The 97,845-nt window shown below is 71.6% G+C and carries 93 protein-coding genes, 4 tRNA genes and 3 pseudogenes (1 of these 100 running past the window's edge); 54 read left to right on the top strand and 46 right to left on the bottom strand.

Annotated features, from left to right (window positions below; all coding sequences use genetic code 11):
• On the bottom strand, positions 1 to 700 hold the 5' portion of the coding sequence (locus tag ACFQGL_RS21455; protein ID WP_377514015.1) for a benzoate/H(+) symporter BenE family transporter. The gene continues 572 nt to the left of window position 1, outside the view; only the first 700 of its 1,272 coding nucleotides appear in the window; its start codon is at positions 698 to 700; the stop codon falls past the left edge of the window.
• A 53-nt stretch (positions 701 to 753) separates the two neighbouring features.
• Between ACFQGL_RS21455 and ACFQGL_RS21460 the strand changes: the two genes are divergently transcribed.
• From ACFQGL_RS21460 to ACFQGL_RS21490, 7 genes are all read left to right on the top strand, one after another.
• Positions 754 to 1,314, top strand: a complete 561-nt coding sequence (locus tag ACFQGL_RS21460; protein WP_377514016.1) for a helix-turn-helix domain-containing protein — start codon at positions 754 to 756, stop codon at positions 1,312 to 1,314.
• 76 nt (positions 1,315 to 1,390) lie between these two features.
• Positions 1,391 to 2,110, top strand: a complete 720-nt coding sequence (locus ACFQGL_RS21465) for a PP2C family protein-serine/threonine phosphatase (RefSeq protein ID WP_377514017.1) — start codon at positions 1,391 to 1,393, stop codon at positions 2,108 to 2,110.
• 102 nt (positions 2,111 to 2,212) lie between these two features.
• Positions 2,213 to 2,551 (top strand): PadR family transcriptional regulator, encoded by a 339-nt coding sequence (locus ACFQGL_RS21470; RefSeq protein WP_377514018.1) that lies wholly within the window; start codon positions 2,213 to 2,215, stop codon positions 2,549 to 2,551.
• Entirely contained in the window at positions 2,548 to 3,393 is an 846-nt protein-coding gene (locus ACFQGL_RS21475) for an ATP-binding cassette domain-containing protein (protein ID WP_377514019.1), read from the top strand. Before ACFQGL_RS21470 ends, ACFQGL_RS21475 begins: the two co-directional genes overlap by 4 nt.
• Positions 3,390 to 4,082 (top strand): ABC transporter permease, encoded by a 693-nt coding sequence (locus tag ACFQGL_RS21480; RefSeq protein ID WP_377514021.1) that lies wholly within the window; start codon positions 3,390 to 3,392, stop codon positions 4,080 to 4,082. The genes ACFQGL_RS21475 and ACFQGL_RS21480 overlap by 4 nt, the downstream gene beginning before the upstream one ends.
• A 68-nt stretch (positions 4,083 to 4,150) precedes the next feature.
• Positions 4,151 to 5,341, top strand: coding sequence for a GNAT family N-acetyltransferase (locus ACFQGL_RS21485; protein WP_377514023.1), 1,191 nt, complete (start codon positions 4,151 to 4,153; stop codon positions 5,339 to 5,341).
• Between the two features lie 84 nt (positions 5,342 to 5,425).
• A complete protein-coding gene (locus ACFQGL_RS21490) occupies positions 5,426 to 6,628 on the top strand; it encodes a hypothetical protein (protein WP_377514025.1) in 1,203 nt (400 codons plus the stop codon).
• Between the two features lie 125 nt (positions 6,629 to 6,753).
• Here the strand turns inward: ACFQGL_RS21490 and ACFQGL_RS21495 are convergent, their stop codons facing one another.
• The gene (locus ACFQGL_RS21495) at positions 6,754 to 7,836 is read right to left on the bottom strand and encodes an NAD-dependent epimerase/dehydratase family protein (protein ID WP_377514027.1); all 1,083 of its coding nucleotides are present in this window, start codon (positions 7,834 to 7,836) and stop codon (positions 6,754 to 6,756) included.
• A 226-nt stretch (positions 7,837 to 8,062) separates the two neighbouring features.
• Between ACFQGL_RS21495 and ACFQGL_RS21500 the strand changes: the two genes are divergently transcribed.
• Positions 8,063 to 8,134: transfer RNA gene (locus ACFQGL_RS21500), tRNA-Lys, on the top strand.
• A gap of 116 nt (positions 8,135 to 8,250) precedes the next feature.
• Here the strand turns inward: ACFQGL_RS21500 and ACFQGL_RS21505 are convergent.
• The 4 genes and pseudogenes from ACFQGL_RS21505 to ACFQGL_RS21520 form a co-directional block, all read right to left on the bottom strand.
• Positions 8,251 to 8,388 (bottom strand): annotated as a pseudogene (locus tag ACFQGL_RS21505) (site-specific integrase); the annotation flags it as partial.
• A 23-nt stretch (positions 8,389 to 8,411) separates the two neighbouring features.
• Positions 8,412 to 8,669 carry a MafI family immunity protein gene (locus tag ACFQGL_RS21510; protein ID WP_377514029.1) on the bottom strand — a complete coding sequence of 86 codons (258 nt, stop codon included), beginning with the start codon at positions 8,667 to 8,669 and terminating at the stop codon, positions 8,412 to 8,414.
• Between the two features lie 22 nt (positions 8,670 to 8,691).
• Positions 8,692 to 9,168 (bottom strand): EndoU domain-containing protein, encoded by a 477-nt coding sequence (locus tag ACFQGL_RS21515; RefSeq protein WP_377514031.1) that lies wholly within the window; start codon positions 9,166 to 9,168, stop codon positions 8,692 to 8,694.
• Between the two features lie 118 nt (positions 9,169 to 9,286).
• Entirely contained in the window at positions 9,287 to 10,444 is a 1,158-nt protein-coding gene (locus tag ACFQGL_RS21520; RefSeq protein WP_377514033.1) for a lysylphosphatidylglycerol synthase transmembrane domain-containing protein, read from the bottom strand.
• Between the two features lie 464 nt (positions 10,445 to 10,908).
• On the opposite strand from ACFQGL_RS21520, the gene argS reads away from it, so the two are divergent.
• Positions 10,909 to 12,627, top strand: a complete 1,719-nt coding sequence (gene argS / locus ACFQGL_RS21525) for an arginine--tRNA ligase (RefSeq protein WP_377514141.1) — start codon at positions 10,909 to 10,911, stop codon at positions 12,625 to 12,627.
• Between the two features lie 28 nt (positions 12,628 to 12,655).
• Here argS and ACFQGL_RS21530 read toward each other — a convergent pair whose 3' ends face one another.
• The 3 genes from ACFQGL_RS21530 to ACFQGL_RS21540 form a co-directional block, all read right to left on the bottom strand.
• The gene (locus ACFQGL_RS21530) at positions 12,656 to 13,390 is read right to left on the bottom strand and encodes an alpha/beta fold hydrolase (RefSeq protein WP_377514035.1); all 735 of its coding nucleotides are present in this window, start codon (positions 13,388 to 13,390) and stop codon (positions 12,656 to 12,658) included.
• Between the two features lie 187 nt (positions 13,391 to 13,577).
• Complete coding sequence (locus ACFQGL_RS21535) at positions 13,578 to 14,738, bottom strand: low temperature requirement protein A (protein ID WP_377514038.1); 1,161 nt, start codon at positions 14,736 to 14,738, stop codon at positions 13,578 to 13,580.
• A 75-nt stretch (positions 14,739 to 14,813) separates the two neighbouring features.
• On the bottom strand, positions 14,814 to 15,611 hold the full coding sequence (locus ACFQGL_RS21540) for an SAM-dependent methyltransferase (protein ID WP_377514039.1): 798 nt from the start codon (positions 15,609 to 15,611) through the stop codon (positions 14,814 to 14,816).
• Positions 15,612 to 15,756: 145 nt separating this feature from the next.
• Between ACFQGL_RS21540 and ACFQGL_RS21545 the strand changes: the two genes are divergently transcribed.
• Both ACFQGL_RS21545 and ACFQGL_RS21550 read left to right on the top strand, forming a co-directional pair.
• Positions 15,757 to 16,227 carry a hypothetical protein gene (locus tag ACFQGL_RS21545; protein ID WP_377514041.1) on the top strand — a complete coding sequence of 157 codons (471 nt, stop codon included), beginning with the start codon at positions 15,757 to 15,759 and terminating at the stop codon, positions 16,225 to 16,227.
• 66 nt (positions 16,228 to 16,293) lie between these two features.
• Complete coding sequence (locus tag ACFQGL_RS21550; RefSeq protein WP_377514043.1) at positions 16,294 to 16,923, top strand: phosphatase PAP2 family protein; 630 nt, start codon at positions 16,294 to 16,296, stop codon at positions 16,921 to 16,923.
• A 208-nt stretch (positions 16,924 to 17,131) separates the two neighbouring features.
• On the opposite strand, the gene ACFQGL_RS21555 is transcribed toward ACFQGL_RS21550, so the two are convergent.
• On the bottom strand, positions 17,132 to 17,842 hold the full coding sequence (locus ACFQGL_RS21555; RefSeq protein ID WP_377514044.1) for a prepilin peptidase: 711 nt from the start codon (positions 17,840 to 17,842) through the stop codon (positions 17,132 to 17,134).
• A gap of 784 nt (positions 17,843 to 18,626) precedes the next feature.
• Between ACFQGL_RS21555 and ACFQGL_RS21560 the strand changes: the two genes are divergently transcribed.
• From ACFQGL_RS21560 to ACFQGL_RS21615, 12 genes and pseudogenes are all read left to right on the top strand, one after another.
• The gene (locus ACFQGL_RS21560; RefSeq protein WP_377514046.1) at positions 18,627 to 19,193 is read left to right on the top strand and encodes a hypothetical protein; all 567 of its coding nucleotides are present in this window, start codon (positions 18,627 to 18,629) and stop codon (positions 19,191 to 19,193) included.
• 86 nt (positions 19,194 to 19,279) lie between these two features.
• Complete coding sequence (locus tag ACFQGL_RS21565) at positions 19,280 to 20,149, top strand: hypothetical protein (protein WP_377514142.1); 870 nt, start codon at positions 19,280 to 19,282, stop codon at positions 20,147 to 20,149.
• The gene (locus tag ACFQGL_RS21570) at positions 20,146 to 20,802 is read left to right on the top strand and encodes an SAF domain-containing protein (RefSeq protein WP_377514048.1); all 657 of its coding nucleotides are present in this window, start codon (positions 20,146 to 20,148) and stop codon (positions 20,800 to 20,802) included. The genes ACFQGL_RS21565 and ACFQGL_RS21570 overlap by 4 nt, the downstream gene beginning before the upstream one ends.
• A 2-nt stretch (positions 20,803 to 20,804) precedes the next feature.
• A complete protein-coding gene (locus tag ACFQGL_RS21575) occupies positions 20,805 to 21,605 on the top strand; it encodes a ParA family protein (RefSeq protein WP_377514050.1) in 801 nt (266 codons plus the stop codon).
• Positions 21,595 to 23,127 carry a CpaF family protein gene (locus ACFQGL_RS21580; RefSeq protein WP_377514053.1) on the top strand — a complete coding sequence of 511 codons (1,533 nt, stop codon included), beginning with the start codon at positions 21,595 to 21,597 and terminating at the stop codon, positions 23,125 to 23,127. The genes ACFQGL_RS21575 and ACFQGL_RS21580 overlap by 11 nt, the downstream gene beginning before the upstream one ends.
• Positions 23,088 to 24,034 (top strand): annotated as a pseudogene (locus ACFQGL_RS21585) (type II secretion system F family protein). The gene ACFQGL_RS21580 and the pseudogene ACFQGL_RS21585 overlap by 40 nt, the downstream one beginning before the upstream one ends.
• 50 nt (positions 24,035 to 24,084) lie before the next feature.
• Positions 24,085 to 24,903: a type II secretion system F family protein gene (locus tag ACFQGL_RS21590; protein ID WP_377514143.1), complete on the top strand. Its 819-nt coding sequence runs from the start codon at positions 24,085 to 24,087 to the stop codon at positions 24,901 to 24,903.
• A 24-nt stretch (positions 24,904 to 24,927) separates the two neighbouring features.
• On the top strand, positions 24,928 to 25,131 hold the full coding sequence (locus ACFQGL_RS21595; protein ID WP_377514054.1) for a hypothetical protein: 204 nt from the start codon (positions 24,928 to 24,930) through the stop codon (positions 25,129 to 25,131).
• Positions 25,132 to 25,136: 5 nt separating this feature from the next.
• A complete protein-coding gene (locus tag ACFQGL_RS21600) occupies positions 25,137 to 25,586 on the top strand; it encodes a TadE/TadG family type IV pilus assembly protein (RefSeq protein WP_377514055.1) in 450 nt (149 codons plus the stop codon).
• Positions 25,583 to 26,047: a TadE/TadG family type IV pilus assembly protein gene (locus ACFQGL_RS21605; RefSeq protein WP_377514056.1), complete on the top strand. Its 465-nt coding sequence runs from the start codon at positions 25,583 to 25,585 to the stop codon at positions 26,045 to 26,047. Before ACFQGL_RS21600 ends, ACFQGL_RS21605 begins: the two co-directional genes overlap by 4 nt.
• Positions 26,044 to 26,478 (top strand): pilus assembly protein TadG-related protein, encoded by a 435-nt coding sequence (locus ACFQGL_RS21610; protein WP_377514057.1) that lies wholly within the window; start codon positions 26,044 to 26,046, stop codon positions 26,476 to 26,478. The genes ACFQGL_RS21605 and ACFQGL_RS21610 overlap by 4 nt, the downstream gene beginning before the upstream one ends.
• A 14-nt stretch (positions 26,479 to 26,492) precedes the next feature.
• Positions 26,493 to 27,587, top strand: a pseudogene (locus tag ACFQGL_RS21615) (LysM peptidoglycan-binding domain-containing protein); the annotation flags it as partial.
• Positions 27,588 to 27,941: 354 nt separating this feature from the next.
• On the opposite strand, the gene ACFQGL_RS21620 reads toward ACFQGL_RS21615, so the two are convergent.
• Complete coding sequence (locus tag ACFQGL_RS21620) at positions 27,942 to 28,793, bottom strand: Rieske (2Fe-2S) protein (protein ID WP_377514058.1); 852 nt, start codon at positions 28,791 to 28,793, stop codon at positions 27,942 to 27,944.
• 111 nt (positions 28,794 to 28,904) lie between these two features.
• On the opposite strand from ACFQGL_RS21620, the gene ACFQGL_RS21625 reads away from it, so the two are divergent.
• Positions 28,905 to 29,705, top strand: a complete 801-nt coding sequence (locus ACFQGL_RS21625; RefSeq protein WP_377514059.1) for a crotonase/enoyl-CoA hydratase family protein — start codon at positions 28,905 to 28,907, stop codon at positions 29,703 to 29,705.
• A 1-nt stretch (position 29,706) separates the two neighbouring features.
• Here ACFQGL_RS21625 and ACFQGL_RS21630 read toward each other — a convergent pair whose 3' ends face one another.
• From ACFQGL_RS21630 to ACFQGL_RS21660, 7 genes are all read right to left on the bottom strand, one after another.
• Entirely contained in the window at positions 29,707 to 33,402 is a 3,696-nt protein-coding gene (locus ACFQGL_RS21630; protein ID WP_377514060.1) for a discoidin domain-containing protein, read from the bottom strand.
• 187 nt (positions 33,403 to 33,589) lie between these two features.
• Positions 33,590 to 36,439 carry a galactose-binding domain-containing protein gene (locus tag ACFQGL_RS21635; protein ID WP_377514061.1) on the bottom strand — a complete coding sequence of 950 codons (2,850 nt, stop codon included), beginning with the start codon at positions 36,437 to 36,439 and terminating at the stop codon, positions 33,590 to 33,592.
• Positions 36,440 to 36,600: 161 nt separating this feature from the next.
• The gene (locus tag ACFQGL_RS21640; RefSeq protein WP_377514062.1) at positions 36,601 to 38,229 is read right to left on the bottom strand and encodes a glycoside hydrolase family 13 protein; all 1,629 of its coding nucleotides are present in this window, start codon (positions 38,227 to 38,229) and stop codon (positions 36,601 to 36,603) included.
• A gap of 168 nt (positions 38,230 to 38,397) precedes the next feature.
• Complete coding sequence (locus ACFQGL_RS21645) at positions 38,398 to 39,285, bottom strand: carbohydrate ABC transporter permease (RefSeq protein ID WP_377514063.1); 888 nt, start codon at positions 39,283 to 39,285, stop codon at positions 38,398 to 38,400.
• 13 nt (positions 39,286 to 39,298) lie between these two features.
• Positions 39,299 to 40,252: a carbohydrate ABC transporter permease gene (locus tag ACFQGL_RS21650; RefSeq protein ID WP_377514065.1), complete on the bottom strand. Its 954-nt coding sequence runs from the start codon at positions 40,250 to 40,252 to the stop codon at positions 39,299 to 39,301.
• Between the two features lie 88 nt (positions 40,253 to 40,340).
• On the bottom strand, positions 40,341 to 41,720 hold the full coding sequence (locus ACFQGL_RS21655; protein ID WP_377514067.1) for an ABC transporter substrate-binding protein: 1,380 nt from the start codon (positions 41,718 to 41,720) through the stop codon (positions 40,341 to 40,343).
• Between the two features lie 412 nt (positions 41,721 to 42,132).
• Positions 42,133 to 43,134 (bottom strand): LacI family DNA-binding transcriptional regulator, encoded by a 1,002-nt coding sequence (locus ACFQGL_RS21660; RefSeq protein WP_377514069.1) that lies wholly within the window; start codon positions 43,132 to 43,134, stop codon positions 42,133 to 42,135.
• A 502-nt stretch (positions 43,135 to 43,636) separates the two neighbouring features.
• Between ACFQGL_RS21660 and ACFQGL_RS21665 the strand changes: the two genes are divergently transcribed.
• Positions 43,637 to 43,867, top strand: a complete 231-nt coding sequence (locus tag ACFQGL_RS21665; protein WP_377514071.1) for a winged helix-turn-helix domain-containing protein — start codon at positions 43,637 to 43,639, stop codon at positions 43,865 to 43,867.
• 142 nt (positions 43,868 to 44,009) lie between these two features.
• Here the strand turns inward: ACFQGL_RS21665 and ACFQGL_RS21670 are convergent, their stop codons facing one another.
• Positions 44,010 to 45,485: a dihydrolipoyl dehydrogenase family protein gene (locus ACFQGL_RS21670; RefSeq protein ID WP_377514073.1), complete on the bottom strand. Its 1,476-nt coding sequence runs from the start codon at positions 45,483 to 45,485 to the stop codon at positions 44,010 to 44,012.
• A 91-nt stretch (positions 45,486 to 45,576) separates the two neighbouring features.
• On the opposite strand from ACFQGL_RS21670, the gene ACFQGL_RS21675 reads away from it, so the two are divergent.
• On the top strand, positions 45,577 to 46,662 hold the full coding sequence (locus ACFQGL_RS21675; protein ID WP_377514075.1) for a serine hydrolase domain-containing protein: 1,086 nt from the start codon (positions 45,577 to 45,579) through the stop codon (positions 46,660 to 46,662).
• Positions 46,663 to 46,672: 10 nt separating this feature from the next.
• Here ACFQGL_RS21675 and ACFQGL_RS21680 read toward each other — a convergent pair whose 3' ends face one another.
• Both ACFQGL_RS21680 and ACFQGL_RS21685 read right to left on the bottom strand, forming a co-directional pair.
• The gene (locus ACFQGL_RS21680; RefSeq protein ID WP_377514076.1) at positions 46,673 to 47,998 is read right to left on the bottom strand and encodes a cryptochrome/photolyase family protein; all 1,326 of its coding nucleotides are present in this window, start codon (positions 47,996 to 47,998) and stop codon (positions 46,673 to 46,675) included.
• Positions 47,995 to 48,918 (bottom strand): phytoene/squalene synthase family protein, encoded by a 924-nt coding sequence (locus ACFQGL_RS21685; RefSeq protein ID WP_377514077.1) that lies wholly within the window; start codon positions 48,916 to 48,918, stop codon positions 47,995 to 47,997. The genes ACFQGL_RS21680 and ACFQGL_RS21685 overlap by 4 nt, the downstream gene beginning before the upstream one ends.
• Positions 48,919 to 48,983: 65 nt before the next feature.
• Here ACFQGL_RS21685 and ACFQGL_RS21690 point away from each other — a divergent pair, with 65 nt between their 5' ends.
• The 9 genes from ACFQGL_RS21690 (at position 48,984) to ACFQGL_RS21730 (ending at position 55,347) form a co-directional block, all read left to right on the top strand.
• A complete protein-coding gene (locus ACFQGL_RS21690) occupies positions 48,984 to 50,126 on the top strand; it encodes a polyprenyl synthetase family protein (protein WP_377514078.1) in 1,143 nt (380 codons plus the stop codon).
• 28 nt (positions 50,127 to 50,154) lie between these two features.
• Positions 50,155 to 51,636, top strand: a complete 1,482-nt coding sequence (gene crtI / locus ACFQGL_RS21695) for a phytoene desaturase family protein (protein WP_377514079.1) — start codon at positions 50,155 to 50,157, stop codon at positions 51,634 to 51,636.
• On the top strand, positions 51,633 to 52,253 hold the full coding sequence (gene idi / locus ACFQGL_RS21700) for an isopentenyl-diphosphate Delta-isomerase (protein WP_377514080.1): 621 nt from the start codon (positions 51,633 to 51,635) through the stop codon (positions 52,251 to 52,253). The genes crtI and idi overlap by 4 nt, the downstream gene beginning before the upstream one ends.
• Positions 52,243 to 53,193: a MerR family transcriptional regulator gene (locus tag ACFQGL_RS21705; protein WP_377514146.1), complete on the top strand. Its 951-nt coding sequence runs from the start codon at positions 52,243 to 52,245 to the stop codon at positions 53,191 to 53,193. Before idi ends, ACFQGL_RS21705 begins: the two co-directional genes overlap by 11 nt.
• Positions 53,194 to 53,266: 73 nt before the next feature.
• Entirely contained in the window at positions 53,267 to 54,061 is a 795-nt protein-coding gene (locus ACFQGL_RS21710; protein ID WP_377514081.1) for a polysaccharide deacetylase family protein, read from the top strand.
• A gap of 154 nt (positions 54,062 to 54,215) precedes the next feature.
• Positions 54,216 to 54,288, top strand: a tRNA-Glu gene (locus ACFQGL_RS21715).
• 31 nt (positions 54,289 to 54,319) lie between these two features.
• Positions 54,320 to 54,393 (top strand) — tRNA-Asp (locus tag ACFQGL_RS21720).
• Positions 54,394 to 54,492: 99 nt separating this feature from the next.
• Positions 54,493 to 54,566, top strand: a tRNA-Phe gene (locus ACFQGL_RS21725).
• Between the two features lie 253 nt (positions 54,567 to 54,819).
• Positions 54,820 to 55,347, top strand: coding sequence for an SRPBCC family protein (locus ACFQGL_RS21730; protein WP_377514082.1), 528 nt, complete (start codon positions 54,820 to 54,822; stop codon positions 55,345 to 55,347).
• A gap of 77 nt (positions 55,348 to 55,424) precedes the next feature.
• Here ACFQGL_RS21730 and ACFQGL_RS21735 read toward each other — a convergent pair whose 3' ends face one another.
• Positions 55,425 to 56,135: a DUF2786 domain-containing protein gene (locus ACFQGL_RS21735; RefSeq protein ID WP_377514083.1), complete on the bottom strand. Its 711-nt coding sequence runs from the start codon at positions 56,133 to 56,135 to the stop codon at positions 55,425 to 55,427.
• A 126-nt stretch (positions 56,136 to 56,261) separates the two neighbouring features.
• Between ACFQGL_RS21735 and ACFQGL_RS21740 the strand changes: the two genes are divergently transcribed.
• Positions 56,262 to 56,711 (top strand): hypothetical protein, encoded by a 450-nt coding sequence (locus ACFQGL_RS21740; protein WP_377514084.1) that lies wholly within the window; start codon positions 56,262 to 56,264, stop codon positions 56,709 to 56,711.
• A 47-nt stretch (positions 56,712 to 56,758) separates the two neighbouring features.
• Here ACFQGL_RS21740 and ACFQGL_RS21745 read toward each other — a convergent pair whose 3' ends face one another.
• The gene (locus ACFQGL_RS21745) at positions 56,759 to 57,148 is read right to left on the bottom strand and encodes a hypothetical protein (protein ID WP_377514086.1); all 390 of its coding nucleotides are present in this window, start codon (positions 57,146 to 57,148) and stop codon (positions 56,759 to 56,761) included.
• Positions 57,149 to 57,303: 155 nt separating this feature from the next.
• Here ACFQGL_RS21745 and ACFQGL_RS21750 point away from each other — a divergent pair, with 155 nt between their 5' ends.
• Positions 57,304 to 58,647 carry an ABC transporter substrate-binding protein gene (locus tag ACFQGL_RS21750; RefSeq protein ID WP_377514087.1) on the top strand — a complete coding sequence of 448 codons (1,344 nt, stop codon included), beginning with the start codon at positions 57,304 to 57,306 and terminating at the stop codon, positions 58,645 to 58,647.
• A 66-nt stretch (positions 58,648 to 58,713) separates the two neighbouring features.
• Here ACFQGL_RS21750 and ACFQGL_RS21755 read toward each other — a convergent pair whose 3' ends face one another.
• Together ACFQGL_RS21755 and ACFQGL_RS21760 are read right to left on the bottom strand one after the other, a co-directional pair.
• On the bottom strand, positions 58,714 to 59,457 hold the full coding sequence (locus ACFQGL_RS21755; protein ID WP_377514088.1) for an enoyl-CoA hydratase/isomerase family protein: 744 nt from the start codon (positions 59,455 to 59,457) through the stop codon (positions 58,714 to 58,716).
• Positions 59,454 to 60,311: a 3-hydroxyacyl-CoA dehydrogenase family protein gene (locus tag ACFQGL_RS21760; protein ID WP_377514090.1), complete on the bottom strand. Its 858-nt coding sequence runs from the start codon at positions 60,309 to 60,311 to the stop codon at positions 59,454 to 59,456. The genes ACFQGL_RS21755 and ACFQGL_RS21760 overlap by 4 nt, the downstream gene beginning before the upstream one ends.
• A gap of 175 nt (positions 60,312 to 60,486) precedes the next feature.
• Between ACFQGL_RS21760 and ACFQGL_RS21765 the strand changes: the two genes are divergently transcribed.
• Positions 60,487 to 60,789, top strand: coding sequence for a hypothetical protein (locus ACFQGL_RS21765; RefSeq protein ID WP_377514091.1), 303 nt, complete (start codon positions 60,487 to 60,489; stop codon positions 60,787 to 60,789).
• A 104-nt stretch (positions 60,790 to 60,893) separates the two neighbouring features.
• On the opposite strand, the gene ACFQGL_RS21770 is transcribed toward ACFQGL_RS21765, so the two are convergent.
• On the bottom strand, positions 60,894 to 61,673 hold the full coding sequence (locus ACFQGL_RS21770) for a class I SAM-dependent methyltransferase (protein WP_377514094.1): 780 nt from the start codon (positions 61,671 to 61,673) through the stop codon (positions 60,894 to 60,896).
• A 54-nt stretch (positions 61,674 to 61,727) separates the two neighbouring features.
• Between ACFQGL_RS21770 and ACFQGL_RS21775 the strand changes: the two genes are divergently transcribed.
• Positions 61,728 to 62,117 carry a PPOX class F420-dependent oxidoreductase gene (locus ACFQGL_RS21775; RefSeq protein WP_377514095.1) on the top strand — a complete coding sequence of 130 codons (390 nt, stop codon included), beginning with the start codon at positions 61,728 to 61,730 and terminating at the stop codon, positions 62,115 to 62,117.
• Between the two features lie 86 nt (positions 62,118 to 62,203).
• On the opposite strand, the gene ACFQGL_RS21780 is transcribed toward ACFQGL_RS21775, so the two are convergent.
• Complete coding sequence (locus tag ACFQGL_RS21780; RefSeq protein ID WP_007073996.1) at positions 62,204 to 62,413, bottom strand: BldC family transcriptional regulator; 210 nt, start codon at positions 62,411 to 62,413, stop codon at positions 62,204 to 62,206.
• Positions 62,414 to 62,664: 251 nt separating this feature from the next.
• Positions 62,665 to 63,504, bottom strand: coding sequence for a DUF8083 family protein (locus tag ACFQGL_RS21785; protein ID WP_377514148.1), 840 nt, complete (start codon positions 63,502 to 63,504; stop codon positions 62,665 to 62,667).
• A 193-nt stretch (positions 63,505 to 63,697) separates the two neighbouring features.
• On the opposite strand from ACFQGL_RS21785, the gene ACFQGL_RS21790 reads away from it, so the two are divergent.
• On the top strand, positions 63,698 to 64,780 hold the full coding sequence (locus ACFQGL_RS21790) for a Glu/Leu/Phe/Val family dehydrogenase (RefSeq protein ID WP_377514097.1): 1,083 nt from the start codon (positions 63,698 to 63,700) through the stop codon (positions 64,778 to 64,780).
• A gap of 301 nt (positions 64,781 to 65,081) precedes the next feature.
• On the top strand, positions 65,082 to 65,297 hold the full coding sequence (locus ACFQGL_RS21795) for a DUF3073 domain-containing protein (RefSeq protein ID WP_377514098.1): 216 nt from the start codon (positions 65,082 to 65,084) through the stop codon (positions 65,295 to 65,297).
• Positions 65,298 to 65,441: 144 nt separating this feature from the next.
• Here ACFQGL_RS21795 and amcA read toward each other — a convergent pair whose 3' ends face one another.
• From amcA to ACFQGL_RS21820, 5 genes are all read right to left on the bottom strand, one after another.
• Positions 65,442 to 65,678, bottom strand: coding sequence for a multiple cyclophane-containing RiPP AmcA (amcA, locus tag ACFQGL_RS21800; RefSeq protein WP_377514099.1), 237 nt, complete (start codon positions 65,676 to 65,678; stop codon positions 65,442 to 65,444).
• Positions 65,647 to 66,750: a cyclophane-forming radical SAM peptide maturase AmcB gene (amcB, locus tag ACFQGL_RS21805; protein WP_377514149.1), complete on the bottom strand. Its 1,104-nt coding sequence runs from the start codon at positions 66,748 to 66,750 to the stop codon at positions 65,647 to 65,649. The genes amcA and amcB overlap by 32 nt, the downstream gene beginning before the upstream one ends.
• A 130-nt stretch (positions 66,751 to 66,880) precedes the next feature.
• Entirely contained in the window at positions 66,881 to 68,035 is a 1,155-nt protein-coding gene (gene purM, locus ACFQGL_RS21810) for a phosphoribosylformylglycinamidine cyclo-ligase (RefSeq protein WP_377514100.1), read from the bottom strand.
• Between the two features lie 61 nt (positions 68,036 to 68,096).
• Entirely contained in the window at positions 68,097 to 69,635 is a 1,539-nt protein-coding gene (purF, locus tag ACFQGL_RS21815; RefSeq protein WP_377514101.1) for an amidophosphoribosyltransferase, read from the bottom strand.
• Between the two features lie 168 nt (positions 69,636 to 69,803).
• Positions 69,804 to 70,157, bottom strand: a complete 354-nt coding sequence (locus ACFQGL_RS21820; protein WP_377514102.1) for a sterol carrier family protein — start codon at positions 70,155 to 70,157, stop codon at positions 69,804 to 69,806.
• 102 nt (positions 70,158 to 70,259) lie between these two features.
• Between ACFQGL_RS21820 and ACFQGL_RS21825 the strand changes: the two genes are divergently transcribed.
• Complete coding sequence (locus ACFQGL_RS21825) at positions 70,260 to 72,320, top strand: carboxypeptidase-like regulatory domain-containing protein (RefSeq protein ID WP_377514104.1); 2,061 nt, start codon at positions 70,260 to 70,262, stop codon at positions 72,318 to 72,320.
• Between the two features lie 64 nt (positions 72,321 to 72,384).
• Here ACFQGL_RS21825 and ACFQGL_RS21830 read toward each other — a convergent pair whose 3' ends face one another.
• The 4 genes from ACFQGL_RS21830 to purS form a co-directional block, all read right to left on the bottom strand.
• Complete coding sequence (locus ACFQGL_RS21830) at positions 72,385 to 73,140, bottom strand: 2-phosphosulfolactate phosphatase (RefSeq protein WP_377514106.1); 756 nt, start codon at positions 73,138 to 73,140, stop codon at positions 72,385 to 72,387.
• A gap of 4 nt (positions 73,141 to 73,144) precedes the next feature.
• The gene (gene purL / locus ACFQGL_RS21835; RefSeq protein ID WP_377514107.1) at positions 73,145 to 75,820 is read right to left on the bottom strand and encodes a phosphoribosylformylglycinamidine synthase subunit PurL; all 2,676 of its coding nucleotides are present in this window, start codon (positions 75,818 to 75,820) and stop codon (positions 73,145 to 73,147) included.
• Between the two features lie 67 nt (positions 75,821 to 75,887).
• Positions 75,888 to 76,571 (bottom strand): phosphoribosylformylglycinamidine synthase subunit PurQ, encoded by a 684-nt coding sequence (purQ, locus tag ACFQGL_RS21840; RefSeq protein ID WP_377514109.1) that lies wholly within the window; start codon positions 76,569 to 76,571, stop codon positions 75,888 to 75,890.
• Complete coding sequence (purS, locus tag ACFQGL_RS21845) at positions 76,568 to 76,831, bottom strand: phosphoribosylformylglycinamidine synthase subunit PurS (RefSeq protein ID WP_252417098.1); 264 nt, start codon at positions 76,829 to 76,831, stop codon at positions 76,568 to 76,570. The genes purQ and purS overlap by 4 nt, the downstream gene beginning before the upstream one ends.
• A gap of 354 nt (positions 76,832 to 77,185) precedes the next feature.
• Between purS and ACFQGL_RS21850 the strand changes: the two genes are divergently transcribed.
• Both ACFQGL_RS21850 and ACFQGL_RS21855 read left to right on the top strand, forming a co-directional pair.
• Positions 77,186 to 77,869: a S1 family peptidase gene (locus tag ACFQGL_RS21850; protein WP_377514111.1), complete on the top strand. Its 684-nt coding sequence runs from the start codon at positions 77,186 to 77,188 to the stop codon at positions 77,867 to 77,869.
• Between the two features lie 24 nt (positions 77,870 to 77,893).
• Positions 77,894 to 78,457 carry a YbjQ family protein gene (locus ACFQGL_RS21855; protein ID WP_377514150.1) on the top strand — a complete coding sequence of 188 codons (564 nt, stop codon included), beginning with the start codon at positions 77,894 to 77,896 and terminating at the stop codon, positions 78,455 to 78,457.
• A gap of 95 nt (positions 78,458 to 78,552) precedes the next feature.
• Here ACFQGL_RS21855 and purB read toward each other — a convergent pair whose 3' ends face one another.
• The 4 genes from purB to ACFQGL_RS21875 form a co-directional block, all read right to left on the bottom strand.
• Positions 78,553 to 79,977 (bottom strand): adenylosuccinate lyase, encoded by a 1,425-nt coding sequence (gene purB / locus ACFQGL_RS21860; protein WP_377514112.1) that lies wholly within the window; start codon positions 79,975 to 79,977, stop codon positions 78,553 to 78,555.
• A gap of 95 nt (positions 79,978 to 80,072) precedes the next feature.
• Positions 80,073 to 80,324 (bottom strand): hypothetical protein, encoded by a 252-nt coding sequence (locus ACFQGL_RS21865; RefSeq protein ID WP_377514113.1) that lies wholly within the window; start codon positions 80,322 to 80,324, stop codon positions 80,073 to 80,075.
• A 20-nt stretch (positions 80,325 to 80,344) separates the two neighbouring features.
• A complete protein-coding gene (locus tag ACFQGL_RS21870; protein WP_377514115.1) occupies positions 80,345 to 81,214 on the bottom strand; it encodes a TNT domain-containing protein in 870 nt (289 codons plus the stop codon).
• A gap of 105 nt (positions 81,215 to 81,319) precedes the next feature.
• Positions 81,320 to 82,612, bottom strand: coding sequence for an acetyl-CoA C-acetyltransferase (locus ACFQGL_RS21875; RefSeq protein WP_377514116.1), 1,293 nt, complete (start codon positions 82,610 to 82,612; stop codon positions 81,320 to 81,322).
• Between the two features lie 55 nt (positions 82,613 to 82,667).
• Here ACFQGL_RS21875 and ACFQGL_RS21880 point away from each other — a divergent pair, with 55 nt between their 5' ends.
• The 7 genes from ACFQGL_RS21880 (at position 82,668) to ACFQGL_RS21910 (ending at position 89,659) form a co-directional block, all read left to right on the top strand.
• A complete protein-coding gene (locus ACFQGL_RS21880) occupies positions 82,668 to 84,038 on the top strand; it encodes a 3-oxoacyl-ACP reductase (RefSeq protein WP_377514117.1) in 1,371 nt (456 codons plus the stop codon).
• Entirely contained in the window at positions 84,038 to 84,919 is an 882-nt protein-coding gene (locus tag ACFQGL_RS21885; RefSeq protein ID WP_377514118.1) for a MaoC/PaaZ C-terminal domain-containing protein, read from the top strand. The genes ACFQGL_RS21880 and ACFQGL_RS21885 overlap by 1 nt, the downstream gene beginning before the upstream one ends.
• Before the next feature lie 94 nt (positions 84,920 to 85,013).
• Entirely contained in the window at positions 85,014 to 85,766 is a 753-nt protein-coding gene (locus ACFQGL_RS21890) for an NUDIX hydrolase (protein ID WP_377514151.1), read from the top strand.
• Positions 85,763 to 86,737 (top strand): serine/threonine protein kinase, encoded by a 975-nt coding sequence (locus tag ACFQGL_RS21895; protein ID WP_377514120.1) that lies wholly within the window; start codon positions 85,763 to 85,765, stop codon positions 86,735 to 86,737. Before ACFQGL_RS21890 ends, ACFQGL_RS21895 begins: the two co-directional genes overlap by 4 nt.
• A 9-nt stretch (positions 86,738 to 86,746) precedes the next feature.
• Positions 86,747 to 87,706 (top strand): hypothetical protein, encoded by a 960-nt coding sequence (locus tag ACFQGL_RS21900; RefSeq protein WP_377514121.1) that lies wholly within the window; start codon positions 86,747 to 86,749, stop codon positions 87,704 to 87,706.
• On the top strand, positions 87,703 to 88,968 hold the full coding sequence (locus tag ACFQGL_RS21905; protein WP_377514122.1) for an adenylosuccinate synthetase: 1,266 nt from the start codon (positions 87,703 to 87,705) through the stop codon (positions 88,966 to 88,968). Before ACFQGL_RS21900 ends, ACFQGL_RS21905 begins: the two co-directional genes overlap by 4 nt.
• Positions 88,969 to 89,038: 70 nt before the next feature.
• Positions 89,039 to 89,659, top strand: a complete 621-nt coding sequence (locus ACFQGL_RS21910; protein ID WP_377514123.1) for a DedA family protein — start codon at positions 89,039 to 89,041, stop codon at positions 89,657 to 89,659.
• 98 nt (positions 89,660 to 89,757) lie between these two features.
• Here the strand turns inward: ACFQGL_RS21910 and ACFQGL_RS21915 are convergent, their stop codons facing one another.
• Positions 89,758 to 90,393 (bottom strand): TetR/AcrR family transcriptional regulator, encoded by a 636-nt coding sequence (locus ACFQGL_RS21915; protein WP_377514124.1) that lies wholly within the window; start codon positions 90,391 to 90,393, stop codon positions 89,758 to 89,760.
• A 68-nt stretch (positions 90,394 to 90,461) separates the two neighbouring features.
• Here ACFQGL_RS21915 and ACFQGL_RS21920 point away from each other — a divergent pair, with 68 nt between their 5' ends.
• The 3 genes from ACFQGL_RS21920 to ACFQGL_RS21930 all read left to right on the top strand — a co-directional run bounded on the left by ACFQGL_RS21920 (position 90,462) and on the right by ACFQGL_RS21930 (position 93,901).
• Positions 90,462 to 90,914 carry an SCP2 sterol-binding domain-containing protein gene (locus tag ACFQGL_RS21920; RefSeq protein ID WP_203173972.1) on the top strand — a complete coding sequence of 151 codons (453 nt, stop codon included), beginning with the start codon at positions 90,462 to 90,464 and terminating at the stop codon, positions 90,912 to 90,914.
• A gap of 1 nt (position 90,915) precedes the next feature.
• A complete protein-coding gene (locus ACFQGL_RS21925; RefSeq protein ID WP_377514125.1) occupies positions 90,916 to 92,130 on the top strand; it encodes an acyl-CoA dehydrogenase family protein in 1,215 nt (404 codons plus the stop codon).
• Positions 92,131 to 92,338: 208 nt separating this feature from the next.
• Positions 92,339 to 93,901, top strand: a complete 1,563-nt coding sequence (locus ACFQGL_RS21930) for an AMP-binding protein (RefSeq protein ID WP_377514126.1) — start codon at positions 92,339 to 92,341, stop codon at positions 93,899 to 93,901.
• 8 nt (positions 93,902 to 93,909) lie between these two features.
• On the opposite strand, the gene ACFQGL_RS21935 is transcribed toward ACFQGL_RS21930, so the two are convergent.
• The 4 genes from ACFQGL_RS21935 to ACFQGL_RS21950 form a co-directional block, all read right to left on the bottom strand.
• Complete coding sequence (locus tag ACFQGL_RS21935) at positions 93,910 to 94,770, bottom strand: hypothetical protein (protein ID WP_377514128.1); 861 nt, start codon at positions 94,768 to 94,770, stop codon at positions 93,910 to 93,912.
• The gene (locus ACFQGL_RS21940) at positions 94,763 to 95,284 is read right to left on the bottom strand and encodes a SigE family RNA polymerase sigma factor (RefSeq protein ID WP_377514130.1); all 522 of its coding nucleotides are present in this window, start codon (positions 95,282 to 95,284) and stop codon (positions 94,763 to 94,765) included. The genes ACFQGL_RS21935 and ACFQGL_RS21940 overlap by 8 nt, the downstream gene beginning before the upstream one ends.
• Before the next feature lie 62 nt (positions 95,285 to 95,346).
• Positions 95,347 to 96,600: a phosphoribosylamine--glycine ligase gene (gene purD, locus ACFQGL_RS21945; protein WP_377514131.1), complete on the bottom strand. Its 1,254-nt coding sequence runs from the start codon at positions 96,598 to 96,600 to the stop codon at positions 95,347 to 95,349.
• A 137-nt stretch (positions 96,601 to 96,737) separates the two neighbouring features.
• On the bottom strand, positions 96,738 to 97,688 hold the full coding sequence (locus ACFQGL_RS21950) for an endonuclease domain-containing protein (protein WP_377514134.1): 951 nt from the start codon (positions 97,686 to 97,688) through the stop codon (positions 96,738 to 96,740).
• Positions 97,689 to 97,845 lie beyond the last annotated feature (157 nt).

Raw genomic sequence — 97,845 nt, forward strand, 5'->3', positions numbered from 1 at the left:
CGACCAGCACCGCCATGCCGGGTACGTTCTGCGCGGCCATGGTGACCAGGAACAGCGGGAGAGCGAGCCCGACCAGCGCGGACCCGTTCCAGGCCGGCGCGGTCAGGGTGACCGACGGGGCCAGCGTGGCACCGGCCAGGCCGGCCGGCGGTGCGGTCAGCGCGATCGCCACCACCGCCACCAGCAGCGCGCCGGGCACCGCCCAGCGGCGGGCGAAGCGGTGCAGCAGCAGCCAGCCGACCACCACCGGGCCGGCCACCGTGGGCAGCTCGACCAGCGCGCGGACCGGCGCGGTGCACAGCGGCAGCAGCACCCCGGCGAGCATCGCGCCGGCCACCGGCTTCGGAATGGCGGCCACCGCCCGACCGAGCGGCGGAAACAACCCGGCCGCCACGATCAGCAGGCCGGAGACGAGGAACGCGCCCACCGCGACCGGCCATCCACCCGACGGCGGCCCGGTCGCCACCAGTAGCGCCGCGCCCGGCGTGGACCAGGCCACGCTCATCGGCACCCGGTGCCGCCAGCCCAGCCAGGCGGCGGCGAGCCCGCACGCCACGCAGAGGGCGAGCAGGCCGGACGCCGCCTGGGCGTCCGACGCGCCGGCCGCGCGGAGCCCGGCCAGTACGACGGTGAACGAACTGGCGAAGCCGACCAGCGCGGTCACCACGCCGGCCAACACCGGTTGTGCCCGTCCAGCCATCCCACCCTCCCCTGTTCCGTTTACGGAACGACGGCGTGTAGCACGATAGCCGGGTGCCGCACCCACCACCAGCCCGCCGTCCGGACCTCGACGTGGATCCCGCCCTCGTCGGCAGCCGGATCCGCGCCCTGCGCGAGGAGCGGGGAATCACACTGTCCACGCTGGCCCGGCTCGCCGGCATCGGAAAGGCCACCCTCTCCGGCCTGGAGCACGGCACCCGCAACCCGACCCTGGAGACACTCTGGGCGGTCACCACGCAGCTCGGCGTGCCGCTGACCGCCGTACTGGCCGAGCCGGCCGCCGCGCCCACCGTGCACGGCACCGCGGTCACCGCCACCCTGCTGGAGGTGTTCACCGACAGCGAGGCGACCTACGAGCTGTACCGGATGCGGGTCGCGCCCGGCCCCGGGCAGCTCTCCCCCGCCCACCAGCCGGGGGTCACCGAACACGTCACCGTCTTCGTCGGGGTGCTGCGCGCCGGCCCGGCCGACGCGCCGCTGACCGCCCCGGCCGGGGGCCACCTCCGGTGGGTCTCGGACGTACCGCACAGCTACACGGCTGTCGGCGACGAGGAGGTAGCCGCCAGCCTGCTGATCCGCTACCCACGCGGCTGAGCCGCGGCAGCATTCCTGAGCCATATCCAGTAGTGCGTGCAGACGGCGGCAGGGTGTTCTTGGCAAGCTTGTCCCCATGACGCTGATCCTCCGCTCGGCCATCCTCAACGACATCGGTCTGATCCGGACCAACAACGAGGACTCCGCCCTCGCCGGTGACCGCCTGATCGCCGTCGCCGACGGCATGGGCGGGCTGCCCGCGGGCGAGGTGGCGAGCGAGATCGTGATCCGGATCCTGGACGAGCTGTCCCCGCCCACCGACCCGGACCGGGCCGCCGACGCCCTGCGCGCCGTCGTCAGCACCGCCAACCAGCGCATCCACGCCGCGATCACCGTCGACCCGGCCCGCGAGGGGATGGGAACCACGCTCACCGCGGCTCTGCTGGCCGGTGAGACGCTGGTGCTGGCCCAGGTCGGCGACTCCCGCTGCTACCTGCTGCGCGACGGTGAACTGACCCAGCTCACCCGGGACGACACCTTCGTGCAGGCGCTGGTCGACCAGGGCACGCTCTCCCCCGAGCAGGCCCGGTACCACCCGCAGCGGTCGCTGGTGACCCGGGCCGTGCAGGGTGCCGACACCCCGCCGGCGGTCGGCGTGCTGGCCGTGGTGCCCGGCGACCGGCTGCTGCTGTGCAGCGACGGGCTCTCCGACTACGTCGAGGACCACGCCATCGCCGCGACCCTGGCCATGTACGCCGACCGCCAGCAGTGCGGCGAGCAGTTGGTGAAGCTCGCCCACCACGCCGGTGCGCCGGACAACGTCACCGTCGTCGTCTCCGACGTCACGGAGCGCTGACCCCGCTCGACCTGCGCGGCGATCCGAGCGACCGGCCGCGGTGAACGTCGTCGCGCCACTAGATAGTTGTGCCATCTAGCTGGTGCCGCTAGTGTCCGGCGGGTGGATTCCGATCGGCGCGGGCAGTGGCTGCGCGGGGTGCTCGACATCTGCGTACTGGCCCTGCTGCGGGAACGCGAGTCCTACGGCTACCAGCTCGCGCAGGCGCTCGACGCGGCGGGCGTCGGGCCGATCCAGGGCGGCACGCTCTATCCGGTGCTGCTGCGCCTGCAACGGACCGGCCTGGTGGCCGCGCAGTGGCGGGAGGGCACCGCCGGGCCGGCCCGCAAGTACTACCGGCTCACCGACGACGGGCAGGCGGCGCTGCGGGCGGACGGCCGTGCCTGGCTCGCCTTCGTCGCCCCGGTGAGCGACATCGTCACGAAGGGGGTCACCGGGTGAACGTCGACGACTGGCTGCGCACGTTCGCGGCGGAGCTGCACCAACGCCGGGTCGCGCCGGACGCCGCCCGGCACGTGGTCGCCGAGGCCGCCACACACCTACGGGACGGCGGCGGAGACCCCTGGGTCGTCTTCGGTACGCCCCAGCAGTACGCGGGCGCGATCGTGGAGAGCATCGGCACGGCACCCGGACCACGTCCCGGGTCGGTCCGGTTGCAGGCCCGGGGCATCACCAAGCGGTACGGCCGGCAGACGGTGCTGCGCGACGCGACGCTGACCGTCCGGGCCGGACAGATCGCCGCCGTGGTCGGCGCGAATGGCTGCGGCAAGAGCACCTTCCTGCGGATCTGCGCCGGGCTGATCTCACCCGACGCCGGTGAGGTGACCGTCTCCGGGCGGCTCGGCTACTGCCCACAGGCCGGCGGCACCGCCGACTTCCTGCTCGCCGACGAGCATTTCGTGCTGATCGGCGCCGGTCAGGGCGTTGCCCGTGGTCCGGCCCGCCGCGCTGGCCGGGCGGCTGCCCGACAGCTCGGCTGGGAGGCGGGCGGGAACGTGCTGGCCCGACACCTCTCCGGCGGTACCCGCCAGAAACTCAACCTGACCATGTCCACGCTCAGCAACCCGGACGTGCTGCTGCTCGACGAGCCGTACCAGGGCTTCGACCAGGGCACCTACGTCAACTTCTGGGACCAGCTCGGCCGACTGCGGGACGCGGGCACGGCGATCGTCGTGGTGACCCACCTGCTCAATCAACTCGACCGGGTGGACACCGTGCTCGACCTGACCCCGGCGCAACCGTCCGGATGGCTCGCGCCCGGCGTTCAGGAGGCCCGCCCGTGAACCGCCTCGTCACCGTCGCCGAGATGACCCTGCGCGAGCTGCTGCGGCGTCGGGGCGTACTCCTGCTGCTGTTGTTGATGCCGTTGACCTTCTATCTGATCCGGCGCGACTCCTACCTCGGGCAGTCGGTCCGCTCGCTGCTGCTCGGCGTGAGCTGGGCGGTGAGCACCGCCGCGCTCTTCTCCACCACCGCGGCCCGCGAGCTGGAGCCGAGGCTGCGGCTGGCCGGCTACCGCCCGCATCACCTCTATCTCGGCCGGATGCTCGGCCTGTGGACGGTGGGGCTGGTCGTCTCCGTGCCATTCTTCTTGCTCCCCCTGATCGACGGCGCCCACCTGCGGTACGGCGGCCTGGCGGCGGCGATGCTCTGCTCCGTCGCGGTGGCGGCGCCGTTCGGGATGCTGATCGGCGCGCTGCTACCCCGCGAGTTGGAGGGGACGCTGCTGCTGCTCACCGTGGTGACGGTGCAGATGCTGATCGACCCGGCCGGATCGGGAGCGAAACTGACGCCGTTCTGGTCGAGCCGGGAGATCGCCACCTGGACGGTGGACCACACCGACCAGGGCTACCTCGCCCGGGGTGCGCTGCACGGGCTCGTCGTCACCGCCCTGCTGGTCCTCGGCGTGGCCGCCGTCGCCAGCCTGCGGCTACGCCGCCGCCGACACCTGCGGCACCTGCCCGCCAGCTGACCGACGCCGCCACCACGGATCGCGCCAATCCGGTTGCCCCGACCGGCGCGACAGGCTGAGATGATCGGATGACCATCCGCCGGGTGACCGCCGACGAACGTCTCACCAGCAGTTTCCCGCTGGCCGCGTACGCCTTCGAGGCGTCGCCGCTCGCTGCCGCCCGGATCGACGAGTTCCGCGACTACCTGCCCTATCAGCAGGGCAACCGTTCGCTGGTCGTCGAGGAGAACGGCACCGCGCTGGCCGCCGGGTCGGCCATTCCGATGCGGCAGAACCTGCGCGGGACGGTGCTGCCGATGGCCGGCGTCGCCGGGGTGGCCAGCCATCCGCTGGCCCGCCGGCAGGGGCACGTACGGACGGTGCTGAACCAACTGCTGGACGAGATGCGCGACGAGGGGCATCGGCTCAGCGCGCTCTACCCGTTCCGGCCCAGCTTCTACGCCCGGTTCGGCTATGTCGGCCTGCCCAAGCCGCGTACCGTCACGTTCGCCCCGGCCGACCTGGGGCCGCTGCTCCGGGCCGAACTGCCCGGGGAGCTGAGCTGGGAGCGGATCGGCACCGGCTACGACACGTGGCGCGCCTTCACCGAACGCTGTCTGCAGCAGCGGCACGGCTTCTCGATCTTCCCGGACTACCGGGCGGTGGGGATTCGCGACCGGGACGAGTACTGGCTGCTCACCGCCCGGGTGGACGGCGAGGTCACCGGAATGGTGACCTACCGGATCGACAACCACGGCGGCACCCTGATCGGCAACGAACTGCTGGTCGCCGACCCGCTCGCCCGGGCGCTGCTGCTGCAGTTCTTCGCTCGGCACGTCGACCAGGTCGAGCGGGTCACCGTCCAGGTCGCCGCGGACGAGCTGCCCGAGCTGTGGCTGACCGACCTGGACGTACTCGTCGAGGCGCGGGCGGGCCGGCCCGACTCGTCCGCCCCGATGGCCCGCCTGCTGTCGCTGGATGCGCTGAACGGGCTATCCAGCGGTCCGGGCCGGGTACGGGTCGAGCTGACCGGCGACCGCTGGCTGGCCGGCAGCCACCTGCTGGACGGCACGACCGGCGCGCTGGAACTCGTGGCCGACGCCACCGGCCGGGTGCCCACCGCCACGCTCACCGCCGCCGGGCTCTCCGCCCTGGCGTACGGGGTGCTGGATCCTGCCGAGCTGCCGTTGCGAGGGCTGGGCGAGGTGCCGGCGGACGCCGCAACGGAACTCCGGAGCATCTTCCCCCGCCAGGTGCCGTACCTCTTCGCGGACTTCTGAGCGCTCCCAGCCTTAGCCAGGGATTAAACCGGCATGGCGGATTCGCCCCGGCGCCGTCGCGGCTCCTAGCATCACGGGGTGCGCATGACGTCGCTTGTCGCCCTGCTCGTCCTCGGTGTCGCCACCGCGACGCTGCCCGCCTGCGGTACCACCGAGCCAGCCTCGACCGCCTCGCAGACCGCCGGGCCGGAGGTTGCGTCGACCGCTGACCAGGGCGTCGCGCCGGCGGCCCGGGACGGCATCGGTGGCCCGGGAGCCAGCGCGAGCCCGAAGCCGACCACCCCGGCCGGCAAGGCGCTGGCGGCTGGCAACCCGAAGGGCACGGCCAGCGTGCCGGCCGAGGCGCGGGCGGTGGACACCTCGAAGCCGACCCGGACCATCGGCACCGGAACCCCGGCGAGCTGCACCTCCGCGGCCGTGGTGAAGGCCGTCGCGGCTGGCGGCATCATCACCTTCAACTGCGGCCCGGCCCCGGTGACGATCAAGATGGCCGCCACCGCGAAGGTCCGCAACGCCAACGGGCCGAAGGTGGTGCTGGACGGCGGCGGCCGGGTCACGCTCAGCGGGCAGGGCAAGCGCCGCATCCTCTACATGAACACCTGCGACAGCGCCCAGGGCTGGACCACCTCGCACTGCCAGAACCAGGATCACCCGCAGCTCACCGTGCAGAACCTGACCTTCGCCGACGGCAACTCGACCGGGGACAAGGCCGAGGGCGGCGGCGGTGGGGCGATCTTCGTACGCGGCGGGCGGTTCAAGGTGGTCAACTCGCGGTTCGTCCGCAACCGCTGCGACCGTACCGGCCCGGACCTGGGTGGCGCGGCCATCCGGGTGCTCAGCCAATACGAGAACAAGCCGGTGTACGTGGTGAGCAGCACCTTCGGCGGCGCCAGCGGCCAGGGCGGCTCCTGCTCCAACGGGGGCGCGCTGAGCAGCATCGGCGTCTCCTGGGTGGTGCTGAACAGCGTGCTCAGCCACAACGAGGCGATCGGCAGCGGCGCCAACCCGGCCAAGTCCGGCACGCCCGGCGGCGGCAGCGGCGGCGCGATCTACTGCGACGGCAACGAGTTCACCGTGCGGATCGCCGGCACCATCATCGAGAACAACAAGGCCAACGAGGGCGGCGGCGCGATCTTCTTCGTCAGCAACAACCGCACCGGAACCATGACGATCGAGAAGTCCACCCTGCGTCGCAATCCGAGCGGCAAGTTCGAGACCCGAGGCTTCCCCGGCATCTTCTTCCTAGGTGCCCGCAACCCCACGCTAACCAACTCCAAGCTGAGCTGACCTCCCTCCCCTTACCCCACCCCGCCCCCACCCCCGCGCCCCGCCCTCTCCCGCCCCGGTGATCAAGGGGTTTCGGTCAGAAATCGGCGTCGGAATGACCGAAAGCTCTTGATCATCCCCGCCGGTCAGTAGGGGTTACCCTCGCCAGCGCGGCGGGCGTGCAGCAGGCCCGCCGCACGTCCGGGTAGGTCGCGGGCACCGGACAGCGGCGGGCTGCCGGTGTGGTGGCCACCGGCCATCCCGGCCAGGAGTTCCTTGAGCGCGGTGAGCGCGTCGGTCTGCGGCCGCCAACCCAACTCGGTCTCCGCCCGCTCGCTGGACATCAGCGGCGCGTTCAGGCCCAACTCGACCCAGCCCGCGTCGACCGGTTGCAGCCGCGCCCGCCAGGTGAGCGCCGCCGCCGCCCGCAGCACCGGCGCGGCGACCGGCACGGTCCAGCCGTGGAAGTGCCGGGCCACCAGCTCCGGGGTGAGCACCGGGTCCGCGGCCAGGTTGAAGGCGCCGCGCGCATCACCCAGAACCGCCCGGGCGTACGCGTCGGCCACGTCATCGGCGTGCACCGCCTGCATCCGCAACCGGCGGTTGGTGGGCACCAGAGGGATCCGGCCGAAGCGCAGCAGCCGTACGGGTGCCAGTGGGCCGAGGAAGTAGCGGGTGATCTCCACACCGGCGTGCCGTTGGAAGATCAACCCGGGGCGCAACCGAACCACCCGGAGCGCCGGATGGTCCGCCTCGATCCGGTCCAGCAGCGCCTCCACCTCGGCCTTGTGCTCGCTGTACGACGAACCCGACACTCCGGTGGCTGGCCACCGCTCGCTGACCGGGCGATCCTTCGGGCCGGGCGCGTAGGTGCCGACCGAGGAGGCGTACACCAGCGCCGGTACGCCCGCCCGGAGCACCGCGTCGAACACGGCCCGGCTGCCCTCGACGTTGGTCCGGCGCAGCACCCGCTGGTCGTGGCTGGGCTGGATCTGCCAGGCCAGGTGCACCACCGCGTCCGCGCCCGCGAACACCTCGGCGAGCTGCTCCGCCGCGCCCGGTGACCCGATGTCGCAGGAGTGCCATTCCACCTGGTCGTACGGCTCTCCGGCATCCGGACCGGGCAGTCGCCGGGCCACCCCGGCCACCGCCACGGCCCGCTCCCGCCGCAGCCGCCGCAACACGGCGGTACCGACGTTGCCGCTCGCGCCCACCACCACGATCCGCATGTCCGACCCCGTACCCACCCAGCAGCCCGTCAACCTCGCTCCGGGCGGGCTGGCGTGCGGCTTGATCGACTCGACTTCCTGGAAGTTGGGGTATCTGGGTGAGCGGGACGGGCCGGGTTGCCGGAAGTCGAGTTGATCAGCAGACGGACCTCGACGGCACAGGCATCGACCGGCCGGCCGGAAGCCAGAAGCCGACGACGGGTGCCGTCCGGTAACCTGAGCGCGCGGGCCGCTAGCTCAATGGCAGAGCTGTGGACTTTTAATCCATAGGTTCAGGGTTCGAGTCCCTGGCGGCCCACTCTGTTGCAGCTCAGCGGCCCTTTCTAGGGCCACTGTCTTGTCGGCGCGGCTCGTACAGCAGCGAAGTACAGCAGTGGCCGCCTACAGGGCTTGATGAAGTGAGCGAATCACGGCTCACCGGTCCAGCGTGCTGCCGAGCCGCTTGAGGGCGTCGCGGGTGGCCGCCGAGGAGACCACCGTGTAGATGATGGCGAACTGCGCGTGCCGGAGGATCTGCATCGCCACCCGGGTGTGGATGTCCAGGTCCGCCAGGGGGCCGATCTACGCTTCGGCCGTCAGTCCGAGGTCCGGATCTGCTCCAGGTACGTCAGAGGTTCCCGGCGGAACTCCATGAGCTCCCGCAGCGCGTCCTTCTCCGCCGTGGTGATCACTACGTCCTCCTCCGACAGGGCGCCGACGAGCGTCGAGATCGCCAGACCCCACTCCCCGGCACCTCCGGCGGTCAGGACGAACGGCCGGTGATTCGGGCTGATCTTGGGTGCGAGCTGGTCGGTGATGCGGCGGCTGAGCCGGTAGAAATCGATGAGTTCCATGGGTCTCCCGTGGGTTCAGTGTCTAAGCCGGCGGGTTGGTGGTGACGCCCTCGCCGCTGACGGGGAAGCCGCCGGAGATGCTGCCGTCCTTGTCCAGGGTAACGACGCAGGTGATGCCGTCGCGGGTGCCGCTGACGACCCAGCCGTCGCCGTGTGGACGCGCCTGAGGGCGGCTGTCGGGGTTGGCGGCGATGCTCTTGAACCAACCCTCGACCTGCGCCTTGGTGGTGCCGGGCGGGAAGAGCGTCTTGCCGGGCTCGGTGGACGAGGGCTTGTGGTTGCCACTGCCCATGCCGTCGCCGTCCCAGATCTTGTCCATCGCCCCGTCGCCCATCTGACCGAAGCGGTGCATGTCGTACCTGGCGTCGGTGAAGTCGGGGTCGTCCCAGGGGTTGGTCTTGTTGGGCGCCCCGGGCTCGGATGTGTCGGCGCCCTTCGGGTAGCCCTCCTCGGCGCGCTTGATGCCGTGCTGCTGGGCTGGTCCCACGCGCTTGGGCATCATGCCGGGGCTGAACTTGGGACGCTTGGGGCCATCGCCGTCACCGTTACGCGGAGTTGCTGCCCTGCTGAGTGCCGGGCGGACTCAACGTCCGCAGAGGCACGCGGCCCGGCACCAATTACGTGTTCGCGCCTGCCCCGACGTGCGAGGGCGGTCGGGCTGAGGCGTCCTGCTCACGACGAAGCATGAGCCCGGCGATGCCGCCGGCCGGGATGATGAACCAGCAGGAGAGCAGCCGGTAGATGAGGACGGCGGCAGCTGCGCTGATCGCACTCGCGCCGATGGCGGTAAGCCCGGCAACAAGGGCCGCCTCGATGACGCCGATCCCCCCGGGGGTGAGAGGCACTTGCCGGACGATCTGGACACTGAGATAGATGCCTGCGAGCGTCGTCACATCGATCGGCAGACCGAGAGCGCGGACGGCGGCGGCCAGACACAGAAGGTCCGCCAGCCACTTGGCGGTGGCGAATGCGAGTGCAGCCGCCCAGTCGCGAACTCGAAGTTCCGCGCCCGCGCGCCACGCGTCCCGGATCGAGTCCAGCACCGTGCGCACCCAGTGGTTTGCTCGGCTACCTGCGACGCTCCGCCCACCCCATCCGCGTGCCTGTGAGGGCCGGCGGGAATACCGACGTCCAGCCAGAACGGCAGCGGTGGTGAGCGCGGCCAGCCCGACAACGACGATCAACGGCTGCCAGTCCAGGAGAGCCGTCGGGTTGCGGGCGACGATGACCGCACCTGCTCCGACGTACAGCAGGGCGAGTCCGCCAATAGAAGCCAGCCCGGACACGACCACGGTGGCGGCGGCTACCTCGCGGGTGGCGCTCGCATGCTGATACTTGCGGATGGTGAACCCGGTGGCGACCGCAGCTCCGGCAGGCATGGAGATAGAGAGCGCCGTACTGGCCAGGGTGATCGCAAAGGCGTGGCCGCGTCGGAGGTGCACCCCCAACCGGTGGAGCAGACGCCGCTGTTGAAGCGCGAAGGCGCCAATCGAGGCGAACTGCAACAGCGCGGCAAGTAGGACCCAGCGGTAATCGGCGCCGGCAAGCGCGTTCACGACGCCCTGGAAAGCGGGGAGGCGTCCGCGAAGTCCGATCGCGGCAAGACCTACCACGACAGCAACGAGGAGCAGTCGCACCGAGGGCCTTTTCCAGATCGAGGCTGCCGGACCTGCTCCAGCCCTGGATTCGGTCTCTGACGTCGCAGGGGAACCCGGGGTAGTCAGCCTCTGCGGCTCCCCTGCCGACGCCGGCAGGTCAGGCTGATGATCGAGCATGCTGCGATCCTCGCAAACGGCCAGCGCCGCAGCCCATCCCGCCGACCCGTGCCAGGACCGCCACCAGCCTCGTATTCGCGATTCCGACCGACCCGATGACCAGGCAGACCGCCGCGAGGGCGAGGAAGAGCGCGTCGAGATCCGTGCTCACGCTCTGCCGAGATCCTGCGGGTCGCGAACCTCCGAGCTGGCGACGATGCGGCCACTCGGCGCGATCTGGGTTGCGCGGGCCCCGGGCCGCCCGGTTAGGCTGCTCGCATGACCAGCTCGCACGCGTTCCCGACGGCGTCCCCCGACGCTCTGTTCGGCGCGCTGCGACGCCGGCGGTTCCACGACCGCCTGCGCTGAGCATTCCTCTCCTGCGACCGGCGGATCGAGCCGCCGGTCATCGTCGATCGTCCTCGGTCCGCTCGCATCCCCATTCGGTGATCCGTGCGACGGATCCGAGCGAGATCGGCGTACCCATGGATCTGGAAAAGCTGCTGACCGACCGGCTGGCACCGGCGTTCGCGACCGCGGCCGGTGGGCCGGTGGACCCGGTGGTGCGGCGCTCCCAGCGCGCGGACTTCCAGTCCGACGCGGCGCTGGCGCTGGCCCGGCGGCTCGGCCGGCCGCCGCGGGCGATCGCCGCCGAGGTGCTGGATCGCGCGGACCTGACCGACCTGTGCAGTACGGCGGAGGTCTCCGGGCCGGGCTTTCTCAACCTGACCATCGCCGACCGCGCCCTGACCAGGCTGATCTCCACGCTGGCCACCGACCCGCGGCTCGGGGTGCCGGCGGTCGCCGACCCGGAGACGGTGGTGATCGACTATTCGGCGCCGAACGTGGCGAAGGAGATGCACGTCGGGCACCTGCCCTCGACGGTGATCGGCGACGCGGCGGCGCGGCTGCTGGAGTGGCTGGGGCACCGGGTGCTGCGGGCCAATCACCTGGGCGACTGGGGTACGCCGTTCGGCATGCTGATCGAGCACCTGGTCGACCTTGGTGAGGCCGAGGCGACGCGGGAGCTGTCCATGGGTGACCTGGACTCGTTCTACAAGGCGGCCCGGGTCACGTTCGACGCCGACGCGGCGTTCCGCGAGCGGTCCCGGTTGCGGGTGGTGGCGTTGCAGGGCGGCGATCCGGCGACGCTGCGGCTGTGGCGGCTGTTCGTGGAGCAGTCCGAGCGCTACTTCCTGACCGTGTACGACCTGCTCGACGTCACCCTCAGCGCGCGGGACTTCCACGGTGAGAGCAGCTACAACGACCTGCTGGGCCCGGTGGTCGAGGAGCTGGACCAGCTCGGCCTGCTGCGCGAGAGCGACGGCGCGGCCTGCGTGTTCCCGCCCGGCTCGGTGGGCCGCGACGGTGAGCCGCTGCCACTGATCGTGCGCAAGACCGATGGCGGGTACGGCTACCCGGCCACCGACCTGGCGGCGATCCGGCACCGGACCGGGACGCTCGGCGCGACCCGGCTGCTCTACGTGGTCGGCCTGCCGCAGCGGCGGCACTTCGAGATGGTGTACGCCGCAGCCGCGCAGGCCGGCTGGCTGGCCCCGCCGGCCCGGGCCGAGCACGTCGGGTTCGGCTCGATCCTCGGCTCCGACGGGCGGATGCTGCGCAGCCGGGCGGGCGAGTCGGTGAAGCTGGTCGGGCTGCTGGAGGAGGCGATCGCCCGGGCCACCGCGCTGGCCCGGGAGCGCAACCCTGAGTTGGGTGCGGCGGAGGCGACCGAGGTGGGCCGAGCGGTCGGTATTGGTGCGGTCAAGTACACCGCCCTGTCCGGCGACCGGCACAAGGACTACGTGCTCGACTGGGAGCGGATGCTGTCGCTGGACGGCAACACCGCGCCCTACCTGCAGTACGCGTACTCGCGGATCCAGTCGATCTTCCGGCGGGCCGGGGTGGCGGCCCGGCCCGAGGCGGGGATCTCGCTGGCCGAGCCGGCCGAGCGGGCGCTCGCCTTCGAGCTGGTCGGGTTCGGCAGGGTGGTCGGCGAGGTGGCGGAGAGCCTGGAGTTCCACCACCTGGCCGGGTACCTGTACCGGCTGGCCGCCGCGTTCAGCGCCTTCTACGAGCGGTGTCCGGTGCTGCGGGCCGACGGGCCGGTCCGGGAGAGCCGGTTGGTGCTCTGCGACCTGACCGCGCGGGTGCTTCGGCAGGGGCTCTACCTGCTCGGCATCCGAACTCCGGAACGCATGTGATCGATGCGGGACCCTGTGGTCGGGTTGATCAAGGGCGCTCCCGGGCGGCCGACGCTGGGCTGCGGGTCCCTTTCGTGGCCATGACGATGAGGTCGGCTATCGCCTCCGGGTGGGTGACCATGGCGAGGTGCGAGGAGTCGACCTCGATCGTCGTCGCGTTCATCCGGTCGGCCAGGAACTTCTCCAGCTCGGGCGCGGTGGTGCGGTCCTGCTTGGAAATGGAGTAGTAGCAGGGTTTGTCCCGCCAGGCGGCGGTCGTCGTACGGGACTTGAAGAGGTCGCCGGCGATCGCCCCCTGGACCGCATAGAGGGAGCGCGCGCGGGCTTCGTCGACACCGCCCGCGAAGTCGTCGAGGAAGGCGGTCTCGCTGAGCTGCGCGTACCCGTCGTTGTGGACTAGGCCGGCGTTCGCCGGCGGCGTGGGGAACTTCGCGGCGAGCGCGGTGAAGTCTTCGCCGGCGTCCGGAGCACGGGCGGCGACGTAGACCAGGGCGGCGACCTTCGGGTGGTTACCGGCCTCGCTGATGACGGTGCCGGCCCAGGAGTGCCCGGCGAGCACCGTCGGCCCGTCCTGCCGGTCCAGGGCACGGCAGGTGGCGGCCACATCGTCGGCCAGGGACGTCAGCGGATTCTGCACCGCGCTGACGTTCAGCCCGGCCCGCTGGAGGATGGGGATGACATCGGACCAGGAGGAGCCGTCGGCGTAGGCGCCGTGCACCAGTACGACATTGCGGACGGGCTCGGCCAGGGACGCATCGCTCATCTGAGCCTCCTGTACGCAGGGACGCCGTACCACCGCCCAGCGGACGTCAGCCGCCGTCGGCAGCGGTTGCCTCGCCTGAACTCTCCCCCATATCGGGCAGGCCGGCGGGCTATACGTCGACACTTCGATGGGCTGCCGTCCGCACGCCCCGACTGCTGAAGCAGCGTCTTGCGGCGCATTGGACCGGTCAGCGGGAGCGGGCGCGGCGGGGGGCGAGGATGGCGGCGTGGTCGGCGGTGGCCACCACGAACAGCACCCCGGTGGCGACCGCACTGACCGCCAGCAGTGGAAGCCGTAGGACGATCGCCGCGACACCGAGGACGAACAGGCCGGCCACCCGCGCCCAGGAGAGGCGTCGGTGGATGGCAACGGAGAACAGGATCCGCCCGAGCAGAAAGAGGATGGGTCCGCCCTGAATGACCAGCGCGGCGGTGGTGTCGCCGGTGACGGTCGGGTGGGCGATGCTCAGTTCGGCCCCGACGGCGGTGACCACGATGCCGGCGATCATCACCAGGTGCAGGTAGCCGGTGAGCACGCCGAGTCGGGCTGGGTCGGCGCGCTCGATGGCCGGGCCCAGTCGCTGGCCGGCGGGCCGCACGTAGAGCAGACCGATCATCACGGCGGTGATGAAGACCAGCAGGAAGGCACCGGTCTCCGCGAGGCCGAGGCGGCTGTCGGAGTACGTGAGCCCGGCGACCAGGACGAGCTCACCGAGCACGATGATCATAATCTGCTGGTAGCGCTCCGCGAAGTGCTCGCCCGCGAGGTGCAGCTCCTGCCGTTGGGCCCGACCCAGTCGTGGCGTCGGCCAGCCGAGCCGTGGGCCCGCGAGGTCGATGGCGATGGCCAGCACCCAGAGCGGCACCCGCCAGCCCGGCAGGAACGCGCCGGCCATCCACGGCGCTGCGGACACGCTGTACCAGGCGAGGACCCGCAGGGCTCGGCTCTGCAACGGGTGACCGCGCAGCGTGTACGCGGTGACCGCGCCTCGGGCGATGTGCACCGAGACGTACGCGCTGGCGAAGAGCACGCCCCGCCCGTCCAGCGCCTGCGGGATCGCCACCCCGGCCAGCAGGCTGCCCAGCGTGGCGACGATCAGCAGCCCCCGGATCGCCGACGTCTCCGGGTCGTACCAGTCGGTCAACCACGTGGTGGTCACCCAGATCCACCAGGTCCCGGTCAGTAGCAGGGCGGTGCGCAGCGCGCCGATCAGGGTGAGGTCGGCGAGCAGGTGCCGGGCCAGTTGGCTGAGCGCGAGGACGAAGGCGAGATCGAAGAAGAGTTCCAGGAACGAGGCACTGAGCGGCACGTCCTTCCCGCGCAGCACCCGCTGAGGCCTGCTCACCATCGGCGCTCCTCCCGGGTGGCACGCCCTGCGTCCGTCGTACCACCCGGGAGCCGCCGCTGGAGGCGAAAAGCGGGGTCAGCGGCGGAGGCCGACCCCGGCGTAGCCGTGCGAGTCGGCGGCCGGCGACTCGCCGTCCGGCCGCCACTGGGTGGTCTCGACCAGGCCGGGCTCCACCAGGTCGTACCCGTCGAAGAAGCGCAGCGTCTCGGCGTGGGTGCGGGGCACCAGCGGGGCGCTGCTGTTGCGGTAGACGGCCTGTCCGCGCTCGGCCAGCTCCGGCGGAATGCCGTCCAACGTCAGGTGGGACAGCACCAGGTGACTGCCGGGCACGGTGGCGTCGCGCAACCGGGCGATCGCCGCCCACGGGTCGTCCTCGTTCGGTACGAAGTGCAGCACCGCGAGCAGCAACACCGCGACCGGACGGTCCAGGTCGAGCAGGCCGCGTACCTCCGGGCGCGCCAGCAACTCGTCCGGCCGGCGCAGGTCACCCTGGACGACCGCGGTCCCGGGCGTGTCGGTCAACAGACGCTGGGCGTACGCGACGGCGACCTCGTCGTAGTCGACGTAGACCACCCGCGCGTCCGGCGCCACCGCCCGCACCACCTCGTGCACGGTGCCCTGGGTGGGCAACCCGGCACCGATGTCCAGGAACTGCCGGACGCCCTGCTCGGCCGCGTACCGGACGGCCCGGCGCAGGAAGTGCCGGTTGGTCTGGGCGGCGACCCCGGTCTCCGGAAACAGTTCGAGCACCCGTTCGGCCGCGGCCCGATCGGCGGCGAAGTTGTGACTGCCGCCCAGGAAGTAGTCGTACATCCGGGCGACGTTGGGGCGGGCGGTGACGTCGGTCGTGGTCGGTGCCGGCTGGTCGGTCACGAGGGATCCCTTCGACGGCGCGGTCGGATCTTGATGTGTAGCACCCGGGTGGACGACCCGCTGACCCCTCGTGTCGTTGATCCGGCTGCGCCCCTGGTCACCGCCGACCACGGTGGGAGCACCCACTCAACGAGGAGGGACGCCGATGACCAGTCAGCGGGAAACCGTAGAGGTCGATCACGATCTGTTCCGCGCCGTGTACGACTCGCCCGCGTCGCTGCCCGGCCGGCACCAGTGGACCACCCCGGAGTCGGACGTCCGGCGGCTGGAGAAGCTGCTCGGCATGCCGGCGCGCAGCATCGGCGCCCCACTGTGGGTCAGCGGCGACGAACCGGACTGCCCGAAGTGCGGCCGGCGCGTCACCTGGTACGACATCGTCTCGTCGGCGCTCTCCGGCGTACACGACAAGGCCATGATCGCGACCGTCATCCTCGGCGAGCGCAAGTACGTCAACACCGAGGTGCCGGCCGCGATCCCGGGTGTGAACTGCGCCGACTGCCACACCGCGATCGACGGGCTGCGCAGCTTCAAGTGCCACAACTGGGCGTACGCCTTCGAGGAGTTGGAGGCCGTCCGGGAGCGGATGGCCGGCGCACCCGGGCCGACTCTGAGCTGAGCCGCCTGCCCCGTTCCTACCGCACCGTCAAGATGAACGCGGTATGAACATCTGGTGAGGTGATTCATGGCCGAGATCGGCAGCACGCACGTTCCGGAGATCAGTGCCGAGTGGTACCGCGACGTCGTCGGCCTGGCCGCCAGCAGCCCACAACCGGTGCAGTGGTTCGTCGGCCACGCCACCGAGGGAGTGGTCCTGCTACTCGGCGCGCTGCTGCTGATGGCCGCGCTGAGCCGCCTGTCCGGCGGCCCGCACGACCGGGCACTCGCGCTGGTCGCGCCGGTGCCGACTCTCCTGGCGTACGCGGGCAGCGAATGGCTCAAGACCGTGGTGGACGAGGAGCGCCCCTGCCGAACAGTGGGTCGGGCGATCATCGCTGGCACCTGTCCGCCGCAGGGCGACTGGTCGTTCCCCAGCAATCACGCCACCCTGGCCGGGGCGCTGGCGATCACCACGCTGCTGCTCTCCCGCCGACTCGGACTGGTCGCACTGCCGTTGGCCGCGCTGGCCGCCTTTTCCCGGGTCTTCGTGGGCGTGCACTACCCGCACGATGTGGCCGTGGGCGTACTGCTCGGTGCCCTGGTCGCCGCGGTGGCCACACCGCTGCTGGCCCGCCCGACCGCCGACCTGCTACGTCGCCGGGCCGGCCGCCCCGGTCGCCCGGTCCCCAAGCTGGCCGGCCGCCCCCGCTCCTGACCGACCCGTCCGCCGCCCGCCAACCGCCGGCCCGCGCCGGCCGGGTCGCGCTCGCCTGCGCCGGCCGGGTCGCGCTTGATCCTGGTTGTAGTGGCCTCGGTCGCGCCGGACACCACTAGATCCTGGATCGAGCGCGATCAAGCCGCCGAGCGCGGCGGGCGGCGGGCGGCGGGCGGCGGGCTGCGGGCGGCGGGCGGCGGGCGGCGCGTCAGCTGATCAGGAGGAGGGCGCCGACCGTGCCTAGTAGGAGGAACGGGCCGAAGGGTAGGTGGGTGGTCCAGCGGGCTCGGCGGGCGGCCAGCAGCCCCAGGCTGACCAGCGCGGACAGCCCGAACGCCACGAACAGGCCCAGCAGCAGGACCGACCAGCCGTACCAACCGAGCAGCGCGCCCACGCTGAGCGCCAGCTTGGCGTCGCCCAGCCCGAATCCACGGCGGCCGAGCACCAGCGTGCTGACCGCGAAGAGCAGCGCCAGCCCCGCGCCGGCGGTGACCGCACGCAGCCAGGGTCCCGGTTCGGCGTCCCCGAGTGCGGCCACGCCGAGCAGCAGCCAGGTCCCGGCCGCCGCCGGCAGAGTGAGTCGGTCCGGCAACCGATGCACGGCCAAGTCGACGAAGACCGCCGGGACCGTCCAGGCCAGCCACCAGGCCAGCGCCAGCAGCGCCCCGAACGGCGGACCGACCAGCACCAGCGCCACCGCCGCGGCGAGCGTGGCCACTTCGACGGTGCCCGGCGCGGGACCGATCCGGGCCCGGCAGCGACCGCACCGGGCCGTCGGGCCCAGCGCGGGCCACGGCCGGGTCGGGCCGATCGGCGCGCCGCAGACGTCGCAGCCGGTCCGGCTCGCGGTGCCCGAGGGTACGGCGTAGCGCAGGGCGGTCCACCGCAGCAGCGGACTGACCGCGAGGATCGCGAGCACGGGCGAGATCCGGTGGCGGTGGCTATCGAGCGGGGGTTGGCGATCCGGGGTGCCCGCTGGCACGGCACCGACCGGCGTGCCGCTGGTGGTCTGGCCGGTAGGTGCCCGTGTGTCGCCGGTCGGAGGGGGTGGGGGGCCCTGATCGGGCGGGGTTCGCTGGCCCGGGACGGCCGCCGAGGGGCCGGTCAGTGCCATGCCGACCGTCCTTCGTGCCGGACGTCGCCACGAACGGCGAACACGGATCGTAACGGAACGATCTCTTCTGTGTAGCGCATGGCGCAGAAAGCGACCTGCCGGCACGGCCGGCCGGGGGCGCTCCGGACCTCATCCGCGCCGACCTGCCCACCGACCACTGCGGCTCGTCGAGCGGCCGGCAACTCGGACCGAATGCCGGGATGACGCCACGATGTCCCACTACCGGGGCGGGTGAAGGGTCCCGAGTGGAGCCGCCCGACCGGGCGCCGCCAACTCACCATCGGCGCCTCGTTTGGCAATTGCACGAAACGCAGCGCAGACACCCACCACCACCACCTGTCATCACGGAGAGTATTCACGTGCAATGCCACTGTTGCATCGGCGAGCGTCAGCCTATGCTCGCCCCTTGGGTGTGGCGCAAGCCTCACCACAACAACCGGAGACACAGGACCTTGCATTTGTAGAAGATCCGTAACGGTGAATGCAGAAGCGTAAAGAACAGCTCCGGATGTGCTCATCCGGGCGCGCTTCCGCATGCCCGGTGGCGATGCTCCGTCACCGCCCCGGGCGACCACGAGGAGGCTCGACGGTGCGCGGACGGCAGCTCAGGCGATCGGTGATCTGCCTGCTGACGGTCGTGGCGGCGATTCCCATCGCCGCGTGCGGCAGCGGAAAAGAGGCCGTCGAACGGCCGACGCAGACCCGGGGCGACGGGCCACGGGTGGATCAGGAAACCGATCGACGGGCCGCCGAAAAGGCGGCACTCGACGCGTACTCCGGATATCTCACGGCCTCGCGGACGGCGAGCCGACGCAGTGATCCGCACGCGCCGGAACTGTCCCGGTTTCTCGCTGATCCACTTCTCACCCGGGTCCGTCTGTCCATTCGCGACGCAAAGGAGCACGGCGCGATGCGTACCGGGACGCTGAAGTCCGAACCGACCGTAACCTCGGTCAGCCTCGACTCGAACCCGGCCACCGTAGAGATCCAGGACTGCCTGGACGCGACCGGCTACCGGCTGGTCTACGCCAAGGACCAGAAGGTGGTTCCGGGCAGCGGCGGCGGCAAACACCTGGCAACCGCGACCGCCACCCGGTATCCCGACGGCAGGTGGCTGATCAACTCAAGCGCGGCTCACCAGGACCAGCCGTGCTGACCTGGGGAGGAAGGGGCGTCCCGGCCCGAACCGCCCGGGCCGGGGCGTCCCGCCGGGCGCTCGCCGGAATCGGCCTGGCACTGCTGATGGTGGTCGGCGCAACCATGCCGGCCGCCGCCGCACGCCGGGCCGACCCCGGGGTGGAGTGCCCGCTCGACCAGCCCGACTGCAGCGTCTGGGACGACGAACCCGGCACGCCGGGCGGCGGCGGGGACAACGGCGGTGGTGGGGACTCCGGTGGTGGCGGAGGTGGCGGCGTCTGTCAGTGGGACGGGCGGACGATCCCCTGCTACGACGACGTGTTCGGTTGGTTCAACAACGGCGACGGGTGCTACTACAAGCTCGCCGAGCCGCAGGCCGAGGCACCCGAGGGTCAGCAGTGGTACGTGCAGACCTGCGACGGCGGCCTGGGCGGCAGTAGGGACCCGGTGCTGCTCGACGAGCCACCGGCCGGCTACGGCGCGCCGCCCGACCCGGAGGAACTGGCCCGTCGCGCCCTGGCGTCGATCAAGCTGCTGCCGGCGCGGCTCAAGGTGGCACCCCGCAAGACCGTCGGTCCCGGCCTGGTCGGCCTGCCGGTGTGGATGTGGGCCACCCCGAGCAAGAGCTACTTCGGCCCACTGCACGCCTCCGCGTCCGACCGAGGGCTGACCGTCTCCATCGAGGCGAAGGTCGACCGGATCGTCTGGGACATGGGCAACGGCGAGAAGAAAGTCTGCTACGGCCCCGGCACCCCGTACGACGCGAAGAACAAGGACCTTGCCGGCAAGGCATCCCCGGACTGCGGCTACGACAGCGGGTACTCGAAGGCCGCCACCTACCGGGTCGGCGCCACCACGCACTGGACGGTGCGCTGGTGGACCGACAACGGCGTCGAGGGCGACCCGATCCCGCAGACCCGGATCAGCGGCACCGTGCCGGTACAGATCAACGAACTCCAGGTGGTGACCAGGTGAGTATCGCGACGCGCAACGGAACCGGGCCGGTGGAGGCTCCGGTCAGCCCGCCCAAGGTGGTCCGGCAGCGCCGGGTCCGCCCGGGGCTGCTCGGCCTCGCCGTACTCCTGATCGCTCTGGGTGGGTTGGGCGCCGCGTTCGCGGTCACCTCGGTCCGGGCCACCGGCAGCTACCTCGCGGTGGCCCGGCCGGTGGAGGTGGGCCGGGAGATCAGCGCCGCGGACCTGATCACCGTGCAGGTCGCCGGCGGCCAGGGGCTGCGCCCGGTGCCGGCCGGTCGGCTGGACGAGGTGGTCGGCAAGCGGGCCGCCGTCGCCCTGGTGCCGGGCACCCTGCTCACCCTGGGGCAGGTCACCGACGATCCGCTGCTCGGCCCCGGTCAGCAGCAGATCGCGCTCGGCCTGAAGACCGCGAAGGTACCGGCGCGCGAGCTGCACCCCGGTGACAAGGTCCTGCTGGTCAGCACCCCGGACGACAACGCCACCGGAGCGACCGCCGCCGGTACGCGCTTCTCGGCCATCATCATCGACACGGTCAGCCCGGCCGACGACGACCGGGTGCTCTACCTGGCGCTCGCCGTCCGGGACGTACCCGCGGTGGTGGCGTTGGCCGACCAGGACCGGATCGCCGTCGTGCTGACCGAGGCGGCCTGAGTATGGCGATCATCGCGCTGATGTCCGCGAAAGGGTCGCCCGGCGTCACCACCTCGGCGCTGGCCTGTGCCCTGGCCTGGCACCGACGGCTGGTGCTCGCCGAGTGCGACCCGGCCGGCGGCTCGATCCTCGCCGGCTTCCTCGGTGGCCAGTTGGACGGCCCGCGTGGCATCGGCGAGTTGGCGGTCGGTGAGCTGCGCGACGGCAACCTGGAGACGGCGTTCTGGTCCCAGCTGGTCGACCTCGACGCGCCCCGGCGGGAACGGTTACTGCTGCCCGGGCTGGTCGACCCGACGCAGGGCGGCAGCGTCACCCCGCTCTGGCAGCGCTTCGCCGACTACTTCAACGCCCTGGACCGCGGTACCCCCGGCTACGACGTGCTGGTCGACTGCGGCCGGCTGCACGTGGCCAGTCCACCGTGGCCACTGCTCCGGGCCGCCTCCGTGGTGCTGCTGGTGACCCGGGCCCAACTGCCGGACCTCTCCGGCACCAGGGCGGTGGTCACCGCGATCGAACGGGACTTCGCCGAGCACCGGGTCCCCCCGGGCACCCTGCGGTTGCTGCTGGTCGGCGACGGGCACGGCCGAGCCGAGATCAGCCGGGCGCTGAAGCTGCCGGTGATCGCCCGGCTGCCGCACGATCCGCGTACCGCCGGGGTGCTCGGCCTGGGTGGGACGGTGCGGGCCGGACGGCCACTGATGCGCGCGGCCGCCGCCCTGGAAGTGCCGGTCGGCGCGCTGCTGGAGCGACGGCGGGCCCGACTGGCCTGGCCTGTGCAGCAGGGAGTGCCGGATGCGGTTTGAGCCGGTCTCCGCCGACCCGCGTCAGCAACCGCCGGGTGCCACCTCCATCGCGCCGCCACTGACCGCGCCGAACGGCCGGCATCACCAGTCGATGCCGATCCCGGTGGCCACGGCCAGCCCGTCGCCGGAACCGCCCCGCCCCCGAATGGACTTCCAGGTGGTCCGGGAGCTGCGCCGGGAGCTGACCGAACGGCTCACCCTGTGGCAGCGCGGTCGGGAGTTCACCGTCGACGAGGAGGACACCGAGCGGGCCCGGCTGGCCGTCGCGGTGGTCGCCGAGTACGCGGACGCGGTCCGCCGGGCCGGCACCCCGATGGCGGCCGGCGAGGAACGGCTGCTGCTCGACCAGGTGACCGCCGAGCTGGTCGGGCTGGGCCGCCTGCAGACCCTGCTGGTCGACGACACGATCGAGGAGGTGCACATCCTCGGCTGCGACCAGGTACGCATCACCCGGCACGGCGGCGGCGTCGACTGGGCCGAGCCGATCGCCGACAGCGACGCCGAGTTGGTGGAGATCCTCCAGGCAGCGGCACGCCGGGCCGGCGCGACCGAGCGTTCGCTGTCCACCGTGAAGCCCACCCTCGACCTGCAACTGCCCGACGGCAGCCGCCTGGCTGCGGTCTTCCTGGTCAGCCACCGCCCGTACGCGGTGATCCGTAAGCACAACACCCTGGACGTGAGCCTGGACGACGTGTCCGGCGCGCGGGGTGACCTGGACGAGATGATCGACCCGCTGCTGCGCGACTTCCTCCGGGCGGCGATGCGCGCCGGGCTGAACATCATGGTCGCCGGCCTGGCGGGCGCGGGGAAGACCACCATCATCCGGGCGCTGATGAACGAGATCCCGCCCGACGAGCCGTACGTGCTGCTGGAGGAGAGCCGGGAACTGCTGCCGGCCCGTCGCCGGGAGCGACACCGGGCGGTGATGAGCTTCGAGGCCCGGGAGGGGCACGGCGAGCGCGGGTTCGACGGCCGGCCGGCCGGTGAGGTGACCATCGCCGACCTGATCCCGCTCTCGCTGCGGATGGGCGTACTTCGGATCATCGTGGGTGAGGTCCGGTCCCGGGAGATCGTGCCGATGCTCCAGGCGATGACCACCAGCCGGGGTTCGATGTGCACGATCCACGCCCGTACCTCGGCCGGGGTGGGTGAACGGATCGTGGAGCTGGCGCTGGCGCACGGCCGGGAGATGACCGTCGACCAGGCCCGCCGGATGGCCGGCAACGCCCTGGATCTGATCGTCTACGTGACCGTCGAGGACGAGACCGCGATCGGCGGACGCAAGCACCGGTTCGTCTCGCACGTGGAGGAGGTGATCGGGGCCGGTGAGGCCGGCCGGATCGTCACCACCACCGTCTTCGGGCCCGGCCCGGACGGCCGCGCGGTCCCTCGGCACCTGCCGGAGCGGGTCCGCGACCAACTGCTGCGGGTGGGCTACGACTCCCGGCTGCTGACCAGGTGGATCGAGGCCGGTGCCGGCGCCTGGCGGCGGCCCCGGCAGACCCGACTGGCCCGGCGGTGACCTGATGGGAAACAGCCTGGAGTTGATCGCGGTGGTCTCCGGCGCGGCCTGTGTGGCCGGGTTGCTGCTGGCCGTGGTCGCGCTGGTCGGTACCCGCCGTCCCGCCGGGTCGAGCCCGGGTGCCGGGCCGGGACTGAGCCGGCTGTGGCGCGGTTCCGGCGCGACCCCCGGCGAGCAGCGGTCGTACCAGGCGCTGCTGATCACCGCGGTGGTCGCCGGTGCGCTGGCGTTCCTGCTCACCGGGTTGCCGGTGGTCGGTCTGCTGGTGGCCGTGGCGGTTCCCGGTACCCCGTGGCTGTTCGCCGTGGGCAAGGCCGAGCAGCGGGCCATCGCCCGGATCGAGGCGGTCGGCGAGTGGACCCGCCGACTCAAGGACGTCTCCGGCACCGGGCAGGGCCTGCAACAGTCGATCATCGGCACGATCGGCAGCGTGCCGCCCGGCATCGAGGACGAGGTCCGGCTGCTCGCGGCGCGGTTGCAGGCCGGCTGGCTGGCCCGCTCGGCGCTGCTGGCGTTCGCCGACGAGATCGGCGACCCGGTCTGCGACCAGGTGGTCGCGGCGCTGATCCTGCACCTCACCGATCGCGGCGAGCGGCTGGGTGACGTGCTCGGCTCGATCGCCAGCGCGGCGTCCGCCGAGGTGGCCACCCGCCGGGAGATCGAGGCCAAGCGCACCCAGCCCCGGTTCGCGGTCCGCTTCCTCACCGGGATGACCCTGGCCACCCTGGCGTACGGGCTGATCAACACCGAGTACATCGAGCCGTACGGCACACCGATGGGTCAACTCGTGATGATCGTCCTCGGCGCCGCGTTCATCGGCCTGCTGGCCTGGGTGCGGTCGATGAGCCAGCCGCAGCGGCCGGCCCGGTTCCTGCCGGCACCCGACCCCCGCGAGGTGATCGCGTGATTCTGAACTGGCAGTTCGCCTTCGCGGTCGGTGGCGGCGCCGCCGTGGGGATGGGCGTCTTCCTGGTGGTCCGGGAGTTGGTGCCGGCCTCCCCGGCGCTGGGGCCGGCACTGCGTCGGTTGCACCAGCCGGCGGGCACCGGCCGGGTCGTCGCGCCCACGACGGCGCGGATGGACTGGCTGACCGGGCTGGCCCGCTGGCTGCGTCCGCCGCACCGGCAGCTCGCCCTGATCGACCAGACCCCCGAGCAGTACGCGCTGTCGGTGCTGCTCTCCGCGCTGATCGGGCTGGCCACACCGACCCTGCTCGGAGTGGCGCTGTGGGTCTTGGGCATCTCGCTGCCGCTGGTCGTACCGGTGCTCGGCGGCCTCGGTCTGGCGCTGATCGGCGGCCTGTTGGCGCACCGGTCGGTGCTGGCCAAGGCCGACGCGGCCCGGGACGAGTTCCGCCAGGCCGTCTGCACCTACCTGGACCTGGTGGCGTTGCAACTCTCCGCGGCGCACGGGCCGGTGCAGTCGCTGGAGCGGGCTGCGGCGGTCTGCGACGGCTGGGTGTTCGACCGGCTCCAGGAGTCGCTGCGGATCGCCCAGATGCAGATGCACGCGCCCTGGGACGAGCTGCGCGACCTCGCCGACAAGATCGGCATCCCGGAGCTGGGCGACGTCGGCGCGATCATGCGCTCGTCCGGCAGCGAGGGGGCTCAGGTGCACGAGACCCTGCGCAGCCGGGCCGACTCGCTACGCGACCAGATCCGTACCGACAACCTCGCCCGCGCCGAGGGAGTGACCAGCAAGCTCGACATTCCGGGCGCACTGCTCGTCTTCGTGCTGCTCGGCTTCGTCGTCTATCCGTTCATCGCCCGTGTCTGACCCCATCCCGAGAAGGAGTACGTCATGTCCATCCTCACCTACCTGCACGTCGTGGTGACGACGCGCTTTGCCGAGTTGCGTCGCGACGGCGAGCGCGGCGACAGCCCGGTGCCGACCGCGGTCATCATCTTCGGTCTGGTCTTCGTGGCGACGATCGTCACCGGTCTGGCTCTGGGTAAGGCCAATGACTGGATGAAGGCGATCCCGGCCCACACCAACCCGAAGTAGTCCGGATGTGCCGAGCCGCTTTCCCGAGTTGGCGCCGGACGGTAACCGCCGTCCGGCGCCGCCTCGCGGCCGGCGACCGGGAACGGGGTGCCAACCCGGTGGAGCTGGCCGTGATGATGCCGCTGATCCTGGTGCTGCTCTTCGCCTCGATCCAGATCGCGGCCGCCTTCCTGGCCCGCTCCACCGCGTTGAACGCCGCACAGAGCGGGGTCAACGCCCAGCGGCTGTACAAGGCAGGCGACGGGACCGGCGAGGCCAGCGCCACGCGCTTCCTTCGGTCCACCGGCGGCTGGCTGGTCGGCTGGGAGAAGACCGCTCCGACCTGCGTACTGGTCGACAACGACACCGAGGTGACCTGCACGGTGCGGGGCCGGTCGCTGTCGGTGGTGCCCGGCGTGGACTTCGCGGTGCAGCAGACCGCGCACGGGACGGTGGAACGGGTGACGGCCCCATGAGCCGCGGCACCGAACGGGGCTCGGTCTCCATCGAGGTGGCGGTGCTCGCGCCCGCGTTCATCGCGCTGATGGTGCTGGCCGGCGTGGCCGGACGCAGCGCGGTGGCCGCCGAGGCGATCGAGGCCGCCGCGCACGACGCGGCCCGCGCCGCCTCGATCTCCCGGACTGCCAGCGCCGCCCGGGCCGCAGCCGAGGATGCTGCCCAGCAGCAGCTCGACTGGCAGGGGCTGGTCTGCACGAAGGCCCCGGAACTGACATTCACCGCCTTGGTGGCCGGTGAGCGGACCCGCTTCGACGACGCCTACGTCAGCACGGGGGAGAACGCCACCGTGACGGTGACGGTCAGTTGCGTGGTGTCCTTCAAGGACATCACGCTCTCGGTGCTGCCCGGCATGTTGACCGAGAACCGGATCACCGCGAGCTTCACCTCGCCGTTGGACCGCTATCGGAGCCGGCAGTGACCGCCGCCCGGCCGGCCAGCGGCGAGCAGGGTCGGGTCAGCATCTTCCTGGCCGTGACGATGGTCGGCGTACTGGCCATCGTGGGCCTCTCCGTCGACGGCGCCGGGCAGCTGCGCACCCTGCAACGTGCCGACAACCTGGCCGCCGAGGCGGCCCGGGCCGGCGGCCAGGCCATCGACCGGGCCACCGCCATCGAGGGCGGCCCGAAGCGGATCAACCAGGCGGAGGCCAGAGTCGCGGTCACCCACTACCTGGCCGCCGCCGGCGTCGCCAGCCACACCGTCAGCTTCCCGCAGGTCGCCGGGGAGACCCTCGTCCGGGTACGCGTCACGATCACCTACCGCCGGTCGATGCTCGGGCTGTTCGGCATGGCCGACACGGTCACCGTCACCGGCGAGGCGACCGCGCGGGCCATCACCACAGCACCGTAGGAAGGAAGGCAGCCATGCCCGCATCGGGTCGGTCGGCCGTACGGCGGACCGGACGGATACTCACCGGTTTCGGCGCGCTGGTCGTGCTCTGCGCGCTGCTGGTCGGCGCGCCGGTCGCGCTGCTCGCCTTCGCCGGCAACCCCCTGCCCGACCACCTGCCCACCATCGCCGAGGTGGGCAGGACGTTGACCAGTCGCGACGATGGCCAGCTCTTCCTGCGAGCGCTGGCGTTGGCCGGTTGGTTCGGCTGGGCCACGTTCGCCTTCTCCGTCCTGGTCGAGCTGGGAGCGCAGAGCCTGCATCGGCCCGCACCGAAGCTGCCCGGGATGAGTCGCCAGCAGAAGGCCGCCGCGGCACTGGTTGGTTCGGTCGCGCTGATCCTCGCCGCCAGCCCCGCCGCAGCCAGCGCCGCAGCGGTCGCCGCCGGCCCGGCGTACGCCCATCCGGGCGCTCCGGCGGTCGCCACGGTGGCCGCGCCGGCCTCGACGACGGCGCTGGGCACGGCCCACACGGTCGCCGCCCCACGCGTGGCGAGCACGACGGCCACCACCGGCACCGGCCCACTCGGGTTGGTCGCGCCCCCCGGCCCGACCGGCGGCGAGGCGGCACCGGTCTACCGGGTGGCGCGGGGCGACTACCTCGGCGAGGTGGCCGAGCGTTACCTGGACGATTTCACCGACTATCGACGGCTCGCCAAGCTGAATCGGCTGGACGATCCGGACCGGATCCGCCCCGGCCAACTGCTCCGGCTACCCACCGAGGCCAACGACCAGGGCACCCGTACGCACGCCACCGGCCGGTTGGTCAGCCGACCGGCCGCACCCCGGCCACCGGCGCCCCGGCCGGCGCCCGAGCGGACCGCACCCGAGCGGGTGGACCCGGCGCCGTCCAGCGGTACGGAGTCGACGGGTCAGCCGCCCGCGATGACCGTCGGCGCGGCCCGGGCCGGCACCACCGAGCGGGTGAACCGCCCGCTGGCGGTGTCCGCCGTGCTGGCCGTGGCCAGCATCGTGGGTGCTCAGATCGGCGCGGTGCTCGGACTCCGCCGTCGACCCGCCACCGCCGGTGCGGCTCCGCGGCTGGCCGCGGCTGGCCGGCTGCCCCGGGGTGGCACGGGCCGGACCAGCGGCAGCACGGGCCGGACCACCAGCACCCGGCGGACCAGCGGACCGGCGGTCGGGAGCGGTGCCGCGTGGGCCGCCGCCCGGACGCTGTCCGCCACCGAGGCCGCCACGCCACCGAGCGGCGGTACGACGTCCGCCACCGACGGCGCGGCTCCGGCCGGCGCGGCGGACTGGGCCGGGGACGACGGCTGGAGTGGCGACCATGCGCCCGGCGGATTGCTGTCCGGCGGGCACGGACTGGACAACGTGGCGGACGGACCGCCGGTCGGCCGGCACCGACGGACGTGACGGGGTGGGACCCCGGCGGGCGGCAGTGTGCGTCGGCCGTGGGTCCTTCGGTCAGGGCAGGCGGGTCTGCAGCACGCCGTCCTGGATTCGGGTGGGCAGAACCTGCTGGTCGTTGCCGGACGGCCCCTGCATGACCTCGCCGCCGTTCAGCCGGAACGCGCTGCCGTGCCACGGGCAGACCACGCAGGCGTGGCCGTCCATCTCCTGCACCTCGCCCTCGCCCAGCGGCCCGCCCTGGTGCGGGCAGTGCTCCAGCATCACGGTGACCTCGTCACCGTGCCGGTAGAGGATCACCGAGACGTCGTCCACCTCCCGCGTCACCAGCGTGCGCTGCGGCAGGTCGGCCATCTCGGCCAGCGAGTGCCAGCCGTCGCTGATCCGGTTCAGCTCGGGGACGCTCTGGTTGACCTGCGCCCCCTGCTTGTACGCGAGGTGCCCGCCGATGTACGCCCCGAGGCTCACCACGGAGAGCCCGAGCATCCCGAGGCCACGGCCGACGCCGTGCCGGCCGGAGAGCCGCGCCGCCAGCGAGCCGGCGTAGAGCGTCATGCCCACGGTGTTCGTGGCGGCGTGGACCAGGCCGACCCGACGCTGCTCCCGGGAGAGCGCCGCCCAGTCGTTCAGACCGGCGACCGCCGCCGGCAGCGCGCTCAGGGTGCCCAGGCCGACCAGCACGGTGGCGGGCCGGCGCTGGCCGGGCATCAGGTCCAGGACCGCGGCGCTGATCCAGGCGCCCACCGGTACCTGCACCATGGCCGGATGCAGCGGGTGCCCCAGTGTCACCCCGTGCAGGAGGTCCCTCAGTCGACGCGGGCGCAGCGTACCGAGGACCGCGCGCTGCAACCGGTCACCCGACCGGTCCAGCCGCGATGCCTGCTCAACTTTCGTCAATAGTGCTCGCACGCGTACCGACTTCCCGGCAATCGGGGTCGCAAACCGGTCGGCGGTGACGGACCTGTAGCAGTACGTGCAGACCGGATTGTCCCGCGCGGGCCGGGCCGGCATGCTGGGTCGATGGGTGTACGGGTGGAGCAGGCCGGGCCGGTTACCACGGTGATCCTGGATCGGGGGGCGGCTCGCAACGCGGTCGACGGTCCGACCGCGCGGGCGTTGGCGGACGCCTTTCGGGCCTTCGACGCCGAACCGGACGCGGCGGTGGCCGTGCTCTGGGGAGCCGGGGGCACGTTCTGCGCGGGTGCCGACCTCAAGGCGATCGGCACGCCCAGCGGCAATCGGGTCGAGCCGGAGGGCGACGGCCCGATGGGTCCGACCCGGATGGCGTTGAGCAAGCCGGTGATCGCGGCGATCTCCGGGTACGCGGTGGCGGGTGGGCTGGAGTTGGCGCTCTGGTGTGACCTGCGGGTCGCCGAGTCCGACGCGACGCTCGGGGTGTTCTGCCGCCGCTGGGGGGTGCCGTTGATCGACGGCGGTACGGTCCGGCTGCCCCGGCTGATCGGCGAGAGCCGCGCGATGGATCTGATCCTCACCGGCCGGCCGGTGCCCGCCGAGGAGGCGTACACGATGGGGTTGGTCAATCGGTTGGTGCCGCCCGGCCAGGCACGGGCGGCGGCCGAGGAACTGGCGGCGGCGATCGCCCGGCATCCGCAGACCTGCCTGCGCAACGACCGGGCGGCGGTGCTGGCCGGCGCGGGCCTCCCCGAGGCGGAGGCGCTGGCGACCGAGTTGGCGTACGGGATGGCGTCGCTGGCGACCGACGCGGCGGCCGGAGCGGCCCGGTTCGCGGCCGGCGAGGGCCGGCACGGCACGATGCCGCCGGGAGGGGTGAACCTCCCGGCGGCATCCGGTGCCGGCTAGCTCAGTTGCGGGTGATGGTGAAGGTTGTGGTCGTGTTGCGGATGTCCACCGCGTTGTTGGTCAGCCGCAGGTTGTTGAAGGTGACCGAGCCGACCGCCGGGCCCTGACCGGGTTCCGGCATCTCGTTGGCCCAGACCGCGAAGCCCGACTTCGCGTCGAACGCGTCGCCGCTCTTGCGGGCACCGCTGATCGAGATGTTGGTGAAGACGGTGTCGGTGATCGGGTTCTCCGGCTGTGATCCGTTGTACTTGGTCTGGAACATGATTCCGGAGTACGTCGGATCGACGATGTCCACGTCGGACACCCGGATGCCGCGGAACTCCTTCGAGGCGGAGAAGACCCAGATCGCGGGGAACGTCTGCGATCCCCAGAAGTGCCCGCCGGCTCTGATCAGCGAGATGTTCTGGAACTGGGTGGGCGGGCTGGATCCGAAGCCGATGAACGGGTAGCCGAAGTCCAGCGAGCTGATGGTGATCCCGGAGTACGTCAACATGTCCGCGATGTACAGGTTGCGGAAGATGTTGTTGTAGCCGCCGTAGACCGCCAGCCCTGCGGCCCGCCAGGTCAACGTGGCCGAGAGGTTCTCGAACACGTTGCCGTTGTTGGAGGTCGAGGCACCCGCGTCGGTGGCCGAGAAGAGGGCGAACGCGTCATCCCCGTTCGACCGCCCCTCGGTGTTGGTGACCAGGTTGTTGGTGCTGCCGTTGGTCATGTTCACGCCGTCGGCGAAGGTGTTCCGGAAGCGGCTGTTGCGGATGGTCAACCCGCTGACGCTCACACCCCAGTACGCGCAGACGGTGTGCTCGACCCAGACGCTGTCCAGCGTCATGTTGTCGACGTCCCGCAGCTCACCCCAGACCTTGCCCGGCCCGTCGATGCGGTTGGTGTAGTTGCCGAAGAAGGCGAGGTGCGAGAAGGACGAGCCGCTGGCCGAGGACTGCACCCCGAAGCCGGCGTCGGTGTTCGACTGGCCGGTCGGCGTCTGGAAGCGGGTGTACCAGATGCCCGCGCCGACCACCGAGACCGCCTTGCCGTAGATCTGGAACTTCTGCGAGGTCTCGTACGTGCCGGCCGGCAGGTAGACACCGATCAGGTTGCCGGTGGTGTCCATCCGGACCGCGTCCAGCGCGTTCTGCACGTCCTGGTGGCTGAAACCGGTCGGCACCCGGTAGCGGGCCGGGTCCGGGTTGGCCCGAGGTGCGACCAGCTCCAGGTTGATGAAGTCGATCGCGTACGTGGTGGTGTTGGCCGGGTCCTTCTGCAGCCGGATCGTGCTCCCGGCCGGGATGGTCGAGTTCAACATGACGTTGGCCTCGTCGTACAGGTGCCGAGGCGGACCGGCGCTCGGCGAGTCACTCGGGCTGGCCTCCGCACCGTAGAGCCAGATGTGCTTGGAGGTCAGGTTGATCGGCTTGTGCAGGGTGCCGTTGACGTAGATGTTCAACGTCGAGTCGATGCCACCGCCGCCGGCCGAGTCCGGGATGGAGAAGCGGGTGACCAGGGTGTTGGTCGCCGCCCGGGTGGTCCACTGAACGTACGCGCCGGTGCTGTTCAGGGTCACCGCCCGGCGGCCGGAGGCCTCGCCGCCGAGGTTACCGATGTCCCGGTTCGGTCCGACCTGCCCGGCGCCGCCGCCGGCCGTGCCGTCCTCGGCCTCGTACATGTCGTAGCCGAGGTTGGCACCGCGCCCGACGAACAGCGGACGGTCGCTGGTGTTGTTGGTCTGCTTGACCGGCAGCTCGTTGCCGTCGGCGGCGAGCACCACCCGGACGGTGTACTTGCCGTTCGCGGCGGTCCAGGTGCCCAGGTTGACCGGGCCGACGGTGGCCCCGGCGTTGATCACGCCGGAGTACGAGCCGGTCAGGGTACGGACGGCGGTGCCGGCCTCGTTGAGCACGGTGAGCGTGATGCCGTGCGCGCCGGACGCGGAGGCCACGCTGCCGGCGTTGCGGATCGACACCGCGAAGGTGACCGTGCTGCCGGCCGTCGGGTTACCCGGCGACCAGTCGACCGACGAGGCGACCAGGTCCGAGGTGGCGACCGGGCTGACCACCAGCGGGCTCGGGTTGCTGTAGCTGTTGTTGGTGTCGTCCTGCTCGACGACGGTGTTCGACTCGTCGACCTTCGCGCTGAGCGGGTAGCTGCCCGCGTCCCGGGTGCCGATGCTGGCGCTGACCGTGGTCGAGGCGCCGGCCGCCAGGCCGCCGACCGACGCGGTGCCGACCCGGGTGGAGCCCAGGTAGAAGTTGACGTTGGTGGCGCCGGAAGCCGCCGAGCCGGCGTTACGCACGGTGGCCGAGAGCGTGATGGTGCTCGTCTCCACCGGTGCCGACGGGCTGAACGACATCCCGGTGATGGTCAGGTCCGGGTTCGGCGCCGGAGTGCCGAAGACCTGGAACTCGGCCACCTGGCCGGCCGGTGCGCCGGTGTTCGAGGCGATCGAGAGCCGCACGTCGGCAGCCGCACCGGAGACCGGGATGGTCACCGTGTTGCCGCTGGCCGGGTTGAAGGTGTAGTTCGCCGCGCCGACCAGGGTGGTGAAGGTCGAGGAGCCCTGGTCCCGGCCCTGCACGGTGATGTTCTGGGTACGCGTACCCCAGGCCGAGTCCGGGTTCAGCTTCAGCACGATCTGGCTGAGGCTGGCGTTGGCGCCGAGCTGCACGGTCAGCGTGCTCGGGTTGCCGTTGCCCTCCCAGTAGGTGGCCACGTTGTTGTCGTTGGCGTTGGTGGCCACGAACGTGTGCACGTAGCCCGAGGCGGTGATCGGCTTGCCGATCGCCAGGTTGGTGCCGGTCGGCGGGTTGCCGGTGCCGGTCCGGGTCACGGTGTTGCTGTTCGCCGACTGGTTGCCGGCGGCGTCCTTGGCCCGGACGTAGTACGAGACCGTGGCGGTGTCCGGCTGGCTGTCGGTGTACGTCAACGTCGAGCCGCTGACGCTGCCGCGCAGCCCACCGTTGGCGTAGATGTCGTACCCGGTCACGCCGACGTTGTCCGAGGACGCGGACCAGGTGAGCCGGATCTGTCCGCTGGCCGGCTGGGTGTACGCCAGGTTGCCCGGGACGCTGGGGGCCTGGGTGTCGGGGTTGCCGGCGGAGCCGTAGACCTCGACCTCGGAGAACTGGGCGGCCGGCCAGCCGGTGTTGGCGGTGACCTGGATGCGCACGTACCGGGTGCTGGCGGCCGTGAAGGTGACGGTCACGGTGTTGCCGCTGCTCGGGTTGAAGGTGTAGCCGGCGGACGCCTTCAGCGTGCTGAACGACGAGCCGTTGGTCGACCCGAGGACCGACAGTGTCTGGGTGCGGGTCTGCCAGTCCGCCGACGGTGGCAGCTTGAGCACCACCCGGTCCACGCTGAGCGTGGCGCCGAGATCGGCCTGGATCCATTGCGGGAACGCGTTGTTGGCGCTCTCCCAGTAGCTGCTCGCGTTGCCGTCGTTGGCGTTGCTCGCCACGTAGTTCTGGTTGTAGCTGCTGGCGGTCATGGTGGCCGAGAGACCGGCGAGCAGGGCCGCGCGGGCGGAACCGGCCGGGGCCGGAGCCGGGTTCGCCAGCGGTGCGGCGGCCGCGGGGGTCACGGCCGGGACGGAGGTGAGGAGCAGGCCGGCGAGCACGCCGGCGAGCAGCCGCCGGGTGGCTCGGGGTGCGGGGCGGGACCTGCCGGTTGGCGGGGTACCTCGGGTGGTGGCGAATCTGGACATGGGGTCGCTACACCTCTTTCGGGGGTGGGGTGCGGGTGCGGAGCCCGGCCGGCGGGTGCAGGGGTACGCCCGTCGTGCCGCGACAGGTGGGGGACGGTGCGGGACGGGAACGGGCGGTACCGGAGCCGCGCTGCGCCGGGTCGCCCAGGCTGAGGGCCCCCGCCCGGAACGGACGGGGGCCACCGGCCTAGCTGGTGTAGACCTCGAACTCGCTGAGCTGGCCGGCGGGCCAGCCGGTGTTGCCGGTGACGGTCAGCCGCAGGTACCGCTGGCTGGTCGCCGCGAAGGTCACGGTGGCCGTGTTGCCGCTGGCCGGATTGAAGGTGTAGCCCGCCGACGGCTTCACCGTGGTCCAGGAGTTGCCGTCGGCGGAGCCGAGGACGGCGAGCGTCTGGGTACGGGTCTGCCAGGCCGATGCCGGCGGCAGCTTCAGCACGACCCGGGACACCGAACGGCTGGTGCCCAGGTCGACCGTCACCGACTGCGGGAACGCGTTGTTGGCGCTCTCCCAGTAGGTGTTGGCGTTGCCGTCCACCAGGTTCGGGGCGGCGTACACGTCGGAGTGGCTGGTCTCGGTGACCGGCCGCCCGGCCGCCAGGTTCCCGGTGGGCGGCGGCGTGGTCGGGGGTGGGGTCGTCGGCGGCGGGGTGGTGGGCGTGCCGCCGTACACCTCGACCTCGGAGAGCTGGGCGGCGGGCCAGCCGGTGTTGCCGGTGACGGTCACCCGGATGAAGCGACGGTCGCCGGTGGGCAGGCCGATCGACACGGTGTTGCCCGCGCCGGGGTCGAAGTCCCGGCCGGCGGACGCCGCCAGGGTGCTGTACGAGGACCCGTCGGTCGAGCCCAGCACCGACAGGGTCTGGGTGCGACGCTCCCAGCCCGGAGGCAGCTTGAGCACCACCCGGTCCACCGAGCGGGCCGAGCCCAGGTCCACGGTGAGCGTCTGCGGGAACGCGTTGTTGCTGCTCTCCCAGTAGGTGGCCGCGTTGCCGTCCACCGCGTTGGTCGCCGTGTAGCTCTGGTTGCTGCTCGACGCGGTCGCCGGCCGGTTCAGCGCCAGGTTTCCGCCGGTGGGCGGCGGGGTGGTCGGCGGTGGAGTGGTGGGTGGCGGAGTGGTGGGCGGGGTGGTGGGCCCGCCGCCCCACTGCGGGTCCGGCCACGGGCCGCAGTACGGGGTCGGGGTGTACCAGCCGGAGTTGCCGGCGCCCTGGGTGATCTGGAAGCCACCGCCGACGCAGTTGTGCATCGGGTTGCTCTGCGCGATGCCGGTGGCCCGTACGTTGGTGAACGACACCTGGCTGGGCGCCTGCACCTGGAGCGCGTACGTGCCGGCGCCGTCGATGCGTACGTTGTTGAGGTTGATCCCGCTGGTCTGACCCTCGATCCAGTGCAGCGCCGCGTACGAGCTGTCCAGGATGTCGGTGTCGGTGATGTTGATGGTGGCCTGCTGGAACGACTCGTTCAGTGCCGAGAACCAGATCGCTCCGACACCGAAGTTCCAGTTGTAGTCCGAGTTGCCGTTGCGGATCAACGTGTTCCGGGCGACCGTCCAGGTGCCCCGGACCGCGGTGTTGCCCTGCACACCGGGGTAGCGGTTGGCGACGTGGATTCCGCCGCCGTTGCTCACCGAGTCGGCCGTCACGTTGTCGGTGATCGTGATGTCCCGGCCGCCGTAGCTGACCAGGTGGTTGGCCAGCAGGGTCACGCCGATGGTGTTGTGCGTGAAGGAGTTGTTGACGTTCGGCACGTTCTGCGCCCACATCGCCAGCGCGTCGTCGCCGGTGTTGCGCAGGAACGTGTTGGTGACCGTCGAGTTGGTCACGCCGGTGTGGAAGTTCACCCCGTCTGCGGTCTGGTCCAGGATCCGGCTGTTGCGGATGGTGAAGTTGTCCATCGGGCCGTCCATCCAGGCCCCGACCTTGGTGTTCTCCAGCCAGAGGTTGTCCACCACCGAGTTGGACATCGCTCCGCCCAGGGCGTTGACCTGGTCGTCGTCCATCCGTTCCCGGATGTCGCCGATGATGGCGAAGTCCCGGAGCGTGACGTTGCGACTCGGCCCGCCGGCCTCGTGCGCCCGGATCTCACCGGTGTAACCGCCGCCCGGCACGTACTTGCCGTAGATTCCGGCGGCTCGCTTGCGATCGGTGGGGTGGCGGCCACCGAGCACCGAATACCACGGGCCGGCACCGCGCAGCGTCACCCCGTCGACCACCACGTGGTCCCAGAGGGTGAAGGTGCCGGTCGGGATCCAGACCGCCTTGCCCTGGGCCTTTCCGGCGTCCACCGCGGCCTGGAACTTCGCCGTCGAGTCGCTGCCGCCGGACGGGTCGGCGCCGAAGTCGGTCACCACGTCCAGCACGCCGGCGGGCTTGGCGATCGCCGCGCCGACCAGCTCGAAGTCGGCCAGGTCGATGGTGAAGCTGGGCGACTGGGCGGTCGAGGCGACCTGCAAGCGGATCTTCGCGCCGGCCGGATAGGTGCTGCCGAACGTCGCACGGGTCTCGTCGTAGAAGTGGTGCGGGTTGGTGTCGCCCGGGTTGTTGTTGAACGGGTATCCGCCGTAGTACCAGCCGTACCTCGACGTGACCGGGACCGACTTCAGCAGCGATCCGTTGGCCCGCAGATCGATGGCGGCGTCCCGGCCGGTCCCGGACGGGCTGTCCGGAAGGCTGTACCGGAAGGTGACCGCGTTCGCCGGTGCGGTGAGGGTGAACTCGACGTACTCGCCGACGGCGTCGAGGGTGACCGCCTCTCGGCTGGAGGCCTCCGAGGGCAGCGTGCCGTAGAACCGGGTCGGGCCGATCTTCGTGCCGTTGTGGGCGGCCTTCTCGGCCTCCTGCTCCAAAAACGGCACGGTGGCGCCGCGCCCGGCGATGTCGAAGGGGGACAGCCCGGCCGCCGAAGCCGGGGTTGCGGTGCCGGTGACCGCGATGGCGGTCACCGAGGCGGCGGCGAGCAGTGTGGCGGCGATGGCGGCCAACCCTGCCCGGGCCGGGTGTCGAAGGTGGTGCGGGGTGCCGGTGGTGTGGTTGGCCATGAGCTGCGCTCTCCCTTTCGTCAGGCAGGCCAGGTCCCCCGTGTCCGTGCGGCGGAGCAGTGTCCCCCCTCGTACCCCCTTCGTTCGACGGCCCGCGGGGACCGGTTTTCGGTGGGATGGTGCCGGCGGCCGGGACGGGCCGCCGGCACCACGGGGTCAGGTCAGGCCGGCTCGGCGGTACGCAGCCAGACGGCGGTGTCCGCCGGCAGCAGCCCGTCGTCGAGTGGGCCGCTGGCCAGCAGCAGCTCCCCCCCGGCGGGCAACGGGACCGGCCTGTCGGTGAGATTGACCAGGCAGCGGAAGCCGCCGCCACGGCTGAAGGCCAGGACGCCGTCCGGCGCGGGTAGCCAGCTCAGCTCGCCGTCACCGAGCGTCGGCTCGGCCCGACGGATCCGGATCGCTTCCTGGTACAGCTCCAGCATCGAGTTGGCGTCGCCGGTCTGCGCCTGGACCGTCCGGTCCTTCCAGTCGGCGGGCTGGGGCAGCCACGGTGCGGCGGCGCCGTCGGGGCTGAATCCGAACGGCGGCTCGTCGCCGGCCCAGGGCAGCGGCACCCGGCAGCCGTCACGACCGGGGTCGATCCGCCCGGAGCGTTCCCACATCGGGTCCTGGCGCAGCGCGTACGGGATGTCCTCGACCTCCCAGAGCCCCAGTTCCTCGCCCTGGTAGACGTACGTGGCACCGGGCAGCGACAGCGAGAGCAGCGCCGCGGCGCGGGCCCTGCGGGTGCCCAACTCCAGGTCGGTGGGGGTCCCCTCGCGTTTGGCGGCGAAGCTGAACCTGGTGTCCGCGCGCCCGTAGCGGGTCACGTGCCGGGTGACGTCGTGGTTGGAGAGCACCCAGGTCGCCGGTGCGCCGACCGGCGCGTGTGCGCTCAGCGTGCCGTCGATGCTCTCGCGCAGCGCCGAGGCGTCCCAGGCGCAGCCGAGGAAGTCGAAGTTGAAGGCCGCGTGCAGCTCGTCCGGGCGTAGGTAGTTGGCGAACCGCTGCCGGTCCGGCAGCCACACCTCACCGATCAGGGCGCGGTCCGGGTACTCGTCGGCGACCCGCCGCCAGGCCCGGTAGATCTCGTGCACCCCGTCCAGGTCGTGGAACGGGTGTGGCCGGTCCGGCAGGGTTTCGGGCAGCGTCCCGTCCTTGACCAGCAGCCCGGCCGAGTCGATCCGGATGCCGTCCACGCCCCGGTCGAACCAGAACCGCAGGATGTCCTCGAACTCGGCGCGAACCCGCGGGTGGTCCCAGTTGAAGTCCGGCTGCTCGGGGGCGAACAGGTGCAGGTACCAGTCGCCGGGGGTGCCGTCCGGGTTGGTGGTCCGGGTCCAGGTCTCGCCGCCGAACTCGCCGACCCACTCGGTGGGCCGCTGGTCGCCGTTCGGGCCCCGGCCGGGGCGGAACCAGAACAGCTCGCGCTCGGGCGCGCCGGGGCCACCGGCGAGCGCGGCCTGGAACCACGGGTGCGCGTCGGAGCAGTGGTTGGGCACCACGTCGACGATGGTCCGGATGCCGAGCTCGTGTGCCTCCGCGATCAGCGCCTCCACCTCGGGCAGGGTGCCGAAGACCGGGTCGATGTCGCGGTAGTCGGAGACGTCGTAGCCGGCGTCGGCCATCGGTGACGGATACCAGGGACTGAACCAGATCGCGTCGATGCCAAGCGCGGACAGGTGGTTCAGCCGAGACCGGATGCCGGCGATGTCGCCGATGCCGTCGCCGTTGCCGTCGGCGAAGCTACGGGGGTACACCTGGTAGATCACCGCCCCACGCCACCACGGACTGTTGTCTGCTGTGGACACGAGCACCTGCTTTCTGCGTCAGTACGTCGGCGAATCCGCCGGACCTGAATATGTGTCGGGCGAACGGTCGTTGTTCGCCGCCGGAGGTTGCGCTGGTGGTGCGCGGTGCGGTCAGCTCCTCATCGAGCCCGCCTGAAGGTTGCCACGCTCGGTGTCGGCATCCTCGGGCTATCCCTTGATGCTGCCGGTGGTCAGACCGGACATGATGTTCCGTTGGAAGATCAGGAAGATGACGACGGTCGGAATCGCGGCGATGACCGACGCGGCGATGACCACGTTCATGGGCGTACCACCCGCGAAGGCGTAGATCCCGACGCTGACCGTCCGGGTCTCCGGCGATGGCATGACCAGCTTCGGCCAGAGGAAGTCCTTCCAGACCGCCGTCACCGCGAAGATCGAGACCACGCCGAGAATGGGGCGCGAGATCGGCAGGATGATCGACCACAGGGTGCGCAGCGGTGTCGCCCCGTCCATGAGCGCGGCCGACATCAGCTCCTCCGGGATCGAGTCGAAGAACCGCTTCAACAGGAAGATGTTGAAGGCGTTCGCGACCAGGGGCAGCCAGATGGCGAACGGTGAGTCGAGCAGGTTGATGTGCAGGATCGGCAGGTCGATGACGGTCACGTACTGCGGGACGATGAGGACCATCGCCGGGATCATCAGCGTTGCCAGCATCAGGCCGAGGATCACGTTGCCGAACATCGGTCGGAGCTTCGACAGCGAGTACGCGGCAGCGGTGTCGAGGACGAGCTGGAACGCCACCGCCCCGGCCGCGTAGTAGAACGTGTTGAACAGCAGCTTCGCCAGCTCCAGGTTGTTCCACGCGTCCACGTAGTTCTGCGCCTGGGGATCCTCGGGGAACAGCGACGGTGGGGTCTGCGCGATCTCCTGCCCGGACTTCAGCGCGCCGGTGACCATCCAGTAGAGCGGCCCGAGGAAGACGAGCGTGAAGCCGACGACGACCACGGCGAGCAGCGTCCAGTAGATGACCTTGCCGCGCCCCCGGGTGAGCTGCGCGTGCGAGATGAGGGTCCGGGTCCCGGAGTCCTGTGCCATTCCTCGTCCCGTCCTAATCCTGTTTCGCGGTCAGCCGCACGTAGACGGCCGAGAAGCCGGCCAGCACCACGAGCATGATCACGCCGAGCGCGGCTGCGCCGTTGAGATCGTTCTGGAAGAACCCGTGCTGGTAGATGAGGTAGGCCACCGAGGTCGCGGAGTCCTCCGCGCCCGCGCCGTTGGCGAGGATCAGTGGCTCGATGAAGAACTGCATGGTGGCGACGATCTGCAGCATCGCCAGGAGGGCGAGGATCAGCCGGGTCTGCGGGATGGTCACGTTGACGATCCGTCGCCAGATGCCGGCACCGTCGAGCTCGGCCGCCTCGTACAGCTCGCCGGGGATGTTCTGCAGCGACGCCAGATAGATCAGCACCGCGCCGCCCATGTTCATCCAGGTCGACGCGAGCACCATCGCCGGCATCGTCATTCCGGGGGACTGCATCCACTGCGACGTCGGCAGGTGCAGCGCCTTGAGGATCGCGTTGAAGAGCCCGGCCTCGCTGGGGTCGTACGCGTAGAACTTGAAGAGGAAGAGCGCCGAGGCTGGCGGCAGCATCACCGGCAGGTAGACCAGGATCCGCAGGTAACCCTTGGCGTGGCGGAACTCGTTGAGCAGGATCGCCACGAAGAACGGCACCGCGTACCCGAGCACGAGCGCGAGAACCGTGAAGTAGAAGGTGTTCTTCCAGGCCGTCCAGAAACTGGGGTCGGCGATGATGCGGTCGTAGTTGTCCCAGCCGACCCACGTCGTCACGCCGCGCCGGGTGCGCTGGAAGCTCATCACGACGCCGCGGATCATCGGGTACCAGGAGAAGACCGCGAAGCAGAGCACGGCGCCGATCAGGAACGCGTGCCCGGTGAGGTTGTCGCGTACCTTGCGGCCGAGGCTCGTGCGCTGCGGTCCGTTGTACGGCGGCGTGGGACGTCCCGGCTTCCTGGTGGTACCCGGGACGGTGGTGATCGCCAAGGCAACTCCTGCGTGATGTCAGTGACCGGACGGTGCGGACCGGATGGGGTGGGGGCCAGGTCGGCGTCCTGGCCCCCACCACACCGGATCAGCTCTCGGCGGCCAGGAGTTGGTTGACCTTTTCCTCAGCCGTCTTGAGCAGCGCGTCGATGTTCGCGTTCGGGTTCGTCAGGACCCCGGACATCGCGGCATCGAGAACCGCGTAGATCGCCTGCGCGTTGCGGGGCTCACCCTTGATCGTGACCGGGGTCGCCTCGAAGAGCGCGAAGTTCGCCGTGTCCACGTTCGCGTTCGCCTTGCGCAGTTCGAGCTCCTGCTTCTGCGCGTCGCTGCCGTTGGCGAAGAGCAGCGGCTGCGGCAGACCCACCGGGTAGTTCTGCGGCTTGGCCCGCACGTAGTCGAACTGGCCCTTGCCCGGCGTCAGCTTCTGGTACGCGATCCACTTCAGACCGGCCTTGACCTGCTCGGGCGTGAGGTCCTTCTTGAAGAAGTAGCCCTCGCCACCACCGAGCGTCCCCTTCGCCGCGCCGTCCTGGCCGGGCAGCGGAGCCATCGCCCAGTCCTGGAACTTGCCCTGGAACTGGCTGACGATCGCCTGGGTGGCGTCGGGTGCGCCGATGAACATGCCGACCTTGCCCGCGCCGGCGTTGGTCAGCAGGTCGCCCCACTGGAGCAGCTGGCGGGCACCCATGCTGTTGTCGCCGTACCGCATGTCCTTGAGGTTCTGCAGGACCTGCTTGCCCATCGGGTTGTTGAAGTCGGCCTTCTTGCCGTCCGGGGTCAGCACCTGGCCACCCTGCGAGTAGAGCAGGGAGGTGAAGTGCCAGCCGCCGGTGTTACCGGCGCTGTACTCCGAGTAACCGGCGATGCCGTTGCCGAGCGCGGAGATCTTCTTGGCGGCGGCCCGGACCTCGGCCCACGTCTTGGGCGGGTTGTTGACGTCGAGCCCGGCCTGCTGGAACAGGACCTTGTTGTAGACCAGGCCCATCGAGTAGTTCTTCACCGGGACGGCGTAGAGCTTGCCGCCGTCGGTGAAGACCCCCTTGAGCGCCGGGTCGACGCTGTCCCAGGTCGGGATGCTGTCCTTGTTGACGATCTCGGTGATGTCCTTGGCCTGACCGGAGTCGAGCACCTGCTGGAGATCGGTCATGTACCCGTAGAACACGTCCGTCACGGTGCCGCCGGCGAGGCGGGCGGTGAAGTCCGGCGGGTTGTTGCACTGCTCGCCGACGCTGACGCTCTTGATGGTGATGTCCGGGTTCTGCTTCTGGAACTCGGCGACATCGTCGTTCCAGTTCTTCAGCAGCTCCTTCTGGGCACCGACCGGCTGGCAGTCGACCGTGATGGTGACCTTGCCGCCAGCGTTGGAATCCTTGTCGTCACTCTTCGTGGAGCATGCCGTGAGGCTGAACCCCAGGCCGGCCACGAGCGCTATCGCCGCAGCCTTTCGGTATTGCGGTACGGACATCTGTCCATCCCTTCGGGAACGGGTGTCTCCAATGACGTTCAGTGATCTGCGGTGATGCGACCTGACGCCGTGTAGCTGCGCCGGAGCCAGGTGTGAGTGGAGTCACTGTAACGAGGCCGACTCATTTCGGCAAGGTATCGATCCTGTTTTGAAAGGACACGACTTCATGACGGCAGATGTTGACAGGATCTTGAAAACGGTCCGAGATGGAGGGTTTTGAGGCAATTTGAAACCCGCAACACCCGGCGCTCGACGGAGACGCGTTCCACAGCGCCGGCAACAGCAAAAGGCCGCCGACCGCGATGAGCGGTCGACGGCCAGTGCGTCGTTCAGAGTCAGGTGGATCCGCGCGGCTTCAGAGGATCTACGGCCTCAGCGCGGTGGGAGACAGCGGCTTCGCGGAGGCGACCGGTCAGCGACCGGGGGCGGGCGCGGTCGAGCCGCGTACCACCAACTCGGGCTCGAACAGCAGCTCGTCATGCAGCACGCCGGCCCCCTCGATCTGGGTGACCAGCAGGTCAACGGCGGCCTGCCCCATCGTCTCGATCGGCTGCCGAACGGTGGTCAGGGGCGGGTCCGTGCAGGTCATGAACGCCGAGTCGTCGAAGCCCACCACCGACACGTCGGTCGGCACCGCACGACCCAGCCGCCGGGCGGCCCGGATGGTGCCCAGCGCCAGCACGTCGCTGGCGCAGATGATGCCGGTCACCCCACGCTCGACCAACTTGGTCGCTGCGACCCGCGCGCCCTCCATGGAGAAGCTGGAGCGCTCCACGTACTCCGAGTCGGCGGGCAGGCCCGCAGCCTGGATCATCGCGTCCAGCTTTCGTCGGGACGGCACGTGCCCCTCCGGGCCGAGCACCATCCCGATCCGCTCGTGGCCCAGCGAGCGCAGGTGCCCGTACGCCTGCTCCACCGCCACCGCGTCGTCGGTGGAGACCCGGGGGAAGCCCAACTCGTCCACACCCGCGTTGACCAGCACCACCGGCAGGCCCCGGTCGGTCAACCGGCGGTAGTGGTCATGCCGGGCGTCGGCGAGTGCGTACGAGCCACCGGCGAAGATCACCCCGGAGACCTGGTGGTCGAGGAGCATCTCCACGTAGTCCATCTCGGAGACGCCACCGATGGTGCGGGCGCAGAGCGCGGGGGTGTAGCCCCGCTGGGCGAGCGAGCCGGTGACCACCTCGGCGAGCGCCGGGAAGATCGGGTTCTGCAGCTCGGGCAGCACCAGCCCGACCAGCCGGGCACGTTCGCCGCGCAGCTTGGTCGGCCGCTCGTAGCCGAGCACGTCCAGCGCGGTCAGCACTGCCGTCCGGGTCGCCTCGGAGACCCCGTCCCGACCGTTGAGCACCCGGCTGACGGTGGCCTCGCTGACGCCCGCCTTCTTGGCAACTTCGGTCAACCGCTTGGTCACGGTCGCAATCGTACGTCATCACAGTGCAAGAAATGAGCAGCGGACTGCCGGAGAATTGCAAGTTTGTTTGGCCTCGCACTTTAGGGTGCCTGGCTACTTCTGAAACAGGACAGAGGCAACTTCCGCCATGAGCCCCAGCGCCCAATCAAGCTGCGGGCAGTTATTGCACCCCCGACACTCCAAGCACCCACCCAGCCGCCAGGGTTGATCGAGCGCTCTGGACCAGTGTGCGTCGAGAACCCGCTTCGCCATGAACAGCTCGGTCGCCCTGGACACCGGCTCATCGATAGGCACGAGTGACTCTCCTTCGAGGTCGTGACTGGACCCGCGCAGGGGAGGACTCCTCCCCTGCGCGGTCGTGGCACGGTCCCACCGCTTGCCGAACGAAGAAAACCCGCCACACGATCGATGCTAGAGACCTTTAGTACCTAAGGCAACGATGGTCTTGAAGATGGGGACCACTCATGATCCGATCAGAGGTGCCGAACGAAGGAACCTCGATATGCCCATACCCAAAGGTGGCTACCGCGAGGTGGCCGAAGATTTGGCTACCCGGATCAGGAGCGGGGAGTACCCGCCCGGTGAGCGCCTGCCGACCTACAACGAGCTCTCCGACATTTATCGGGTCAGCGTCACGACGGTCCAGCGGGCGATCATCATCCTTCAGGACCGGGGTCTGGTGGTAGGTCTACAGGGGCGCGGCCTGTGGGTCGCCGAAGAGCTGCCGAGCTAGCTCCTCCCCGGTGTCGTGCTCGAACCACGTTCTAGTGGCATCGGCGCAGCGTGGAGGCCACCACATCCAGGATCGAGCACGATCTTGGACCGACGGTGCCGAACCTGTGGCGCCGATCCCGGCAGGAGGCGCGTCAGCCACCTCAGGACAGGTTGCGGAGGGCGTCCTCGATGGCGCGGTGGAAGGTCGGGTACGCGTAGATCATGTGCCGGAGCTGGCTCAGCGGCACCGCGGCGTGCACCGCCACCACCAGTGCCGACAGCACCTCGCCGCCGGCCGGCCCGACCGAGGTCGCACCGATCAGCACGCCCTGGTCGGCGTCCGCGATCAGCTTGATGAACCCCTCGTCGCCGACCCGGTGGATCCAGCCCCGGGTCGAGCTGCCCAGCTTGGTGAAGCCGACCTGCACGTTGATGCCGCGCTCGCGGGCCTGCCGCTCGGTGAGCCCGACCGCACCGACCTCGGGGTCGGTGAACGTCACCCGGGGCAGCGCGCGGTAGTCGGCGCGCGGGACGGTGCCGGCCGAGCCACTGGACCCACTGGCACCCAGTGAGCTGGCCGCGCCCATCGCGCCACCCACCAGGCTGGCGGTGCCGCTGGCGTCCGAGCCGGCGCCCGCCTCCCGAGCGAGGGCAAGCATGTCGGCCACCACGATCGCGGCCTGGTACATGGCGATGTGCGTGAAGGCGCCCTCGCCGGTCAGATCGCCGACCGCCCAGAGGCCGTCGGTGACGTGCAGCCGATCGTCGACCGGCAGGAAGCGCTGCTGGGCGTCCACGCCGACCGTGTCCAGTCCCAACTCCTCCAGGTGGGCGCGGCGGCCGGTCACCACCAGCAGCCGATCCGCGGTGAACTGCGCCCCACCCGCGCCGTGCAGGGTGAACCGGCTCCCGTCGTGCTCGACCCGCTCGGCCCGTACCCCGGTGTGGATCTCCACGCCGTCGGCGCGCAGCGCGGCGGCGGCCACCTCGGACGCCTCCGGCTCCTCGATCGCCAACACCCGGTCCAGCGCCTCCACCACGGTGACCCGGACCCCGAAGCGGGCGAAGACCTGGGCCAGCTCCAACCCGATCGCGCCGCCGCCGAGCACCAGCAGCGACGCCGGCAGCTCCTCGACCTCGATCGCCTGGTGATTCGTCCAGTACGGGGTGTCGGCCAGCCCGTTGATCGGCGGCACCGCGGGTCGGGTGCCGGTGCCCAAAACGATCCCGTGTCGGGCCTGGAACACCTGGTCACCGACCCGGACCCGGCCCGGGCCGTCGAGCCGGCCACTGCCCCGGACGAACCGGCCACCCTTGCCGGTGAACCGCTCGACCGCGACGGTGTCGTCCCAGTTGTCGGTGGCCTCCTCGCGGATCCGCTTCGCCACCGGCGCCCAGTCCGGCTGGACCTGTGCCGTGCCGGCCAGCCCGTCGACGCGGCGGGCTTCGGCGAGCGCGTTGGCCGCCCTGATCATCATCTTGCTCGGGATGCAGCCCCAGTACGGGCATTCCCCGCCGACCAGGTCGCGTTCGACGCCGACGACGCTCAGGCCCGCCTCGGCGAGCCGCTCGGCGACCTCCTCGCCGCCGACCCCGAGCCCGACCACGACCACATCCACCAGCTCCGGCTCTGCCACTGGAACAGCATCCCCCAGCGGCACCGCACCGACCACCGGGCTTCGGAGAAATGTCGGCGCGCTCACCGGCCGGGCCACCTACGGTGACCGGATGCACGCACGCTTCGCCCCGGTCCGGGACTGCTTCCACGACCTGCTCGCCACCGGCCGGGAGACCGGCGCCAGCCTGACCATCTGGTACGACGGCCAGCCGGCGGTCGACCTGGTCGGAGGCTCGTGCACCAGCGGCGGGACCGGCTCGCCGGGAGGCCATCCGTGGCGACCGGAGACGCTGGTCAACGTCTACTCGGTCGGTAAGCCGGTGGCCGCGCTCTGCCTGCTGATGCTGGTCGACCGAGGGCAGGTCGACCTGGACGCGCCGGTCGACCGGTACTGGCCGGAGTTCCGCACGCCGGCCACCGTGCGTCAGGTGCTGTCGCACACCGCCGGGCTACCGGCCTTTCCGGTGCCCCGACCAGCCACCGCGATCGCCGACTGGGCGCTACTGACCGGCGACCTGGCCGCCGCGGATCCCGAGTGGCCGCCGGGCTCGGTGGCGGGCGAGCACGCCTGGACGTACGGGCACCTGGTGGGCGAGCTGGTCCGTCGGGTGGACGGCCGGTCGGTGGGCCGGTTCCTCGCCGCGGAGATCGCCGACCGATGGCAGCTCGACCTCGGCTTCGGGCTCGCCGAGGCGGACCAGCGACGCTGTGCCGAGCTGCGCTACGGCGACCCGCAGTGGCCGACCCGGGCGCTCGGTGAGCCGGGCTCACTGCGGGCACGGGCGATCGGCAATCCGAACGGCGGGCTCGACCTGGCCGTGCTGAACAGTCCGCTCTGGCGGGGCAACGAGGTGCCGGCAGTCAACCTGCACGCCACCGCGTCCGGGCTGGCCCGGCTCTACGCCGGCCTGCTGGCCGGTGGTGTCCTGGACGGTGTTCGGCTGTTCAGCCCGGAGCTGGTGGCCGAGGCGACGCGGGTCCAGTACGACGGGCCGGACCTGGTGCTGGACCGCCCGGCCCAGTGGACGTTGGGCATGCAGTGGGAGCCGGACGGCAGTTGGGGCATGGGCGGCATCGGCGGCAGCAGCGCGTGGGCGGACCCGGAACGGGGCTACACCTTCGCGTACGCCACCGCGCAGTTGGCCGAGCACGACCGGGTCGACGAGCTGGTCGACGCGCTGCACTCGGTGCTCTGACGCTGCCGCTTCAGCGCAACCAGACCGGGTCGGTGCCGGGCACGGTGAGCGGCGGCGGGTAGTCCAGGGTGCGCCGGAGCTGATCGGGCAGCCGCCACGGTTGGTGCACGGCCTTGCCCGGCACTGCCGCCAGCTCCGGCACCCAGCGGCGCACGTAGTCGCCGTCCGGGTCGTACCGCTCGGCCTGCCGGACCGGGTTGAACCCCCGGTACGGCTTGGTGTCGTTGCCGGTGCCGGCGACCCACTGCCAGTTGCCGGAGTTGTTCGCCACGTCGCCGTCCAGCAACCAGCGGTAGAAGACCGCCACCCCGGCCCGCCAGTCCTGCCCGAGGTGCTTGGTCAGGTAGCCGGCGGTGATCAACCGGGCCCGGTTGTGCAGCCAGCCCTGCGCCCGCATCTGGCGCATTCCGGCGTCCACGATCGGCATTCCGGTGCGCCCCTCGGCCCAGGCCGTCAGCGCGTCGTCGTCGTAGCGCCATTGCTCGGTGGCACCCGACCGGTAGGCAACGGTCGAGATCTCCGGGAAGGCGGCGGTGACCTGGTAGTAGAAGTCCCGCCAGCAGACCTGCCGGACGAACGGCCCGGACCGGTCGTCGGCCCGATTGGCCACCGCGAGGGGAGACACACAACCGAAGCGCAGGTACGGGCTGAGCCGGGAGGTGCCGTCGCCGGCCATGTCATCGTGCTGGTCGTCGTACCGGCCCAGGTCGGGCAGCCAGTCGGTGAGCCGTTGGCGGGCCAGCCGCTCGCCGCCGACGGCCGCGTCCGGTGACTCGCCGGCCGGCGGTGCCGGCAGCCGGCCGGTACGCACCCCGTCGGGCAGCGCGATCCGCTCCGGCGCGGCCAGCTCGTCGCGCCACCGGCTGGCCGCCCAGACCCGGTGGTACGGGCTGAACACCCGGTAGTGGTCGCCACCGCCACCCGGCCGCAGCGTGCCCGGCTCGACCACGGTCAGCCCGGGAAAGAGGCGCAGGTGCAGCCGGTGTCGCTCGCACTCGGCGCGCAGCCGCCGCTCTCGACGGTGGGCGTAGCGGCTGACGTCGGCGGAGAGCGCGACGGCGGTGGCACCCACCTGGCCGGCCAGCCGGATCGTCTCGGCCACCGGGTCACCGCGCCGCACCACCAGGTCGCCGCCGCGCTCGCGCAACTCGGCGGCCAGCTCGGCGAGGGCCTGGTGCAGGAACCGGGTGCGGTTGGCCGACCGGCCGGCCAGCTCCGGGTCGAGCACGTACAGCGGCACCACCCGGTCGAAGGCCGCACAGGTCGTGGCCAGCGCCGGGTGATCGTGCACCCGCAGGTCGCGGGTGAAGAGCACGATCGCGGTACGCGCGGTCACCGGGCCGTCGGCTGGACCGTCGGCCCGGGGATGGTGACCGGCGTACCGGTCGAGGTGAGCAGGGCACGGGCCGCCACCACCATCCGCCGCCGTTGCGGCACCAGGGCCCGGCGGGCGAAGACGTCGTAGTCCTGCGCCGCCACCTCGTCCAGGATGCCGCCGTAGAGCGCGTACGCGGTGCGCATGCAGGCCTGCGAGGCGGGTGCCAGCAGGGTGATGCCCGGCGCGGCGGCGGCGTAGTGCGCCTGTGCGCGGGTCACCTCGTACTCGATCAGCTCGCGGATCCGGGCCGTGCCGCGACCTCGGGTGCGGGCCTCGACGAGGTCCTCGCGGGTGACGCCGAACTTCGCCAGATCCTCGTCCGGCAGGTAGGTCCGGCCCCGGTCGAGATCCTCGCTGACGTCCCGGATGAAGTTGGTGAGCTGGAAGGCGAAGCCGAGCTGCCGGGCCGGCTCCCGGGCCGCCGCCGGGTCGGAGCTGCCCAGGATCGGCAGCATCATGGTGCCGATGACCGCCGCCGAGCCCTCCATGTAGTCGAGCAGGTGGTCGTAGGTCGGGTACGCGGTGACGGTCAGGTCCATCGCCATGCTCTTCAGGAACGACGCGAAGTCGTCCCGGTCGAGATCGAAGATCGCGATCGTGTGCAGCACAGCCGGCAGCAGTGGGTCGTCGACCGACGCACCGCGCAGGCCGGCCATGAACCGGTTGCCCCAGTCGTCGAGCCGGGCAGCCCGCTCGGCCGGCGGCAGATCCTCGGTGCGATCGACGATCTCGTCGGCATAGCGGGTGAATCCGTACAGGGCGTGCACGTGCCGCCGTTTCCATGCGGGGAGCAGCCTGGTGGCGAGATAGTAGGTGCGGCCGTGGCGTCTGTGCAGCTCACGGCACCGGGCGTAGGCAGCGGTGAGATCAGTGTCCACCGGCCCTCCTCATTTATCGACGCACCAATCGACGCAACTCGTAACCCTAGGGTACGCTCAGCCGCATGGCGAACGACGCGGTTGCGGGCAACGAACTCCGCGCGTCGCCGGCACCGCCGGGCGACCGCGACGATCCGATCCGCGGCGTCCTGGCCGCGTACACCCAGGACCTGATCACGGCGGTGGACGACCTCCTGGTCACCTTCCTCGGGGCCGAGGTCGACGCGCTCACCGAGATCGACACGGCGATGGGCCGCTTCGCGGCCAGCACGCGCGAGGCCGTCCTGGGCGGCGGCAAGCGGATCCGCCCCACCTTCGCCTACTGGGGCTGGCGGGGCGCGGTCGGCGGTGACGAGTCGCTGCCGCCGGTGCTCCCCGCGCTCGCCGCCCTCGAGTTGCTGCACACCTTCGCCCTGGTGCACGACGACGTGATGGACCGGTCCACCACCCGCCGCGGCCAGCCCACCGCCCACGTCGCAGTCGCCGCGCAACACGTCGCCGCCGGCCACCAGGGTGATCCGGGCCGGTTCGGCGAGGCCGTCGCGGTGCTCATCGGCGACCTCTGCATGGTCTGGGCTGACCGGCTGCTGGCACACGCCACCGTGCCGCCGGCCCGCCTGTTCGAGGTTCGCCGCTGCTACGACCAGATGCGGGTGGAGACGGTCGCCGGGCAATATCTCGACGTCCTCGGCGACAACGACGCGGCCAACTGGTCGGTCGATCGGGCGCTGCGGGTGGCCCGCTACAAGACCGCGAGCTACACCGTCCAACGACCGCTGCTCTTCGGCGCCTGCCTGGCCGGCGTGCCGGCCGACGCCCCGCTCGTCGCCGCGTACACCCGCTACGGCCTGGCCCTCGGCGAGGCGTTCCAGCTGCGCGACGACCTGCTCGGCGCCTACGGCGACCCGGCCGCCACGGGCAAGCCGGCCGGCGACGATCTGCGCACCGGAAAGCCGACCACGCTGCTCATGCTGGCCCGGCAGTTGGCCACACCGACGCAGCTCGCGGCGCTGGAGCGGGCCGCTGACGGGCCGGTCGACCGGCTCGCCGAGCTGGTCGCGGACACCGGCGCGGTGGCCCGGGTCGAGCGGATGATCGCCGAGCGGGTGGGCGACGCGCTGGCCGCGCTCGACGCCGCACCCGTGGACCGTACGGCCCGGACCGCCCTGACCGGTCTGACCACCGCCGCCACCGACCGGCGGGCCTGATGAGCGACGCGATGGAAGAGGTGGTCACGTGCGGACGGTGACAGGCCGGACGGACCGGGTGGTGGTCGTCGGCGCCGGGCTGGGCGGGTTGGCCTGCGCGCTGCACCTGGCCGGCAGCGGCCGCGAGGTGACCGTGCTGGAACGCGAGCCGGTGCCCGGCGGGCGAGCCGGTCGGCTCGCCGTGGACGGCTACGAGTTCGACACCGGGCCCACCGTGCTCACCATGCCCGACCTGATCGCCGAGGCGCTCGGCGCGGTCGGCGAGGAGCTGCGCGACTGGCTCGACCTCACCCCGCTCGACCCGGCCTACCGGGCGTACTACCCGGACGGCTCGACGCTCGACGTGCTCACCGACACCACCCGGATGGCCGCCGAGATCTCCCGGGTCTGCGGGCCCCGGGAGGCCGACGGCTACCTGCGCTTCGTCGACTACGCGCGGGAGCTGTGGCGGCTGGAGCGGGCCGACTTCATCGAGCGCAACCTGGACGCGCCGACCGACCTGCTCACCGGCAACCTGCTCAAGCTGCTCACCGGCGGGGCCTTCCGCCGCCTCCAGACAAAGATCAACCAGTTCTTCCGGGACCCGCGTACCCAGCGGATCTTCTCCTTCCAGGCGATGTACGCCGGGCTCGCCCCGCACGACGCGCTGGCCATCTACGCGGTCATCGCGTACCTCGACTCGGTCGCCGGGGTCTACTTCCCGCGCGGCGGCATCCACGCGGTCTCCCGGGCGATGGCCGGCGCCGCCGAGAAGCACGGCGTACAGATCCGGTACGGCACCACGGTGGCCCGCGTGGAGACCGCGAACGGTCGGGCCACCGGCGTACGCACCGCCGACGGCGAGCTGGTGCCCGCGGACGTGGTGGTGCTCAACCCCGACCTGCCGGTCGCCTACCGGGACCTGCTCCCCCCGGCCCGGCAGCGCCGACTGACCTACTCGCCGTCCTGCGTCGTGCTGCACATCGGCTCCCGGCAGGGATATGCGAAGATCGCCCACCACAACATCCATTTCGGACGCGCGTGGAAGGGCACCTTCGATGAGGTCATCCGCAGGGGTGAGCTGATGACCGATCCGTCGCTGCTGGTCACCAACCCGAGCCGGACCGACCCGTCGGTGGCCCCACCGGACCGGCACACCTACTACGTGCTCGCCCCGGTGCCCAACCTCGACCGGGCCCCGTTCGAGTGGCGTGGCGACCTGACCCGGCACTACGGCGACCAGCTGATTGGCACCCTGGAGGAGCGCGGCTACGTCGGCTTCGGCGCCGGGGTGGAGGTGCTCCAGGCGATCACACCCGCCGAGTGGGCGGAGCAGGGGATGGCCGCCGGCACCCCGTTCGCCGCCGCGCACACCCTGTTCCAAACCGGCCCGTTCCGCCCGTCCAACCTGCACCGCGACCTGTCGAACGTGGTCTTCGTCGGCTCCGGCACCCAACCCGGGGTCGGCGTGCCGATGGTGCTGATATCCGGCAAGCTGGCCGCTGGCCGGATCACTGGGGAGGCCCGATGAACAGCCGCGAGGAGCACCTCGTCGAGTTGGTCGACGACGCTGGCCAGGCGCACGGTGAGATGACCGTCGCGGCCGCCCACCAGCCACCGGGGCAGCTGCACCGGGCGTTCTCGGTGCTGCTGGTGGACCCGGACGGCCAGGTGCTGCTCCAACGGCGGGCGGCGGTCAAGACCCGGTTCCCGCTGCGCTGGGCCAACTCCTGCTGCGGTCACCCCCGCCCCGGCGAATCGCTCACCGAGGCGGCCAACCGACGGCTACGCGAGGAGCTGGGTGCCGGCCCGGTCGAGCTGACCGAGGTGGGCGTCTACGTCTACTACGCCGAGGACCCGGCCACCGGGAGGGTCGAGTTCGAGTACGACCACGTGCTGCGGGGCGAGTTCCTTCCCGGCGCTCCACTGCTGCCCGACCCGGACGAGGTGGCCGAACTGCGGTGGGCCGACCCCGCCGCACTGGCGGCCGAGCTCGACCAGGACCCCCGGTCGTACGCACCCTGGCTGGGCGGGGTGGTGAGCCGGCTGCTGCGCCCCTCGGGGCCGACGTCCGACGCACCCGACCCGGCCGTGACCCCGTCCGGAACGTCGGCGGATGACGCGGCGGAGCGGTCGGGTGGCCGATGAGGCGCTGAGCGCGGGCGCCGTCGCACGTCGACTGGGGGTGGCGGTCACCACTCTGCGTACCTGGCACCAGCGCTACGGGCTCGGGCCCAGCGAACACGTACCGGGTCACCACCGGCGGTACACCCCGGCCGACCTGGCCCGCCTGGAGATCATGCGACGGCTCACCGCCGAGGGTGTGAGCCCCGCCGAGGCCGCCCGGTGGGCCCGCCAGGCACCGGATCCGATGCCCGCCGCCACCGAGACCATCGCCCGGAGTCGAACCCGCCCGCCCGCCCGAGACGGCGGGGGCACCATTCCGGTGGGCCGTGCCGGCCCGGCGGCCCGTGGGCTGGCCCGGGCCGCCATGCGGTTGGACGCGGCGGCGATCAACGAGACGATCGCGCACGCCATGGCGGCCGGCGGGGTCGTCGCCACCTGGGAGGGCCTGCTGCGCCCGGTGCTCGCCGGCATCGGTGAACGGCACGCCGCCACCGCCGGCCTGATCGAGGTGGAGCACCTGGTCTCCCGCTGCGTGTCGGAGGCGTTCGCGGCGGCGAGCCGGGCCCACGCAACCACCGGGCCGGCCCGGATCCTGCTCTCCTGCGCCGACGAGGAACAGCACACCCTGCCACTGGAGGCGTTGGCCGCCGGGCTCGCCGAGGCCGGGGTCAGCTACCGGATGCTCGGCGCCCGCGTGCCGGTGGCCGCACTCGTCGAGGCGGTCACCCGGACCGGCCCGGCCGCCGTGGTCCTCTGGTCACACACCCGGGCCACCGCCGACCCGACTCAGCTCGGTGCCCTGCTCGCCGCGCCCCGTCGGCCGCTGCTCGTGCTCGCCGCCGGCCCCGGCTGGCGTGCCGACGCACTGCCCGCCGGGGTGGTACGCCCGGTCGACCTGGCCGAGGCGCTCTCGCTCGCCGTCGCGGTCCGTGACTCGCTCGATCAATCGAGGGGGAAATGACCGGGGTGTCGACTTCCGGCGGCGTCCGTTAGCGTCGGGGAGTCCGCCTTCCCCCACCCCCGGGAGCGAGCACATGCAAGCCCGCGCCGTCCTGGCGTCCGTCCTGGCCGTGGTCATGGCCCTGGCCGGCTGCGCCCACCCGGACGGCATCGTCGCGCCCGTCGGTGCTCCACAGCCGGTCGAGTCGACCACGCCGCCCACGCCGAGCCCCACCCCGTCGCCAACTCCCGCCCACACCAAACCGCCGAAGCCGCCGCTACGGCCGCTGCCAGCCAAGCTTCCGGCCGGCCTGCGGCGCAGCACCGGCGTACGCCCGGTGGCGTTGACCTTCGACGACGGTCCCAGCCCAGCCTGGACACCCAAGGTGCTCGACCAGTTGCGGGCGGCCCGGGTGACCGCCACCTTCTGCCTGGTCGGCCACGAGGCGCAGCGCCACCCGGAGTTGGTGCGGCGAATCGTCCGCGAGGGGCACCAGCTCTGTAACCACAGCTGGCGGCACGACCTCGACCTGGCCCGGCGCCCGGTCGCCGAGATTCGGGCCGACCTGGTCCGCACCAACAAGGTCATCCAGGCGGCGGCTCCGGGCGCACCCGTGACCTTCTACCGCCAGCCGGGCGGCCGGTGGACGCCGGAGGTGCTGGCGGTGGCGAAGGAACTCGGCATGCATCCCCTGCACTGGAACGTCGACCCGCAGGACTGGGACAAGCCGTCCGCGGCCACCATCACCAAACGGGTCCACGCCGCCGCCCGCCCCGGAGCCATCGTGCTGATGCATGACGGCGGCGGAAATCGGGCCGCGACGCTCGCCGCCTGCCCCACCGTGATCGCCGACCTGAAACGCCGTTTCGGCATCGCCCAGCTCCGCTAGACCGGCTCTGACCTGCGCTTCTATCCCGCTCCAAGGCCCCGCCGATACCGATTTTGTCGACCGACCAGGCATCACGTATGCTTTCGGAGCCTCCGGCGGGGCCGGATGGGAGCAAGTCCGCTTGATCTTGCGAATGTGCAATGATGGCGGGGCCGCCCTCATCGTCTAGCGGCCCAGGACGCCGCCCTTTCAAGGCGGTAGCACGGGTTCGAATCCCGTTGGGGGCACGACCGGCGCAAGCCGGAGCAACACAAGCTAGGTCCTGTGGAGCAGTTGGAGTGCTCGCCGCCCTGTCAAGGCGGAGGTCGCGGGTTCAAGTCCCGTCAGGACCGCAGCGCTGACGCCGCGCATCGCGCGGCGTTCTGCGTATCGGAGCATGTGACGCCGCCAGCGGTTGATCCGGTTGGCGGGTAGCATGAGCCGAGCGATACGGCCAGGTAGCTCAGTTGGTACGAGCGTCCGACTGAAAATCGGAAGGTCGGCGGTTCGACCCCGCCCCTGGCCACATAGCCTTTCGCCGGGCTACAGAGGTCCCCACCAGCGGAAACGCAGGTGGGGATCTTGCTGTATGCGCCCGATCGCCGAGCAGGTGAAGCGATCCGTACGGCCTCCTGGGTGCCGGGGCATCCAAGATGCGCGGAGCACCACGCCAGCACCGGACCCGGTTACCCGCTGGTGATCGTTCGGCGACCCACTGTCCGGAACCGGGCACCGTGCAAAGCTGCACACCCGAGCATTCGCCGGTATGGTCCGGGCCTATGGGACAGGGAACGACCGATCCGGCCGACATCCGGCAGGACATCGATCGATTCTCCTTACGCTCCAGCCTCCTCGTTCCGGGCCCCGCCGAGCACGCGTTCGCGGTCTTCACCGCCGAGCTGACCGACTGGTGGGTCACCGAATACACCTGGTCCGGCCCGCAGGCCCTCGCCGAGCTGGGCATGGAGCCGCGGGCCGGCGGCATGCTCTACGAGATCGGCCCGTACGGCTTCCGCGCCGACTGGGGCCGCGTGCTCACCTGGGACCCGCCGCGCCGGCTGGTCTTCGCCTGGCAGCTCGGCCCGGACCGGGTACCGGTGCCGGATCCGGCCAGGGCCAGCGAGGTCGAGGTGCTGTTCCTTCCCGACGGGCCGAACAGCACCCGGGTCGAGCTGGAGCATCGGCACTTCGACCGGCACGGCGAGGCCGCCGAGGGCTACCGCAAGGCGCTCACCGCCGGTTGGCACGAGCTGCTCACCCGCTACCTCGCCACGGTCGCGCGCCTGCACCCCACCACGCCGGCCTGACCGCACGCCACCGCGGCCGGCGGCTTCGCCGCAGCCGTCAAGCTGTCGTTCGGTGCCCGGGGAGTGCGCCAGCGACGTCAACGGCCGCCGAGCTGTCGCCCGACGGTCGAGCCGGTGCCGACGTCCCGGCCGCCCAGGTTGGCGCGACGCCCGGCCTCCGCCCCCGAGCCGAACCCGGTGCCCCCCAGCCGGCGCGGCGGTGCGGTACGCAGCCGTGGGTACTGCTCGGCGAGCCGCCGCTGCACCCGGTCGGAACGGTCGGCCAGCACCAGCGCCACCGACGGTGCGCCCGACTCGCCGGCCGCCGCCGTCTCGGCCGCCCAGAGCCGGCCGCCGACCACCTCGGCGAAGCCGGCCAGCCAGGACCGACGGAAGGCGGCGTGATGCTCGCCGTCCGGCACCGTCGTGCCGGCCAGGCCGTGCGCCGCCTGTACGAGCAGCGAGGTGAAGAGCAGGTCGACCCGCTCCAGGTCGCTGGCGAAGCCGAACAGGTGCACGGCGAACCCACTGCCCTGCCGGCGGCGTACGCAGCGGCAGCGCAGCGGCTCGGCCACCGCGGCGAGCAGACCGACCTTGTCCCGGGCGTACGGAGCGACGATGTCGACGATCCGGTCGCCGACCGGGTCGGTGGCCGGGTCCCGGGCGGCGAGCAGCGCCCGGTCGACGCCGTACCGCGCGATCAGCTCGGTCGCCTTGGCGGTGAACGCGGCCGCCTCGGCGGGCGTGCAGGCCGGGTCCTCGGCCTGAGCCAACAGCTTGCGCACCTTGCTGAGCATGGCCTCGGACATGCCTCCAGAGCTATCACATCCGTCGGCCGAAGCGGGGCCGCGCCGCCATTGATCGATACGTATCATCGTCACGATCCACTCTTCCGTCCAATACGGACGGTCACTTGACTGTTTCCGGAGGCACGCATGTCATCCCCGACCGCCCGCCTGCTCGCCGTCGCCACGGCCATCGGACTTCTCGCCATCGGCGCACCCGCGCAGGCCGCCCGACCAGCCGGTACGACCGAGCCGATCGCGGCCACCCCGGAGGCGAACCTCTTCGCCCCCCTCGCCACCTGCTACGGCGGGGCGGTCCGGTCCTACTTCCAGACCGGCGGCTACGGCGGCCAGGCCGGCACCTACCGCACCACATCCCGCTGCCGCGACATCAACGTACGCAACGCCAGCGCGTACGGCACCGAGGCGTGCGTGATCTTCGTGGACAAGACCGGCGCCTGTAACTACTGGACCTACCTGCCGGCCAATTCCGGCTGGATCGTGGTGGCGACCAACGTCCGCGACGGAGTCAACTTCCGGGTCCGCTTCGACAACCTGCGCTACGAGTACGAGCCCCTGGTCGCGTACCACGCCTTCTGAGCGGCGTACCTGGGCGCGGCGCCGAGGGGTGCCGCGCCCGGGGCCGGTCAGCCGGCTCTGCTGCGCAGGGTGGCGATCGTCGAGCCGGCGAGGGTGAGCAGACAGTCGGGCAGCAGCCCGTCCGCTGCGGCCGCGCCGAACAGGGCCTCCCCGGTCGGTACGTCCCGGTTGGCGTACGCGCTGACGAAACGGGCCACCCAGCGGGTGTCGTAGTCGGCCTGGTCGATCCCCGGGAAGTCCAGCGCACACCCGCTGCCCGACGGCGCGTCACCGACCATCGTCGCGGCGAGGCACCAGGCGACCCCGTACGCCCCGGGCAGACCAGCCCGGTCGACCACGGCGTCGAATGTTCCCACCACGGCGTCTCCGTCCCCGTCCAGCGCCGAGCGGAGCACGGCGGTCGCGTCGTCGAGCGTTTGCTGTGGTAGGTCCGTCACGCAGCGCACAGTAGGACGGCAGGTCAAGGCCCGGGACGGCCATCACTCTCCGTATTCAAGGCGAGCGACCTGCGCATTAAGGCACCTCCACGGTCCCGCCGCCGGCCCCGGCACGCTAATGTGCGCAGCGGACCTTCGCCGGAGGAAGGACGACCATGCTCGTATCACGCCGCTCGCGGGTAGCCTCACTGGCTGCCTGCGCGACGATCCTGCTCGCCACCAGCGCCTGCGGGAATGACAAGGCCGAGGAGGGAAGCGCCCAACAGGTGCGCCTCTACGGCACGGACGGCAACATGCTCAACTCCTACCCTGCGGAGTTGAAGGAACGTGCCAATCTCGTCGATGGGATGAAGGGAACCACACCCCTCACCCCGCTGCCGGATGACTTCAAGAGCCGGTTGAGGTCCGTCGACCCGGCGCTGACGGACTACCTGTACTCCGCCGAGACCTACGACGCCGTGGTGATCGCCGTTCTCGCCGCCCAGCTGGCCGGGAGCAACGATCCGGCGGCCATCGCCAAGCAGATCGTCGGCGTGACCAACAACGGTCAGCGCTGCGAAGATCCGGCGAGCTGCCTGAAGCTGGCCCGCAACGGCCAGGATCTCGAGTACCGCAGCGTGTCGCTGACCCGGGCGGGCTTCACCGACGAGGGCGAGCCCGCGACCGCGAGCTACGCCACGCTGACCTTCGACGGGCAGCAGATCAACGACGGCAAGACCGAGTTCGTCGGGGCGGGCAGCGAGTCGGCCGCGAGCACCAAGACTCCGCCGAAGCCGCAGAAGCAGCGCCCGGGCGGCGACGCCGACCAGGAGCCGCTGGTCCTGGGCGGCCTGCTGCCGAAGACCGGTGACCTGGCGATCGCCTACCCGCCGATGGCCGCTGGCGCGGCGCTCGCGATCAGGGAGATCAACGCCGCTGGCGGCGCGCTGGGCAAGCCGGTGACCTGGATGAACGGCGATGACGGCACCAGCCCGGCGGTCGCCAAGACGACCGTGGCCAAGCACGTGGCGGACGGTGTCAGCGTCATCATCGGCGCCGGCGCCTCGGGCATCTCCCGCGAGGTCCTGCCGGACGTGGTGCAGGCCGGGAAGATCCTCTTCTCGCCGTCCAACACCGACAGCAGCCTCACCGAGGTGGAGGACAAGGGCCTCTACTTCCGCACCGCGCCGCCGGACAGCCTCCAGGGCCGGGCGCTGGCCGACGTGATCCTCCGCGACGGGTCGCAGAAGATCGTCATCGTTGCCCGCAAGGACTCCTACGGCGAGGGCCTACAGGCCACCGTGCGGGAGGAACTGGAGAAGGCCGGCATCGCCGGCGACCGGCTCAAGCTGCTCACCTACGAGCCGCCCGCCGACGCCAAGGCTCCTCCGGTGGACTTCTCCGGTGGCGCCAAGGAGATCAAGGACTTCGGCGCGGACGCCGTACTGATCATCGGCTTCGGTGAGTCGGCCTCGGTGATCCGGTCACTGGCCGACGCCGGGGTGCAGATCCGGCACTGAGCACCGACCGCGGACCGCGACGGCCGCACCGGCACTGCGCCGGTGCGGCCGTTTCCGTCCTACGGGTCAACGGGACCGGCGGCGCTCCAGGAACTCGGTCATCCGGCGGTGCTTCTCCTCGTCCTCGAAGAGCACCGCCTGACTGACCAGGTCGAGCTGCGGATGCGCGGCGGCCGGCGCGTCGACCGCCAACTTGGTCAGCCGCAGCGCCAACGCCGAGCCCTTCGCCATCTCGTCCAGCAGCCCGTGCGCCACCGCCAGCAGCTCGCCGGGCTCGTCCACCACCCGGTTCACCAGGCCGATCCGCAGCGCCTCCGCAGCGTCCACCCGTCGTCCGGTGAAGAGCAGTTCCTTGGCCCGGGCCTCACCGATCAGCGCGGGCAGCCGGTGGGTCGCGCCAGCGCCGGCCAGGATGCCCAACCGCACCTCCGGCTGGCCGAAGACCGCCCGCGCCGTGCACACCCGAAGATCGCAGGCGTACGCCAGCTCGGCGCCACCGCCCAGCGCCGGTCCGTCCACCGCCGCCACGCTCGGCATCGGCAGCGCCCGGATCCGGGCGAAGGCGGCCGAGTTGATCGCGGCCAGGGCGTCCGTACGGCCCCGCTCGCGGAGCTGACCGATGTCGGCGCCACCGGCGAAGATGCCCTCCGCGCCGCCGGTGAGCAGCAGCAGCCGCGGCCGCGCCTCCAACTCGGCGCAGACCTGGTGCAGCTCGGCGATCAGGTCGGCGTCGATGGCGTTGCGCTTCTCCGGCCGGTCCAGGGTGACCACCAGCCGGTCCGGCAACTCCTCGATCCGCAGGCCACTCACTGCTCGGCACCGCCGTTCCACCGGTAGAAGCCGTGCCCGGACTTCTTGCCCAGCCGTCCGGCGGCCACCATCTCCACCAGCAGCGGCGGCGGCGCGAAGCGGTCCCCGTACGCGGCCTGGAGCGTACGGGCGATGTCCAGCCGCACGTCCAGGCCGACCAGGTCGGTCAGCTCCAGCGGCCCCACCGGGTGCCGATAACCCAGCACCATCGCCTTGTCGATGTCGGCCGGGCTGGCCACCTCGTCGGCGACCATCCGGATCGCCTCCAGCCCGAGGGCGACACCGAGCCGGGAGGTGGCGAAGCCGGGCAGGTCGCGTACGACGACGGGGTCCTTGCCCAGCCGGCCGGCGAGCGCGACGGCCGCGGCGGTGGTCTCCTCGGCGGTGGCCGGGCCGACCACGATCTCCAGCAGCGCCATCGCCCAGACCGGATTGAAGAAGTGCAGGCCGAGGAAGCGCTCGGGCCGGTCCAGTCCGGCGGCCAGCTCGCCGATGGCGATGCTGGAGGTGTTGCTGCCCAGCAGCGCCGGGCGCAGCGCGACGGCGTCCCGTAGCACCGCCCGTTTCAGGTCGAGCCGCTCCGGCACCGCTTCCACGATCACCTCGGGGGCGGGAGCGACCGCACCGAGGCTCGGGCGCAGGGTCACCCGCTGCCGGTTGACGGCCGCGTCGTCGGCGGACAGCTTCCCGCGCTGCACCGCCCGTTCCCACAGCTCGGCGAGCCGGTTCAGCGCGGTCGCGCCGCGCTCCGGGTCCACCTCCACCAGTTCGACGGCGTAACCGGCCCCGGCCGCCACGTAGGCGATACCGAGCCCCATCGTGCCGGCACCGACCACCACGAAACGATCGCTCATCACGCCTCCCTGTCCCGCCTGGCGGCGCGCGGGGTCCCCGCCACGCCGGCCCGGGTGCTCCGCCCGCTCCGCTCGCTCATGGTGCGACCCTATGCAGCATGGCGACCCGGCTCATGCGTGGGGGAGCGCGAGATCGGGTACAGACGGCCGTCAACCGAGGGAAGGACCAGTCGACATGAGCCAGGCACCGGAGAGCGTCACCAACCCGGAGAGCACCGACGGGGAGACCGTGGAGACCCGGGGAGACGATCGGGTCGACCTGCTGCGCGCCGACACCAACAACGACGGCCGGACCGACGTGTGGGTGGCGGACACCGACGGCGACGGTAAGGCCGACCTGTTCCAGTTCGACACCAACGGCGACGGCAAGGTGGACATCACCATGGTCGACCTCGACGAGGACGGCACGCCGGACGAGGTGGTCGACGGCGACGGCGGCCTCCCGCCCGAGCAACTCCCCCCGACCGTCCAGGTTTGAGGTGTAAGGAAGGGCCCCTTGTTATCGCCTGGCGATAACAAGGGGCCCTTCCTTACACCGAATCCTTACACCGAATCCTTGCGCCTAATCCTTACACCGAGAGCTCAGCCGACCAGGCGCAGCGTGGCCAGGTAGTAGGGGGCGTCCCGGTCGTCCACGTCGGTCAGTTGCCAGGCGCTGCCGTGCACCAGCTCGGCGAACTCGTCGGCCGAGCAGACCAGGTAGTCGAACCACTCGGTGCCCAACTCGCGGTAGCGCAGCCGGAGCCGCAGTTGGCCGCCGAGGCGACCCCGCTGCCGGTTGCGCTCGTGGTAGCCGGTGTGCAGCGGGTCGCGGGTGCCGTACGGGTCGGTGCCGTGCGCGATGATCTGCGCTCCGGGCCGGGCCAGCGCGGCGAGCGCCGCCAGGAACCCGGGTGCCCGCTCCCGCCCCTCGATCAGCCCCAGATTGTTGCCGAGCAGCAGAAACGTGTCGTACCGCTGGCCGTCGGCCACGTGCGTGTCGACGGTGCCGTGCACCAACCGTTGCACCCCGCGCCGCCGGCTCACGCCCAGCGCGCCCGCCGAGGTGTCCAGCCCGGTCACCGGTACGCCGCGCTCCTGCAACAGCAGCGCGATCCGTCCGGCGCCGGTGCCCACGTCCAGCGTCTCGCCCCGGACCCGGTCCACCGCCCGGTGGTCGTACGGCTGCCAGTCCGCCGGCCCGTCCAGGTAGTGCGCGGCCGGCGCACCGTTGATCAACCCGTCGTCGCGCTCGATGATCTCGATGACCGGCCGGGGCAGCCGCCCGCCGACCAGTGGCCGGGGGCCGACCCCGGTGGCCACCGCGAGCGTGTCGCGCAGCAGTTCGCCGATGACGTCACCGATGAGTGGCTCCCCTGTCACGGCGTTCACGCTATCTGGCCACTCGGTGGCCCGCAGCGGCCGTATCCTGGCGGCGTGACCGAGTTGGACCGCCTGTCGGCTGAGAAGTACATCCTGCTCACGACCTTCCGCAAGGACGGCCGGGCGGTGCCGACTCCGGTCTGGGCGGTACGCGATGGCGAGGCGTTGGCGGTCTGGACCCGGGCCGACTCGGGCAAGGTGAAGCGGATCCGCCGCAACGGCGAGGTGACCGTCGCGCCGTGCGACGTGCGGGGTCGACCGCACGGGGCGGAGGTGCCGGCCCACGCGACGCTCTACGGTGGTGGCGAGACCGGCCGGGTGCGCGACCTGCTCAAGCACAAGTACCGGCTGATCGGTCGGCTGAGCCTGCTCGGCAGCCGGCTGCGCCGCGGCGAGGGCGGCACGATCGGCATCCGGGTGACGCTGGCCGAGGGGCGCGGCTGAGGCCGATGTGCTCTGGCAGCGGTCGGACATGGAAAGGGGCGGTGGATCGAGATCCACCGCCCCTTTCCCGAAAAACTTCTGCCAGCTCAGTCGCCCTGTCGCTGCTGCGGGATCTGGCCCTGCAACAGCGCCCTGACCTCCGACTCGCGGTACCGACGGTGGCCACCCAGGGTGCGGATGGCGCTGAGCTTGCCAGCCTTGGCCCACCGGGTCACCGTCTTCGGGTCGACACGGAACATCGACGCCACCTCGGCCGGTGTGAGTAGCGGCTCTGGTTCGTGCGTTCGCGATGCCATCGGTCACTCCTCCACGTTTATAGACATCGGCCGGGGTCCCGCCGGCCGACGCGTCTCCCATGGTCCGGCTAGTCCCCGATGTCCGACATGGGCCGAACGGATGAAGGTCCCTAGACGGACGGATGAACCATGCCCGATTTTTACGACTTTTACACGGCAGAAAGTACCTTATTCGGACTCATGATCACGGTTCGTGATGCGTCAACTACGAGCACCCCTCATCTTGGGAGCGCTTCTTGGCGCGATTTGCCTTAGTTGCACCGCTCCAGCAGCTGCACTGCTCGCCAGCGCGCCACCAGCTTGTCGTACGCCGCCGACGCCTCCTCGGCCTCGCCGCGCGCCAGCCCGGCGAGGCCGCTGGTGACCAGCTCGGGTGAGTCGTCCGCGGCCAGCGTCTCGTCGGAGAGCAGGTCGACCAGGCCGCCGTAGTCCAATTCCACCACCGAGCGCGGATGGAACTCCTCCAGCCAGCGGGCCGCCTCCTCCACCGCCTCGGTGATCGGCGCGTCGCCGACCGACTTACGCAGCACCGACAACGCCCGTGACGAGCGACGACGGGCCTTGGAGATCTCCGTGCGGTAGCGCAGCGCCCGTCGGCCCGGCTGGGTGACCAGGTCCCGCTCCGCCGGGTCGAAGAGCACAAACCACCGCAGGGGTACGCCCCAGGTGGCGATCTGCTCGTGCACCCGCGGCACCCCGTGCTCCAGCACCCGGGCACCACTGCGCCAGTCGTCCACCACCGCCCTGGCCTGCCCGGCGAGCACCGGCGGCACGAACGCGTCCGCGAGCACCGAGGGCACCCCGTCCCGGGCGCTGAGTGCCGCCTCGGCGACCCGGATCCGCAGGTTCCAGGGGCAGACCAGCAGGCTGTCGTCCGTCTCCAGGACGTACGCCTCCTCCGGCAGGTCCGGCAACCGGGTCCAGCCCGCGCCGAGCGCCTCGATCACCGCCGTCCGCTGCCGGCCGGGCCCCTCCATCGGGGCCACCGCCCGCCCCTCCGAGACGTAACGCCGCCAGTAGCTCTGGCGGTCCCGGTCGAAGGCGGTCAACGGCTCGTACACGCGCAGGTAAGAAGCGAAGAGCGACGGCACCGCGCGATCCTCCCACGAACCGCAGCCGAGCGCGGTCAGCGGCCGGACCACGCGCGCCGCAACGTGGGACTGCGGCGGAGCCTCGGGCACCTCCGAAGGGGCCGATACTAGGCTCGATCGCACCGGCAGCATCCCCGCCGGCGTCCACCAGGTCCGCGTCCCACAAGGACGCACACCATCTCAGGAGCCAGTCATGGGCGTATTCGCGAGCACCGACGACCCGGTATCGACCGGTCACGAACAGGTCGTGTTCTGCCAGGACAAGCAGAGCGGCCTGAAGGCGATCATCGGGATCTACTCCACCGCACTGGGTCCGGCGCTGGGCGGCACCCGCTTCTACCCGTACGCCAGCGAGGACGCCGCGCTCGCCGACGTGCTCGACCTGTCCCGCGGGATGGCGTACAAGAACGCGCTCGCCGGGCTGGACCTGGGCGGCGGCAAGGCCGTGATCTGGGGCGACCCGGAGCAGATCAAGAGCGAGGCGCTGCTGCGCGCGTACGGCCGCTTCGTGGAGTCGCTGGCCGGCCGCTACTACACCGCCTGCGACGTCGGCACCTACGTGCCGGACATGGACGTCATCGCCCGCGAGACCCGGTACGTGACCGGCCGCAGCGTGGAGCACGGCGGTGCCGGTGACTCCTCGATCCTGACCGCCTGGGGCGTCTTCCAGGGCATGCGGGCCGCCGCCGAGCACGTCTGGGGCACCCCGAGCCTGCGCGGCCGGCGGGTCGGCGTGGCCGGACTGGGCAAGGTCGGCAAGTACCTGACCGGGCACCTGCTCGAGGACGGCGCCGAGGTGGTGGCCACCGACGTCAGCCCGAAGGCGCTGGCCTGGGTGCGCGCCAACCACCCGCAGGTCACCCTGGTGGACGACGCCACCGCGCTGGTCGCCGCGGACATCGACGTGTACGCCCCGTGCGCGCTGGGCGGCGCGCTGAACGACGACAGCGTGCTGGCGCTGCGGGCCAAGGTGGTGGCCGGCGCGGCGAACAACCAGCTCGCCCACCCGGGCATCGAGAAGCTGCTGGCCGACCGGGGCATCCTGTACGCGCCGGACTACGTGGTCAACGCCGGCGGTGTGATCCAGGTGGCGGACGAGATCGAGGGCTTCAACTTCGACCGGGCGAAGCTGCGGGCGACCCGGATCTACGACACCACCCGGGAGATCCTGCACCTGGCCGATGCCGAGGGTGTGCCGCCGGCGGTGGCCGCGGACCGGCTGGCCGAGCGGCGGATGGCCGACGTCGGTCGGCTGCGCTCGATTCACCTGCGCTGAAGCGTTCCCGGAGGCGGGTCGAGCGGATCCGCCTCCGGGCCACCTTTGTCGGCCCGACTCGCTAAGCTGAGGCCGGGTCAAGTTTGGCGCGTTTTGTCCGGTGTCACGGGTGCTCTCGGGTCCGCTCCTTACCGGGTACACTGGGTGACGGTCGGATCGACGCGACGCGCAGAGCCGGCTGACGGTAACCCGAGGTGCCGAACGGTGGCATCCCCATGTACCGTAAGAGCCACGAGAGATGCCTGACGTCATCGGGGCCCGCCTTCGGGCTGCCCCGCATTCTGTGCGAGGGGGTCGAGCCATGGGGCGCGGCCGTGCTAAGGCCAAGCAGACAAAGGTTGCCCGGGAGTTGAAGTACCACTCCCCGAACACCGACCTCACCGCCTTGCAGCGCGAACTGGCGGGTGCTGGTAAGTCTGAGCACCACTTCGACGACGACTCTAAAGAGTTCGTCGACGACGATGATGAGAATCACGCGGACGACGACCCGGATCCCTGGGTCCGTCCGGCCCGCTGACCTCTCGACGACAGCTGAGCACGCGGTGACCCCCGCGTGCTCACGCATGTGCCCGTCGGGAGCGGCACCGGTGCCGACGATCGGGGGCGCGGCCCAGCCGGAGAAGACTCCGGCCGGTCGACCGGCCCCCGATCGTGGTCACCCTCAGCGCGGGCGGTTGTTCCAGTTGTAGAAGGTCGGGATGTTCTCGAAGTGGTTCCAGGCGCACACCGCGCTGGCACCATCCCCGCCCGGCACCTCTGCCCGCAGCCGCCGTGCGTCCTCGGCCTCTTGGAGGAGCGCGACGAGCCCGGGGGCCACTTCCCGCACGCGTTCGGTGACTTTGTCCAGAGCGTCGTCCGCTTCGCGCTCAGGCCGCCGGTGACTGGTGGTCTCGGGCATGCTCCAACACTCCCTCCAATAGGCGGATCTTGCTGTTGCGGCAGTGCTCGGTCTCCGTACCGTCAAAACGCCCCAGCTCGAAGTAACGGTTGGCAGCATGGCCGCCACCACAGAAGCCGAAGTACGGGCAGGACGCCCGGCACGCCTCCACCCCGGCCAGGAACTCGCCCACCCACGGCGTCGCCGCGGCACCGGCGAGGATCTCGGCCAACGGGGTGGTCAGCACGTTTCCGCTGCTGAAATCGCCGTAGTGCGGATCGGTGAAGCCCGCCAGTTCCGGGGAGAGCACGGTCACCGAGCCGTCGTGTCCGATCGTCGGGATCGGGTCGAGTTGACGGGGCAACACATCGTCCGCCGAGTTGTCGAGCACCGCCGCGGCGTAGCGCAACGACCACTCGATCTCGCGCAGGTGGATCCGAGGCTCCCGGCGCCACGCCGCCACCAACTCGGCCCAGAACCCGCTCACCGCCGCCGGATCGTGACGGTTGTCGCGGGTGTTGACCCCCTCGGTCTCCTCGATGTTGATGCCCAGCACGTCGCAGCCCAGCCCGAGGAAGTAGTCGTACAACTCGGTGGCGAGCCCTGGCTCGGGCCGGGAGACCACGGCCAACGCGGAGAACGGCAGCCCGTGCCGGCGCAGCGCGGCCACCCCGCGCAGGATCTGGTCGTACGCCGGCCGTCCACCCCGCCCGACCCGGTCGCCATTGCGCTCCCGGGGCCCGTCCACGCTCACGCTCACCCGGATCCCGTGCTGCGCGAAGAAGGCACACCAGTCGTCGTCGATCAGCGTGGCGTTGGTCTGGACGTGGTGCTCGACCTCCGGCCCGAACGGCGCGAGGAGGTCGGCCAGGTGCTTGCGGCCGGTGGCCAGCGGCTCGCCACCGTGCCAGACCACGGAGAACCGGCCGGCTGCCGCCCACGGCTGCACCGCCGCCGCGACCGCCGCCGCAACCGGCACCGGCATCCGCCGATCGGCAGCGCGGAACGGCAGGTAGCAGTAGGCGCAGTCGAGGTTGCACAGGGTGGTGGGCTGCATGACGACGTACGTCGGGACCGCGGCCAGGCCGCGCATCCCGCTGAACGACTGTCCCCGAGCAGCCATCGCCCTCCTCCACCTAGCCTGAGGGTGCCCTTCAGGCTAGGCCGCGTCGGCCACTCGGGTGAAGCCCTGATCAGGTGCCCGTACGATCACCAGAGCGTGATCATCCGCGGGTGTGCTGGCCCACCATCTGCACGTTGCCGGTGCCCTCGATGATCTCGCCGGCCTGCCACGCCTCGACCCCACGGCCGGTGAGCGTGGCCAGCGCCCGGTCGGCGTCCTCGGCCGAGACGATCGCGAACATGCCGACGCCCATGTTGAAGGTCGACTCCATGTCCTGGTCGTCGATCCGACCCTTGGACTGGATCAGGTCGAAGACCGGCTGCGGCTTCCAGGTGGACCGGTTGACCACCGCGTCGACGTGCTCCGGCAGGATCCGGACCAGGTTGCCGGGGATGCCACCACCGGTGACGTGTGCGAGCGCCCGCACCTCGGCCTCGGCGATCAGCTTCAGGCAGTCCTTGGCGTAGATCTTGGTGGGGGTCAGCAGCTCCTCACCCAGGGTGCGCTGCCGGCCGAAGTCGTCGATCACCACGTCCAGCCGCATCCGGGCCGCGCCGAGCAGCACGTGCCGAACCAGCGAGTAGCCGTTGGAGTGCAGGCCGGAGGAGCGCATCGCGATCACCACGTCGCCCACCTCGACCCGCTCCGGGCTGAGGATGTCGCTCTCCTCGACCACGCCGACGCCGGTCGCCGAGATGTCGTACTCGTCCGGACGGAGCACACCCGGGTGCTCGGCGGTCTCCCCGCCCAGCAGCGCGCAGCCGGCGTACCGGCAGCCGTCGGCGATGCCCGCACCGATCTCGGCGACCTTGTCCGGGACGACCTCGCCGGTGGCGATGTAGTCGAGCAGGAACAGCGGCTCGGCGCCGCACGCCACCAGGTCGTCGACGACCATCGCGACCAGGTCGATGCCGACCGTGTCGTGGATGTCCATCTGCTGGGCGATCACCAGCTTGGTGCCCACCCCGTCGGTCGACGAGGCCAGGATCGGGTTCTTGTACTTCGTCGTGTCCAGCCGGAACAGGCCGGCGAAGCCGCCGAGGTCGCCCAGCACCTCGGGGCGGCGGGTCTGCCGCACCTTCGACTTGAGCAGCTCCACCGCGCGGTCGCCCGCGTCGATCGAGACGCCGGCGTCGGCGTACGAGACCGAGCGTTTGCGTGCCTGACGGCCCGCGCCCGCCGTCCAGGGCTGGCGGTCGCCCCCAGCGCCGGTCGGGCTGCTTCCTGCGCCGCTGCGCTCGGACACGTGCGTCACGGTTCTCCCCTTTGTGGTTCTCGGTGCCGCGCCGGCGGTGGCCGGGCCGCGCCGGTTGGTGCTACGGGCGGTTTGCGGTCACGCCACCCGGAGTGGCGACGAGCGAGCCGTTGGTGTGCGGGGCTTCCGGCGCCGAGTTGGCGACCCGTCGACCCACACCTTCGAGCACGTGCTTGCCGATCAGGTTGCCGGCTGGCAGCTCGATCGGGTACTCCCCATCGAAACACGCCCGACACAACCGGGTCTTCGGCTGCTCGGTCGCGGCAATCAGGCCGGGAAGAGAGACGTAGCCCAGCGTGTCGGCGCCGATGGAGCGCCGGATGCCGTCGTTGTCCAACCCGTTGGCCAGCAGCTCCGCCCGGGTGGCGAAGTCGATGCCGTAGAAGCACGGCCAACTGACCGGCGGGGACGAGATCCGGACGTGCACCTCCAGCGCCCCGGCCTCGCGCAGCATCCGCACGATGGCCCGCTGGGTGTTGCCGCGCACGATCGAGTCGTCCACGACCACGATCCGCTTGCCCCGGACGTTCTCCCGCAGCGGGTTGAGCTTGAGCCGGATGCCGAGCTGCCGCAGGGTCTGCGACGGCTGGATGAACGTGCGCCCGACGTACGGGTTCTTCATGAGGCCGGCGCCGTAGGTGATGCCGGACGCCTCCGCGTAGCCGATGGCGGCCGGGGTGCCGGATTCGGGCACCGGGATCACCAGGTCGGCCTCGACCGGGTGCTCCTTGGCCAGCTGCCGGCCGATCTGCACCCGCGCCGCGTGCACGTTGCGACCGGCGATGGTGGCGTCCGGGCGGGCGATGTAGACGTACTCGAAGAGGCAGCCCTTCGGCTCGGGCGCCGCGAAGCGGGTCGAGCGCAGCCCGTTCTCGTCGATCGCGATCAACTCGCCCGGCTCGACCTCACGCACCACGCTCGCGCCGACGATGTCCAGCGCGGCGGTCTCGCTGGCCACCACCCAGCCGCGCTCGAGCCGGCCGAGCACCAGCGGGCGTACGCCGTGCGGATCGCGGGCCGCGTAGAGCGTCGCCTCGTCCATGAAGACGAAGCTGAACGCGCCGCGCAGCTGCGGCAGCACCTCCAGCGCGGCGGCCTCGACCGAAAGATCCGGTCGGCTGGCCAGCAGCATGGTCACCAGCGAGGTGTCGTTGGTCGAGCCGTCCGCGACCAGGCCGCGTTCGGCGACCTCCTTCTCCAACTCGGCGGTGTTGACCAGGTTGCCGTTGTGGGCCAACGCGATCGTCGTGCCGGAGCTGGTCGACCGGATGGTCGGCTGGGCGTTCTCCCAGTTCGAGGCGCCGGTCGTCGAGTAGCGGGCGTGCCCGATCGCCAGGTGACCGCGCAGGCTGGCCAGCGTCGGCTCGTCGAAGACCTGCGCCACCAGGCCGAGGTCCTTGTAGACCACCACGCCGGAGCCATCGCTCACCGCGATGCCCGCGGCCTCCTGGCCGCGGTGCTGCAGGGCATAGAGGCCGAAGTAGGTCAGATTGGCAACCTCTTCACCGGGTGCCCAGACACCGAAGACGCCACACGCGTCCTGGGGGCCGGGTCGTTGGGGGTCAAGGTCGTGGCTCAGCCGGCCGTCGCCTCGGGGCACCTACCGCTCCCTCATGCTGGTCTGGACCGGCCTGGCGGGATCACGGGGCGGATCCACACTCCCGGGCCGGGACCACTGTCGTCGCCTGACAGTGTACGCGAATCGCCGTCAATACAGATAGTCACGATTTCCCTGCTGAGCGTGACGATCACTCGGACATCCGGGCAGCTAGAGGGGCAGGTATGCCGAGAGGTCCGCTCGGACCCCACTCACCTGGACGCGACCCTCGGTGACCGCCTCAGCCCAGCCGATCCGTCCGGTCGCCAGCGCCAACCAGGTTTCCGGTGCCATCTCGACCACGTTCGGCGGGTTTCCCCTGGTGTGTCGAGGACCGGGAACGCATTGGATCGCACCGTATGGTGGGACGCGCACCTCCACCGATCGGCCGGGGGCGCGCTCCGCGAGGACGGCCAACAAGGACCGGACCGCCTCCCGGAACACCGGCCGTTCGGGCGTACGCCCCTCGTCGAGGGCCGACAACGCCGCCGCAACAGCAGCGGACTTAATGTGCGGAGAGGACACGACGGGACGATACGACCCGCAGGCAGACAGCCCGACGTCGGCCCTGGGTCGCGCCGATCCAGTGAGACAAGGCATAGTTGCCGACGGCGTATTCGTACCGTGATGATCCCCGGCCCGGCGCCCCGCCGGTCAGGGAAGTCAGTCCGGAAGGCGGTGGACGTGTCAACACACCGACGTGCCTGGAAGCAGCGGGCCGGTGTGGTCGTAGCGCTGGTTGCCGGCGCTCTGCTCGCCGTCCCTGCTACACCAGCCCTGGCCGCTGAGGCCGAGGTGTCGCCCGGCTCGGTCTCGGTGAATGCCGGCAGCGACGCCACCCTCACCGTGCGCGTCACTCCCGGCGCTGGCGACGAAGAGGCGAAGATCAGCCTCTCCGGCCTGCCGTCGGGCGTCAGCTGCGCCAGCGGTTGCGGCACCGTCACTTTCACGGGCCTGGGTAACCAACCGAAGTCGCAGTTGGTGCGGATCGCGGCCAGTGACAGCGCAGCCGACGCGACGGCCACCGTCACCGTGGCTGTCGAGGCCGAGTCCGGCCCGGACACCGCGACCTTCTCGCTGACCGTGAAGGGCAAGGCCGCCCCGCCGCCGCCTCCGCAGACCCAGACCGTCAAGTCGGTCGCCGGCAAGGTCGTCGTGCAGGCCAATGGCGACCCGGTGCCGAACGCCATCGTGATCCTCCAGGACAGCGCTGGCCACCGTTACGACACGATCAGCGACGGCAGCGGCAACTTCCGGTTCACCGGCAGCACGTCCAACCCGATCAGCCCCGGCCGGATCGACGTGGGCGCGTCCTCCAACAACATCCAGGGGCTCAAGAGCTTCAACGCCAACGCCGGTCAGGCCGTCAGCGGGCAGCGGATCACCCTCGCGATCAAGGTCGAGACGACGCCGAGCGCGACGCCGTCCGCCAGCGCCGAGGCCACCCCCACCGAGGAGGCGACCGAGGAGGGCACCGAGGAGGAGCCCTCCGAGGAGGCCAGCCCCGGCGCTGCGGCGAACGCCGGCAACAGCGAGGAAGACGGCGGCGGAATCGGCTCCTACATGATTATCCTGCTCGGTGGCCTGCTGGTGGCCGCCGGTGTCGGCACGATCGTGCTGCTCTGGATGAAGCGCAAGGAGAGCGGCGACGACGATGACGAGCCCGCGGGTGCCGGTGCGGTGCCGGCGGCCCGGGGCGGGTTGCGCGGAGGCGACGACCAGACCCGGGTGGTCAACCGGCCGCATGGCGGCGGCCCGGACCCGACCATGGTCGGCGGTGCGGCGCTGAGCGAGGCGCCGACGATGATGCACCGCCCGGTGGTCGACGACGTCCCGCCGGACCCGTACGGTGCGCCCGCGCAGCCGTACGGCGCGTCCAGCCAGCAGGGCTGGGGTGGCGGCGGCTACGGCGACGAGCCGGCCCCCGGCGGTTACGGAGCCGGCGGCTACGGCGCCGCTCCCGCGTCGGGCGGCGGCTACGGCACCGCCTCCACCCCCGACAGCGGCTACGGTGCCGGCGCGGCCGGTGACGGCTACGGTGCCGCGCCCGGCTCCGGCGCTGGCTATGGCGGTGCCCCGGCCTCCGGTGGCGGCTACGGCGGTGCACCCGCCTCGGACGGCGGCTACGGCAGCCGCGACTACACGGCCCCGGCCGGTACGGCCGCCTACCCGCCCGCCCCGGCGGGCGGTGCGGGCTACGGTGAGCGCTACGACGAGCCGACCGGCCGGTACACCGGCGACAGCACGCAGTACCCGGCACCGGCCGACCCCTACGCCACCGGCGTCTACCAGCCGGAGCAGGGCCAGGGCTACGGCCAGTCCGACCCGGCTCCGTACGGCGGCCGGGCGGCGGAGCCGACCGGCGGCTACGGCCAGCAGGCCGGCGGGTACGACCAGGGCGGTTACGGTCAGCAGGCCGGCGGCTACGACCAGGGCGGCTACGGTCAGGAGCCCCCGCAGCAACGCGGCGGCTACGACGACCGGGGCTACGACCAGGGCGGCTACGGGCAGCAGCCCGGTGGGTACGACCAGGGCGGTTACGGTTCTCAGCCCCCGCAGCAGCGCGGTGGTTACGACGACCGGGGCTATGACCAGGGCGGCTACGACCAGCAGACCGGCCGGACCCGGTCGGACGGTCCGCCGCCGACCGAGCGCAGCGGTCGACGCCTCGACTGGCTCGACGACTGACCCAGCAGCACCACGAAGGGCCGCCCGGTTTTCCGGGCGGCCCTTCGTATTTGATCGGTATCGGTCAGGCGGCGGAGAACACGCCCTGCCGGAGCACCGGTACGACGTCCGAGACCCCCACCCGGACGGCGATGTCCACGTCGGCGGCGAACCCGCTCTCGGTCAGTTCCCGGCCGGAGACGCTGCCGCGCACGGCAGCGGGCACGTCCGGGGTGCTGGCCAGCGCGGCGAGCGCCATGGCCGCCTCCACGGAGAGCCCGCCCGGCACGCCGGAGAGGGCATCGAGCACGCTGGCCGCGCCGAGCTGGTCCTCCACCGACGGACGCAGCGACCCGTCCGGCCACCGCTCCCCCGAGGCGATCACGCCGATCGGGGCGTCCGTCGTGCCGTACCCCTGGCGGCGCAGCCAACGCCCGACGGCGCGGGCGTTACGCAGGCAGCCGGCGACCACCGGCAGCCCGGTGGCACTGGCCGCGGCGCTGATCGCCGAGCCGTTCGGCGAGGGCAGTACCAGGTCCGTCACCACCGGCGCGGCGCTCAACGCGGCGGGCGAGAGCGACCACGGGTGCTCCGCCGTCGTCCGCCGACGACCGACCGCAGCCACCGCGCCGACCCGCAGCGCGTACTCGGCTGCCTGGTCACCCCAGGGAAACGGGTGCACCCGCATGCCACGGCTGACCGCCACCTCCACCGAGGTGGTGAACGAGAGCACGTCCACCACCACCAGCGCGGCGCAGACCCGCCCCAGCTCGGCCGCCCCGGTCAGGCCCCAGTCGAACCGGGCACCGGATCCGGGTTGGCCGTAGACGGTGGCGGACAACGCCTCAGCGTTCGTCAGGCGCGGGCTCGGCGACACCGGAGTCAGACTCGGAAGATCCGTCGCCGGATCCGGACGCCTCGGCGACCGGATCGACCGCCCCGGTACCCGGAGCCGGCCCGGCCGAAGCGATCGGCTCGGCGGCCACCGCCGCCGGCTCGTCCTGCGCGGCCTCAGCGACCGGCAACGGCACGGCCTCGGTCGCGCCCGCCACGCCGGCCGCCGGAGCGGGCACCTCGACGCCCGTCGCGCCCCCGAACAGGCGCGGGAGCGTCTCGGTGTGCGCGGTGCGCAGCTCGTCCAGACCGATCCGGAACTGGCCGTGCACCTCCAGCGCACCGCTGGCCGGGTCGGTGACGCCGATCAGCTCGAACGGCACCCCCCGCTCGGCGCAGAGCGCTGCGAACGCCTTGTCGTGGCCACGCGGCACCGACACCAACGCCCGGCCGGCGGACTCACTGAACAGGTAGACGAACGGCATCGAGCCGTCGGCGAACTGCTCCGGCACCGCGATCCGGGCGCCGACGCCACGGCGCAGCGTGGACTCGACCAGGCTCTGCGCGAGGCCACCGTCGGAGAGATCGTGCGCCGAGCTGAGGTGACCGACCCGGGCCGCCTCGGCCAGCAGATCGGCGAGCGCCTTCTCCCGGGCGAGGTCGACCTGCGGCGGGATGCCACCGAGGTGCTCGTGCGTCACCCAGGCCCACTCCGAGCCGGACAGCTCGACGTGCGTGTCGCCCAGCAGGTAGAGCTGGTCGTGGTCGCCGTTGGCGCGCGGGGCGAAGCCCATCGGCACCCGGTCGGCGACGTTGTCCAGCACGCCCAGCACACCCACCACCGGGGTCGGGTGGATGGCAGCCGCACCGGTCTGGTTGTAGAAGCTGACGTTGCCGCCGGTGACCGGGATGCCCAGCTCCAGGCAGCCGTCCGCCAGGCCGCGCACGGCCTCGGCGAACTGCCACATCACGCCCGGGTCCTCCGGGGAGCCGAAGTTGAGGCAGTTGGTCACGGCGATCGGCTTCGCGCCGGTCACCGCGACGTTCCGGTACGCCTCGGCCAGCGCCAGCTTGGTGCCGTTGTACGGGTCGAGCCGGGCGTACCGGCCGTTGCCGTCCACCGACAGCGCCACGCCGAGCCCGGTCCGCTCGTCGATCCGGATCACACCGCCGTCCTCCGGCTGGGCGAGCACGGTGTTGCCCAGCACGTAGCGGTCGTACTGCTCGGTGACCCAGGTCTTGTCGGCCAGGTTCGGCGACGCGATCATGCGCAGCACGGTCTCCCGCAGCGCCTCCGGGTCGGCCGGGCGGGGCAGCGTCTCGGCGCGGTCGGCCTGGAGCAGGATCAGGTCGGCCGGCTCACGCATCGGCCGGGCGTAGACCGGGCCGTCGTCCACCAGCGAGCCCGGCGGTACGTCGACGACCAGGTGGTCCTGCCAGGTGATCAGCAGCCGGCCCGGACGACCGTCCGGCTCCGGCGCGGTGACCTCGCCGATCGCGGTGGCCAGCACGCCCCACTTCTCGGCGGTCTTGAGCACCGCGTCGAGCTTCTCCGGCTCGACGACCAGCAGCATCCGCTCCTGGGACTCGCTGGCCAGGATCTCGTGCGGGTCCATCGAGGGCTCGCGCAGCGGCACCCGCTCCAGCCAGACCCGCATGCCGGTGCCGGCGGCCGCGGCGGTCTCGGTGAGCGCGCAGGTCAGCCCGGCGCCGCCGAGGTCCTGAATGCCGACCACGAGCTGGCCGTCGTACAGCTCCAGGCACGCCTCGATCAGCAGCTTCTCGGTGAACGGGTCACCGACCTGTACCGCGGGGCGACGCTGCTCGCTGCCCTCGTCGAAGGTGGCGCTGGCCAGCACCGACACGCCGCCGATGCCGTCGCGACCGGTCTTGGCACCCATCAGCACGACCACGTTGCCGGGGCCTGCGGCGGCCTTGTTCTGCAGCCGGTCGACCGGCAGCACGCCAAGGCAGAGCGCGTTGAGCAGGGGGTTGCCCTGGTAGGACGGGTCGAAGACCAACTCGCCGCCGATGTTGGGCAGGCCGAGGCAGTTGCCGTAGCCGCCCACGCCGGCGACCACGCCGGTGAGAACCCGGGCGGTGTCCGGGTGGTCCGCGGCACCGAAGCGCAGCGGGTCCATCACGGCGACCGGGCGGGCGCCCATGGCGAGGATGTCCCGGACGATGCCGCCCACGCCGGTCGCCGCGCCCTGGTAGGGCTCGACGAAGCTCGGGTGGTTGTGCGACTCGACCTTGAAGGTCACCGCCAGCTCGTCGGAGACCTGCACCACCCCGGCGTTCTCGCCGATCCCGGCGAGCAGCCGGTCGCTGTGCGGGGCCTTCTCACCGAACTGGCGCAGGTGCACCTTGCTCGACTTGTAGGAGCAGTGCTCGCTCCACATGATCGAGTACATCGCGAGCTCGGACTGCGTGGGCCGGCGGCCGAGGATGTGCCGGATCCGGTCGTACTCGTCGTCGCGGAGACCCAGCTCGGTGTACGGCTGAAGCTCGCCCGGGGTGCCACCGGCGCGCGGCACGGTGTCCACGCCATCGGTCCAGTCGGCCACGGCCGGCTGAGCGGGGGCGGTCGCCGGGGCGGCGGGCTGCGCCGGGCGCGGCTCGGTCGGCTGCGCCGGGGCGGAGTACGCCTCCGGTGTGTCCCGTACCGGGTCCGGATGGGTGGTCATGACCTCTCCTCGCTGCGCTCGTGCCCGCCCGACCGACGGTTGAGCTGACCGATGATCGTGCCGCCGGTCACGCCGGCGCCCCCACCAGGTGCTTGAGGACCGAGGTGAAGAAGCTGAGGCCGTCCAGCGAGGGGCCGGTGAGCGCCTCCACCGCGTGCTCGGGGTGCGGCATGATGCCGACCACGTTGCCGGCGGGGTTGGTGATCGCGGCGATGTCACGCTGCGACCCGTTCGGGTTGCCACCGACGTAGCGGGCGACGACCCGGCCCTCGGCTTCGAGCTGATCCAGCGTCGCGGTGTCGGCGACGTAGCAGCCCTCACCGTTCTTCACCGGGATGAGCACCTCCTGGCCGGGCTGGAACGCGTTGGTCCACGCGGTGCCGGCCGACTCGATGCGCAGGATCTGGTCCCGGTTGCGGAAGTGCAGGTGCTGGTTGCGGGTGAGCGCGCCGGGAAGCAGGTGCGCCTCGCAGAGGATCTGGAAGCCGTTGCAGATGCCGAGCACCGGCAGACCACCCTGGGCGGCGTCCACGATCGTCTCCATCACCGGGGCGAACCGGGCGATGGCTCCGCAGCGCAGGTAGTCGCCGTAGGAGAAGCCGCCGGGCAGCACGACCGCGTCCACCCCGTGCAGCTCCGGGTCACCGTGCCAGAGCCGGACCGGCTCGGCGCCGGCGATCCGGACGGCACGGGCAGCGTCCCCGTCGTCGAGCGAGCCAGGGAAGGTGACCACACCGACCCGGGCGGTCACGAGCGGGCGTCCGCGGTCTCGTCGGCCTCGACGAGTCGGACGGTGAAGTCCTCGATGACCGGGTTGGCGAGCAGCTTGTCGGCAATCTCCCGGGCACGGTCCAGATCCGGTTCACCGGCGAACTCGATCTCGATCCGCCTGCCGATCCGGACCGAGGCGACGTCACTGACGCCGAGCCGGGGCAGCGCGTTTGCGACGGCCTGGCCCTGCGGATCGAGGATCTCGGGCTTGAGCATGACGTCGACGACGACGCGAGGCACTGGGCACTCCTGACTGTGTACGCAGTTGGGTGCCGACCCACAACGGGCGAGCGCAGCCAGCGTACCTGGCAGTTACCGTCACAGCCGCACCGGCCGGGTGCACTTCAGGCAGTGATCAACATAACCGACGGGTCGGACGGGCCAAACTTCGGTACACACGCTCCCACCTGGGCATATACGGCACCCTAGGTAGCCGAATCGTTACATTGGTTTGCCTCGATCAATTTCTTGAAAATGGCCGGCGCGGGCCCTAACCTACATCGACAGAGTTCGATGCCAGCGTCGGCGGGGACCCTCGCCGGCGCCCTCTTGAGCCCGGCGACCCCGGGCCCGCCCGTCCAAGGAGTCCACCCGATGCGCATCCGTCCCCTGCTCGCCCTGCTCGGCACCGCACTGATCGGCGTCCTCGGCGCCGCGTCCGGCGCCTCCGCCGCCCCGGCCGGCCCGCAACCCATCATCGGCGGTGGCACCGTCTCGTCCGCCCCCTGGGCGGCCGCGGTGTTCAGCAACGGCTCGTTCACCTGCTCCGGCAGCGTGATCTCCTCGCAGTGGGTGCTCACCGCACGCCACTGCATCAGCGGCACGATGTCGGTCCGGGTCGGCAGCGTCTATCGCGCCTCGGGCGGGGTCACCCGCACCGTCAGCGCCACCTACACCCGCAACGACCTCGCCCTGATGCGGCTCTCCAGCACCGTCAGCACCTCGGCGGTCAGCCTGGCCAGCAGCAACCCCCCGATCAACTCGACCAACTCGATCTACGGCTGGGGCATGACCTGCTACAGCGGCTGCTCGGCGTCCAGCCAGCTCAAGACCGCCACCGTCCGGGTGACCAGCAACAGCGCCACCGACGCGTACGGCGGGCAGGCGATCCGCAGCACCAGGATCAACGGCAACGCGTGGCGGGGTGACTCGGGTGGCCCGCAGTTCTACAACGGCCAGCAGGTCGGCGTGGCCTCCACGGCCGACGGTTCCAGCATCCAGAACTACGGCAGTGTCGCGTACAACCGGGCCTGGATCACCTCGGTGGCCGGTGTCTGACGGTTAGCACCCCGCGCGGTGCGGATGGTCGGCGGCGTGCCGGCCGTCCGCGCCGCGTCGTTTTGCAGCATCCGATCAGGTGAACAATGCTCACGATCGGGTCGCCTTGCGCCTGACAACATCGGAAACGTGCTGGTCGTGACGACGGAGCAACTGCCCGGCTACGAAATCCGCCAGATTCTCGGTGAGGTGGTGTCATCGATGGCCAGGACGCGCAACCCGTACCGCGAGGGGGTCAAGAACCTGCGCGGTGGCGCGTACGACCCGATGGCACCGGACAACCTGACCCGGTGGCGCACCGACTCGGTGGCCCGCCTCGGCGAGGAGGCCCTGCGACTGGGGGCGAACGCGGTGATCGGCATGCGGTTCGACAGTCGGGACTGCGGCGAGATGTGGATGGAGATCTGCGCGTACGGCACGGCGGTGATCGTCGTACCCGTGATGCCCGACGTCATGCCCGCCGACCAGCCGGCGGTCGCGGCAGAGACCGCGCACCAGGCGGAGGTGGTGGAAGCCCCCGGCGGCATCGCCGAACCGGCCAGCGCCCCCAACCTGCGCACCGCCGCCGAAACCCCCACCGGCGACTAACCCCCGCCCGACTGCGTTGATCAAGAGGTTTGCGTCATCGGGGAGGTCGACGATGACGTAAACCTCTTGATCAACACAGGCAGGGGTGGGTGGGGTTAGAGGATGGGGGGTGGGCTGTAGGTTGCGGCGTTTGGGTGGGTTTGTACGACCTTGGTGATGCGGGCTGTTACCGCTGCTACCTGGGCGGGGGCGGCGCCTACGAAGGCGGTGCGGTCGGCTACCAGGGTGTCGATGTCGGCGCGGGACAGGCCGAGGCGGCCGTCCGCGGCCAAGCGGTCGAACAGGTCGTTCTCCGGGCTGCCCTTCTCGCGCATGGCCAGCGCCACCGCGACCGCGTGCTCCTTGATCACCTCGTGTGCGACCTCCCGGCCGACTCCGCGCCGGACGGCCGCCACCAGGATCTTCGTGGTGGCCAGGAAGGGCAGGAACCGCTCCAACTCCCGGTTGATCACCGCCGGGTACGCGCCGAACTCGTCGAGCACGGTGAGGAAGGTCTGGAACAGCCCGTCGGCGGCGAAGAACGCGTCCGGCAGGGCCACCCGGCGGACCACCGAGCAGGAGACGTCGCCCTCGTTCCACTGGTCACCGGCCAACTCGCCGACCATCGACAGGTAACCCCGGATGATCACCGCGAAGCCGTTCACCCGCTCCGACGAGCGCGTGTTCATCTTGTGCGGCATTGCGCTGGAGCCGACCTGGCCGGGCTTGAAGCCCTCGGTCGCCAACTCCTGGCCGACCATCAACCGGATCGTGGTGGCCAGCGACGACGGGGCGGCGGCGGTCTGCGCCAACGCGGCCAGCACGTCGAAGTCCAGCGACCGCGGGTAGACCTGCCCGACGCTGTCCAGCACCCGGGAGAAACCCAGGTGCTCGGCCACCCGACGCTCCAACTCGGCCACCTTGTCGGCGTCGCCGTCGAAGAGGTCGAGCTGATCGGCGGCCGTACCGACCGGGCCCTTGATCCCGCGCAGTGGGTAGCGGGCGATCAGCTCCTCCAGCCGCTCGTACGCGATCAGCAGCTCCTCCGCCGCCGACGCGAAGCGCTTGCCCAGCGTGGTGGCCTGTGCCGCCACGTTGTGCGAACGGCCGGTGAGCACCAGCTCGGAGTGCTCGTGCGCGAGCCAGGCCAGCCGGGCCAGGGTGGCCACCACCCGGTCCCGGATCAGCTCCAGCGAGGCGCGCACCTGAAGCTGCTCGACGTTCTCGGTGAGGTCCCGCGAGGTCATGCCCTTGTGCACGTGCTCGTGCCCGGCGAGCGCGCTGAACTCCTCGATCCGCGCCTTCACATCGTGCCGGGTGACCCGCTCCCGCTCCGCGATCGAGGCCAGGTCGACCTGGTCGAGCACCCGCTCGTACGCCTCGACCACGCCGTCCGGCACGGGTACGCCGAGGTCACGCTGGGCGCGGAGCACGGCGAGCCAGAGCCGCCGCTCCATCCGGACCTTCTCCTCCGGCGACCAGAGGGCGACCAGTTCTGGCGAGGCGTACCGGTTGGCGAGCACGTTCGGGATCGTCGTCACGTACCTCATTGTCCGTCACCCGGCCGGACGGCCGAGGACCGGGCCACCGCCCGCCGGCGGGCCAGACCGCCGGTGAAAAACGCCAGACCGGCCGCTCAGGGCGGTGCGGGCCGGCCGGTGAGCGCCCGCCACAGCAGCGCGCACGCCTCCTGCTCGGTGTCGAACACCTGCCGGACGTCGTACGTGCCGCGCTCGTAGGCACCGACCTCCCAGCCCGTGCCCGACGACCGGCGCAGGAACCAGAAGTCGGGAGGGACCGGCGCGTGCTCGTGTACGCCCTGCACCTCGAAGGCGTCCGGGGACAGCCCGGCGGCCAGCAGGGCGTCCCGTACCTCGCGCCGGTCCACTCCGCGACCTCCGATGGTTTTCAGCAGATGGGCACGCCGCCGCCCAGGCCGCCCTGGCGGGGCATCGCGTCCGCGGTGCACGCCGGGGTGTCGCCGCCCAGGTACTCCTCGACGAGGAAGTGGTTGTCGATCAGCCACTGGACGCTCAGCGTCGCACCGGCCTGCGGGAGGTACGCCGGGTTCAGCTGGAACTGGGTACCCAGGCCGGGCTGGGCGAACCACGGCGCGATCGGTCCGGAGTCGACGTCGAACGCCTTGAGCACGCAGTAGGTGTGGTAGTTGGCGAGCGGCGCCGCAGGCGGGACACCAGGGCGAGGCGGCGGGGTGTTGAGGTTCTGCGGGGGCAGCGAACGGGCACCGAACGGGGTGCCGAGCGGGGCCAGGAACGCGCCGCCGGGGAAGCCGAAGCGGTCGAGGCGGTAACCGGCCAGCATCGTCTGCCGGTTCTTGATCGCCGCGCCGTTCGGGTCGAGGACGTAGCCCTGTTGCGGCGGGTAGAGGAAGCTGGCCGGACTGCCGGCGGTGTACCTGGCCAGGAACTGGGCCTCGGTCTGCACGCCGAACCGCTGGTAGCCGGCGAGCAGCGGCCCGACCGGGCTCGCGGCGGGCAGTTGGGCCGGGCCGAGCAGCCGGTTGTTGTCGAGGAACTCGCTGGTCGCGGGCGCGTTCGGCGGCAGGCCCGGACGGCAGAGGGTCTGCTGGGGCGGCGGTTGCGGCTGGTCGTCGGAACGAGCGGCCGGCGACCGCGGTCCACCAGGGCCGTCCGGGTCCTCGTTGAGCGCCGTGGCCTGGGCCTGCGGGATCGGCGCGGCGATCTGATGGGCGCCAGCGGGCAGCAGGATCAGGGCCGCACCGGAGAGTACGGCGATGAGCCAGCGTCTGCGTTTCACTACAAACCTCCCGAATAAGGACGAACGGCGTCCTTATTCTTGGGAGACGTAGACGTGAAGGTGAGGGATTGTCCTCTTCGTACCGGAAAGGTGGACCGGCGACCCTCAGCGCTCCAGGATCGCCGTCACGCCCTGACCACCGGCCGCGCAGATCGAGATCAACCCGCGCCCGCTCCCCTTCTCGGCGAGCAACTTGGCCAGGGTGGCGACGATCCGGCCACCGGTGGCGGCGAACGGGTGCCCGGCGGCCAGCGAGGAACCGTTCACGTTGACCCGCTCCCGGTCGATCGCGCCCAGCGGGGCGTCCAGGCCGAGCCGGTCCTTGCAGAACTCCGGCGACTCCCAGGCGGCGAGGGTGGCCAGCACCTGCGAGGCGAACGCCTCGTGGATCTCGTAGTAGTCGAAGTCCTGGAGCGTCAGCCCGGCCCGGGCCAGCATCCGGGGCACCGCGTACGCGGGTGCCATCAGCAGCCCCTCGTCGCCGTGCACGAAGTCGACCGCCGCTGTCTCCGACCAGCTGAACCAGGCCAGCACCGGGAGGTTGTGCGCCGTCGCCCACTCCTCGCTGGCCAGCAGCACGGTGGACGCGCCGTCGGTGAGCGGCGAGGAGTTGCCGGCGGTCATCGTGGCCTGCTCGGCGTCCGGACCACGGGTGCCGAAGACCGGTTTGAGCGAGCCGAGCTTCTCCAGGCTGGTGTCCGGACGCAGGTTCTGGTCCCGGGTCAGGCCCAGGTACGGCGTCATCAGGTCGTCGAAGAAGGCCCGGTCGTACGCGGCGGCCAACCGCTGGTGCGAGCGCAACGCCAACTCGTCCTGCGAGCGCCGGTCGATCTGCCAGTGCAGCGCGGTGCGCGCGGCGTGATCCCCCATGGACAGGCCGGTACGCGGCTCGGCGTTGCGCGGGATCTCCGGTTTGAACGGCTGAAGCGGGCGCAGCTTCGCCGCGACCTTGAGGCGCTCGCCCAGGGTCCGGGCGGAGTTGAGTTTGAGCAGCGTGCGGCGCATCTCCTCGTTGACCGCCAGCGGAGCGTCGGAGGTGGTGTCCACACCGCCGGCGATGCCCACGTCGAGCTGCCCGAGAGCGATCTTGTTGGCGACCAGGATCGCCGCCTCCAGGCCGGTGCCGCAGGCCTGCTGGATGTCGTACGCCGGGGTGTGCGGGTCGAGCCGGGATCCGAGCACCACCTCGCGGGTGAGGTTGAAGTCGCGGGAGTGCTTGAGCACCGCCCCGGCCACCACCTCGCCGACCCGCTGACCGGCCAGCCCGTACCGGGCGACCAGACCGTCCAGCGCCGCGCCGAGCAGGTCCGCGTTGGACGCGTCCGCGTAGCGGGAGTTGGACCGTGCGAAGGGGATGCGGTTGCCCCCGATGACCGCGACCCGCCGGATGCTCTGCACGATCCGCCTCCTCGAGATGTGTTGCTCGAACCCTACTCGCCAGTAGGCTACGCCCATGACCGACAGGTACGCGAGCTTCGTCCAATCGGCCGCCGGCCGCGCGCTGGTCAAGCGTCTCGGGCTGCCCGACCCGCCACGACTGCGCCGGCACCAGCCCGGCGACCCGCTGCTGCCCGGGCCGGCGCTGCTCGGCGCGGCCGCCGGGGGCCGGCTCGCCGAGCCGGTCGCCAAGCTCCTGACCGCCGCCGGGGTCGAGCTGGCCGACCCGGCCGCCACCCCCGCCGCCGGCGACACCCCGCAGCGGTACGGCGCACTGCTCTTCGACGCCACCGGCATCACCGACTCGACCGGCCTGCGCCAGCTCTACGACTTCTTCCATCCGCAGGCCCGGGCCGTGCTGCCGAGTGGTCGGGTGATCGTGCTGGGCACCCCGCCGCGGGAGTGCCCGACGCCGCGCGAGGCGACCGCCCAGCGCGCCCTGGAAGGGCTGGTCCGCAGCATCGGCAAGGAGTTCGGCCGGGGGGTGACCGCACAGCTCGTCCACGTGACCCGCGACGGCAACGCACCCGGCACGCTCACCAGCCTCGAATCGACTCTCCGGTTCCTGCTCTCCGGCCGGTCCGCGTACGTCTCCGGGCAGGTCGTCCGGGTCGGCACCGGCGACGCGAGCGCACCGGACGACTGGGACCGCCCACTCGACGGGCAGGTCGTGCTGGTCACCGGCGCGGCCCGGGGCATCGGTGCGGCGCTGGCCCGGGTGCTCGCCCGGGACGGGGCGCGGGTGGTCGCGCTGGACATCCCGGCCGCCGGCGACGCGCTGGCCGCGGTGGCGAACGACATCGGCGGTACGGCCGTCCAACTCGACCTGACCGCGCCGGATGCGCCGACCCGACTCGCCGAGCACCTGGCCAGCCGGCACGGCCGGGTCGACGTGGTGGTGCACAACGCCGGCATCACCCGGGACAAGACGCTCGGCCGGATGGACGCCGACCGGTGGGACCAGGTCATCGACGTCAACCTCTCCAGCCAGGAACGGATCAACGACGTGCTGCTGGAGAGGGAGCTGATCCCGGCCGGCGGCCGGATCGTCGCGGTCTCCTCGATCGCCGGGATCGCCGGCAACCGCGGGCAGACCAACTACGCCACCAGCAAGGCCGGCGTGATCGGGCTGGTCGACTCGCTCGCCCCGGCCCTGCACGACCGCAGGATCAGCGTCAACGCGGTGGCCCCCGGCTTCATCGAGACCCGGCTGACCGCACGCATTCCGCTCGTGGTCCGTGAGGCCGGCCGGCGGATGAACAGCCTGGCCCAGGGCGGGCTGCCGGTGGACGTGGCCGAGACGATCGGCTGGCTGGCCTGGCCGGCCAGTGGCGCGGTCAGCGGCAACGTGGTCCGGGTCTGCGGCCAGAGTCTGCTGGGCGCGTGATGGGCACGCCGAGGGAGACCGAGCCGGTCACCCGTACCCGGGTCGAGCTGCCCCGGATGCCGGCGGCCGGGGCGCTCTACCGGCGGGCCCTGCTCGGCGCGGTGCCGGGCCTCGGCGGCGGGCGGCGCGGGCCCGGCCTGCCGGCGGTCGAGTTGACCGCGGGCGGGATGACCGTCGACCGGACGCACCTGGCCGACTACGACCGGGTCTGCGGGTTCCGATTCACCGACCGGCTTCCCGTGACGTATCCGCACGTGCTGGGCTTCCCGCTGACTCTGCGGCTGATGACCGCGCCGGACTTCCCCATCCCGCTGACCGGCCTGGTGCACGTCGGCAACCGGATCACCGTGCACCGTCCGATCACCGCCGACGAAACCCTCGACTTCACGACGTACGCGGAGAACCTGCGTCCGCACGACCGGGGGCGGCAGGTGGACGTGGTGCTCGTCGGCTCGGTCGACGGGAAGGTGGTCTGGGTTGGTGTCTCGACGTACCTGGGCCGGGAGCGCAAGCCCGGCGGCGGCGAGGGCCGAGACCGGAGCGGACGCCCCGAGGCGCCGGCCGCCACGGCCCGCTGGCGGGTGGAACCCCGGGTCGGCAGGGAGTACGCGCGGGTCTCCGGGGACCACAACCCGATCCACACCTCCCTGCTCGGGGCGCGGCTGTTCGGCTTCCGCCGGCCGATCGCGCACGGCATGTGGAGCAAGGCGCGCTGCCTGGCCGCTGTGGAGAACCGGCTGCCGGACGCCTGCACCGTCGAGGTCGCCTTCAAGTTGCCCGTACCGCTACCGAGCACGGCGAGCTTCGCCGTGTTGCCGGACGGCGGGTTCGCCCTGCACGACTCGCGCGGCCGACCGCACCTGACGGGCCTCGTGCGCTGACGTGCCCCTGCCGACCCGGATGGGGGTTGGCAGGGGCGTTCTTGTGCGCTAGGTTCTTCTCAAATCGAGATATTCTCAGAATGAGAGAGACGTGGTGAACGAACAGGATTTCCTGGCCGCGTACGACCCACGGGCCTATCCGTCGGTCGCGGTGACCGTCGACGTGGTGGCACTGACCATTCGCGACGGCGCGCTGCACCTGCTGCTGATCCGGCGTGGCCACCCACCGTTCGAGGGGCACTGGGCGCTGCCCGGCGGCTTCGTCCGACCCGACGAGGACCTGACCGCTGGCGCCCGACGGGAGCTGGCCGAGGAGACCGGGCTCGGTGGCGAAGGGCTGCGCCGCGTACATCTGGAGCAGTTGGGCAGTTACGGCGCCCCGGACCGCGACCCGCGGATGCGTGTCGTCTCGATCGCCCACCTCGCGTTCGCCCCCGACCTGCCGGACCCGGCCGCCGGCACGGACGCCGACGAGGCGATCTGGCTGCCGGTGACCGCGTTGACCAGCCGGCAGCTCGCCTTCGACCACGGCCGGATCATCGACGACGCGCTGGAACGTGCCCGGTCCAAGCTGGAGTACACGCCGCTCGCGACGCGCTTCCTCGCCGCCGAGTTCACGATCAGCGAGCTGCGCGCCGTCTACGAGACGGTCTGGGGTCACCCGCTGCACGCCGGCAACTTCCACCGCAAGGTGCTCTCCGTGCCGGGCTTCGTGGAGAGCACGGGCGCCAGCACCGAGCACGGTGGTGCCCGGGGTGGCCCCCGCGCCCGGCTCTACCGGCCCGGTGACGCCCGGCTGCTGCACCCGGCGCTGCTGCGGCCCGCCCGCGAGGAGACGGTGCGATGAGGACCGCGGCGGCCATCGAGCTGGTCGCGGCGGCCCGCACCGACGCCGACCTGTTCGGCACGGACCACCCGGCCCGGCGTTACCGCGAGCTGGTCGCGGCCCTGCACCCCGACCGCCTGGCAGGCGCCCCGGCGGTACGCGCCGAGGCCACCGAGGCGTTCGTCCAGGTCACCACCCGATGGAAGGCCCGACAGGTCACCGTCCTCGGCGACTACCGGCTCGGTGCTCCGGTCCACTCGGGCGACCTGGCCGAGCTCTACGACGTCGGCGACGACCGGCTGCTCAAGCTCCCCCGCCGGCCCACCGACAACGACCTGATGGCCCGCGAGGCGCACGCCCTGCGCACCATCGCCGAGCACGGCGACCCGCGCTACCTGCCATACGTGCCCCGGCTGGTCGACGAATTCCGGCACTCCGACGGCGCGACCGGCGCCGAACGGCGGATCAACGTGCTCGCCACAGCACCCGGCCTGCACGATCTCGACGAGGTGCGGCGCGCGTACCCGGACGGGCTGGACGCCCGGGACGTGGCCTGGATGTGGCGTCGGCTGCTGGTGGCGCTCGGCCTGGCCCACCGGGCGGGCGTGGTGCACGGCGCGGTCCTGCCGCGACACGTGCTGATCGAGCCGGACGCCCACGGCGTGGTGCTCGTCGACTGGTGCTTCTCCGCCCCCGTCGGCAGCACGATCCCCGCGATGGTGCCGGGACACGACGCCGAGTGGTACCCGGAGGAGATCTGCCGGAAGCGGCCCTGCGGCCCCGGCACCGACATCGCCATGGCCAGCCGCTGCATGAGCTGGCTGCTGGGGCCGCACGGGCCCCGCGAGCTGCACGACTTCGCGCGGGGCTGCCGGCAGCGGTCCCTGGACGCCCGACCCGACGACGCCTGGCGTCTGCTGCGCGAGCTCGACGAGGTGCTGGACCGGCTCTACGGGCCACGCACCTTCCGACCATTCACCCTCAACCCCTGAGGAGCTGTCATGGGCAGTGGAATCTGGTCCACCGACGTGTACGACGCCGCCGACCGCTACCGGCGCTCCACCGGCCGCAGCGCGTTCTCCTACAGCGACAGCGGGGCACGCAAGGTGCACCCCGCGCTCGACCCCCGGGACGCGACGCGCGAGAGCCGGGACTCCGACGAGCACCCCCGGTCGACGCCCATCGCGGTGCTCTTCGACGTGACCGGCTCGATGGGCAAGGTGCCGCGTGTCCTGCAGACCAAGCTGCCGCAGCTACTCGGCCTGCTGCAACGACAGGGCTACGCGAGCGACCCGCAGATCATGTTCGGCGCGATCGGCGACGCCACCTGCGACCGGGTGCCGTTGCAGGTCGGCCAGTTCGAGTCGGACAACCGGATGGACGACGACCTCGGCCGGATCGTGCTGGAGGGCGGTGGCGGCGGGCAGATGAGCGAGTCGTACGAGCTGGCCATGTACTTCATGGCGCGGCACACCGTCACGGACAGCTGGGAGAAGCGCGGCCGGCGCGGCTACCTGTTCATCATCGGCGACGAGCTGGCCTACCCGCAGGCGCGGGCGCGGGAGGTGGCCGGTCTGATCGGCGACGACCTGGCCGAGGACGTACCGCTGCGGCAGGTCGTCGACGAGGTGACCAGCCGCTGGGACACCTACTACCTGCTCCCGGCGGGCAGCCACTACGCCGGCAACGCCAAGGTCCTCGACTTCTGGCGGGACCTGCTCGGGCAGAACGCCGTCGTGCTCGACGACCTCGACGCGGTCTGCGAGACCATCGCGCTCACCATCGGTCTCGGCGAGCAGGCCATCGACCTGGACGAGGGCCTGCGCGACCTGGACCGTACCGGCTCCGGGGCCACCGGCACCGTGTCCAAGGCGCTGGCCCGCCTCGGCCGGGGGCGGCGGGCCGAGGTGTCGACGCTGCCGGCCTTCCGGGACACCGGCGGTGCGGTGACCCGGCTGTGAGGCACGTGGCGGTGGTCGACCTCGGCTACGGCGACGCGGGCAAGGGCACGGTGGTGGACTGGCTCTGCGCCACCCGCCCGGTGCACACGGTGGTCCGCTTCAACGGGGGCGCGCAGGCGGCACACAACGTCGTGCTGCGCGATGGGCGGCACCACACGTTCGCGCAGTTCGGTGCCGGCACGTTCCATCCCGGCGTCCGTACGCACCTGTCGCGTTACGTGGTGGTGGACCCGCTGGCGCTGGCCGCCGAGGCTGACCATCTCGCCACGGTCGGGGTGCCCGACGCGCTCGACCGGCTGACCGTCGACGGGGAGGCGCTGCTCGCCACCCCGTACCACCGGGCAGCCAACCGGGCCCGGGAGATCGCCCGGGGAGCCGACCGGCACGGCTCCTGCGGGCTGGGGGTGGGTGAGGCCGTCGCGTACGGCCTCACCCACCCCGACGACGCGCCCCGGGTCGGCGACTGCCTCCGTCCGGCGGTGCTACGCCGCAGGTTGACCGCCCTGCGGGATCGACTGACCGCCGAACTCGGCGCGCTGGACGCACCGCCGGTCGAGGACTGCCTGCCCGCCTTCACCGGGTTCGCCGAGCGGGTCGCGATCGTCGAGCGGAGCTGGCTGGCCGCCGCGCTGCGTACCGGGACCTGCGTCTTCGAGGGCGCGCAGGGCGTGCTGCTCGACGAGTGGCACGGCTTCCACCCGTACACCACGTGGAGCACCACCACGTTCGCCAACGTCGACACCCTGCTCGCCGAGGCGGGTCTGCCCGACACCGTGACCCGGGTCGGGGTGCTCCGGCTCGTCACCACCCGGCACGGGGCCGGTCCGCTGGTGACCGAGGACCCGGCCCTGCCACTGGCCGATCCGCGTAACCCGCCGAACCCCTGGCAGGGTCGGTTCCGGTTCGGCCACTTCGACGCGGTCGCCCACCGGTACGCCCTCGCCGCAGCCGGCGGGGTCGACGGCCTGGCGCTGACCCACCTCGACCTCGCCGGCCCCGGGCTCCGGATCTGCCGCCGCTACGACACCACCGACCGGCTCACCCCGGGCCCGCCCGGCGACCTGGAGCGGCAGGCCGCGCTCACCGCCCGCCTGCTGCGCTCCCGCCCCCGGTACGACGACGACCCGCCGTCCGACTGGGCGGAGACTGTGCGCACGGAGCTGGGCACCCCGGTGGTGCTGACCTCGCACGGCCCCACCGCCGACGACAAGACCCCGCACGGTCCGCTGCTCGCCCCACCGGCCCTGGTCTGCTCGGCCTGACGCCGGAGCCGAAGGCGGGTGATCCGGCGACTCGGCCACCGGCCGGGTCCCGCCCGACGAGCATGGGGGCATGGAAGCCCTGCTCGACCTCCTGCGCGGAACGGTCACGTCGCCGTGGGTGTATGTGGTGATCTTCGGGCTCACCGCGGTCGACGGGTTCTTCCCTGCGGTGCCGGGCGAGGCCGCAGTGATCACCGCGGCGGTGCTCTCCGCCGACGGTGGGCACCCCAACCTGGTCCTGGTGATCGTCGGCGCCGCGCTCGGCGCGCTGGTCGGCGACCACATCTCGTACGCCATCGGGCGGGGCGGGGGCGCGAAGCGGCTGGCCCGACTGCCCGACGGCAGCCGACGCCAGGCCAGCTCCGAGTGGGCTCGACGGGCGGTGGACCGGCGTGGCGGGCTGATCCTGACCACCTCCCGGTACGTGCCGGGTGGCCGGACCGCCGTGACCCTCACCATGGGCGCGGTGCGCTATCCCCGCCGGGCGTTCCTGCTGTACGACAGCATCGCGACGGTCACCTGGGCGCTGTACTGCGGGCTGCTCGGCTACTTCGGCGGGCTGGCCTTCGAACGCGACCCGGTACGCGGTGTGCTGGTCGGTGTCGGGCTCTCGCTGATCATCACGTTCGGCCTGGAGGGGATCCGTTGGCTCCGCCGCCGGGCACACCGCCGGGCCGCCTCCCGCCACTGATCCGCCGCTCGCCCCTGCTCCGCCGCTCGCCGGTTCGGTGCGCCAGTCGTTAGGAGGGGTCCCTTCCTATACCGGAGGCGTTAACAAGGTGCCCTTCCTTACTCCTGTGGGCGCCAGGTGACGCCATGCAGGAGTTGGGCGGCGCCGAGCCAGGCCACGTTCATCATCCGGGTGGCGGTCTTCTCCGGGTCGGCCTCCGGGCGGTCCGCGAGCCAGTCGGCCAGCGACTCGGTCGCGCCCACCAGGGCGTACGCGACCACCTCCAGGTCGGTGCCGGCCACCTCGCGCCCCTCGGCGCGCAGCGCGTGGTCGAGCATCCCGGCGACCACCTCGACCAGCCGGGTACGCATGGTGGCCAGTTCCCCGGCGAACGGCTGCTCGCCCCGCGCCTGCCGGTAGAGCACGGCCCAGCCGTCGCGGTGCGCGCCCACGAAGCCGAAGAACGCCTTCAGCCCACGCCAGAGTCGTTCGTCGGCCGGCAGGTCGGGGGCGGCGGCGCCGGCGATGGCCTGCATCATCCGGGTGCCCTCCCGGTGCAGGCAGGCGACGAAGAGCTCCTCCTTGGTGCCGAGGTACGCGTAGACCATGGGCTTGGAGATGCCGGCGTCCTCGGCGATCTCGTCCATGCTCGCGGCGTGGAAGCCGCGCCGGGAGAAGACCTTGACTGCCGCGTCGAGCATCTGCTGCTCGCGGACGGCCCGTGGCAGGCGCTTGAAGGTGGGAGCGGTGGACACCTTGCGAGCATACCTACTCGTGCGTAGGGTTACGCCGGAGTAACCAAATCTTCCGGAAGGCGCACCTGATGACTGACTTCGACCCGGCCACCTTCGCCAACGTCGGCCCCAAGGAGTTCGCCCAGCTGGTCAAGTCCACCCCGGACGACAAGATCGCCCAGGTGATGTCCGGTGACCTGCGCGGCAAGGTCCTGGGCGAGGTCTTCGGCCGGATGCCGTCGCTGTTCCGCGCGGACCGGGCCGGCTCCACCAACGCGGTCATCCACTGGGTCATCACCGGTCGCCCGGACGGCGGCAGCGACACCTACGAGGTGGTCATCGCCGACGGCAAATGCGACGTGAACGAGACCCCGCAGCACGACCCGAAGCTGAGCCTGACCATGGGCCCGGTCGAGTTCCTGAAGATCGTTTCCGGCGGCGCCAACCCGGTGATGATGTTCATGACCGGCAAGCTGAAGGCGAAGGGCGACCTCGGCCTGGCCGCCAACATCGCCAACCTGTTCGACATCCCCAAGGCCTGACATGGCCGAGTTCTCGCTCGACCTGACCGAGGAACAGCGGGATCTGCGCGACTGGGTGCACGGCTTCGCCGCCGAGGTCGTGCGCCCGGCCGCAGCCGAGTGGGACGCGCGCGAGGAAACCCCGTGGCCGGTGATCCAGGAGGCCGCCAAGGTCGGCCTCTACGGCTTCGAGTTCCTCGCCACCTGCTGGGCGGACCCGACCGGGCTCTCCCTGCCCATCGCCAGCGAGGAACTCTTCTGGGGTGACGCCGGCATCGGGCTGAGCATCTTCGGCACCTCGCTCGCGGTCGCCGCCATCTACGGCGCGGGCACTCCCGACCAACTGGTCGAGTGGGTGCCGCAGTGCTTCGGCGACGTCGGCTCGCCGGCCGTCGCCGCGTTCTGCACCTCCGAACCGGAGGCCGGCTCCGACGTGGGCGCGATGCGGACCAGGGCGGTCTACGACGAGGCCACCGACGAGTGGGTGCTGACCGGGCAGAAGGCGTACGCCACCAACGGCGGGATCGCCGGGGTGCACGTGGTCACCGCCTCGGTCGACCCCACGCTCGGATCCCGGGGGCAGGCGGCGTTCGTCGTACCGCCGGGCACGCCCGGCCTGGCCGCGACCCGCAAGCTGCGCAAGCTGGGTCTTCGCGCGTCGCACACCGCCGATGTCTTCCTCGACGGGGTACGGGTGCCTGGGCGCTGCCTGCTCGGTGGCCGGGACGCCCTGCTGCAACGCCTCGACCGGGCCCGCTCCGGCCAGCGGGCCACCGGGCAGGCCGCGATGCGCACCTTCGAGCTGTCCCGACCCACGGTGGGCGCGCAGGCGCTCGGGGTGGCCCGGGCCGCCTACGAGTACGCGCTGGACTACGCCAAGGACCGGGTCCAGTTCGGACGGCCGATCATCGAGAACCAGGCGGTCGCGTTCGCGCTGGCCGACATGCGTACCGAGATCGACGCCGCGCGACTGCTGGTCTGGCGGGCCTCCTGGATGGGCCGCAACAACCGCCCGTTCACCGCCGGCGAGGGGTCGATGTCGAAGCTCAAGGCCGGCGAGGTGGCGGTGTCCGTCACGGAGAAGGCGGTGCAACTGCTCGGCGGGGCCGGCTTCCTGCGGGACCACCCGGTCGAGCGCTGGTACCGGGACGCAAAGATCTACACCATCTTCGAGGGCACCTCGGAGATCCAGCGACTGGTCATCTCCCGGGCGATCTCCGGGATGCAGATCCGCTGACCTGCGTCCGCTCCTGGCCCACCCCCGAAGCACCGGGTGTCGGGCCAGGAGCCGGGCCGGCCTCCCACGATCCGTGCCGTCTTCGTCACCCCATGCCCATGCTGGCTGGGCCTGGTGCCGCACCCAGTGCATGATCAAGGAAGACGCCCCGACGGACGGGGAGCCCCTTGCCCCGTCCGCGCACCACCCCGCCAAGGAGGTCTGCGGCATGGACCTGCCGTTCATCGTTGCCACGCTGACCCGTCGTGGGTTGCTCACGCCGGGCCGGCCGGTCCGGATCGCCTCGCAGCTCAACGCGTTGCGCAAGTGGGGTTGGAGTCTGGCCGGCGAACTGCGTCAGGCAGCCGCCCGGGACCCCGGCCGGACAGCGGTCATCGACGAGGACGGCGTCGAGCTGACCTATCAGGACCTGCTGGAGCGGGCCGAGCGGATGGCCCGGTCAATGCGTGCGGGGCTCGGCGTACAGGCCGGCGACCGGATCGGCGTGCTCTGCCGCAACCACCACGGGCTGATCGAGACGATCGTCGCCGCCACCCTGCTCGGCGTCGACGCGGTCCTGGTCAACACCGGGCTGTCCGCAGCGCAGCTGGGCACCGTCGCCGAGGAACAGCGACTCCGGCTGCTGGTGCACGACGACGAGTTCGCCGACCGGGTCCTCGGCCTCCCCGCCGAGCTGCCCCGTCTCGACGAACGCGCCCGCGAGGAGCTGGTGGCCGGGGCGCTGCCGGGCGAACTGCACCCACCGGAGCGGGACGGCCGGATCATCGTGCTCACCTCGGGCACCACCGGCGCACCGAAGGGTGCCCGTCGTCCCACACCGAACGGCTTCGGCCCGCTGGTGTCCATCATCGACCGCATTCCGCTGCACACCCGCGACCGGGTGCTGATCGCGGCACCGATCTTCCACACCTGGGGATTCGCCGCTCTCCAGGTCTGCTTCGCGCTGCGGGCCACCATCGTGCTGCACCGCCGCTTCGACCCGGCCGCCACACTCGCCGCCCTGGTGCAGCACCGGTGCGACGCGCTGTTCGCCGTGCCGGTGATGGTGCAGCGGCTGCTGGAGGTGCCCCCGCCGGACCCGCTTCCCTCGCTCAAGGTCGTCGCGGTCAGCGGATCGGCGCTGCCCGGCGGGCTCGCCTCGGCGTTCATGGACGTCTACGGCGACGTGATCTACAACCTGTACGGCTCGACCGAGGTCTCCTGGGCATCCATCGCCGCACCGGCCGACCTGCGCAAGGCACCCACCACCGCAGGCCGGCCGCCGCACGGCACCCGGTTGGAGATCCTCGACGACGACGGCGAACCGGTGGCCGGTGGCCGGGTCGGGCGGATCTTCGTCGGCAACGAGATGCTCTTCGAGGGCTACACCTCCGGTGGCAGCCGGGAGACCCGCGACGGTCTGCTGGACACCGGCGACCTCGGCCGACTCAACGCCGACGGGCTGCTCTTCGTCGACGGCCGCGCCGACGACATGATCGTCTCCGGCGGCGAGAACGTCTTCCCGTCCGAGGTGGAGGACCTGCTCGCCCAACTGCCCCAGGTCCGCGAGGCGGCCGTGATCGGCGTACCCGACCCGGAGTACGGCCAGCGGCTGGCCGCGTTCCTCGCTCTGCACCCCGGCGAGACGCTCGACCCCGAGGCGGTCCGCGAGTACGTCCGGCACTACCTGGCCCGGTTCTCCGTACCCCGTGACGTGATCTTCGTGAAGTACCTGCCCCGCAACGCCACCGGCAAGGTGCTCAGCCGCGAGCTGCGCCGCTACTACGGCTGACCGGCCACTCAGGGATAGAGGGTCAGGCCCGGAGCCCGCGCCAGCTCGACGAGCTCCTGCGAGGTCAGCAGTGCCTCCGGGGCGGCTGACTCGGGTGGGCTGTCGTCCCCGTCCCCGTCCCCGTCCCCGTCCCCGTAGAGAAGGTTGCCCACCCGGACCGTCACCGACGTCCCGTCCGACCGCTGGAGCTGCACCATGCGCAGGATCCCGCCGGCCGGGTCCCTACTGGTGCTGAGGGTCGCCACCCCGTCCTCGCCCAGCGCCCGCACCTCACAGTCCCGGCCGTCGGGCGTGCCCGCACAGTCCGTCCGCGCCTCGACCGACGTGGGCCGCACACCCACCTCGAGATGGCTACGCTGCCCGTCCCGGGTGAGCGTCGCGATCGTCGTGTACTCGCGGTACGGGGGCTGGTACGTGAACTGCGGCTGATCGCACTCGGGGATCGTCCCGGTCACTGTGAGGTTCGTTGGCACGGTGGCGGCCAGGGCCGCCCGCAGCGCCGTGGTCAGCCGGGGCACGCCCGCCTCCGGCCGCTCCGTCGGGCTCACGCGCACCGTGTCGTACGTCTGCAGCGGCAGCTCCGGGCCGCTGGGCGACGGGTTCACCACCGCGCAGAGCGACGCGCTGGCGGCGGGCGACCCGGAGCCCAGCGACGGCAGTGTCATCCCGCCCGGTCCCGCCCCCGGGGCGGCGACCAGGGTCGGCACCACCGCGACGGTCGCGACGGCGGCAGCCACCCCGGTGCCGGTCAGCGTCCACGCCCGGTGCCGGCGACGCTGCCGGTCGGTGGCGATCAGCGCGTCCAGGTTGATTCGGCTCGGCGGCGACTCCGCCACGGCCGCCCGGAACTGCTTGGTCAGCTCATCCATCGGTCCGTACCTCCTCGATTCGGGTCGGCACGTCGACGAGGCGACCGCGCAGCGCCTCGATCGCACGAGCCGACTGGCTCTTCACGGTGCCGGCGGTGCAGCCCAACTCGCGGGCGGTCTCCTCGACGGACAGGTCACAGAAGTAGCGCAGGACCAGGACCGCACGACGGCGCGGAGGCAGCTCGGCCAGCAGCGCGAGGATGGTCAGCCGGTCGGCCGTGCCGTCGGTGCTGCCGACCGTCGCCGGATGGTCCGGTACCTCGGCCCAGGCGGCCTCCCGTCGCCACGGCCGACGCCGCTCGTCCAGCCAGACCCGCAACAGGGTCCGTCGGACGTACGCGTCCGGACTGTCCATGACGGACACACGGGGCCAGTGCCGGAGCAGCTTGACCAGCGCCGTGGACACCAAGTCGTCGGCCGTGTGCCAGTCGCCGCACAACAGGTACGCCGTACGGCGCAGCGGCTCCAGTCGGGCACCGACGTAGTTGCGGTAGCCCTCGAAATCGACCGGCATTTCCCGCCACCCCCTCGTCTCACCGCTCAAACGGCGGCCAGGCGGGCGGAGGTTGCCCGGGTTCAGCCGGGAATCGTGATCCGGCCGTCGACCGCGGCGGAGGCGATGTCGGTGCGGTGCTGCGAACCGGCCAGCTCCACCCCGTCCACCAGCGCGTACGCGGCGGCGCGGGCGGCGGCCAGGTCGGCGCCGGTGGCCGTACCGCTGAGCACCCGGCCCCCGGCGGAGAGCAACGCGCCGTCACCGGCCCGGCGGGCGGTGCCCGCGTGGATGATGCCCGGCCGGTCGGCGCCGGTGATCACGTCGCCGGTGCGGGGTGCGGCGGGGTAGCCCTGCGCGGCGAGCACCACGGTGACCGCGGCACCGGGCCGCCACTGCAGCGGCGGATGCTCGGCCAGCGTGCCGGTGGCCGCCGCGTGCAGCAGCCCACCCAGCGGGGTCTCCAGCAACGCGAGCACCACCTGGGTCTCCGGATCGCCGAAGCGGGCGTTGAACTCGATGACCCGGGGGCCGGCCGCGGTGATCGCGAGCCCGACGTAGAGCAGGCCGGCGAACGGGGTGCCCCGGCGGCGCAGCTCGGCCAGGGTGGGGTGGACCACGTCGCGCATGACCTCGTCGACCAGGCCGGACGGCGTCCAGGGCAGCGGTGCGTACGCGCCCATGCCACCGGTGTTCGGACCGGTGTCGCCGTCGCCGATCCGCTTGAAGTCCTGCGCGGGCAGCAGCGGCAGCGCCGCCTCCCCGTCGGTGACCACGAAGAGACTGACCTCCGGGCCATCGAGGAACTCCTCGACCACGACCCGGCCACAGTCCCGGGCGTGGGCCAGCGCGGCGGACCGGTCGTCGGTGACCACCACGCCCTTGCCGGCGGCGAGCCCGTCGTCCTTCACCACGTACGGGGCGCCGAACTCGTCGAGCGCCCGCGCGGTGCTCTCGTCGTCCGTGCAGACGTACGCCCGGGCGGTCGGCACACCGGCGGCGGTCATCACGTCCTTGGCGAACGCCTTCGAGCCCTCCAACTGGGCGGCCGCACCCGAGGGGCCGAACACGGCGATGCCCTTGGCGCGTACGGCGTCGGCGACGCCCGCGACGAGCGGCGCCTCCGGCCCGACCACCACCAGGTCGGCGGCCGTCTCCACGGCCAGCGCGGCCACCGCCGCCGGGTCGGTCGCGTTGACAGCACGCACCTCGTCGGCGACCCCGGCGATACCAGGATTACCCGGCGCCGCGATCAGCGCCGAAACGCTCGGATCATCAACGAGACCGAGCGCGAGCGCATGCTCCCGCCCCCCACCACCCAAAAGAAGTACCCGCACAAAGAAATCCTACTGTCCCCACCCCCCACCCCACCCACCCCCGCCACCCACCCCACCCCCGCCCCACCCCCAGCCCTCGCCGGTGATCATGGGGTTAGCGGGACAGTGGATCGCCAGAGAGCCCGCCAACCTCATGATCAGCGAGATCGGGCGGCGGCGAGGGCTTGGCGGACGGTTTGCGGGATGTAGTCGGGTTGAAGTGTGTCGGACCAGGTGAAGCGAAGGACGGTCCAGCCCGCGTTGACCAGGCGGTTCTGGCGGCGGCGGTCGGCGAAGACCGCCGCTGGCGAGGCGTGTGCGTCCCGGCCGTCGGCTTCAGCGATCAGCCTCGCGCCCCGCCAGCCCAGGTCGCCGATGCCGAGCAGGTAGCCGTCGTCGTCGCGTATCTCAAGCTGGAGAGCGTCAGGCGGTACCCGCCCGTCGACGCACCGGAGCCTCGCACGGGTCTCAAGCGGGGACTGTGCCCGACCGTCCGCTTCGGTCAGGTAGCCGCGCGCCGCTACCGCACCGCGCCTACCCCTGATCAGCACGGGGATGGTTGCCAGACACTCGGCGGTCAGCAGCCCCTGATTGAGTGCGGAGTCGAGCACCGAGACCGCCGCGTACCGCCGCTCGCGCAGAATTATCTCGGCCACGGTCACCCGCGACGTGGTCGCCGCGATTCCGTTTACCCGGAGCACCGCGTGGGGTGGATGTTCGAGCTGGTGCAGCATGATCGCGGGATCGGACACCCGCGCCAGCCTCGCCGCCCTGCCGGGCAGCGCCACATGGATCTCGTCACAACGCGGCAGACCAGCGATGCCGTGCAGCTCGGCTGCCGTACCGAACACTGCGTGCGCCTGTGGGCCCAGCGAGAGCACGGCGGCACGGATACGACACCGCCGGGCCGGCGGTTCGTCGGAGCGAGCGTTCGTGAGATAGACCGCCCGCGCGAGTGCCCGCCATCGGCCGACGGCCAGCATGTGGTCGATGTCGTTCCGGCTGAACCCCCCACGCAGCGCCTGCGCCCGAGTGATCAGACCATCCTGAACGGCGGCGATATGGCGAAGCCCGTCTGCGCGTTCCACGAAGCCAAGCTGCCCGCCCATCCAGCCGCTCCACCACCCCTGTGGACAACCCTGTGGACAGCCACACCCACGACCCCGGTGATCATGACGTTGGCGGGGCTCATATAGATCGAACCGCCCGCCAACCTCATGATCAACGCGGCGACCGTGGGGGGTGGGGGTGGGGGGGGGGGGTGGG

This window comes from Micromonospora vulcania, assembly GCF_042658605.1.
GTDB lineage: Bacteria > Actinomycetota > Actinomycetes > Mycobacteriales > Micromonosporaceae > Micromonospora > Micromonospora vulcania.

Coding starts and splice junctions, on each gene's coding strand:
- ACFQGL_RS21465 (WP_377514017.1), top strand. CDS start 1,391: ATGACGCTGATCCTCCGCTCGGCCATCCTCAACGACATCGGTCTGATC.
- ACFQGL_RS21485 (WP_377514023.1), top strand. CDS start 4,151: ATGACCATCCGCCGGGTGACCGCCGACGAACGTCTCACCAGCAGTTTC.
- ACFQGL_RS21490 (WP_377514025.1), top strand. CDS start 5,426: ATGACGTCGCTTGTCGCCCTGCTCGTCCTCGGTGTCGCCACCGCGACG.
- ACFQGL_RS21495 (WP_377514027.1), bottom strand. CDS start 7,836: ATGCGGATCGTGGTGGTGGGCGCGAGCGGCAACGTCGGTACCGCCGTG.
- ACFQGL_RS21510 (WP_377514029.1), bottom strand. CDS start 8,669: ATGGAACTCATCGATTTCTACCGGCTCAGCCGCCGCATCACCGACCAG.
- ACFQGL_RS21515 (WP_377514031.1), bottom strand. CDS start 9,168: ATGCCCAAGCGCGTGGGACCAGCCCAGCAGCACGGCATCAAGCGCGCC.
- ACFQGL_RS21520 (WP_377514033.1), bottom strand. CDS start 10,444: ATGCTCGATCATCAGCCTGACCTGCCGGCGTCGGCAGGGGAGCCGCAG.
- argS (WP_377514141.1), top strand. CDS start 10,909: ATGGATCTGGAAAAGCTGCTGACCGACCGGCTGGCACCGGCGTTCGCG.
- ACFQGL_RS21530 (WP_377514035.1), bottom strand. CDS start 13,390: ATGAGCGATGCGTCCCTGGCCGAGCCCGTCCGCAATGTCGTACTGGTG.
- ACFQGL_RS21535 (WP_377514038.1), bottom strand. CDS start 14,738: ATGGTGAGCAGGCCTCAGCGGGTGCTGCGCGGGAAGGACGTGCCGCTC.
- ACFQGL_RS21545 (WP_377514041.1), top strand. CDS start 15,757: ATGACCAGTCAGCGGGAAACCGTAGAGGTCGATCACGATCTGTTCCGC.
- ACFQGL_RS21550 (WP_377514043.1), top strand. CDS start 16,294: ATGGCCGAGATCGGCAGCACGCACGTTCCGGAGATCAGTGCCGAGTGG.
- ACFQGL_RS21565 (WP_377514142.1), top strand. CDS start 19,280: ATGGTGGTCGGCGCAACCATGCCGGCCGCCGCCGCACGCCGGGCCGAC.
- ACFQGL_RS21575 (WP_377514050.1), top strand. CDS start 20,805: ATGGCGATCATCGCGCTGATGTCCGCGAAAGGGTCGCCCGGCGTCACC.
- ACFQGL_RS21580 (WP_377514053.1), top strand. CDS start 21,595: ATGCGGTTTGAGCCGGTCTCCGCCGACCCGCGTCAGCAACCGCCGGGT.
- ACFQGL_RS21590 (WP_377514143.1), top strand. CDS start 24,085: ATGGGCGTCTTCCTGGTGGTCCGGGAGTTGGTGCCGGCCTCCCCGGCG.
- ACFQGL_RS21595 (WP_377514054.1), top strand. CDS start 24,928: ATGTCCATCCTCACCTACCTGCACGTCGTGGTGACGACGCGCTTTGCC.
- ACFQGL_RS21600 (WP_377514055.1), top strand. CDS start 25,137: ATGTGCCGAGCCGCTTTCCCGAGTTGGCGCCGGACGGTAACCGCCGTC.
- ACFQGL_RS21605 (WP_377514056.1), top strand. CDS start 25,583: ATGAGCCGCGGCACCGAACGGGGCTCGGTCTCCATCGAGGTGGCGGTG.
- ACFQGL_RS21625 (WP_377514059.1), top strand. CDS start 28,905: ATGGGTGTACGGGTGGAGCAGGCCGGGCCGGTTACCACGGTGATCCTG.
- ACFQGL_RS21630 (WP_377514060.1), bottom strand. CDS start 33,402: ATGTCCAGATTCGCCACCACCCGAGGTACCCCGCCAACCGGCAGGTCC.
- ACFQGL_RS21635 (WP_377514061.1), bottom strand. CDS start 36,439: ATGGCCAACCACACCACCGGCACCCCGCACCACCTTCGACACCCGGCC.
- ACFQGL_RS21645 (WP_377514063.1), bottom strand. CDS start 39,285: ATGGCACAGGACTCCGGGACCCGGACCCTCATCTCGCACGCGCAGCTC.
- ACFQGL_RS21655 (WP_377514067.1), bottom strand. CDS start 41,720: ATGTCCGTACCGCAATACCGAAAGGCTGCGGCGATAGCGCTCGTGGCC.
- ACFQGL_RS21665 (WP_377514071.1), top strand. CDS start 43,637: ATGCCCATACCCAAAGGTGGCTACCGCGAGGTGGCCGAAGATTTGGCT.
- ACFQGL_RS21675 (WP_377514075.1), top strand. CDS start 45,577: ATGCACGCACGCTTCGCCCCGGTCCGGGACTGCTTCCACGACCTGCTC.
- ACFQGL_RS21690 (WP_377514078.1), top strand. CDS start 48,984: ATGGCGAACGACGCGGTTGCGGGCAACGAACTCCGCGCGTCGCCGGCA.
- idi (WP_377514080.1), top strand. CDS start 51,633: ATGAACAGCCGCGAGGAGCACCTCGTCGAGTTGGTCGACGACGCTGGC.
- ACFQGL_RS21710 (WP_377514081.1), top strand. CDS start 53,267: ATGCAAGCCCGCGCCGTCCTGGCGTCCGTCCTGGCCGTGGTCATGGCC.
- ACFQGL_RS21730 (WP_377514082.1), top strand. CDS start 54,820: ATGGGACAGGGAACGACCGATCCGGCCGACATCCGGCAGGACATCGAT.
- ACFQGL_RS21735 (WP_377514083.1), bottom strand. CDS start 56,135: ATGTCCGAGGCCATGCTCAGCAAGGTGCGCAAGCTGTTGGCTCAGGCC.
- ACFQGL_RS21740 (WP_377514084.1), top strand. CDS start 56,262: ATGTCATCCCCGACCGCCCGCCTGCTCGCCGTCGCCACGGCCATCGGA.
- ACFQGL_RS21750 (WP_377514087.1), top strand. CDS start 57,304: ATGCTCGTATCACGCCGCTCGCGGGTAGCCTCACTGGCTGCCTGCGCG.
- ACFQGL_RS21760 (WP_377514090.1), bottom strand. CDS start 60,311: ATGAGCGATCGTTTCGTGGTGGTCGGTGCCGGCACGATGGGGCTCGGT.
- ACFQGL_RS21765 (WP_377514091.1), top strand. CDS start 60,487: ATGAGCCAGGCACCGGAGAGCGTCACCAACCCGGAGAGCACCGACGGG.
- ACFQGL_RS21780 (WP_007073996.1), bottom strand. CDS start 62,413: ATGGCATCGCGAACGCACGAACCAGAGCCGCTACTCACACCGGCCGAG.
- ACFQGL_RS21790 (WP_377514097.1), top strand. CDS start 63,698: ATGGGCGTATTCGCGAGCACCGACGACCCGGTATCGACCGGTCACGAA.
- ACFQGL_RS21795 (WP_377514098.1), top strand. CDS start 65,082: ATGGGGCGCGGCCGTGCTAAGGCCAAGCAGACAAAGGTTGCCCGGGAG.
- amcA (WP_377514099.1), bottom strand. CDS start 65,678: ATGCCCGAGACCACCAGTCACCGGCGGCCTGAGCGCGAAGCGGACGAC.
- amcB (WP_377514149.1), bottom strand. CDS start 66,750: ATGCGCGGCCTGGCCGCGGTCCCGACGTACGTCGTCATGCAGCCCACC.
- ACFQGL_RS21825 (WP_377514104.1), top strand. CDS start 70,260: ATGATCCCCGGCCCGGCGCCCCGCCGGTCAGGGAAGTCAGTCCGGAAG.
- purL (WP_377514107.1), bottom strand. CDS start 75,820: ATGACCACCCATCCGGACCCGGTACGGGACACACCGGAGGCGTACTCC.
- ACFQGL_RS21850 (WP_377514111.1), top strand. CDS start 77,186: ATGCGCATCCGTCCCCTGCTCGCCCTGCTCGGCACCGCACTGATCGGC.
- ACFQGL_RS21855 (WP_377514150.1), top strand. CDS start 77,894: ATGGTCGGCGGCGTGCCGGCCGTCCGCGCCGCGTCGTTTTGCAGCATC.
- ACFQGL_RS21880 (WP_377514117.1), top strand. CDS start 82,668: ATGACCGACAGGTACGCGAGCTTCGTCCAATCGGCCGCCGGCCGCGCG.
- ACFQGL_RS21885 (WP_377514118.1), top strand. CDS start 84,038: ATGGGCACGCCGAGGGAGACCGAGCCGGTCACCCGTACCCGGGTCGAG.
- ACFQGL_RS21895 (WP_377514120.1), top strand. CDS start 85,763: ATGAGGACCGCGGCGGCCATCGAGCTGGTCGCGGCGGCCCGCACCGAC.
- ACFQGL_RS21900 (WP_377514121.1), top strand. CDS start 86,747: ATGGGCAGTGGAATCTGGTCCACCGACGTGTACGACGCCGCCGACCGC.
- ACFQGL_RS21910 (WP_377514123.1), top strand. CDS start 89,039: ATGGAAGCCCTGCTCGACCTCCTGCGCGGAACGGTCACGTCGCCGTGG.
- ACFQGL_RS21920 (WP_203173972.1), top strand. CDS start 90,462: ATGACTGACTTCGACCCGGCCACCTTCGCCAACGTCGGCCCCAAGGAG.
- ACFQGL_RS21925 (WP_377514125.1), top strand. CDS start 90,916: ATGGCCGAGTTCTCGCTCGACCTGACCGAGGAACAGCGGGATCTGCGC.
- ACFQGL_RS21930 (WP_377514126.1), top strand. CDS start 92,339: ATGGACCTGCCGTTCATCGTTGCCACGCTGACCCGTCGTGGGTTGCTC.
- ACFQGL_RS21935 (WP_377514128.1), bottom strand. CDS start 94,770: ATGGATGAGCTGACCAAGCAGTTCCGGGCGGCCGTGGCGGAGTCGCCG.
- ACFQGL_RS21940 (WP_377514130.1), bottom strand. CDS start 95,284: ATGCCGGTCGATTTCGAGGGCTACCGCAACTACGTCGGTGCCCGACTG.
- ACFQGL_RS21950 (WP_377514134.1), bottom strand. CDS start 97,688: ATGGGCGGGCAGCTTGGCTTCGTGGAACGCGCAGACGGGCTTCGCCAT.